At 60.9% G+C, this 110,448-nt stretch carries 115 protein-coding genes and 1 pseudogene (2 of these 116 running past the window's edge); 57 read left to right on the plus strand and 59 right to left on the minus strand.

What is annotated here, in order from left to right; genetic code table 11:
- The 8 genes from AC2YI2_RS22650 to AC2YI2_RS22685 form a co-directional block, all read right to left on the minus strand.
- Positions 1 to 237 carry the 5' portion of a DUF2160 domain-containing protein gene (locus AC2YI2_RS22650; RefSeq protein ID WP_487388763.1) on the minus strand. Its footprint begins 171 nt before the window's first position, so the window shows 237 of its 408 coding nt (coding positions 1-237); its start codon is at positions 235 to 237; the stop codon falls past the left edge of the window.
- Positions 237 to 1,052 carry a carbohydrate ABC transporter permease gene (locus tag AC2YI2_RS22655; protein WP_487388764.1) on the minus strand — a complete coding sequence of 272 codons (816 nt, stop codon included), beginning with the start codon at positions 1,050 to 1,052 and terminating at the stop codon, positions 237 to 239. The genes AC2YI2_RS22650 and AC2YI2_RS22655 overlap by 1 nt, the downstream gene beginning before the upstream one ends.
- Positions 1,053 to 1,065: 13 nt before the next feature.
- Positions 1,066 to 1,932 (minus strand): carbohydrate ABC transporter permease, encoded by an 867-nt coding sequence (locus AC2YI2_RS22660; protein WP_487388765.1) that lies wholly within the window; start codon positions 1,930 to 1,932, stop codon positions 1,066 to 1,068.
- Positions 1,933 to 1,937: 5 nt separating this feature from the next.
- Positions 1,938 to 3,008 (minus strand): ABC transporter ATP-binding protein, encoded by a 1,071-nt coding sequence (locus AC2YI2_RS22665; RefSeq protein ID WP_487388766.1) that lies wholly within the window; start codon positions 3,006 to 3,008, stop codon positions 1,938 to 1,940.
- A gap of 16 nt (positions 3,009 to 3,024) precedes the next feature.
- Positions 3,025 to 4,107 carry an ABC transporter ATP-binding protein gene (locus AC2YI2_RS22670; protein ID WP_487388767.1) on the minus strand — a complete coding sequence of 361 codons (1,083 nt, stop codon included), beginning with the start codon at positions 4,105 to 4,107 and terminating at the stop codon, positions 3,025 to 3,027.
- Between the two features lie 35 nt (positions 4,108 to 4,142).
- A complete protein-coding gene (gene glpD, locus AC2YI2_RS22675) occupies positions 4,143 to 5,666 on the minus strand; it encodes a glycerol-3-phosphate dehydrogenase (RefSeq protein WP_487388768.1) in 1,524 nt (507 codons plus the stop codon).
- Positions 5,667 to 5,817: 151 nt separating this feature from the next.
- The gene (locus tag AC2YI2_RS22680) at positions 5,818 to 6,588 is read right to left on the minus strand and encodes a DeoR/GlpR family DNA-binding transcription regulator (RefSeq protein WP_487388769.1); all 771 of its coding nucleotides are present in this window, start codon (positions 6,586 to 6,588) and stop codon (positions 5,818 to 5,820) included.
- A gap of 80 nt (positions 6,589 to 6,668) precedes the next feature.
- Complete coding sequence (locus tag AC2YI2_RS22685) at positions 6,669 to 7,682, minus strand: NAD(P)-dependent oxidoreductase (protein WP_487388770.1); 1,014 nt, start codon at positions 7,680 to 7,682, stop codon at positions 6,669 to 6,671.
- Positions 7,683 to 7,842: 160 nt separating this feature from the next.
- On the opposite strand from AC2YI2_RS22685, the gene AC2YI2_RS22690 reads away from it, so the two are divergent.
- Positions 7,843 to 8,466: an AAA family ATPase gene (locus AC2YI2_RS22690; protein ID WP_487388771.1), complete on the plus strand. Its 624-nt coding sequence runs from the start codon at positions 7,843 to 7,845 to the stop codon at positions 8,464 to 8,466.
- A gap of 92 nt (positions 8,467 to 8,558) precedes the next feature.
- On the opposite strand, the gene AC2YI2_RS22695 is transcribed toward AC2YI2_RS22690, so the two are convergent.
- Positions 8,559 to 8,768, minus strand: coding sequence for a cold-shock protein (locus AC2YI2_RS22695; RefSeq protein ID WP_449111894.1), 210 nt, complete (start codon positions 8,766 to 8,768; stop codon positions 8,559 to 8,561).
- A gap of 273 nt (positions 8,769 to 9,041) precedes the next feature.
- Positions 9,042 to 10,061 carry an aldo/keto reductase gene (locus AC2YI2_RS22700; RefSeq protein WP_487388772.1) on the minus strand — a complete coding sequence of 340 codons (1,020 nt, stop codon included), beginning with the start codon at positions 10,059 to 10,061 and terminating at the stop codon, positions 9,042 to 9,044.
- Positions 10,062 to 10,218: 157 nt separating this feature from the next.
- Between AC2YI2_RS22700 and AC2YI2_RS22705 the strand changes: the two genes are divergently transcribed.
- From AC2YI2_RS22705 to AC2YI2_RS22720, 4 genes are all read left to right on the plus strand, one after another.
- A complete protein-coding gene (locus AC2YI2_RS22705; protein ID WP_487388773.1) occupies positions 10,219 to 11,025 on the plus strand; it encodes a BtpA/SgcQ family protein in 807 nt (268 codons plus the stop codon).
- Between the two features lie 4 nt (positions 11,026 to 11,029).
- Positions 11,030 to 12,133 (plus strand): M42 family metallopeptidase, encoded by a 1,104-nt coding sequence (locus AC2YI2_RS22710; protein WP_487388774.1) that lies wholly within the window; start codon positions 11,030 to 11,032, stop codon positions 12,131 to 12,133.
- 55 nt (positions 12,134 to 12,188) lie between these two features.
- On the plus strand, positions 12,189 to 13,688 hold the full coding sequence (locus tag AC2YI2_RS22715) for an FGGY-family carbohydrate kinase (RefSeq protein ID WP_487388775.1): 1,500 nt from the start codon (positions 12,189 to 12,191) through the stop codon (positions 13,686 to 13,688).
- 269 nt (positions 13,689 to 13,957) lie between these two features.
- Positions 13,958 to 14,191 (plus strand): hypothetical protein, encoded by a 234-nt coding sequence (locus AC2YI2_RS22720; RefSeq protein WP_487388776.1) that lies wholly within the window; start codon positions 13,958 to 13,960, stop codon positions 14,189 to 14,191.
- Between the two features lie 50 nt (positions 14,192 to 14,241).
- Here AC2YI2_RS22720 and AC2YI2_RS22725 read toward each other — a convergent pair whose 3' ends face one another.
- Positions 14,242 to 15,315 carry a SagB/ThcOx family dehydrogenase gene (locus AC2YI2_RS22725; protein ID WP_487388777.1) on the minus strand — a complete coding sequence of 358 codons (1,074 nt, stop codon included), beginning with the start codon at positions 15,313 to 15,315 and terminating at the stop codon, positions 14,242 to 14,244.
- Positions 15,316 to 15,909: 594 nt separating this feature from the next.
- Entirely contained in the window at positions 15,910 to 16,677 is a 768-nt protein-coding gene (locus AC2YI2_RS22730; RefSeq protein ID WP_487388778.1) for a helix-turn-helix transcriptional regulator, read from the minus strand.
- 187 nt (positions 16,678 to 16,864) lie between these two features.
- Between AC2YI2_RS22730 and AC2YI2_RS22735 the strand changes: the two genes are divergently transcribed.
- Positions 16,865 to 17,038 (plus strand): hypothetical protein, encoded by a 174-nt coding sequence (locus AC2YI2_RS22735; RefSeq protein ID WP_487388779.1) that lies wholly within the window; start codon positions 16,865 to 16,867, stop codon positions 17,036 to 17,038.
- A gap of 215 nt (positions 17,039 to 17,253) precedes the next feature.
- On the plus strand, positions 17,254 to 17,853 hold the full coding sequence (locus AC2YI2_RS22740; protein WP_487388780.1) for an NADPH-dependent FMN reductase: 600 nt from the start codon (positions 17,254 to 17,256) through the stop codon (positions 17,851 to 17,853).
- 96 nt (positions 17,854 to 17,949) lie between these two features.
- On the opposite strand, the gene AC2YI2_RS22745 is transcribed toward AC2YI2_RS22740, so the two are convergent.
- From AC2YI2_RS22745 to AC2YI2_RS22760, 4 genes are all read right to left on the minus strand, one after another.
- Positions 17,950 to 18,975: a cupin domain-containing protein gene (locus tag AC2YI2_RS22745; RefSeq protein ID WP_487388781.1), complete on the minus strand. Its 1,026-nt coding sequence runs from the start codon at positions 18,973 to 18,975 to the stop codon at positions 17,950 to 17,952.
- A 28-nt stretch (positions 18,976 to 19,003) separates the two neighbouring features.
- On the minus strand, positions 19,004 to 19,936 hold the full coding sequence (locus AC2YI2_RS22750; protein ID WP_487388782.1) for a carbohydrate ABC transporter permease: 933 nt from the start codon (positions 19,934 to 19,936) through the stop codon (positions 19,004 to 19,006).
- A gap of 9 nt (positions 19,937 to 19,945) precedes the next feature.
- Positions 19,946 to 21,019 (minus strand): carbohydrate ABC transporter permease, encoded by a 1,074-nt coding sequence (locus AC2YI2_RS22755; RefSeq protein WP_487388882.1) that lies wholly within the window; start codon positions 21,017 to 21,019, stop codon positions 19,946 to 19,948.
- Between the two features lie 163 nt (positions 21,020 to 21,182).
- A complete protein-coding gene (locus AC2YI2_RS22760) occupies positions 21,183 to 22,844 on the minus strand; it encodes an ABC transporter substrate-binding protein (RefSeq protein WP_487388783.1) in 1,662 nt (553 codons plus the stop codon).
- Positions 22,845 to 23,297: 453 nt separating this feature from the next.
- Between AC2YI2_RS22760 and AC2YI2_RS22765 the strand changes: the two genes are divergently transcribed.
- From AC2YI2_RS22765 to rbsK, 3 genes are read left to right on the plus strand one after another with little or no spacing between them, the layout of a single operon-like run.
- Complete coding sequence (locus tag AC2YI2_RS22765) at positions 23,298 to 24,359, plus strand: ABC transporter ATP-binding protein (RefSeq protein ID WP_487388784.1); 1,062 nt, start codon at positions 23,298 to 23,300, stop codon at positions 24,357 to 24,359.
- A 43-nt stretch (positions 24,360 to 24,402) separates the two neighbouring features.
- Positions 24,403 to 24,858: an RbsD/FucU family protein gene (locus AC2YI2_RS22770; protein ID WP_487388785.1), complete on the plus strand. Its 456-nt coding sequence runs from the start codon at positions 24,403 to 24,405 to the stop codon at positions 24,856 to 24,858.
- A 10-nt stretch (positions 24,859 to 24,868) separates the two neighbouring features.
- Complete coding sequence (gene rbsK / locus AC2YI2_RS22775; RefSeq protein ID WP_487388786.1) at positions 24,869 to 25,792, plus strand: ribokinase; 924 nt, start codon at positions 24,869 to 24,871, stop codon at positions 25,790 to 25,792.
- 150 nt (positions 25,793 to 25,942) lie between these two features.
- Here the strand turns inward: rbsK and AC2YI2_RS22780 are convergent, their stop codons facing one another.
- A complete protein-coding gene (locus AC2YI2_RS22780) occupies positions 25,943 to 26,287 on the minus strand; it encodes a flagellar export protein FliJ (RefSeq protein WP_487388787.1) in 345 nt (114 codons plus the stop codon).
- 439 nt (positions 26,288 to 26,726) lie between these two features.
- Here AC2YI2_RS22780 and ctrA point away from each other — a divergent pair, with 439 nt between their 5' ends.
- On the plus strand, positions 26,727 to 27,428 hold the full coding sequence (gene ctrA / locus AC2YI2_RS22785; protein ID WP_487388788.1) for a response regulator transcription factor CtrA: 702 nt from the start codon (positions 26,727 to 26,729) through the stop codon (positions 27,426 to 27,428).
- Positions 27,429 to 27,573: 145 nt separating this feature from the next.
- Here ctrA and AC2YI2_RS22790 read toward each other — a convergent pair whose 3' ends face one another.
- Both AC2YI2_RS22790 and chpT read right to left on the minus strand, forming a co-directional pair.
- Positions 27,574 to 27,945, minus strand: coding sequence for a response regulator (locus AC2YI2_RS22790; RefSeq protein WP_487388789.1), 372 nt, complete (start codon positions 27,943 to 27,945; stop codon positions 27,574 to 27,576).
- A gap of 143 nt (positions 27,946 to 28,088) precedes the next feature.
- Entirely contained in the window at positions 28,089 to 28,736 is a 648-nt protein-coding gene (gene chpT, locus AC2YI2_RS22795; RefSeq protein ID WP_487388790.1) for a histidine phosphotransferase ChpT, read from the minus strand.
- 270 nt (positions 28,737 to 29,006) lie between these two features.
- On the opposite strand from chpT, the gene AC2YI2_RS22800 reads away from it, so the two are divergent.
- Entirely contained in the window at positions 29,007 to 29,585 is a 579-nt protein-coding gene (locus AC2YI2_RS22800; protein ID WP_487388791.1) for a DUF1134 domain-containing protein, read from the plus strand.
- A gap of 134 nt (positions 29,586 to 29,719) precedes the next feature.
- The gene (locus AC2YI2_RS22805; RefSeq protein WP_487388792.1) at positions 29,720 to 30,961 is read left to right on the plus strand and encodes a hypothetical protein; all 1,242 of its coding nucleotides are present in this window, start codon (positions 29,720 to 29,722) and stop codon (positions 30,959 to 30,961) included.
- A gap of 37 nt (positions 30,962 to 30,998) precedes the next feature.
- Here the strand turns inward: AC2YI2_RS22805 and AC2YI2_RS22810 are convergent, their stop codons facing one another.
- Together AC2YI2_RS22810 and AC2YI2_RS22815 are read right to left on the minus strand one after the other, a co-directional pair.
- Positions 30,999 to 31,829 carry a TrmH family RNA methyltransferase gene (locus AC2YI2_RS22810; protein WP_487388883.1) on the minus strand — a complete coding sequence of 277 codons (831 nt, stop codon included), beginning with the start codon at positions 31,827 to 31,829 and terminating at the stop codon, positions 30,999 to 31,001.
- Between the two features lie 6 nt (positions 31,830 to 31,835).
- On the minus strand, positions 31,836 to 32,216 hold the full coding sequence (locus AC2YI2_RS22815; RefSeq protein WP_487388793.1) for a hypothetical protein: 381 nt from the start codon (positions 32,214 to 32,216) through the stop codon (positions 31,836 to 31,838).
- A 27-nt stretch (positions 32,217 to 32,243) separates the two neighbouring features.
- Here AC2YI2_RS22815 and AC2YI2_RS22820 point away from each other — a divergent pair, with 27 nt between their 5' ends.
- Positions 32,244 to 33,266, plus strand: coding sequence for an RluA family pseudouridine synthase (locus AC2YI2_RS22820; RefSeq protein WP_487388794.1), 1,023 nt, complete (start codon positions 32,244 to 32,246; stop codon positions 33,264 to 33,266).
- A 174-nt stretch (positions 33,267 to 33,440) separates the two neighbouring features.
- A complete protein-coding gene (gene rpoH / locus AC2YI2_RS22825; RefSeq protein WP_487388795.1) occupies positions 33,441 to 34,343 on the plus strand; it encodes an RNA polymerase sigma factor RpoH in 903 nt (300 codons plus the stop codon).
- 80 nt (positions 34,344 to 34,423) lie between these two features.
- Here rpoH and AC2YI2_RS22830 read toward each other — a convergent pair whose 3' ends face one another.
- The gene (locus tag AC2YI2_RS22830; protein ID WP_487388796.1) at positions 34,424 to 36,835 is read right to left on the minus strand and encodes a hypothetical protein; all 2,412 of its coding nucleotides are present in this window, start codon (positions 36,833 to 36,835) and stop codon (positions 34,424 to 34,426) included.
- 63 nt (positions 36,836 to 36,898) lie between these two features.
- Positions 36,899 to 38,197: an adenylosuccinate synthase gene (locus AC2YI2_RS22835; protein ID WP_487388797.1), complete on the minus strand. Its 1,299-nt coding sequence runs from the start codon at positions 38,195 to 38,197 to the stop codon at positions 36,899 to 36,901.
- 174 nt (positions 38,198 to 38,371) lie between these two features.
- Here AC2YI2_RS22835 and AC2YI2_RS22840 point away from each other — a divergent pair, with 174 nt between their 5' ends.
- Entirely contained in the window at positions 38,372 to 39,256 is an 885-nt protein-coding gene (locus tag AC2YI2_RS22840; RefSeq protein WP_487388798.1) for a DMT family transporter, read from the plus strand.
- The gene (locus AC2YI2_RS22845) at positions 39,253 to 39,714 is read left to right on the plus strand and encodes a paraquat-inducible protein A (RefSeq protein ID WP_487388799.1); all 462 of its coding nucleotides are present in this window, start codon (positions 39,253 to 39,255) and stop codon (positions 39,712 to 39,714) included. The genes AC2YI2_RS22840 and AC2YI2_RS22845 overlap by 4 nt, the downstream gene beginning before the upstream one ends.
- Before the next feature lie 6 nt (positions 39,715 to 39,720).
- On the opposite strand, the gene AC2YI2_RS22850 is transcribed toward AC2YI2_RS22845, so the two are convergent.
- Positions 39,721 to 40,092: a DUF427 domain-containing protein gene (locus AC2YI2_RS22850; RefSeq protein ID WP_487388800.1), complete on the minus strand. Its 372-nt coding sequence runs from the start codon at positions 40,090 to 40,092 to the stop codon at positions 39,721 to 39,723.
- Positions 40,093 to 40,197: 105 nt separating this feature from the next.
- Here AC2YI2_RS22850 and ggt point away from each other — a divergent pair, with 105 nt between their 5' ends.
- Positions 40,198 to 41,943 (plus strand): gamma-glutamyltransferase, encoded by a 1,746-nt coding sequence (ggt, locus tag AC2YI2_RS22855; protein ID WP_487388801.1) that lies wholly within the window; start codon positions 40,198 to 40,200, stop codon positions 41,941 to 41,943.
- Here ggt and AC2YI2_RS22860 read toward each other — a convergent pair whose 3' ends face one another.
- Entirely contained in the window at positions 41,944 to 42,327 is a 384-nt protein-coding gene (locus tag AC2YI2_RS22860) for an ACT domain-containing protein (RefSeq protein ID WP_487388802.1), read from the minus strand.
- A gap of 1 nt (position 42,328) precedes the next feature.
- On the minus strand, positions 42,329 to 43,321 hold the full coding sequence (galE, locus tag AC2YI2_RS22865) for a UDP-glucose 4-epimerase GalE (RefSeq protein WP_487388803.1): 993 nt from the start codon (positions 43,319 to 43,321) through the stop codon (positions 42,329 to 42,331).
- A gap of 109 nt (positions 43,322 to 43,430) precedes the next feature.
- On the opposite strand from galE, the gene AC2YI2_RS22870 reads away from it, so the two are divergent.
- The 4 genes from AC2YI2_RS22870 (at position 43,431) to AC2YI2_RS22885 (ending at position 50,117) form a co-directional block, all read left to right on the plus strand.
- Positions 43,431 to 44,291, plus strand: a complete 861-nt coding sequence (locus tag AC2YI2_RS22870; RefSeq protein ID WP_487388804.1) for a uracil-DNA glycosylase — start codon at positions 43,431 to 43,433, stop codon at positions 44,289 to 44,291.
- 856 nt (positions 44,292 to 45,147) lie between these two features.
- Positions 45,148 to 46,323 carry a polysaccharide biosynthesis/export family protein gene (locus tag AC2YI2_RS22875; RefSeq protein ID WP_487388805.1) on the plus strand — a complete coding sequence of 392 codons (1,176 nt, stop codon included), beginning with the start codon at positions 45,148 to 45,150 and terminating at the stop codon, positions 46,321 to 46,323.
- A gap of 69 nt (positions 46,324 to 46,392) precedes the next feature.
- Positions 46,393 to 48,411 (plus strand): capsule polysaccharide biogenesis protein, encoded by a 2,019-nt coding sequence (locus AC2YI2_RS22880; RefSeq protein ID WP_487388806.1) that lies wholly within the window; start codon positions 46,393 to 46,395, stop codon positions 48,409 to 48,411.
- A gap of 272 nt (positions 48,412 to 48,683) precedes the next feature.
- Positions 48,684 to 50,117, plus strand: coding sequence for a capsular polysaccharide export protein, LipB/KpsS family (locus AC2YI2_RS22885; RefSeq protein ID WP_487388807.1), 1,434 nt, complete (start codon positions 48,684 to 48,686; stop codon positions 50,115 to 50,117).
- 96 nt (positions 50,118 to 50,213) lie between these two features.
- On the opposite strand, the gene AC2YI2_RS22890 is transcribed toward AC2YI2_RS22885, so the two are convergent.
- The 4 genes and pseudogenes from AC2YI2_RS22890 to cysD form a co-directional block, all read right to left on the minus strand.
- On the minus strand, positions 50,214 to 52,508 hold the full coding sequence (locus AC2YI2_RS22890) for a methyl-accepting chemotaxis protein (protein ID WP_487388808.1): 2,295 nt from the start codon (positions 52,506 to 52,508) through the stop codon (positions 50,214 to 50,216).
- 356 nt (positions 52,509 to 52,864) lie between these two features.
- Positions 52,865 to 53,644, minus strand: coding sequence for a 3'(2'),5'-bisphosphate nucleotidase CysQ (cysQ, locus tag AC2YI2_RS22895; protein ID WP_487388809.1), 780 nt, complete (start codon positions 53,642 to 53,644; stop codon positions 52,865 to 52,867).
- A gap of 4 nt (positions 53,645 to 53,648) precedes the next feature.
- Entirely contained in the window at positions 53,649 to 55,505 is a 1,857-nt protein-coding gene (gene nodQ / locus AC2YI2_RS22900; protein ID WP_487388884.1) for a bifunctional sulfate adenylyltransferase/adenylyl-sulfate kinase NodQ, read from the minus strand.
- 35 nt (positions 55,506 to 55,540) lie between these two features.
- Positions 55,541 to 56,452: pseudogene (gene cysD / locus AC2YI2_RS22905) on the minus strand (sulfate adenylyltransferase subunit CysD); the annotation flags it as partial.
- A gap of 339 nt (positions 56,453 to 56,791) precedes the next feature.
- On the opposite strand from cysD, the gene AC2YI2_RS22910 reads away from it, so the two are divergent.
- From AC2YI2_RS22910 to AC2YI2_RS22955, 10 genes are all read left to right on the plus strand, one after another.
- A complete protein-coding gene (locus AC2YI2_RS22910; protein WP_487388810.1) occupies positions 56,792 to 58,042 on the plus strand; it encodes a sarcosine oxidase subunit beta family protein in 1,251 nt (416 codons plus the stop codon).
- Positions 58,043 to 58,049: 7 nt separating this feature from the next.
- Positions 58,050 to 58,328 carry a sarcosine oxidase subunit delta gene (locus AC2YI2_RS22915; RefSeq protein WP_487388811.1) on the plus strand — a complete coding sequence of 93 codons (279 nt, stop codon included), beginning with the start codon at positions 58,050 to 58,052 and terminating at the stop codon, positions 58,326 to 58,328.
- Positions 58,325 to 61,279, plus strand: a complete 2,955-nt coding sequence (locus tag AC2YI2_RS22920) for a sarcosine oxidase subunit alpha family protein (protein ID WP_487388812.1) — start codon at positions 58,325 to 58,327, stop codon at positions 61,277 to 61,279. Before AC2YI2_RS22915 ends, AC2YI2_RS22920 begins: the two co-directional genes overlap by 4 nt.
- Complete coding sequence (locus AC2YI2_RS22925; RefSeq protein ID WP_487388813.1) at positions 61,272 to 61,808, plus strand: sarcosine oxidase subunit gamma; 537 nt, start codon at positions 61,272 to 61,274, stop codon at positions 61,806 to 61,808. The genes AC2YI2_RS22920 and AC2YI2_RS22925 overlap by 8 nt, the downstream gene beginning before the upstream one ends.
- Positions 61,809 to 62,050: 242 nt before the next feature.
- Positions 62,051 to 62,953 carry a branched-chain amino acid ABC transporter permease gene (locus AC2YI2_RS22930; RefSeq protein ID WP_487388814.1) on the plus strand — a complete coding sequence of 301 codons (903 nt, stop codon included), beginning with the start codon at positions 62,051 to 62,053 and terminating at the stop codon, positions 62,951 to 62,953.
- Positions 62,954 to 62,957: 4 nt separating this feature from the next.
- The gene (livM, locus tag AC2YI2_RS22935; protein WP_487388815.1) at positions 62,958 to 64,343 is read left to right on the plus strand and encodes a high-affinity branched-chain amino acid ABC transporter permease LivM; all 1,386 of its coding nucleotides are present in this window, start codon (positions 62,958 to 62,960) and stop codon (positions 64,341 to 64,343) included.
- Between the two features lie 20 nt (positions 64,344 to 64,363).
- Complete coding sequence (locus AC2YI2_RS22940) at positions 64,364 to 65,197, plus strand: ABC transporter ATP-binding protein (RefSeq protein ID WP_487388816.1); 834 nt, start codon at positions 64,364 to 64,366, stop codon at positions 65,195 to 65,197.
- On the plus strand, positions 65,197 to 65,922 hold the full coding sequence (locus AC2YI2_RS22945) for an ABC transporter ATP-binding protein (RefSeq protein ID WP_487388817.1): 726 nt from the start codon (positions 65,197 to 65,199) through the stop codon (positions 65,920 to 65,922). The genes AC2YI2_RS22940 and AC2YI2_RS22945 overlap by 1 nt, the downstream gene beginning before the upstream one ends.
- 71 nt (positions 65,923 to 65,993) lie before the next feature.
- Positions 65,994 to 66,347, plus strand: coding sequence for a DUF6867 family protein (locus AC2YI2_RS22950; RefSeq protein WP_487388885.1), 354 nt, complete (start codon positions 65,994 to 65,996; stop codon positions 66,345 to 66,347).
- Positions 66,348 to 66,465: 118 nt separating this feature from the next.
- Positions 66,466 to 67,590 (plus strand): branched-chain amino acid ABC transporter substrate-binding protein, encoded by a 1,125-nt coding sequence (locus AC2YI2_RS22955; RefSeq protein ID WP_487388818.1) that lies wholly within the window; start codon positions 66,466 to 66,468, stop codon positions 67,588 to 67,590.
- A 942-nt stretch (positions 67,591 to 68,532) separates the two neighbouring features.
- Here the strand turns inward: AC2YI2_RS22955 and AC2YI2_RS22960 are convergent.
- From AC2YI2_RS22960 to AC2YI2_RS22980, 5 genes are all read right to left on the minus strand, one after another.
- Positions 68,533 to 69,504: an ABC transporter substrate-binding protein gene (locus tag AC2YI2_RS22960; RefSeq protein ID WP_487388819.1), complete on the minus strand. Its 972-nt coding sequence runs from the start codon at positions 69,502 to 69,504 to the stop codon at positions 68,533 to 68,535.
- Positions 69,505 to 69,537: 33 nt separating this feature from the next.
- Positions 69,538 to 70,638: an ABC transporter permease gene (locus AC2YI2_RS22965; RefSeq protein ID WP_487388820.1), complete on the minus strand. Its 1,101-nt coding sequence runs from the start codon at positions 70,636 to 70,638 to the stop codon at positions 69,538 to 69,540.
- Positions 70,635 to 71,702 (minus strand): ABC transporter permease, encoded by a 1,068-nt coding sequence (locus AC2YI2_RS22970; RefSeq protein WP_487388821.1) that lies wholly within the window; start codon positions 71,700 to 71,702, stop codon positions 70,635 to 70,637. The genes AC2YI2_RS22965 and AC2YI2_RS22970 overlap by 4 nt, the downstream gene beginning before the upstream one ends.
- A gap of 66 nt (positions 71,703 to 71,768) precedes the next feature.
- On the minus strand, positions 71,769 to 72,104 hold the full coding sequence (locus AC2YI2_RS22975) for a hypothetical protein (protein WP_487388822.1): 336 nt from the start codon (positions 72,102 to 72,104) through the stop codon (positions 71,769 to 71,771).
- Between the two features lie 33 nt (positions 72,105 to 72,137).
- The gene (locus AC2YI2_RS22980; protein WP_487388823.1) at positions 72,138 to 72,929 is read right to left on the minus strand and encodes an ABC transporter ATP-binding protein; all 792 of its coding nucleotides are present in this window, start codon (positions 72,927 to 72,929) and stop codon (positions 72,138 to 72,140) included.
- Between the two features lie 72 nt (positions 72,930 to 73,001).
- Here AC2YI2_RS22980 and AC2YI2_RS22985 point away from each other — a divergent pair, with 72 nt between their 5' ends.
- A complete protein-coding gene (locus AC2YI2_RS22985) occupies positions 73,002 to 73,415 on the plus strand; it encodes a cupin domain-containing protein (RefSeq protein WP_487388824.1) in 414 nt (137 codons plus the stop codon).
- Between the two features lie 2 nt (positions 73,416 to 73,417).
- Here AC2YI2_RS22985 and AC2YI2_RS22990 read toward each other — a convergent pair whose 3' ends face one another.
- The 8 genes from AC2YI2_RS22990 to AC2YI2_RS23025 form a co-directional block, all read right to left on the minus strand.
- Positions 73,418 to 73,897: a hypothetical protein gene (locus tag AC2YI2_RS22990; RefSeq protein WP_487388825.1), complete on the minus strand. Its 480-nt coding sequence runs from the start codon at positions 73,895 to 73,897 to the stop codon at positions 73,418 to 73,420.
- Positions 73,894 to 74,385, minus strand: coding sequence for a hypothetical protein (locus AC2YI2_RS22995; protein WP_487388826.1), 492 nt, complete (start codon positions 74,383 to 74,385; stop codon positions 73,894 to 73,896). Before AC2YI2_RS22995 ends, AC2YI2_RS22990 begins: the two co-directional genes overlap by 4 nt.
- Complete coding sequence (locus AC2YI2_RS23000) at positions 74,379 to 74,756, minus strand: hypothetical protein (protein ID WP_487388827.1); 378 nt, start codon at positions 74,754 to 74,756, stop codon at positions 74,379 to 74,381. Before AC2YI2_RS23000 ends, AC2YI2_RS22995 begins: the two co-directional genes overlap by 7 nt.
- Before the next feature lie 5 nt (positions 74,757 to 74,761).
- A complete protein-coding gene (hydA, locus tag AC2YI2_RS23005; RefSeq protein ID WP_487388828.1) occupies positions 74,762 to 76,216 on the minus strand; it encodes a dihydropyrimidinase in 1,455 nt (484 codons plus the stop codon).
- A 15-nt stretch (positions 76,217 to 76,231) separates the two neighbouring features.
- Positions 76,232 to 76,696, minus strand: a complete 465-nt coding sequence (locus tag AC2YI2_RS23010) for a GNAT family N-acetyltransferase (protein WP_487388829.1) — start codon at positions 76,694 to 76,696, stop codon at positions 76,232 to 76,234.
- Positions 76,693 to 76,974 (minus strand): hypothetical protein, encoded by a 282-nt coding sequence (locus AC2YI2_RS23015; protein ID WP_487388830.1) that lies wholly within the window; start codon positions 76,972 to 76,974, stop codon positions 76,693 to 76,695. The genes AC2YI2_RS23010 and AC2YI2_RS23015 overlap by 4 nt, the downstream gene beginning before the upstream one ends.
- A complete protein-coding gene (locus AC2YI2_RS23020) occupies positions 76,971 to 77,411 on the minus strand; it encodes an endonuclease domain-containing protein (RefSeq protein WP_487388831.1) in 441 nt (146 codons plus the stop codon). Before AC2YI2_RS23020 ends, AC2YI2_RS23015 begins: the two co-directional genes overlap by 4 nt.
- A 200-nt stretch (positions 77,412 to 77,611) precedes the next feature.
- Entirely contained in the window at positions 77,612 to 78,865 is a 1,254-nt protein-coding gene (locus AC2YI2_RS23025) for a Zn-dependent hydrolase (RefSeq protein WP_487388886.1), read from the minus strand.
- A gap of 255 nt (positions 78,866 to 79,120) precedes the next feature.
- Between AC2YI2_RS23025 and AC2YI2_RS23030 the strand changes: the two genes are divergently transcribed.
- Positions 79,121 to 79,762 (plus strand): TetR family transcriptional regulator C-terminal domain-containing protein, encoded by a 642-nt coding sequence (locus AC2YI2_RS23030; protein ID WP_487388832.1) that lies wholly within the window; start codon positions 79,121 to 79,123, stop codon positions 79,760 to 79,762.
- Here the strand turns inward: AC2YI2_RS23030 and AC2YI2_RS23035 are convergent.
- Positions 79,759 to 80,235, minus strand: a complete 477-nt coding sequence (locus AC2YI2_RS23035) for an Lrp/AsnC family transcriptional regulator (RefSeq protein WP_487388833.1) — start codon at positions 80,233 to 80,235, stop codon at positions 79,759 to 79,761. The genes AC2YI2_RS23030 and AC2YI2_RS23035 overlap by 4 nt on opposite strands.
- Positions 80,236 to 80,346: 111 nt before the next feature.
- Between AC2YI2_RS23035 and AC2YI2_RS23040 the strand changes: the two genes are divergently transcribed.
- Both AC2YI2_RS23040 and AC2YI2_RS23045 read left to right on the plus strand, forming a co-directional pair.
- Positions 80,347 to 80,889 (plus strand): RBBP9/YdeN family alpha/beta hydrolase, encoded by a 543-nt coding sequence (locus tag AC2YI2_RS23040; protein ID WP_487388834.1) that lies wholly within the window; start codon positions 80,347 to 80,349, stop codon positions 80,887 to 80,889.
- A gap of 128 nt (positions 80,890 to 81,017) precedes the next feature.
- Positions 81,018 to 81,749 carry a TylF/MycF/NovP-related O-methyltransferase gene (locus tag AC2YI2_RS23045; RefSeq protein ID WP_487388835.1) on the plus strand — a complete coding sequence of 244 codons (732 nt, stop codon included), beginning with the start codon at positions 81,018 to 81,020 and terminating at the stop codon, positions 81,747 to 81,749.
- Positions 81,750 to 81,769: 20 nt separating this feature from the next.
- Here the strand turns inward: AC2YI2_RS23045 and AC2YI2_RS23050 are convergent, their stop codons facing one another.
- Positions 81,770 to 82,681, minus strand: coding sequence for a DMT family transporter (locus tag AC2YI2_RS23050; protein ID WP_487388836.1), 912 nt, complete (start codon positions 82,679 to 82,681; stop codon positions 81,770 to 81,772).
- Between the two features lie 72 nt (positions 82,682 to 82,753).
- A complete protein-coding gene (locus AC2YI2_RS23055) occupies positions 82,754 to 83,083 on the minus strand; it encodes an SMR family transporter (protein ID WP_487388837.1) in 330 nt (109 codons plus the stop codon).
- 152 nt (positions 83,084 to 83,235) lie between these two features.
- On the opposite strand from AC2YI2_RS23055, the gene AC2YI2_RS23060 reads away from it, so the two are divergent.
- The 5 genes from AC2YI2_RS23060 to AC2YI2_RS23080 all read left to right on the plus strand — a co-directional run bounded on the left by AC2YI2_RS23060 (position 83,236) and on the right by AC2YI2_RS23080 (position 88,509).
- Positions 83,236 to 84,012, plus strand: coding sequence for an ion channel (locus AC2YI2_RS23060; RefSeq protein WP_487388838.1), 777 nt, complete (start codon positions 83,236 to 83,238; stop codon positions 84,010 to 84,012).
- 319 nt (positions 84,013 to 84,331) lie between these two features.
- Positions 84,332 to 85,129 carry an AraC family ligand binding domain-containing protein gene (locus AC2YI2_RS23065; RefSeq protein ID WP_487388839.1) on the plus strand — a complete coding sequence of 266 codons (798 nt, stop codon included), beginning with the start codon at positions 84,332 to 84,334 and terminating at the stop codon, positions 85,127 to 85,129.
- Positions 85,130 to 85,201: 72 nt separating this feature from the next.
- Complete coding sequence (locus AC2YI2_RS23070; RefSeq protein WP_487388840.1) at positions 85,202 to 85,813, plus strand: LysE family translocator; 612 nt, start codon at positions 85,202 to 85,204, stop codon at positions 85,811 to 85,813.
- Between the two features lie 72 nt (positions 85,814 to 85,885).
- On the plus strand, positions 85,886 to 86,896 hold the full coding sequence (locus AC2YI2_RS23075) for a ligase-associated DNA damage response exonuclease (RefSeq protein ID WP_487388841.1): 1,011 nt from the start codon (positions 85,886 to 85,888) through the stop codon (positions 86,894 to 86,896).
- Positions 86,893 to 88,509 carry a cisplatin damage response ATP-dependent DNA ligase gene (locus AC2YI2_RS23080; RefSeq protein ID WP_487388842.1) on the plus strand — a complete coding sequence of 539 codons (1,617 nt, stop codon included), beginning with the start codon at positions 86,893 to 86,895 and terminating at the stop codon, positions 88,507 to 88,509. Before AC2YI2_RS23075 ends, AC2YI2_RS23080 begins: the two co-directional genes overlap by 4 nt.
- Positions 88,510 to 88,542: 33 nt before the next feature.
- Here the strand turns inward: AC2YI2_RS23080 and AC2YI2_RS23085 are convergent, their stop codons facing one another.
- Both AC2YI2_RS23085 and AC2YI2_RS23090 read right to left on the minus strand, forming a co-directional pair.
- On the minus strand, positions 88,543 to 88,782 hold the full coding sequence (locus AC2YI2_RS23085; RefSeq protein WP_487388843.1) for a FitA-like ribbon-helix-helix domain-containing protein: 240 nt from the start codon (positions 88,780 to 88,782) through the stop codon (positions 88,543 to 88,545).
- Positions 88,783 to 88,825: 43 nt separating this feature from the next.
- Positions 88,826 to 89,284 (minus strand): MarR family winged helix-turn-helix transcriptional regulator, encoded by a 459-nt coding sequence (locus AC2YI2_RS23090; protein ID WP_487388844.1) that lies wholly within the window; start codon positions 89,282 to 89,284, stop codon positions 88,826 to 88,828.
- A 75-nt stretch (positions 89,285 to 89,359) separates the two neighbouring features.
- Between AC2YI2_RS23090 and AC2YI2_RS23095 the strand changes: the two genes are divergently transcribed.
- On the plus strand, positions 89,360 to 90,262 hold the full coding sequence (locus AC2YI2_RS23095; protein ID WP_487388845.1) for a haloalkane dehalogenase: 903 nt from the start codon (positions 89,360 to 89,362) through the stop codon (positions 90,260 to 90,262).
- Positions 90,263 to 90,301: 39 nt separating this feature from the next.
- Complete coding sequence (locus tag AC2YI2_RS23100; RefSeq protein ID WP_487388846.1) at positions 90,302 to 91,195, plus strand: mechanosensitive ion channel family protein; 894 nt, start codon at positions 90,302 to 90,304, stop codon at positions 91,193 to 91,195.
- A gap of 8 nt (positions 91,196 to 91,203) precedes the next feature.
- Here the strand turns inward: AC2YI2_RS23100 and AC2YI2_RS23105 are convergent, their stop codons facing one another.
- The 3 genes from AC2YI2_RS23105 to AC2YI2_RS23115 form a co-directional block, all read right to left on the minus strand.
- Positions 91,204 to 91,719, minus strand: coding sequence for a hypothetical protein (locus AC2YI2_RS23105; RefSeq protein ID WP_487388847.1), 516 nt, complete (start codon positions 91,717 to 91,719; stop codon positions 91,204 to 91,206).
- A gap of 90 nt (positions 91,720 to 91,809) precedes the next feature.
- Positions 91,810 to 93,135, minus strand: coding sequence for an NAD-dependent dihydropyrimidine dehydrogenase subunit PreA (gene preA / locus AC2YI2_RS23110; RefSeq protein WP_487388848.1), 1,326 nt, complete (start codon positions 93,133 to 93,135; stop codon positions 91,810 to 91,812).
- Between the two features lie 16 nt (positions 93,136 to 93,151).
- Positions 93,152 to 94,483, minus strand: coding sequence for an NAD(P)-dependent oxidoreductase (locus AC2YI2_RS23115; protein WP_487388849.1), 1,332 nt, complete (start codon positions 94,481 to 94,483; stop codon positions 93,152 to 93,154).
- Between the two features lie 215 nt (positions 94,484 to 94,698).
- Here AC2YI2_RS23115 and AC2YI2_RS23120 point away from each other — a divergent pair, with 215 nt between their 5' ends.
- Positions 94,699 to 95,037, plus strand: a complete 339-nt coding sequence (locus AC2YI2_RS23120) for a type II toxin-antitoxin system RelE/ParE family toxin (protein ID WP_487388850.1) — start codon at positions 94,699 to 94,701, stop codon at positions 95,035 to 95,037.
- Positions 95,034 to 95,366: a helix-turn-helix domain-containing protein gene (locus AC2YI2_RS23125; RefSeq protein ID WP_487388851.1), complete on the plus strand. Its 333-nt coding sequence runs from the start codon at positions 95,034 to 95,036 to the stop codon at positions 95,364 to 95,366. Before AC2YI2_RS23120 ends, AC2YI2_RS23125 begins: the two co-directional genes overlap by 4 nt.
- A 6-nt stretch (positions 95,367 to 95,372) precedes the next feature.
- Here the strand turns inward: AC2YI2_RS23125 and AC2YI2_RS23130 are convergent, their stop codons facing one another.
- The 4 genes from AC2YI2_RS23130 to AC2YI2_RS23145 form a co-directional block, all read right to left on the minus strand.
- Entirely contained in the window at positions 95,373 to 95,795 is a 423-nt protein-coding gene (locus tag AC2YI2_RS23130; protein WP_487388852.1) for a CopD family protein, read from the minus strand.
- A gap of 12 nt (positions 95,796 to 95,807) precedes the next feature.
- Entirely contained in the window at positions 95,808 to 96,134 is a 327-nt protein-coding gene (locus AC2YI2_RS23135) for a DUF3817 domain-containing protein (RefSeq protein ID WP_487388853.1), read from the minus strand.
- Positions 96,131 to 96,391, minus strand: coding sequence for a hypothetical protein (locus AC2YI2_RS23140; protein WP_487388854.1), 261 nt, complete (start codon positions 96,389 to 96,391; stop codon positions 96,131 to 96,133). Before AC2YI2_RS23140 ends, AC2YI2_RS23135 begins: the two co-directional genes overlap by 4 nt.
- Positions 96,392 to 96,551: 160 nt before the next feature.
- Positions 96,552 to 97,064, minus strand: coding sequence for a DUF3291 domain-containing protein (locus tag AC2YI2_RS23145; protein WP_487388855.1), 513 nt, complete (start codon positions 97,062 to 97,064; stop codon positions 96,552 to 96,554).
- A gap of 64 nt (positions 97,065 to 97,128) precedes the next feature.
- On the opposite strand from AC2YI2_RS23145, the gene AC2YI2_RS23150 reads away from it, so the two are divergent.
- Positions 97,129 to 97,611: a GNAT family N-acetyltransferase gene (locus AC2YI2_RS23150; RefSeq protein ID WP_487388856.1), complete on the plus strand. Its 483-nt coding sequence runs from the start codon at positions 97,129 to 97,131 to the stop codon at positions 97,609 to 97,611.
- Here AC2YI2_RS23150 and AC2YI2_RS23155 read toward each other — a convergent pair.
- On the minus strand, positions 97,574 to 98,509 hold the full coding sequence (locus AC2YI2_RS23155) for a helix-turn-helix domain-containing protein (protein WP_487388857.1): 936 nt from the start codon (positions 98,507 to 98,509) through the stop codon (positions 97,574 to 97,576). The two genes, AC2YI2_RS23150 and AC2YI2_RS23155, sit on opposite strands and share 38 nt — an antisense overlap.
- Before the next feature lie 120 nt (positions 98,510 to 98,629).
- Here AC2YI2_RS23155 and pobA point away from each other — a divergent pair, with 120 nt between their 5' ends.
- From pobA to hmuQ, 4 genes are all read left to right on the plus strand, one after another.
- The gene (gene pobA / locus AC2YI2_RS23160) at positions 98,630 to 99,796 is read left to right on the plus strand and encodes a 4-hydroxybenzoate 3-monooxygenase (protein ID WP_487388887.1); all 1,167 of its coding nucleotides are present in this window, start codon (positions 98,630 to 98,632) and stop codon (positions 99,794 to 99,796) included.
- Between the two features lie 116 nt (positions 99,797 to 99,912).
- Positions 99,913 to 100,314, plus strand: coding sequence for a DUF2325 domain-containing protein (locus AC2YI2_RS23165; protein ID WP_487388858.1), 402 nt, complete (start codon positions 99,913 to 99,915; stop codon positions 100,312 to 100,314).
- Positions 100,311 to 100,571 carry a hypothetical protein gene (locus AC2YI2_RS23170; RefSeq protein ID WP_487388859.1) on the plus strand — a complete coding sequence of 87 codons (261 nt, stop codon included), beginning with the start codon at positions 100,311 to 100,313 and terminating at the stop codon, positions 100,569 to 100,571. Before AC2YI2_RS23165 ends, AC2YI2_RS23170 begins: the two co-directional genes overlap by 4 nt.
- A gap of 24 nt (positions 100,572 to 100,595) precedes the next feature.
- Entirely contained in the window at positions 100,596 to 100,910 is a 315-nt protein-coding gene (gene hmuQ, locus AC2YI2_RS23175; RefSeq protein WP_487388860.1) for a heme-degrading protein HmuQ, read from the plus strand.
- Positions 100,911 to 101,111: 201 nt separating this feature from the next.
- Here hmuQ and AC2YI2_RS23180 read toward each other — a convergent pair whose 3' ends face one another.
- The 3 genes from AC2YI2_RS23180 to AC2YI2_RS23190 are packed head-to-tail and all read right to left on the minus strand — an operon-like array spanning position 101,112 to position 102,954.
- Positions 101,112 to 101,471: a DUF423 domain-containing protein gene (locus AC2YI2_RS23180; RefSeq protein ID WP_487388861.1), complete on the minus strand. Its 360-nt coding sequence runs from the start codon at positions 101,469 to 101,471 to the stop codon at positions 101,112 to 101,114.
- Entirely contained in the window at positions 101,468 to 101,866 is a 399-nt protein-coding gene (locus tag AC2YI2_RS23185; RefSeq protein ID WP_487388862.1) for a group II truncated hemoglobin, read from the minus strand. The genes AC2YI2_RS23180 and AC2YI2_RS23185 overlap by 4 nt, the downstream gene beginning before the upstream one ends.
- Positions 101,867 to 101,919: 53 nt before the next feature.
- On the minus strand, positions 101,920 to 102,954 hold the full coding sequence (locus AC2YI2_RS23190; RefSeq protein WP_487388863.1) for a LacI family DNA-binding transcriptional regulator: 1,035 nt from the start codon (positions 102,952 to 102,954) through the stop codon (positions 101,920 to 101,922).
- A 127-nt stretch (positions 102,955 to 103,081) separates the two neighbouring features.
- On the opposite strand from AC2YI2_RS23190, the gene AC2YI2_RS23195 reads away from it, so the two are divergent.
- The 7 genes from AC2YI2_RS23195 to AC2YI2_RS23225 form a co-directional block, all read left to right on the plus strand.
- Entirely contained in the window at positions 103,082 to 104,119 is a 1,038-nt protein-coding gene (locus tag AC2YI2_RS23195) for a Gfo/Idh/MocA family protein (protein WP_487388864.1), read from the plus strand.
- 3 nt (positions 104,120 to 104,122) lie between these two features.
- Positions 104,123 to 105,022 carry a sugar phosphate isomerase/epimerase family protein gene (locus AC2YI2_RS23200; RefSeq protein WP_487388865.1) on the plus strand — a complete coding sequence of 300 codons (900 nt, stop codon included), beginning with the start codon at positions 104,123 to 104,125 and terminating at the stop codon, positions 105,020 to 105,022.
- 100 nt (positions 105,023 to 105,122) lie between these two features.
- Positions 105,123 to 106,382 (plus strand): ABC transporter substrate-binding protein, encoded by a 1,260-nt coding sequence (locus AC2YI2_RS23205; RefSeq protein ID WP_487388866.1) that lies wholly within the window; start codon positions 105,123 to 105,125, stop codon positions 106,380 to 106,382.
- A 142-nt stretch (positions 106,383 to 106,524) separates the two neighbouring features.
- The gene (locus tag AC2YI2_RS23210; RefSeq protein ID WP_487388867.1) at positions 106,525 to 107,433 is read left to right on the plus strand and encodes a carbohydrate ABC transporter permease; all 909 of its coding nucleotides are present in this window, start codon (positions 106,525 to 106,527) and stop codon (positions 107,431 to 107,433) included.
- The gene (locus AC2YI2_RS23215) at positions 107,430 to 108,317 is read left to right on the plus strand and encodes a carbohydrate ABC transporter permease (RefSeq protein ID WP_487388868.1); all 888 of its coding nucleotides are present in this window, start codon (positions 107,430 to 107,432) and stop codon (positions 108,315 to 108,317) included. Before AC2YI2_RS23210 ends, AC2YI2_RS23215 begins: the two co-directional genes overlap by 4 nt.
- Positions 108,318 to 108,539: 222 nt before the next feature.
- Positions 108,540 to 109,607, plus strand: coding sequence for an ABC transporter ATP-binding protein (locus AC2YI2_RS23220; protein ID WP_487388869.1), 1,068 nt, complete (start codon positions 108,540 to 108,542; stop codon positions 109,605 to 109,607).
- Between the two features lie 137 nt (positions 109,608 to 109,744).
- Positions 109,745 to 110,448, plus strand: the 5' portion of a protein-coding gene (locus tag AC2YI2_RS23225; RefSeq protein WP_487388870.1) for a ThuA domain-containing protein. It continues 82 nt past the right edge of the window; 704 of the gene's 786 nt are visible here — the first part of the coding sequence; its start codon is at positions 109,745 to 109,747; the stop codon falls past the right edge of the window.

The following is a 110,448-nucleotide window of genomic DNA, read 5'->3' on the forward strand; positions in this document are numbered from 1 at the left end:
ATTGCCGCCCGGCGAGGCATATTCCCAGACCGCCATCAGCGCGAGCAGAAGGGCGATGGTGAGGAAGAACAGCGCGCCCGGGAAGGACCAGGCCATCCAGCCGCCGCGGATCAGCGGCGCGAACCAGTCGACCGCACCATCCTTGACCGGCAGCCTGACATAGAGCGCGAAGACCGCGGCGAGATAGACGAGAAGCACAAGCCCGAGAGCGAGCGGCCAGCGACGTGTCGAGGTCATCATACCCTCCCCAGGGCAAAGCCCTTGGCGATGTAATTGCGGACGAAGTAGATCACCAGCGCGCCGGGGATGAGCGTCAGCACGCCGGCGGCGGCCAGCACACCCCAGTCCATGCCCGAGGCCGAGACGGTCCGGGTCATGGTCGCGGCGATCGGCTTGGCGTCGGTCGTGGTCAGCGTACGGGCGAGCAACAGTTCCACCCATGAGAACATGAAGCAGAAGAAGGCCGCGACACCGATGCCGGATGCGATCAGCGGCATGAAGATCTTCACGAAGAAGCGCGGGAAGGAATAGCCGTCGATATAGGCCGTCTCGTCGATCTCTTTCGGCACGCCGGACATGAAGCCTTCGAGGATCCAGATCGCCAGCGGCACATTGAACAGGCAGTGGGCGAGAGCGACCGCGATATGGGTGTCGATCAGGCCGAAAGCCGAGTAGAGCTGGAAGAACGGCAGGGCGAAAACGGCCGGTGGCGCCATGCGGTTGGTGAGCAGCCAGAAGAACAGGTGCTTGTCGCCCAGAAACCGGTAGCGCGAGAATGCGTATGCTGCAGGCAGCGCCACCAGAATCGAGATGACGGTGTTCATCGCGACATAGGTGATCGAGTTGATATAGCCATTGTACCAGGCCGGATCGGTGAAGATGACGGTGTAGTTCCTGAGCGTCGGATTGTCGGGCCACAGCGTGAACGTGCTGGTGATCTCGCTGTTGGTCTTGAAGCTCATGTTGACGAGCCAGTAGATCGGCGCCAGCAGGAACAGGATATAGAGCGTCGACACGGTGAAGGAGGTGAGCTTTCTCTGGTCGGTATGCATTGTTCTGCCTCCCTCAATTCTGCGCGTCGCTTGATGTCATGACCGTGTAGAAGATCCATGACAGCAGCAGGATGATCAGGAAGTAGATGATCGACATGGCCGCGGCCGGGCCGAGGTCGAACTGGCCGATGGCAGTCTTGACGAGGTCGATCGACAGGAAGGTGGTCGAGTTGCCGGGGCCGCCGCCGGTAACGACGAAAGGCTCGGTATAGACCATGAAACTGTCCATGAAGCGCAGCAGAACGGCGATCAGCAGCACACGCTTCATCTTCGGCAGCTCGATGTAGCGGAACACAGACCAGCGCGAGGCGCCATCGATCTTGGCGGCCTGGTAATACGCTTCCGGGATCGAAACCAGGCCGGCATAGCAGAGCAACACGACCAGGCTGGTCCAATGCCAGACGTCCATGACAACAAGCGTCATCCAGGCATCGAGGGGATCGCGCACATAATTATAGTCGATGCCGATGGCCGCGAGCGTGTATCCGAGCAGGCCGATATCGACGCGGCCGAAGATCTGCCAGATCGTGCCGACGACATTCCACGGAATGAGCAGCGGTAGCGACATCAGGACGAGGCAGACCGGGACGCCGAGGCCTTTCTTCGGCATGTTGAGCGCGATGAAAATACCGAGCGGCACCTCGATGGCGAGGATGATGAAGGAGAAGAGCAGGTTGCGACCCAGCGCGTCCCAGAAGCGGTCGGAACTCAGCACCTGGATGAACCAATCGGTACCCGCCCAGAAGAACTCGTTGTTGCCGAACGTGTCCTGGACCGAGTAGTTGACCACCGTCATCAGCGGGATCACCGCCGAGAAGGCGACCAGAACCAGCATGGGCAGGACGAGGAACCAGGCCTTGTTGTTGAGCGTCTTTTCCATGGTCCTCAGCCCTCCGTCTTCACGCGCCAGGAGTCGGCGTAGATACTGATGGCCGAGGGCTCGAAGGTCACCCGCGGGTCGGCGGGGATTTCTTCGTCCTCAGGCACGATGATGGTGAGCGGGAGGCCGCCGAAAGTCGAACGCGCCACCCGGTGGCGGCCGACATCCTCGACCTTGCTGATGGTGACAGGCATGCCCTCGCGGCTGAGCCGGACGAATTCCGGGCGGATGCCGAGTTCGATCTTGGCGCCGAGCGCGATCTGAGGCGCTGTGGTTAGGCGGATCGTCTTGTCACCGACAACTGCATTCGCACCTTCAATCTTCGCCGGGAGCACGTTCATGCCAGGCGAGCCGATGAAGTAGCCGACAAAGGTGTGGCTCGGGCGCTCGAAAAGCTCCGCCGGCGTGCCGATCTGGACAACACCGCCGTCATACATCACCACCACCTTGTCGGCGAAGGTCAGCGCTTCGGTTTGGTCGTGGGTGACATAGACCATCGTGTAGCCGAACTGGCGGTGCAACAGCTTCAACTGCGCACGCAATTGCCACTTCATATGCGGGTCGATGACGGTGAGCGGTTCGTCGAACAGGATGGCATTGACGTCGGATCGCACGAGGCCGCGGCCGAGTGAGACTTTTTGCTTGAGATCGGCCGTGAGGCGCTGCGCCTTGCGCTTGGCCATGGATTTGAGGTCGATGACGTCGAGGATCTCATTGACCTTTCGTGTCACTTCGGCCTCCGGCACATGCCGGTTGCGGAGCGGAAAGGCGAGATTGTCGAAGACGGTCATCGTGTCGTAGATGACTGGGAACTGGAAGACCTGCGCGATGTTGCGGTCTTCGGTGCGGAGTCGGGTCACATCGCGGTCGCCGAGCAGGATGCGGCCGTGCGAGGGCGTCAGCAGGCCCGAGATGATATTGAGAAGCGTGGTCTTGCCGCAGCCGGACGGTCCGAGCAGTGCATAGGCGCCGCCATTCTCGAACACATGGTCGACTTCCTTAAGCGCATAGTCCGACGGCGCCTGAGGATTGGCCATGTAAGAGTGGCGGATATGATCAAGATTGATACGGGCCATACGTTCTGTATTCTCCTCAAGCCGCCAGCGGCCGGTCGCCTGCGGCGCTCACGCCATCCTCACGGAAGGCAAGCAGGTGGCGGGTGTCGAGATTGACGGTGATGCCCGTGCCGGGCGCGAGATCGTGCACGCCGCGCGTCAGCATCACCCATTTGGCGTCGCCATTGGCGACGTGGACGAAGCTTTCAGAACCGGTGATTTCGGTGACCGTCACATTGGCCGGGATCGCGACGCTGACGCCGGGCAGCGGTTCGGGCGAGAGATGATGCGGCCGAAAGCCGATCACCAGCCGTCCGTCGCCGATATTCCTGAGATATTCGGGGACCGCGATCTCGGTGCCGCCAGCCAGCCGGATGGTCGAGCCGGTCTTCTCGGCCGACACCGTGTTGAGCGGCGGGTCAGAGAAGGTCTTAGCTGTGATCAGGTCGACAGGCTTGCGGAACACGTCCACGGTCGGGCCGAACTGCGTGACGCGGCCTTCGCTCAGCGTCGCTGTGTTGCCGCCGAGCAGCAGGGCTTCGGACGGCTCGGTTGTCGCATAGACAAAAATGGCGCCAGTCTCGGCGAAGATCTTGGGCAGTTCAGCGCGCAATTCCTCGCGCAGCTTGTAGTCGAGATTGGCGAGCGGCTCGTCGAGCAGCACGAGGCCGGCATTCTTGACCATGGCGCGGGCCAGCGCCGTACGCTGCTGCTGGCCGCCGGAGAGTTCGAGCGGCAGGCGCTTGAGATAGGGGCCGAGGTGGAGGAGATCCGCGGCCTTGTTCACGGCCGCATCAATTTGAGAGGCACTCTTGCCCGCGACACGGAGCGGCGAGGCGATGTTGTCGTAGACCGTCATCGCCGGGTAATTGATGAACTGCTGGTAGACCATGGCAACGTTGCGGCTCTGGACCGCCATGCCCGTCACATCACGCCCATCGAACCAGACCGAACCCGCGGTCGGCTTATCGAGGCCGGCCATCAGCCGCATCAACGTCGTCTTGCCCGACAGTGTTGGCCCGAGCAGCACGTTGAGCGAGCCCTTTTCGAGCTTCATCGAGATGTCGCGGATATGGATATCCGCACCCGACTGTTTCGTGACACCCTTTAGTTCCAACATCTAACCTCCTCCCAAAGGCGTGAGCCTCGCGGCTGCTATTGAGCCGCGATCTTGGCTTCCGCCGTTGGCCTGGATTTCAAGAATTCATTGATGGCTTGCGCGGCAGAACTGTCGACCTTCAAGCCAAGCTTGGTTCGACGCCAAAGGATATCGTCCGCTTCGCGCGCCCATTCATTGTCTGCAAGGTAGGCGACTTCCGCCTCGGTCAGGTCGCCGCCGAACACGCGGCCGAGATCGCCCGATGTCTTGGCGCCGTGCACGATACGCCATGCGCGGGTGCCATAGAGGCGGATCAGCCGGCGCGCATGCGCTTCGCTCAGGAACGGATTGTCGCGCCTGAATTTCGACAGGAGGGCCTCGAAGCCTTGCTTGTCGAAGTCGCCGCCGGGCAGCTTGGCGCCTGAAGTCCAGGGCTTGCCGCGCTTGCCGAGCACGTCCTCGATCTTCTCGAGCATGGATTCGGCGAGCCGGCGATAGGTCGTGATCTTGCCGCCGAAGACATTGAGAAGCTGGGGTTCGCCGGCAGCGCCCTCGGCCTTCAGCACATAGTCGCGGGTCGCTTCCTGCGCCTTGGAAGCACCGTCGTCATAAAGCGGGCGGACGCCGGAATAGGACCAGACCATGTCGGCGCGGGTAACCGGTTCCTTGAAATATTCGCTGGCGCCGGCGCAGAGATAGTCGATCTCGGAATCCGAGATCACGACATTGGCCGGATCGCCGTTATAGTCCTGGTCGGTGGTTCCGATCAGGGTGAAGTCTTCCTCATAGGGAATGGCGAAGAAAATTCGGCCGTCATTGTTCTGGAAGAAGTAAGCGCGGGCATCGGAGAACTTCTTGCGGACAACGATATGGCTGCCCTGGACAAGGCGGACATTGCTTTCATTGTTGCCGACCGCCCCCTGCAGCAGCTTGTCGACCCAGGGGCCGGCGGCATTGACGAAGAGACGCGCCTGCACGGTCTCCGTCTGGCCGCTCCCCACATCTTCCGTCGTGATCGACCAGAAGCCGCCCTCGCGGCGGGCGTTGACGACCTTGGTTCGGGTGCGGATCACCGCGCCGCGATCGGCGGCATCACGGGCATTGAGCGCGACAAGACGTGCGTCGTTGACCCAGCAATCGGAATATTCGAATGCCTTGCGGAAGCCTGGCTTAAGCGGCCGGCCGGCCGGATCGCTCTCGAGGTTCAGCACCTTGGTGGCCGGCAGCGCCTTGCGGCCGCCGATATAGTCGTAAAGGAAGAGGCCAAGCCGGATTAGCCAGGCAGGACGCATCGCCTTGTGCAGCGGCAACACGAAGCGCAGCGGCCAGATGATGTGCGGCGCCATCGACCAGAGCACCTCGCGTTCCATCAGGGCCTCACGCACCAGCCGGAACTCGTAATGTTCCAGGTAGCGCAGTCCGCCATGGATAAGCTTGGTGGAGGCCGAAGACGTGCCCGATGCGAGGTCCTTCATCTCAGCGAGGAAGACGGAGTATCCGCGGCCCACGGCATCACGCGCAATGCCGCATCCGTTGATGCCGCCGCCCGCGATGAAGATATCGTAGACCCCGTCTGTCATTCGTTTCCATCCCCTTTCGCAATGCAGCAAATTATTGCATATGCGAACCTGAAACAATTCAAAACGAAATCAAAACGAATGTCAATCGAAAATGATTGAGGATTTCCAGACTGCGCGCCGCTGGTTGGACTTCGCTGTATTTATTGAAGAATCAGGCGTCCTTAGCCGTCTCGATAAGCTGGACGTCATTCTCGCGACAGAGCTTGCGGATGCTCTCGGGTAGGCAGCGGTCCGTCACGAAGGTGTGCACCTGCGAGATGTGGGCGATGCGAACAGGTGCCGTCCGCTCGAACTTGGTCGAGTCGGAAACGAGAATCACATGGCGGGCATTGGCGATGATCGCCTGAGCGACCTTCACTTCGCGGAAATCGAAGTCGAGGAGGGCGCCATCGTCATCGATCGCCGAGGCGCCGATGACGGCATAATCCACCTTGAACTGGCGGATGAAATCCACGGCCGCTTCGCCGACAATGCCGCCATCCGTGCCACGCACAACGCCGCCGGCGATCACCACCTCGAACTGTGGGTATATACGTAACTTGTTGGCAACATTGATGTTGTTTGTGATTATCATCAGGTGACCGTGATCAAGCAATGCTTGACCCACCGCCTCCGTGGTCGTGCCGATATTGACGAAGAGCGATGCGCCGTCCGGGATCAGCGCTGCGGCCGCGTGACCGATCGCGTCCTTCTCGTGGGCGGCAATCTGGCGCCGCTGCTCGTATTGCATGTTCTCCGTGCCGGAAGGGAAGACCGCGCCGCCATGGATGCGGTTGAGCAGCTTCTTCTCGCAAAGCTCGTTGAGATCCTTGCGGATGGTCTGCGGCGTGATCTCGAAGCGATTGGCGAGATCCTCGACGAGCACCTTGCCCTGCGCGCGGGCGATTTCGAGGATTTCCTTATGACGGGGGAGAAGGAACATTCGTTTCGGCCAATCGATGGTTTCGCCTTTACGATAGAACGAAAAAAACGAAAGTAAAGCTTAGGACCCGCCGATCCCTATCAGGATTTGTCGATCGGCTTCGACCGCAGCCGCACCACCGTCTCTCGCTCGGCGCGCTTGCAGGCGACCGGCGGCAGCCCGCGGGCGACCTGGCTGAGATCCTCGAGCACCAGCTTGCCGATATTTTGCAGCGCGGATGTCAGGGCCCCTGCGCGATGGGCGGAGAACAGGATGTTGGGCACCTGACGGATCGGATCATCGGCCGCTACCGGCTCTTCGGGGAAGACGTCGGTGGCGATCTGAATGCGACCCGAACCGGCAAATTCCTTGAGTGCTGCGAAGTCCGCGACCGCCGCCCGGCTGAGCAGAAGTAGCTTGGCGCCCTTCTGCATCAATGCCAGCTTCTCGGCATTGAGGAGATGGGCATTCTCGGTGGTGATCGTAGCCACGACGAAGACGAAGCGGCTTTTCGACAGCACGTCGTCGAGGCTTGCAGGGGTAACGCCAAGACGTTCCAATACGCCATCGGGCAGCCAGGGATCGAACGCGCGGACCTTCGGCTGGAAACCCGCGAGCAGTTTGTGCAGCGAGCGGCCGAGATCGCCGAAGCCGACAAAGCCGACATCGGCGCCGGCCAGCAATTCCGCTTCCTGATTGCCCTCGAGGCCATAAAGCTCTTGGCCGGCAATGAAGTCGCCATGCGCCGTGTGGATGCCGCGCGCCAGCGACAGTGCCATGCCGAGGCCGATTTCAGCCACGGGCGCGGCGAAGACCGAGCTCGGGGCGATCACATGGATGCCGCGCTGGAAACAAGCCTCGTAATCGACATTCGGCAGGAAATTGGTTTCGACATTGATGATGCAGCGGAGCTTCGGCGCCAAGTCCAGACGGGCCTTCTCCATCGGCTGCTGGCTGATCACCACCTCGGCGTCCGGAAGGTGCTTGCGATAGAAGGCATCGCGATCCTCACCCTGCCAGACCGCGACATCATAGGTCTTGAAGAACGTGTCCTGATCGCCTGGCGTGAAAATGTCCTGGGCCGCTCGGGGTTCCGGGTCGAAAAGAATACGCATGGCGTCCTCCCATCTGCTTTGTTCCGCAGATTATGCATCACGGCGTCAAAGAACAGGGGCATCGGCGCGGGGCTGCTATGCTTCAGTTGGGTAACTCGCCGCTTGCGGATAGATATCGCTTTCTGGATAGTGCCGCCGGCATGTGCAATGGAGGAATCGGATGATGGTTATCGACGTGGTCACGCTCAAGTCCGTCGTTCAGGAGCGAGGCAAGGCAAGCCGATCCATCACAGCCATTGCGGGGCCGCCCGGCGCGGGAAAATCGACCTTGGCCGACCAACTGGCGGAGGCACTGAACACCGAGGAGCCCGGTTCAGCGGCCGTCTTCGCAATGGACGGTTACCACTACGACGATCTCGTGCTCGTGCCGCGCGGCCTGCGCCCGCGCAAGGGCGCGCCCGAGACGTTCGATGTTGCCGGCTTCGCCCATATGCTCGGGCGGCTGCGGAAGAATGCCGACACGGAGGTCGCGGTGCCGGTCTTCGACCGCTCGATCGAGATCGCCCGCGCGGGCGCAAGGATGATCCCGCAATCGGTGCGGCACCTGATCGTCGAGGGCAACTATATCCTGCTCGACAGCGGCGACTGGCGGCTCCTGCACGAGCACTATGACACGACTGTCCTGATAGATGTGCCCGAGGAGGAACTGCGTCGGCGGCTCACCGATCGCTGGAAGCAGTTGGATCCCGATGCCTTCGCCTTCAAGATGGAGGAGAACGATCTGTCGAATGGCCGGCTCGTTCGGACCGGGAGCATCACGCCAGAATTCGTCGTCGAGCAATGAAAGAGAGCCCGAAAACGGGAAAGGCCACCCGGTTGGGTGGCCTTTCCGCATGCGTTTGGCAAAGGGCCGGTGGCGGCCGGCCCCCGCAAAAATCAAGCAGCGCTGAGGTTGCCGGCAGCCGACTTGCCCGTACGGCGGTCAGGCAGAACCTCAAAGTTAACCTTCTGGCCTTCATTGAGCGTGGTCATGCCAGCGCGCTCGACGGCAGAGATATGGACGAAAACGTCCGGGCCGCCGTTGTCGGGCTGGATGAAGCCGAAGCCCTTCGTCGCGTTGAACCACTTTACGGTGCCAGTGTTCATCTGGGGGATATCCTTGTAGAGTCATAGTTTGGTATGCCGGCCGAAAGCCGGGCGTTGGTATCGATATATTCGTCTGGGGGAGAGTTGGCAGGCCTGATCCGAAGCAAAAACTCATGGAGCGGAGCCAAGCCATTCGGCCTTCCAAAAAATCGACGCGCAAGGTTTGGCAGACTTCACCGAGTTTTACAACCCGTTATGCCGACTAAATTTTGCTGCCGGAAGCACAAGGTTTTCCGTTCGTTAAAGGCTCACGCCACCCGTTTGAGGCCTGCCTCAGACCGGTGCATCCGACCGCATCAGGCCCTCCGACTTGAGGTCCGACCAGAGTGCTGAGGGTATGTCCTTGCCGAGGATTTCACGGTTGGAATGGACCTCTGCGACGCTCTGCCCGCCCGGGATGACGGAGACGACGGCGGGATGATGCAGCGGGAAGTTGAGAGCTGCTTCGATCATCTTTACGCCATGTCGTTCGCAGACGGCATTGATGCGGCGGACCCGGTCCAGGACGTCCTTCGGGGCGTTGGAATAATTGTACTGCGCATCGTCGGAGGGACCACGGGCGAGAATGCCGGAATTGTAGGGTCCCCCGAGCACGATGCCAATGCCGCGTTCGGAGCAGAGCGGCAGGAAGCTGTCGAGTGCGGCCTGTTCGAGCAGCGTGTAGCGGCCGGCAAGCAGGAACAGATCGAAATCGCCGCGTCGCGCCAGGGTCTCGCAGACGTCCGCTTCGTTGATGCCGCCGCCGAAGGCCTTGATCACGCCTTGGTCGCGGAGTGACAGCATGGCGTAATACCCGCCCTTCATGAATTCCTCGATGCGGGCGTCCGATGCTTCTCTGGAGCCATGGGTGAAGACATCGACATCGTGGCAGAACAGGATGTCGAAGCGGTCGAGGCCGGTGCGCTCGAAGGAGGCCTCGAAAGAGCGCATGACGCCGTCATAGGAATAGTCATAGACCTCCTGGCGGTTCGGCGTATCGAAGAACTTGCCGATGCCGGTACGCTGGTCGGGCGGGCAGACGCGGAGCAGGCGGCCGGCCTTGGTGGAGATCACATATTCGTCGCGCAGCTTGGTGCGGAGGAAGTTGCCGACGCGGAGTTCGGAGAGGCCCAGGCCGTAGAGCGGGGCTGTATCGAAATAGCGGCAGCCGGAATCCCAGGCGGCCTGCAGCACATCATGCGCATCCTCGTCGCTGACGGCGCGGTAGAGATTGCCGAGTGGGGCGGTGCCGAAGCTGAGTTCGGTGAAGTCGATGCCGCCATTTTTCAGCCGATCCCAATGTCTGGTCTTCATCGCCGCTCCTCCCTGATGCTGCTTCTTATCCGGCCGGATTAAAATCAGTCAGCGGATCGAAAGCAATTGTTTTTAATCGCGTTTCGAACGATCAGGGATGACAAGCCAAAACCGAAATGGCAAAGTCGCGGCTATCGACCGAGGAGGAATTTCGATCTTGAGTGAGAAGCTGAAGGCCATTTTCGGTAACCGCAAACCCGTCATTGCCATGGTACATCTCGGCGCGCTTCCTGGCTCGCCGCTCCATGATCGCGACGGCGGGCTTGAGGCGCTGGTCGAAGGCGCGCGCCAGGATCTCGCGGCACTGCAGGCGGCGGGTTTCGATGCTGTCATGTTCGGTAATGAGAACGACAGACCCTATGAATTCAATGTCGATACCGCTTCGACCGCGACCATGGCCTATGTGATCGGTCGGTTGAGAAGCGAGATCCGCATTCCCTTCGGCGTCAATGTGCTCTGGGATCCGGAGAGCTCGATCGCGCTGGCCGCCGCGACCGGCGCGGCCTTCGTACGCGAAATCTTCACAGGTACCTATGCCTCGGACATGGGGCCGTGGACGCCGGATGCGGGCAAGGCGATGCGCTATCGCGACCGGCTGGGCCGGAACGATCTCGCGCTGCTCTACAATATCTCGGCCGAATTTGCCTATTCGCTCGATCAGCGCAGCGTCGCTGACCGGGCACGCAGCGCGGTCTTCTCCTCGATCCCGGACGCGGTGCTGGTGTCGGGCACGATCACCGGCGAGGCGGCGAATATGGGCGATCTCGAAGCAGTCAAGAAAGTGCTTCCTGACACCTATGTCTTCGCCAATACCGGGGTGAAGCACGCCACCGTGCGCGACACGCTGAAAGTTGCGGACGGCGTCATCGTCGGCTCGTCGCTGAAAGTCGATGGCCATACCTGGAATGCCGTCGATCCGGAGCGGGCCAAGGAATTCATGCGCCTCGTTGACATGGACAGGTGAGGCGATGCGCGACCGGCTCAAGGCTTTCCTCGTCGATCTGATGATGATCCCCGGCCTATCCGGCTATGAGGGACGAGTCCGGCGCTATCTCAAGACGGCGCTTGGCGCGCTCGGCCTCAAATCGAGGACCGACCGAATGGGCAACCTGATCGCGACGATATCAGGCCGGGAAGGTGGTCCCACGGTCATGCTCTTCACCCATATGGACCAGCTTGGCCTCGTCGTCCGCAAGATCGAGAAGAACGGCCTGGTGCGCGTCGAACGCCTGGGCGGCGTGCCGGAGCGGGCGCTCGCGGCACAGGCGGTGTTGTTTTCGATCGGCGAGGGGCGCGATGTGCCCGGCGTGATCGCCCACAAGTCGCATCACGCCACGGGTCAGGACGAAAAATACAAGGTCGTGCCCTATCAGGATATCTATATCGATGCCGGATTTTCGAGCGCCGAAGCGGTGATCGAAGCCGGGATCGATATCGGCACGCCCGTCGTCTACCAGCCGAATGTCTTGGAACTGGCTGGTGACCGGATCGCAGGCACTTCCGTGGACGACCGGGCCGGCTGCGCCGTGGTGCTGGAAGTCGCCCGACAACTGATGGACGTCTCGCCTCGGCCCACAGTGCATATCGTCTTCTCGACGCAGGAGGAGTTCAACCTGCGCGGGGCCGTGACGGCGGCGCAGGTGCTGCAGCCTGATATCGCCATCCAGATCGATCTCATCCTCGCCTCCGACACACCCGACATGGCGAGCCGCGGTGACGTCGTGCTCGGCGGCGGCCCGGGCATGTCGATGTTCTCCTTCCATGGGCGCGGGACGCTCAACGGCACGATCCCGCATCCGGGCCTCGTGCGGCTTTTCGAGGATGCAGCAAGGGTCGCCGGCGTGCGCCTACAGAAGAGCGCCCATATCGGTTGCCTGACGGACTCGTCCTATGTGCAACTCGTGGGGCAGGGCATCGCCTCGATCGATATGGGCTTCCCGATGCGCTACTCGCATTCGGCGCTGGAGGTCTGCGATCTCTCTGATCTCGCGGAACTGACCCGGCTTCTGGTGGCTGGGATCGCGGATATCAGGCCGAGTTTCCCTTTCAATCGCGATGAATTCGAGCAATGAGGATTGTGGGTAAAGACCCCTCGCCAACTCCTCGCCACAAGGGGGAGGGGTTTCAATGACATTGCGCAAGGTCTACCTCGGCATCGACATCGGCACCTTCGAATCCAAAGGCGTCCTGGTCGACGAGGCCGGCGAGATCGTGGCCAAGGCGTCGCGGCCGCACCGGATGCAGGTGCCGCAGCCCGGCTGGGCGGAGCACGACCCTGAACAGGACTGGTGGGGGGATTTCTGTTTCATCGCGCAGAAGCTGATCGCGGAGACTGGGATCGATCCGAAGTCGATCCGCGCTATCGGCACTTCGGCGATCGGACCCTGCATGCTGCCCGTCGATACCGAGGGCAATCCGCTGATGAATGGCGTGCTCTATGGCGTCGACACCCGCTCGGTGAAGGAGATCGAGGAACTGACGGCTCGCATCGGCGCCGAGCGCATTCTCGATATCTGCGGCAATGCGCTGACCTCGCAATCGGTGGGGCCGAAAATTCTCTGGCTGAAGAACAACCGGCCGGACATTTACGCTCGGGCTGCCAAGATCGTCAGTTCGACCACATTTATCGTCCAGCGGCTGACGGGCAATTGCGTCGTGGACCATTACACGGCGGCCAACACGTCCCCGCTCTATGATGTCGGCAAGCTCGCCTATACGAGCGAACTCGCGCCGGAGATCGTGCCCCTCGAGAAACTGCCGAAGGCAGTGTGGAGCACCGACATTGCCGGCCACGTAACTGCAAAGGCGGCTGCGGCAACGGGGCTCGCCGAAGGCACGCCCGTCATCTGCGGCACGATCGACGCCAGCGCCGAAGCCTTCTCCGTCGGCGTGCTTTCGGCTGGCGACATGATGGTCATGTATGGCTCGACGATCTTCATCATCCAACTTACCGCCGAACGTGTCCGCGACGCACGGCTCTGGTATGCACCCTGGATGTTCCCGGGCGAGCATGCCTCGATGTCGGGACTTGCGACTTCAGGCACGCTGACCCACTGGTTCCGCGACGAGATCGCCAAGGAACTCGATCCGACCAATGCCTTTGCAAAGCTCGCCGAGGAGGCGGCGACCTCGCCGCCCGGTGCCAACGGGCTGGTGATGCTGCCTTATTTCTCGGGAGAGCGAACGCCGATCCATGACCCGCATGCCAAGGGTATGCTGTTCGGGCTCAACCTCACCCACAAACGCGGCGATATCTATCGCGCTCTGCTCGAGGGCATCGCCTATGGCACCAACCACATTCTCGAGACTTATGCGGAGGTCGGCGCGGCGCCGAAGCGGCTGATGGCCGTTGGCGGCGGCACCAAGAACCGGCTCTGGCTGGAGGCGACGTCGCATGTCTCCGGACTCAAGCAGATCCTTGCGCGGCGCACGATAGGCGCCTCCTATGGCGACGCCTGCCTTGCGGCGATAGGGGTGGGAGATCTCGATCGCGACGCGATTACGCGGTGGAATCCGATCGAGAGTGAGGTGCTTCCGATTGTAGATACGGCCTATTTCCGCAACTATCGGATATTCAAATCTCTCTATCAGAGCACCAGGCATCTCATGGCTGAATTGGACGGCTGACGCATGTGGGGTGTAGCGTCCGGTGCTCTTCAGGTTCGACAGCAGGATCGGCCATAACCGGAAAACTTGAGAATTGACAATATTCTTCAAGTCTTTCCTGCTGAAAATTCAGAGATATCCTTGACACATAAAAGTGTACTATTCGTCTTGGCAATTTAGAATTGGCTTTCATTGTAGTCAAATCTAGTAGACCAAAGTTGCTGCTTGACTGGCACTGACCGAGCCTTAAGGTTGTATTCGGTTGCAGTCCCAGCTTCGAAAGGATGTCGATGCAGGAGAATGAGCATTTCGATCCGAAGTCCATACATTGCCGTGAGGCCTTGATGGCTCTTATCACCAAACATGGAAGGGTTGGCCGGGAGCAATTGCTTGATGCCGTCTTTCGCAGTTTTGACAATGCAATTTCAGAGCTGGTTCATTCCGGCAGGCTCGTTGTCGAAAAGGCGCCGCACAACGAAAGCCATCTTGATACGTTCATCCTTGCCGAATTGGAAAGGCCGTAGCGGCACAACAGTTGCAAGGCCATTCGTGCGACCCTGTGTGAGGCGAGGCTTCACGCGGCAAAGACCTTCTCTGTGCCTGGATCTGCCTCGATCAGCGGCGCGCTAAGCGTCAGGGCGTAGATCGGCGCCTGCGTGATCTCCGTCAGACCCAGAATGGCCTTGGCGCGGGTGTGGTCGAGCGCGGCGGTGGGGCATGCGGTGAGACCGTTCTCCGTGGCGACGAGCATAATGTTCTGGCCGATATGCCCGGCCTCGATCAGGATGACACGATAGGCGTTCGGATCCTCGTATTTCCACATTGTGCGCTCCATGTGAGCGCAAAGCAGGATCATGCACGGCTTGTCGTCGCCCCATTCCTGCCCGCCGATGAGACTCGTAATGTCGTCATCGCCAAGGTCGGCAACGCGCTCCAGGCTGTGGGCGAGCGCGGAATAGTGATAGACACCGCGTTCCAGGCCCAAGACATTGCGGGCAAAGACATAGGCTTCATAGGGATTTCGGCCACCGCCGGATGGCGTCATCGATAGCGGCAGCATGCCGACGCAGTTGCGCGTCCAGCCGGTGATGCCGAGCCCGGAGAAAAGGCAGTCGGAGACCTGTTCGAGCTTGATCGGAACGGGTAGCGCCTGACGGACGGTGCGGCGCTTCGCCATCAGGCCGATCAGATCCTTGCCCTTCAGCGGGTCAGGGAGTTTCAGAGCCCTCTCACTGTTGGGGCGGTGGAGCTCGATCAGACCGACGGACTTTGCCTTTTGGCGCTGCAGGTCTTCTGCCTGCGCAACCGTGATGAACGGATTGTCCTGGACGCTGAAATGCATCAGCGCGGTGGGCAGGCCCCAGGTCCATGCGCTTGCATATTCGCCTTCCTTATCCGCATCCGCCGTGCCTTCCCGGATGAGGGCGCCCACGGACAGGAGACCGTCTAGAATTCCCGCAAGTTCCTCCTCGCTGAAATCGGCGAGTTCCTGCTGCAAATCCGCGACATCCGTCCAGTCCTTTAGCCTGGAGAGAAGGTCGAGCAGATCGGAGCTGCATTCAAAAACGGATTTTTCAAGAAAGTTATAGGCGATGAACTGGCCATCAGATGGGGTGAAGACCAGCGCCTCGGAACATTTCATTCGCATCGCTGAAACCTCGGGAAGAAGATGCTGCCGCGGCAATGTCGCAGCAGCATCGCATGGTTTATTCCGGACGGAACTGCATGCCCGGCTTCACGAAGATCTTCGTTGCCTTAGGGGAAACGACGACCGAAAGGTTAGGCTTCTGCTTCTTGGTCATGACGGATTTTCCTCTCTGCGCGCCTGATTCGATTCCTGACGCAAGAGATAGAGTATTTGATCAGTGGGAAAACTGAATATTTCTTATGCGAATACTCACAGAATTTAAATAACTCAATGAGCTAATTCAGCTTAAGTAGTAGCTCAAGTAGCTCATTGGAGAATCTCTCTGAATGTATGATTGCCGGATACATCTTGATGTTTGCTTATACTTCTATATCTTCTGGAGTACGGGGTACGAAAGTGGGGTAATTTAAGTGAGCACGTCAAGAGAGCCCGCAATTAGAAGTACACGCAGAAGAAAGCAGCCGACGGCAACTGATCGTGCGGCCTACATTCGGGATGCGTTGATTGAAATTCGGCAGTTTGCCGATGACGGCGAGCTGACTTTCCTGCGCTATCTGTTGTCGATGGCGTTGGAGGAGGCAAATGTTTCGGTCGTCACGACGACGAAACATCCCGCTCAATAATTTGCAGCAGATCCTTTCGCTCCTGGTCGAGAACCATTCTCGTCACGGAGTCGATTGACGCATCATCTTTTTCGAACTGGCGCGACTGGCGCAACGCCTGGCGAAAACTTGTGCCTGCCGGAGCGGGCCGCATGCAGGCGGCCGCAAAAGATATGCCTGTCGGCGTGAGGATGGTCGCATGACCGCCGAGAACAACCGACGACAGCGGCACCGATTTGAGCCGCACCATCGAAGGTTCGTGATTGCCGCGCTGATTAACGGCAACGAGCAGCAGCCAGTTGAGCCGTTCGACTATGATGCCCTTGTGATCGCCGACACGATGGAACCAGAGCCGATCGCTCGGTTCGGCGCTTCCTGTAATTCGGCGAAATGTCACGCGATCGTTGCTGCGTTCGACGAAGAGAGGTGCACAAACCACGTGTTTGGGTTGCGTCGGTACTGTCATCCAGAGAAAGTAGACGCCGGGCTTGATCGATGGTGGCGGCTCGCTGAACAGAGGTTGAAGGACCGCCTCGCATGAACCGGCGGCAGGCGCCGGGTCTTCCGCGGCCGGCAACTCCGACCCGTCTGCAGCAAAGAGCTCTTCCTCTGAAATCCGGAAGTAGCTGCATATTTTCTTGAGAGTGGCCGGCGAGGGCAGAGATCTGCCCTTGAGGTATTTCTCGAATTGCTGGCGATTGATGTCCAGCTCGCGACAGACAAAATTGGCACTGCCAATCTGGTTGGTGAGCCGCCGCAAGTTGTTTCCCATATTTAGGCGGAGGGACATGGCTTTCTTTCAAAGGGTGTAAATTAATCAACTACAACGAACTCAATAAGCTCACAATTGAGTTAGGAAATTTTTTTCACGCACTCATGTGGGGCGATGCAATTTGATTATCATTTATAGTTGCGATATCCTGTTGACTCGGTCCGAGGCGATGCAGATGGAAATCAGGGATAGACGCACAGAAAATCTTGAGCGCATTCTGAGGGAATTGCTGGAAATCCACGCGCTGGCCCCTCAAGCTCAGGCCTACCAGTTTCGTACATGGCTCGATCTCGCCATCGAGGAAACGCGGACGCAGATCGAAAGAATACAGCTGAGTACCATCCATTAGCCACTGGCCTCCTGTTCTCTCGCAAGACTAGGACATCAGGATCGCACTCATCATTCTGCTCTTTCAAGCGGCGGAATTGACTGGCGTCCACATCGCTGTCCAATCGTCCTCCGTCCTGTCAACGCACATGAAACGATGCGTTCGCATATCAGGCGTTGCGGAACCGTTGCCGGCCACATAAGTTCTCTCTGAACACACATTGAGGGAGTTTTCCAATGTCCAAGCCCAAGATCGCCATCATCATCGGTTCGACCCGCGACAGCCGTTTCGGCGACAAGCCGGCCAAGTGGGTTCACGAGTTCGCTGCCGCCCGGGACGATATCGACGTCGAGATCGTCGACCTCAAGGAATGGCCGCTGCCCTTCTTCAACGAAGTGGCTTCCAACGCCTGGGCCCCGACGCAGAACGAAGTCGGCCAGCGCTGGCAGAAGAAGGTTGCCGAGTTCGACGGCTTCATTTTCGTGACCCCCGAATATAACCGTTCGATCCCGGCCGCGCTCAAGAACGCGATCGACTTCTCCTATCCGGAATGGAACAAGAAGGCCGCCGCTGTCGTGGGTTATGGCAGCGTCGGTGGCGCCCGCGCCGTCGAGCATCTCCGCACCATCGCCGTCGAATTGCAGATGGCGCCGACCCGCGCCGGTGTTCACATCCAGGGCGCCGACTTCTTTGCCGCTTGGCAGCAGGGCAAGGACCTGCGCGAGTTCGCGCATCTTGAGCCTGGTGTGAACGCCATGCTTGACGAACTCGTCTGGTGGACCAAGGCGCTTAAGACCGCCCGCGAAGCCGACGCCGCAGTGGCCAAGGCTGCCTGATCCAAATAGAGTATTGCGTATAGATCAGCGGCGTCGGGAAACCGGCGCCGCCTTCATTTTTGCGGTCGCCGTCGCCAACGCATTCGTGCCCGCTGCCTATGCCTCGCCGTCCCAGTAGCGGAGGCGGGCCGTCATGTCGAAGACATTGGCGCGTTCATTGATCGCCGCCAGCGCCATCTTCTCCGACTGCGGATAGACGCAGACATCGGCAGGATCGCGTGCGCCGATCATCAAGTAGCGGCAGGGCCCCGGACCGCTATTCATGAAGGAATGGCCGACCTTGCGGCCAGCCGGGAAAGCGGCGTAGTCGCCGGGCTTCATCCTGTAGGTCTCGTCGCCGAGCAGCAGCGTCAGTTCGCCCTCCAGCACCAGGGCGTGCTCCTCTTCGCGCATATGATAATGCAGCGGTGCGAGGCGTTTCCCCGCCGCCGGCATTTCGATCAGCACGCCGACATGGCAATCATTGCCCACGGCGGCGTAGGTCAGGTGGCGGATCGCGCCGCCGAAGCGCGGGCTGATATCGTCTTCTTCCAGCGGTATGCTGGCAGTCGATACGGGTGGCTTTGGCGAAGCATCAGGTCCTAAATCGGCATTGTTCTCATTGCCAGGAATTGCGGCGCCTGCGGGCAGGCCAGTCTCCTCGCCGTCCCAGTAGCCGCGCGTGGCGCCGAGATCGAAAAGCGCCCGCCGCCCGAGCGCTCGGAGCAGCACCTTGTTGCTGTCAGTATAGACCACGATCTCGTTGGGATTGTTCTCGCCGATGATGACATAGCGGCAGACGCGGTCCGTCTCGTTGATCAGGCAGTGGCCGGCCTTCTGACCCGCAGGGAAGCAGATGTAGTCTCCAGGCATCATCCTGTGACGTCCGTCGCCGAGGCGCACAGTAAGTTCGCCTTCAAGGAGATAGAGATGCTCCTCCTCGAAAATGTGGTAATGCGCCGGCGCCGTCTGCATGCCCGGCGGCAGTTCCTCGATCGCCACACCGATGCGGTAGTCCTCGCCGAGAACCGCCGCGCTCAGATGCCGACAGCGCAGGCCGAAGCGCGGCACGTCCGACCACTCGGTCCAGGGAACGTCGTCGGTCGAGATTGGAGCATAGCTCCGTTCCGTGTCGTCCGTCATATCGCCTCCATCGCAGGATGAGACGGCGCTATTTCACGCTGCCGGCCGTCATTCCCTTAATGATATACTTCTCCAGGAACACGCCGATCACGACCAGCGGGGCGATGGCCGCGCATGACAGCGCTGCCATGGACCACCAGTTGATGCCCTGCGAACCGGTCTGGCTCGCCACGAGCGCAGGTAAGGTGGTGGCATGCGTCGAGGTCAGCAGAGCCGCGAGGAAATATTCATTCCAGCAGAGCACCAGCGAGAGGATGAACGCCGCGACCATGCCCGGGGCGGCGAGCGGCAGCACAATGCGGAAGAAGGCGCCCCAGATTGACAGACCGTCGACCAACGCCGCCTCCTCAAGCTCGATCGGAATGCCCCCGAATTGGTCTCGCATGATCCAGATGACGATCGGCAACACGGTCAGCGTATAGAGCAAGACGAGGCCGACAGTGGTGTCGAGCAGCGCCAACTCCTTGTAGAGCGCCAAAAATGGCAGCGCGAGCACAACGGGCGGCAGAATGAGCTGAGAGAGGAAGAAGAAGGAAATGTCACGGTTGCGCATCCAGCCGATCTTGTAGGCAAAGCGACTCAGCCCGTAGGCCGCGAGTGAGCCGATCAATACCGCCAGTAGCGAAGCGCTGACCGAGGTCACCACGCTATTAAAGAAGCGTTTCACGAATTCGTCGCGCACCGTCGAATGATTGAAGATCGTGTCGGGCGACAGACCGAGCGAACGCCAGCCTTTCCAATCCGGGTTATAGCCGATCCAGGGCACGATCGCGCCCTTTTGGACGTCCTTGGCGACCTTGAAGGCAGTCGTGACGGTCCAGTAGATCGGGAAGAGGCAGACTATCGTCCAGACCGCCAGTCCGCCGTAGACGAAGATGCGGGTGAAATCGAATTTCGCCGGCACGTTGTCCGCGTCGTCGGCAGCGACCACGTTGGGAAGCATTCGCACAGTTATGGTCAACGGCCGATCCTATTCGTTGGCATTGGCGCTGTTCCAACGGCCGACGATCTTGAGCAGGCCGGTGACGAACAAGACGATGATGACGAGATAGACGAAGGCGAGCATGGTGCCGTAGCCGACGTTCGAGCGCTCGCGGTATTCGCGGTAGATGAAGCTAGTCACCGTGTCGGTCGCGCCGCCGGGACCGCCTGCCGTGACGTTGATGACGATGTCGGCGAGCTTGAGCTTGAAGATGATGCGCAGGATGACGGCAGTGATCGACACCGGCAGCATCAGCGGGAAGGTGATCTTCCAGAAGGCCTGCCAGGGCGTGGCGCCATCAACGCGGGCGGCTTCCTGTACCTCCTTGGGCATCGCCTGAAGGCCCGCGAGCAGCATGATCATCATGAAGGGAATGTAGGTCCAGGCGTCCAGCATAGTGATCGAGATGCGGGCAATTATCGGATCAGTAAAAAAGGTCGGCTGGCTCCAGCCCAGGAAACGTGCCAGCGCCGCCAGCGGCCCGAAGCGATATTCCGCGAGCGACTTGCCGATCATCCAGGACACGGCAACCGGCGACAACATGAATGGAAGCAGGAACGCGACGCGGAAGAACTTGCGACCGCGGATTTCGGCATTGATCAGCAGAGCCAGGCCAAAGGCGATGGCATACTCGACCAGGACCGCCATCACGTAGAAGACCATGTTGACGAGGGCGTTCCAGAAGTAGGGGTCGTGCCAGAGCTGCACGAGGTTGTCGGTGCCGTTGAAATGCTGGCCTTTGAGCGACGAGAGGTTCCAGTCCGTGAAGGCGATGTAGAGACCGAACACTGTGGGAAAGACGACCATGAACACAGTGAATAGAAAGGCGGGCAGCACGAAGAGCAGCTTCTTGCCAGCCTCACCGCGGCGGAGCACCAGCGAGACGCAAAGCGCCACGCTCCAGGTCACGATGCCATAGAGCGCGGGACGCCAATTCTGCCAGCCGAAGTCAATAAGGCCAGAGACATGCAATCCCTGGATCACGAAGATGCCGACGGCGAGAATGGATGCCGCCCAGAGAATGAAGCTGCCCAACCGTTTCCGGCTCGCGGGGATCTCCATGTCGGTGCTGACCGTATAGAGTCGGTCGATCGCCAGATCCGTGCCTGCCATGCTCTTGTTCGCTCCGCCTCCAGATCTTATCGGGACTCTATCATCCCGATATATGACAAGAAAGAGGCTGGCGACATTGCGCCGCCAGCCTCCGGGTCAGATTATCAATCGCTTACATGCCGAGTGAGGCCTTGTAGAGCTTGATCTGATTTTCGCGGCCAATCTGGTCCGTGATCTTCTCCCACGCTGCAGCGATATTGTCGGCACCCTGCTGAGCATTGTTCTGGCCAGCAAAGGTCTTTGCGAGTTCGTCCTCGGCCACCGAATAGTACTGGAAAATACCAGGGATACGGGGTTCGATCGCCGCATTCGGGTGGTTGTAGGAAGTGGACTCAGAGTCGAGATAGGACTTGATGAAGCCTTCATCATAGCCGGCCGCGACCCATTCAGAAAGGTCGAAATGGCTCTTGCGGTAGGGCTGGAAGCCCGACGGATAGGCCGCGGTCCACAGCGACAGGTCCTTGCCGCCGATATGGGCCGCTGCGGACCAGGCAGCCTTCTGTCGAACCGGATCGGCGTCGACGCGTGCCATCACGTAGATGCCCCAGCCGATATACGCCATGTTCGGCGCGTAGTTCGCGCCGGAAGCCAGCTTGTCCCACTGGCCGGTCTTTGCGTTATAGACATCGTCCGACCCAGGCAGGATCGAGAAGCCGCAGGTGTCGCCAATGACCGAGGAGTCGTTGGTCTTGGCGTTCGAGCCGACGTCGCCCCACCAGGCAACCATCGAACCGGTGCCTGCAAGGAACTGTGAGAAGGCCGTGGCATTCGGGTCGGCATTGAGCTGGTCGGCCGGCTCAGATGGCAGAGCGTCGATCACATCCTGGATCGCGCGGACCCAAGCGGGGTTGTTGACGCGCGGCTTCATCGTGTCGGCGTCGAACAGCCAGGCCTTGTCGTCTGGATGCTTGGCATAGGCCGTCGCGCGGCTGCCGAGAAAGTAAAAGCCGAAGCCGCCCCAGGCCTTGGGCGCATCAAGATAGCCATAGAGATCCTGGCCGTCGAGCTGCTTACCCTTGAGGAATTTGGTGGCTTCCTGCACTTGCTGCCAGGTCTTCGGCACGCCCCAGTCGCCCTGGTGGCCTTCGTCCGTCCAAGCTTTGGCGAGGTCTTGGCTGGCGAAGACGTCGGTGCGATAGTTGAAGTTATGGCAGTCGCCATCAATCGAGATGCGATAGGTCTTGCCTTCCCAGGTGCCGACAGGTGCCTTGAGGTAGTCGACATAGTCGTCCATGTCGATCTGCTTCTTGACCCATTCCGGCATTTCGGATGCCAGGCCTTTGCCGCAAAGATCGCCTTCGAGCGGCGCGCCCATCGCGGTAATATCGAAATCGACGGTGCCGGTTGCGATCGATTGCTGCAGGCGGGCATTGTAGTCGCCCTGCGCGAGGTCGATCCAGTTGATCTTGGCGCCGGTATATTCTTCCCAGGCTTTGAGGAAGCCGCGAAAGAGAACGTTGTGCTGGTTCTGGTTGTTGATTCCGAGGAAGCTGAGCTCAACGCCGGCGAATTCGCCCTGCTTGACGTTTTCCTTTGTCGGACCGAGGCACATTTCGCCGACCTTCTGCCAGTCGGCATCCGTCGGAGAGCCAGTGCCGACACCCGGCACTTTTAGGAGCGCTGCGCGATCCGCGCCCTGGGCGCGTGCCGGGGTCGGCATGCCAAGGAGCGTCGAACCGGCCATCGCGACCGCCGACACGCTTGCTGCGCCCTTCAATAGATTGCGCCGGCTGATAGCCTGCCGCGCCAACAGTTCATAAAGCTCGATCTTCACGCCATATCCTCCCGTTATGGTTGCCAATACGGCGCGCCTTCTCCCTGGCGCACCGCTGCTGCGGGCAGTCTGTCACAGCAATCCGGCCTCGCGCAAATTGTATTTTATCGCCCGAAAAGGACAAATCCGGGCGGGTCCATGCGTGAGTTCCGGAGCCGTTGTGACCGGCCCGATGCAAGAAAAGTAAACCCTTTTACCAATTTACGTCAATGGCGATTTTTCCCGAGTGATCCACCGCATCGCAACAATGTCGCCGCGATGCAGCACGACTCATCGGCGAAATGGGTAGACAAGATTTGTCCCCTCGGTTAGAGGACGAGAAAAGGGTACGACGGCCTTAGGCACAACCGCGTTCCCTGGGAGCGAATACAGCAGCAGGGCATTGCATCTAAAAGTTGCAGTATCTCGTGCTGGCAAGATCGATGCGCGGGCCATCCGCCCGGGGGAGTGGGGATGTCACAAGTTCTGGTGCGCGATGTGCGCAAGGCCTATGGGCCGCTCGAGGTCATACACGGCGTCAATATCGACATTGCCGATGGCGAGTTCGTTGTTCTCGTCGGACCCTCGGGATGCGGGAAGTCCACGCTGTTGCGCATGATTGCCGGCCTAGAGGGCATCTCGGGTGGAAAGATCCTGATCGGCGACAAAGTGGTCAACAATGTTCCGCCCTCCGATCGCGACATCGCCATGGTCTTCCAGTCCTATGCGCTCTACCCGCATATGAAGGTGAAAGAGAACATGGCCTTCTCGCTCAAATTGAAAAAAACCGATCCGGCTGTGGTGGAGGAGCGCATCAAATCGGCAGCCAATATCCTTGGTTTGACGCCCTATCTCGACCGTTATCCACGCCAGCTGTCGGGCGGCCAGCGCCAGCGCGTGGCGATGGGACGGGCGATTGTCCGCAATCCGCAGGTCTTCCTGTTCGACGAACCGCTGTCCAACCTCGACGCCAAACTACGCGTGCAGATGCGCACCGAGATCAAGGAACTGCACCAGCGTCTCAAGACCACGACCGTTTACGTGACCCACGACCAGGTGGAAGCCATGACCATGGCGGACCGGATCGTGGTGCTGCAGGATGGCAATGTCGAACAGATCGGAGCGCCGCTCGACCTCTACGACAATCCCGCCAACCTTTTCGTCGCCACATTCATCGGCTCGCCGTCGATGAACCTGATCAAGGGCAGGGCGCGATTCGAAAATGGCGAGGTCTTCGTGGAAGCGGGCAGCATCCGGCTGCCGGCGGGCGCCAAGCATCAGGTCGCCGATGGCCAGGAGGTGACCTATGGCATCCGTCCGGAACATATTGAACTGGCTGACGACGGCTTCGATGCGAAGGTCGGGGTGATCGAGCCGACCGGCTCAGAGACCATGGTCTTTGTCCATGCCGGCGGCAACGATCTGTTGGCGCTCTTCCGCGATCGGCATCTGTTCCAGCCGGGGCAGGCGATCAAGCTCAAGCCGCGCAAGGATGCAGCTCATATTTTCGACACTGCGACCGGAAAAAGAATTTGAATGACGGTGGGGGCCATGGGCCGTCCATCGCAGGGAGGATTGAATGCTGAAGAATATCTCGCCGCTCCTCAATGCGGATGTGCTCCATGCGCTCAAGGCGATGGGACATGGCGACTATCTGATCCTGTCCGACCTGAATTTCCCCTCAGATTCGATCGCCCGGCAAACCGTGCTCGGCAAACTCTTGCGCATGGAAAACACCACGTCGGCCGAGGCCGCAGCGGCCGTTCTGTCGCTGATGCCGCTCGATACCTTCATCGATAACGCCGCCGAGCGGATGGAAATTGTCGGCGCGCCCGACGAACTGCCCGATGTGCAGCGGGAGGTGCAGGCTGCGATTGACAAAGCCGAGAGCAAGCACTGGCCACTGAAATCGATCGAACGCTTCGCCTTCTATGAGAAGGCGAAGAAGGCCTATTGCGTGATCCAGACCGGCGAGCGCCGCTTCTATGGCTGCTTCGTGCTGACCAAGGGTGTCATTCCGCCGGACGCCAAGTGAGGGTTTTGCCATGAAGCATGACATCGTCATTCTCGGCGTGTTCGTCGCCGATACCGCCTATCGCGCCGACCGGCAGCCCAAAATGGGCGAGACTTTGCTCGGCAAGGGCTTCTCACTCGGACCGGGAGGCAAGGGCTCCAACCAGGCCGTGGCAGCCGCCAAGGCCGGCGGCGACACCGCCTTCCTCTCCAAGCTCGGCGACGACGATTTCGCCGACATGGCGATGAAGGCATGGGATGAGGCGGGCGTGCACCCGGTCGTCACCCGCGATCCATCAAGCTACACCGGCGCTGCCTATATCTTCATCGAGGAGAGCAGCGGCAACAACGCGATCATCATCGCGCCGGGCGCTGCGGCCAAGATTTCACCCGCGGATATGGACGCCAACGCGTCGCTGATCGGCTCAGCCAAGGTTTTCGTCACGCAGCTCGAACAACCGCTTGATGCGGCCGTGCGGGCGCTGGAGATCGCGCGGGCGGGAGGGGCCGCGACGGTCCTTAATCCGGCGCCCGCACAGAAGCTCGACAATTCCGTCTTCGCGCTTTGCGATTATGTCACCCCGAACGAGACTGAGACGGAGATCCTGACTGGCCTGCCGGTCACCAATGTCGACGAAGCGAAGGTCGCCGCCGGCCGACTGCTGGAGCTCGGCGTAAAGACGGCAATCATCACGCTCGGCGAAAAGGGCGCGCTCTATCACAGCGCGACCGAAAGCGTGCTGGTGCCGCCATTCAACGCCGGCCCGGTTAAGGAAACCACGGGTGCCGGCGACGCCTTCAACGGGGGCTTCGCGGCGGCGCTCTCCAAGGGCATGAGCCCGCTTGAAGCTGTGCGTTTCGGTTCGGCCGTGGCGGGGATTTCGGTAACGCGGGCAGGGACGGCGCCGTCGATGCCAACATTGGCCGAGGTTGAGGCGCTGCTGGCGAAGGGCTGAGGATCGTTCTGCGAATTTGGCTCAGAATCAAGGTCCGGCAAAGTTGCCGGGCCTTTCGCTTTCTCCATCGGCAGATACCAGAACGCCCCAAAGCCCCGCTTTTTTGGCGGGGCTCGGGCCGTGGCAGAACAGGGTATCAGGCTGCGCGTATCAGGCGCGCAGTCTGAGATCCCGCTCTTCGATCGCGGATGCCTTGTCGAATTCCTCCTGGAGTTCTTCGACAGCGGCTTCGGCGGCGTCCTGCTGAACCTTCAGCTCCTTGATGGATACCTGAAGATTGTCAGAACGCTGGCGGGCGGCTTTGGCAAAGGTGGAATAAGCGAAGTGGTTCGGATCTGTGATACCGGACTTCTTCTCTTCATACTGGATCTGGTTTTCCAGATCCTTCGCCATGCGTTCAAACTCGCCCATCATCACCTGAAGCTGTTTCAACTGGCGGCGTTTTTCCCGCAGTTGGAACTCCTTCAGCCTCACTAGGCTTTCACGCGACTTCATACGCAATACTCCGTGGATAGCGTGACCCCGGTTACTAGTTGCCCGGCTTTGAGCCATCCCAACATGGGCCGTCTCGAAAAAAGTTCACCGGCGTTAACTTTTTCGGACGCTGGTAACCTTTCATTTACGGGCATCGTTAATGATAGCGACTAGGGTTTAAGGCTCGGTAAATGCCATGAAGGCTTTCGCTCATTAGGCGAACAACGAGTCAGAAGAATCGCTTAGCGCGTTTTCCTAAAGTTATGCTTTAGAATTAGGCTAAGAGATTTTGTTGTGATATCAGTGGGCTGGCAAAAATATTTAACAAAGTCGATACATCTTGCCAGATGGAATCAGAATTTGTTAACCATTTGGTGGCAGCCTTCAAATCAGGCAAAGCTGGCTCCCAGCTCTGACGTGAGGCTACGAACCTTCCAGGGCGGCGGAAAAGGGGTAAACGATGCGGGTTCTACTAATTGAAGACGACAGCGCGACAGCGCAGAGTATTGAGCTCATGCTCAAGTCCGAGAGTTTCAATGTCTATACCACCGACCTGGGCGAGGAAGGTGTGGATCTGGGCAAGCTCTACGACTACGACATCATCCTGCTCGACCTGAACCTTCCCGACATGTCCGGTTATGAGGTGCTGCGTACGCTGCGTCTCTCGAAGGTGAAGACCCCGATCCTGATTCTCTCGGGCATGGCCGGCATCGAAGACAAGGTACGAGGCCTTGGTTTCGGCGCTGACGATTACATGACCAAGCCGTTCCACAAGGACGAATTGGTTGCCCGTATCCATGCCATCGTCCGCCGGTCCAAGGGCCATGCGCAGTCGGTCATCATCACCGGTGACCTGATCGTCAACCTTGACGCCAAGACGGTGGAAATTGGCGGCCAGCGCGTTCACCTGACCGGCAAGGAATACCAGATGCTGGAGCTTCTCTCGCTCCGCAAGGGTACGACGCTCACCAAGGAAATGTTCCTCAACCATCTCTATGGCGGTATGGACGAGCCGGAGCTGAAGATCATCGACGTCTTCATCTGCAAGCTGCGTAAGAAGCTCGCAGCTGCTGCGGGCGGCACCAACTACATCGAGACCGTCTGGGGTCGCGGCTATGTGCTGCGCGAGCCCGAGGCGACCGAGCTGCTGGAATCGGCCTGATCGAACGAAGTTCACCGGACTAACGGTGGCAAGGCCCGCGCTGAAAAGCGCGGGCCTTTTGCGTTTCAGAATTGGCCGGGATGGTCGCAGCGCAATAAGGGGCGACGCGTCAGGCAACGGATAGATTTCGAAGACAGTTAAGAGGTCAGGCTGCGGCCGACTTGGCCAGGACTTCGTCGAACAGCGCGTGCAAGACCTTGATTTCATAGGGCTTGAGCAGGAAGTCGTCGGCACCGGCGCGCTTGGCGGCCATCAGCTTGCGCAGATCGGTTTCAGCCACGCCATAGAGGATGCGGACATTCTTGCCGCCAGGGATCAACCGCACCGCAGCGATCAGATCGAGCGCACCTTCGAGCGCGGAATCGACGATCAGGAGATCGGGCAGTGAAGCCTCGCAGCGCGCCATTGTGTCGAGAACGCTGGGCGACACCGTTGCCGAGAAGCCGAGCTCGGAGAACAGGCCGCACGCGGCGTCACAATCGTCTTTCGGCTGGTCTGCGATCAGGAGGCGAAGCATGGTTTGTTTCCGTTCGCGCCTGTTTCCCTTTGGCGCACATCGATCTCGTCAATGTAAATAGGAAACCATAACGGAACCTTACCGGTTGTTCCAAAGGATACACAGCCAGCACGGGAAATTCGGAAACCATAATACTGCCGAAATCAGTCCCGCGTCATCACGGCGGTGAAGATCATCTCTTCCGGATTCTGCGCGGCGGCCAGTGTCATGCCTGCCTCATCGGCGAGCATCACGGTGTAGTAGGGCTGGACCGCATGGGCATCGATTGCCTCTTCGACCTGACCGGAATTGATTTCCATGAATTTCGGCGGCAGGCGCATCATCCGACCCTTGGCCGTGATCGTGAATTTCGGGTCGAATTCCGGATTCTCCAGCGTGACGACGATGTTGCCGCCGCGCGGGATGGAGGCATAGGCGACGAGAAAGAGGTTGAGCAGCAGCTTGACCTGGTTCTTCGGGATGATGGCCCGCGGCCCATTCCACTCGATTTCGGTCTTCTTCTCGGCAGCGGCGAATTCCCGTGCTGCTTTTTCCGCCTCGCCGGTATCGATCGAGGCACCGACGGAGCCTGACGCACCGAAGGCAAGGCGAGCGAGCTTGAGCCGGACCGAGGCGTTGAGTGCCGAGGTGCGGATCAGGTCGAGCGCATCGGCATCGGAACCGCCCTCGTCGAGCAGTTCGAGACCATTGTTGATGGCGCCGACCGGCGAGATGACGTCGTGGCAGACGCGGCTGCAGAGAAGTGCTGCAAGGTCGGCGGCGCCGAGCGTCAGGTTCGGGTTCTTCGCCATTCAGTCCTCCTGGGCTGTCCGGCTCACAAACCGGGCCGGGCAGTTGGTCACATAACGTTCTTAGAGCATTTGCCGCAAGACGCAAATGCCGGGAGATTCAGCCGGTGTGTGCCGAGTCAAGGGCGAGTCGGAGCACCATGCTCATTTTGCCATAAAGACACCATATTTGGTAAACCGACTGTTAAGACAATCGATACAAAATGCCGATAAACGATCCTGACGGTGTTTCCGCCGCCGGGCGCCGGAACACGAAGCTGATAGGAGCTTACGATGCGGGCAGTGACAGGTTTGATCGGCAGATTCTCGGCCTTGCTGGCCGTTTTCGTGGCACTCACACTGATGGCGGCGCCGGCGCGTGCCGACAGTTCGCAATATACGATGCAGGAAATCGTCGATGCCGGCCATGGTTTCTTCGGATCGACCACCGGCGGCCTTGCCAAGGTGATGGAGGCGGCTTTCAAACGCTATGGCCTGCCCAATGGCTATATCCTCGGCCAGGAAGGTGCCGGCTCCTTCGTGCTCGGCGCGACCTACGGCGAGGGGGAGCTTTATACAAAGAATGCCGGCCAGCACACGCTGTTCTGGCAGGGCCCTTCGATCGGTCTCGACTATGGCGGCGAAGGCAGCCGCGTCATGATGCTGGTCTACGAATTGCCGAAGGTGAATGCGATCTACAATCGATTCGGCGGTGTTTCGGGTCAGGCCTTTGTCGTTGCCGGCTTCGGCATGACGGTTCTCAAATATAAGAACGTGCTGATCGTTCCGATCCGCACCGGCGTCGGCGCACGTCTCGGCGTGAATATCGGCTACCTCAAGATGACCCGGAAGGCGACCTGGAATCCCTTCTGATACAGGCGTTGACCCGGCCGAGGCAAATTAACAACGTCCGGCAAAATAGGCGGCCCCTGTTACCTATGTAACTTGCCGGGATAGGGGTCCCGTGCTTTAAGCGGCGTGAAACGAAGACGCCGGGTTCTGCTGCCGTGATTGAATATGCGCTGCTTTTCGGATTGGGCTTTCTGACCGCCATTCTGGCCGGCCTGCTGCTCGCACCCGCCATCCACCGTCGCATCGTGAAATTCACCGAAGATCGTATCATGGCGACCATGCCCGTGAGCCCGCAGGAATTGCGCGCCCAGAAGGACATGGTGCGCGCCGAAATGGCGGCCCAGGTCGCGCGGACCGCGCATGACCTCAAGCAGGAGCGCGGCAAGGCCGCGACCTTCTCCATCCAGAACGACAAGCTCGTTGAACAGGTTGGCCGCCTGTCGGGCGAGAATTTCGATCTCCAGGCGTCGGCCGACGCGCTGACAGTGGAGGCCGGCGAATTGCGGGCGTCGCTGCGTGAAGAGGAACTGAAGGTCGTGAAGCTCCGCGAGCAGCTTTCCGAAGCCGTTGTCCGAGAGCGCGAGAAGGAAGGCCGTATCACGCAGCTTCTGCATCGCGCGCAGCAGCTCACCGTCGATATCGACAATCTCAAGATCGACATCGCGACCCGCGACACCGAAGCCGAAAGCTTCCGCGCCCGGATCAACGCGCTCCGCGACGAGCGCGAGACGCTGCGCAGCGATGTCAAGCTCGCAACCCAGCGCGCTAAGGATGCCGAGCTCCGGCTTGCCCGCGAAGAGAACAAGGCGGTGCGTCTCGAAGACCGGCTTAATGCCGAGATCTCCGGCAGCGTCGACAAAGACACGATCATCGAGCGCCGCATTTCGGAAATCACCCGCCTTAAAGAACGCCTCAAGACTGCCAATGCGGAGGCCCGTGAGGCCACACGCGGCACCAAGGCCACGACCACCCGCCTGCCGCCTGCCGCCCGCGTCAAGAGCCTGCCGGCTGACGAGCGTCGTGCCTTGATTGGGACCAAGCCCGCCCGCACGGAGTTAATCGAGGGCGAAGCTCATCTGCTATTGCCCGCACCCTCCGAAGTGGTGGCCCAGCCGACCCGCCTCATCGACGAGAAGCGCGCCGCCGAACTCAGCGACGAAGCCCGTAGCCAGGCCAGTGCCGTCTCGGATCGCCTTCTCAACCTCAAGGACGAGGAGCACGACGAAGCGCTCCGCAAAGAGATCGCCGACATCGCCGCCAAGATGGTTGCCGTCGTCTCACAGAAGGAAGGCATGTCGTCGTCGCTACGCGAAATGCTCGCTGGCAAGCCGCAGAACAATGTCCCGGGCCGGACCTCGCTCGCGAACCGGGCGGCGAGCCTGATGCATCAGGATTAGGACGCAGAAGGGCTGCATCGCCTCAGTCCCACCCAATTCAAATCCGGTTCATCGCAGACGCCATCGCGAAAAGCGCGATGCCGGTTGCCGTACCGGCATTGAGGCTGTCGAGGCCGGGCGCCTGCGGGATTTTGGCAGTTCGGATGGATTGGAGGATCGGCTGTGGCAGGCCTTCGCCTTCGGTGCCGGTGAGCAAGGCCAGTCGCGGTGCTGGCTGGACATTTCGGATATCCGTCGTGCCTGCCGGCGACAGGCCCCAGATCTGGAAGCCGTTCGACGACAGACTGGAAAGCATCGCCGCGATGGATCCTTCGCGGGCATAGGGAACCCTAAGCACCGAGCCCACCGAGACGCGCAGCGCCTTGCGGTAGAGTGGATCGCAGCAGGTTTCGTCAAGCAGTACGGCGTCGGCGCCGAAGGCGGCGGCGTTGCGGAAAATGGCGCCGATATTATCATGGTTGGCGATGCCGCACGCCGCTACGACCAGTGCATTTGCCGGCATGCTTGCGATAAGCGCTTCGACGGTCGGCGTACCCCGCCGTTTGCCGAGCGCCAGCACGCCCCGATGGATGTCAAAGCCGGCGATGGCGTTCATGATCTCACGAGAGGCGACATAGACCGGCACGTCGTCAGACGTTCGGGCGAGGAACTCGTCGAGGCCTTCAACGCGGTTTTCCAGAAGAAGAAGGGACTCGGCTTCGAACCCGCCGTCCGACGCATGGGAATCGATCAGAAGCCGCAACACCACGGTTCCCTCGGCGATGAAGCGGCCGGTCCGGCCGATGAGATCGCGTTCGCGGATATCGCGATAGCCAGCGATCCGCGGATCATCGGGATCATGGATGCGGATGAGCCGGTCGGCGGTCATCATGCTTTATTTGAGGTCGATTTCGGTCACCGTCTTGCCGGTGCCGATATCGTGCACGATGATCCGTTTTTTGCCGTCGCCAGCAGTGCCGAAGAGCAGCACGCGGTTGCCAGACATGGAAGTGATCTCAACGGCGAAGCCTGCGGGCAGGGTGATCGACTGCTGGGCTGCTGGCACGGCGTCCTGCGCGGCCGGAGTCGTCACCACGGGATTCTCAGGTTGCGGTATGCGGTTGACCCTGTAGACAATCGAGTACACGACGGCCATAAGACCGAGAATGATGACCGAACTGGAAATGATGAGCAGCCGGACCATCTTCCTGCGAACTTTCTCGAAGGCGGGGTCCAGCGGGGCCTCTTGCTCGTCGGCGAAGTTCGGATTGGTCATCAAGTCTCCAGGCATTGGTTAGGATTCATGTCGCAGTTCCTTAGCGAAGATGCTGGTGCGGGGAAAGTCCTCATTGCCGACCACGATGCGGCCGGGCGTCTTGATGCCTGGCTGGCGCACGTGCTCGCCGGCGGTCTTTCGCGCAGCCGCGTCAAGGCGCTGATCGAGGATGGCGACGTGACGATCAACGGCGCGCCGGCAAAGGCGCCCCACCAGAAGATCCAGCCGGGTGACCGGATCGAGATCATCATTCCCGAGCCGGAAGACCCCCAGCCCAAGGGTGAGGACATTCCGCTCGACGTGCTCTACGAGGACGACGATCTCATCGTTCTCGTCAAGCCCGCTGGCCTGGTCGTCCATCCGGCAGCGGGCAACTGGAACGGTACGCTGGTCAATGCGCTGATCCATCATTGCGGCGCGAGCCTGTCGGGCATCGGCGGTGTCAAGCGGCCGGGCATCGTGCATCGGCTGGATAAGGAGACGAGCGGCGTGATGGTCGTTGCCAAGAACGACGTTGCGCATGCCAGCCTCTCGGCGCAATTCGCCGACCACGGCAAGACGATGAAGCTCGAGCGGGCCTATCAGGCGATCGTCTGGGGGCTGCCGCGGCCGCAGAAGGGCACGATCAATGCGCCGCTCGGCCGGTCCGGCGACCGGGTGAAGCGCGCTGTCGTCGCGGCGACTGCAGACGATGCAAGGCACGCAGTGACCCACTACGAAGTGCTCGAGCGCTATCACGAACGCCCTGACGCGACGGCGATCGCAGCCCGTGTCGTTTGCCGGCTGGAGACTGGTCGCACACACCAGATTCGGGTCCATATGGCCCATATCGGCCATCCACTGCTTGGCGATCCCGAATATGGCGCGGCATTCAAGACGAAGGTTAACCTGCTGCCCAAGCCGGCACATCTGATCGTCAATCGCCTTCGCCGTCAGGCGCTTCACGCCTATCTCCTGCAGATCGAGCATCCGCGTACGGGCGAGGTCATGCGCTTCGAAAGCGAATTGCCTGCCGATCTGATGGAACTGATCGACGCCCTGCGCATTTAGCAGTATCGTTCCATCACCTGACGCGCGAATAATAAGGCTGCCTTATTTTTTCACGCGAGCGTGATTGCTGTTGCCTTGAAACAGCCGCAACGTCACCTAAATATCCAAAAGGGCGAAGTCCGTGACTTGCCCAGCGAGGCTTGCCGCAAGGAAGCCGAATGAGAGGGGTGCTCTATGGCCCGGAATAATATGCCTGTCTTGACCGCTGAAGGCGGTCTCAATCGCTACCTGGACGAAATCCGCAAGTTCCCGATGCTTGAGCCGCAGGAAGAATACATGCTGGCGAAGCGTTTTGCGGAACATCAGGATCGCAATGCCGCCCACAGAATGGTGACCAGCCATCTCCGCCTCGTGGCGAAGATCGCCATGGGTTATCGTGGCTACGGCCTGCCGATCGGTGAAGTGGTATCCGAAGGCAATGTCGGCCTGATGCAGGCCGTCAAGAAGTTCGAACCCGATCGCGGCTTCCGCCTGGCGACCTATGCCATGTGGTGGATCAAGGCTGCCATCCAGGAATATATCCTGCGCTCGTGGTCGCTCGTGAAAATGGGCACGACTGCGAACCAGAAGCGTCTGTTCTTCAACCTCCGCCGCCTCAAGGGCCGGATCCAGGCCATCGATGATGGTGACCTGAGGCCCGACCAGGTGAAGGAGATTGCGACCAAGCTCAATGTCTCCGAGGAAGAGGTCGTGTCGATGAACCGTCGCCTCGGTGGAGACGCGTCGCTCAACGCGCCGATCAAGGCGTCGGAGGGCGATTCGGGCCAGTGGCAGGATTGGCTGGTCGACGACCACGACAATCAGGAAGAGATCCTGATCGAGCAGGACGAACTGGATAACCGCCGCACGATGCTCGGTAACGCGCTCAAGGTCCTCAACGACCGTGAACGCCGCATCTTCGAAGCCCGCCGTCTCCGCGAGGATCCGGTGACTCTCGAGGAACTGTCTTCCGAGTTCGACATCAGCCGCGAACGTGTCCGCCAGATCGAAGTCCGCGCCTTTGAAAAAGTGCAGGACGCGGTCCGCGAAGCCGCGCTGGCGCAGGCCAAGGCGCTCCGCGTCGTTGAGCCCGCCTGAGCGACGGAAACAAGTTCGACAAAAAAAAGCCCCGGCAGGATGTTCTGCCGGGGCTTCTTGCTGTCCGGATGGACCGGATATCAGTTGTTCGCTGTGGGCCCGAGCGCGGCCCATTCGGCCAACGCCTTGTCGAAGGCTTCCGTACCGGTCGAGCCCTTTTCGAAGGTCAGCAGCGCACGGCGGTTGTTGCGGTAGACGACCGGGATGTCGATCCAGGAACGCGTCTTCATCAGTTCCGTATTGACCTTGCGCGCATCGGCATCGTCGTTGAGCGCGATCATGTGGAAGTCGTCCGTGATCTTGGCCGGAACGGCGATCAGGCTGTTGCCGCGATCCTGTTCGGTCTGCTTGAAGGCGACACGCTGAACGTTCTCGACATTGCCTTCGGCGAAATCCGTGGGCAGGTCGAAGACCACCTCGATGATGTGGCTCGCGGGCAGTGACGGATCAGCGTTGCGCTTGAAGGACACCACGGCTTTGAGCTTGCGCTCCGGAACCTCGATGGTTGCCTCGACCATGGGCTGATTCTTGCCGCTGGCATTGGTCGTGTCGTTGGTGAGCTTCCAGGTGACCTTGCCCTGTACGGCGACCGGGGAATCGCCCAGGCGCTCTTCGTAAAGGATCATCTTCTGCGCGACGGTGAGGCCGTCTTCAGTCTTGGCAACCTCGTTCGTCGTGGCCGCCTTCGCATCGGTGGAGGCGACTTCGGTCTCGGCGGCCACGGTCTGGCCGGCAATGGTCTTGCCTTCGGTCAGCGACTGGTCGATCGGAACCTTGGCGGCATCGGTTTCGGTCTCGGTGCCGTTTTCGAGCAGGCGCTGGGTGAACTTGCTCGGCGCGATATTGTTGTCGAGTGAGGCAACTTCCGTCGGTTTCGCCTCATCAGCAGCCTTCTTTGCCGTTTCCTGATCGCCGTTGACCGTCACGCTTTTCGACTGGTCGGGAGACGCTGGAATATCGCGGGTCTCGGTCTTTGCCGGCGTCTTGTCGGCCGGCATGTAGCTTGCGACCAGCTTGGTGACGTCTTCGCGATAGACATAGCCCGCATAGGCACCACCGGCGACGATGAGCGCCGCGACCATTCCGAAGGCGATCGGGATGGGATTGAACTTCTGCTTGTTCTTGCGCGTGACCTTGAAGCTCTTGCCTTCGAGCTTCGACATGGCGCGCGAGACTTCCGGCGACAACTGGTCGCCGTCTTCGGTCTCGGGCGACTTGTAGCCGATCAGGTCTTCGAGTTCGGAACGTGCGTCACGCTGGCGGTCGGCCTTGCTCGGTGGCGCCTTGGCCATCTCCTCCTGGCGGGCATGCAGCGCCTGCTCGAAGGCGACCGGCTTTGGCAGATCCGGCAGGTCGTCGAACGGGGCGTCCCAGGAGAAATCGCCTTCCGGTTCCTTGCGGACCGGTGGCGGCTTGACTGCGGGGGTTGCGAATTCGTTATTGATGAAATCGCTGAAGCCGGTTGCCACGTCGGTTTCGGTGAGCGCGGCCCGCGGCATCGGCGGCGCGTCGGCATGATCAGGATGGTCGGCTGCCGTTTCCGGCTCGCGGTCAATATCGACACCCCAATCGGGCATAGCGGCGACCGGATGTGCGGCCGGAACGTCCTCGGTTACCTTGGCGTGCGCTGTTTCAAGCTCGCCGCCGGGGAATTCATTTTCCGCGTCGACATGCGGCTGTTCCATCACCCGGTTGGAGGCATGGCGGATGGCCGGCTCGCGAGTCGGGGCGAAATGCGACAGCAGCGGGTCGTCATGGTCTTCGGCCACATGCGTCGGGATGGCATGCTGGCGCTGGTCATCATGAGTGGCGATGGGCTCGGCATGATGAACGGCCGGCTCGACCACATGGACCGGCTCGGCATGAACCTGCGTGTCCTGAACCTTGATCGGCTCGGGCTCGACATGGGCTGTATGCGCGAAATCGTGCTGGGTTGCGGTCTCGGTATGCGCGACCGGTTCATGAAGCGCAGCTTCCGCATGCCCCGGCTCTTCGGCCCGGTGGCCGGAGCCGTAGTGGAACGGCGCCTCATCGACCGCCGGCTGGTAGCGCGGAGCGTCTTCTATGGCATGGTCATGCGCCTGCTCGGCGGCAACCGGCTCGACCGGTTGAGCCACATGTTCCACGGTCGCAGCCTGAACCGGCACCGCTTCAACATGCGCCTCAGGAACGGTTTCCTGCACATGCTCGGCAACGGGCTGCGTGACCTCGGCAGGAGCAGCCTCCACGGGCGCAACGTCGGCCTGAACAGCTTCCGCCGGCGCCACGTCGGCAGGCAAGGCTTCGCTATGTTCTCCCTCGACGAGACGGATGGCGTCGTCGAGCTTGTCGAGCTGACGCTTGAACATGGCTTCGGGAGGTCGCGGATTCATGTTGTCAAGCTGTCGCACGACAGCGCTACGCGCTTTTTCGTAGACCTTGACCCGCATTTCGGGTGTGTTGTCCGTGAGGCCATCAACCGCACGCCGGATAACTGCTACAAAATCCGCCATAGGATCCTTCTCAACTCAATAAGCCGGACACATTAGGCGCGGACGCCTTCCCGGAGCTTTCGTTCAGTCTTCGAACGGGTCGGTAACGAGGATCGTGTCTTCCCGTTCGGGGCTGGTGGAGAGCAACGACACCGGCGCGCCGATGAGCTCTTCCACGAGCCTAACATATTTGATCGCCTGGGCGGGCAGGTCTGCCCATTTGCGCGCGCCCACGGTGGATTCCTTCCACCCTTCCAGCGTGACGTAGACGGGCTTGACCTTCGCCTGTGCCGCCTGGCCCGCCGGGAGATGATCAACCTCCTGGCCGTCGAGCGTATAGCCGGTGCAGATCTTGAGCTCGTCGAGCCCGTCGAGAACGTCCAGCTTGGTGAGCGCGATGCCCGTTACCCCATTGGTGGCGACAGATTGGCGCACAAGGGCCGCGTCAAACCACCCACACCGTCTCTTTCTACCGGTAACTGTGCCAAATTCATGACCACGTTCACCTAAAAATGCACCAATTTCATCAAAGAGTTCGGTGGGGAAGGGGCCTTCGCCGACGCGCGTGGTGTAGGCCTTGGTGATTCCGAGCACATAGGAGAGCGCTGACGGGCCCATTCCGGAGCCTGCCGCGGCCTGTCCGGAGACCGTGTTGGAGGAGGTGACGAAGGGATAGGTGCCGTGGTCGATATCGAGCAGCGTGCCCTGTGCGCCTTCGAAAAGAATGCGCGAACCCTTGCGGCGCTCGCGGTCGAGCAGCGCCCAGACGGCTTCGGAGTAGGGCAGCACGCGGTCGGTGACGGCGGCGAGTTCGGCCATGATGGTCTCATGGCTGACTTCCTTCTCACCGAGACCACGGCGGAGTGCATTATGATGGGTGAGCAGGCGGTCGACCTTGAGGCCGAGCGAATCAGGATCTGCCAGATCGGTGACGCGGATCGCGCGGCGGCCGACCTTGTCTTCATAGGCCGGGCCGATGCCGCGGCGGGTCGTGCCGATCTTGGTGCCGGAATTTGAGGCGGCGTCCTCGCGGATGCCGTCGAGCTCGCGGTGAAGCGAAAGAATCAGAGTCGCATTGTCGGCGATTCGGAGGTTCTCGGGCGTGATCACCACGCCCTGGCCGGCCAGTTTGTCGATCTCAGTCAGCAGCGCGTGCGGGTCTATGACGACGCCATTGCCGATGATGGCGAGCTTGCCGGGGCGGACGACGCCCGAAGGAAGGAGCGAGAGCTTGTAGCTCACGCCGTCGATGACCAGCGTGTGCCCGGCATTATGGCCACCCTGGTAACGGACCACGATGTCCGCGCGTTCCGAAAGCCAATCGACAATCTTGCCCTTGCCTTCGTCGCCCCATTGGGTGCCCACGACAACCACATTCGCCATGTAGAGTTTCCTGCCTTCTTTTCCGGCGTCCAGCGCCTGTTCAAACCCGCGCACATATAAATCTTTACGATTGGGAAAGCGACCCGCTAAATGCCCCATGGGGCTTTTTGTCGTGACAGGCTGGTGTCGTGCCGCTAAGCGTCTGCTTCCTCGCATCGACGCTTGCAGTTGTTTATGTCGCCCACCGTAAAAGCCTACATCTTCCTCGTCATCACCGGACTCGGCTGGGCGGGCAATGCAGTTGTCGGCAAGTTCGCTGTCGGACATGTCGGGCCGATGACGCTCACGGTTTCCCGCTGGGCCATCGCGCTTGCGATCATCATCATGCTCTCCTTGCCGCAAATCATGGCCGACTGGCCCGAGATCAAGAAGAACTGGCTGGTGTGCTTCGTCTTCTCGGGGCTCGGCTTCACAGTGTTCAACGCGCTGCTCTACACGGCGCTCCAGCACACCTCGGCGATCAACGTGGTGATCGAGCAGGCCGGCATTCCTGGGATTATCTTTCTTGGCAATTACCTGCTGTTCCGAATCAAGCTCGGCGCCGGGCAAATTGCGGGCTATATGATCACGCTCTTCGGCGTGGCCGTCACGGCGTTGAATGGATCATTGCAGACGATCCTCGCGCTCGACTTCAATCTGGGCGACCTGCTCATGCTGCTCGCGTGCGTGATCTACGCGGCCTATACGATCAGCCTGCGCTACAAACCCAATATCCATTGGAAGAGCATGTTTGCCGCTTCCGCCTTCGGCGCGCTAGTTGCGGCGATCCCGCTCTTTGTCTGGGAGGCGTCATCCCCGGGTTTCATCGTGCCTGATCTGATCGGCTGGGGCGCGATCCTGTTCACGGCGCTTGCGCCGTCGCTGGGCTCCCAGATCCTCTATGTACGGGGTATCGAACTTATCGGCTCCAACCGCGCAAGCCTGTTCATCAACACGATTCCGGTGTTCGGGACACTGCTTGCCGTGATATTCCTGCGCGAGCCTATGCTCGGCTTCCATGTCATCGCGCTGGTGCTGGTCATCACGGGCATCGCTATCGCGGAAAGGGGGCGCCTGTGAGATATGCATTGCCGGTTCTGTTCGTCCTGGCGCCCTTCCTTTTCGCGCTCGGAGTGACCCTGCCGCTGATGACCTTCGAGAAGCTCTTCTTCTTCAAGGAAGATCCGTCGCTTCTTGGTATCATCTCGGCGCTCTGGGAAAGCAGTATCGCGCTCGCCATCCTCGTCACGCTGTTCTCGATCATCTTCCCCTTCGTGAAGATGGTGGCGGTCACCGCCGAAGCACTCACGCCTCCGGGTACAGAAAGCAACTGGTTCGCCAAGCTCGTGCCGCTGCTGACGAAATGGTCGATGATGGATGTGATGCTGGTGGCTATCGTCATCGCTGCCGCCAAGACGTCCGGCCTCGCCAATGCTTTTACCGAGGCCGGCCTCTGGTGCTATGCGGGCGCCGCGCTGATGACGACCGCGATCCAGTGGATGGTTGCGAAGCGGGCAAAGGACGCCACCGCGGGCTGACCTTCGTCAGGCGCGAACCTCGATCTCGACCTTGTCGGGATAGAAGGCGAGATGATCCTTGATCTCGGCGACCGCCGTGTAAGGCGTCTCGTAACTCCACACGCCGTTCTTCCCAGCATCGCCCGACGGCAGGCTGAAATAGCTGGCGTCGCCCTTGTATGGGCAGTAGGTTTCATGCTCAGTGGGTTCGAGTGTTTTCATGTCGGCATCCGACCGCGGAATGTAGTAGACGGCAGGATAACTTGCTTCTTTGAGCGTCAGGGCGCGGGTGGTCTCGGCGATCACTTGTCCGGCTGCCCGCACGACGACCTTTCCATCCAGTGGCGTAATCGTGATCGGGTGATCCGGTCCGGGAATCTTGATCGGCTTGTCACTCATCGATTTTCTCCTCAAATTGGAGCCTCACGGTCACGCCCGTTAATTCACACGTTCGCATGGCATCGGGCGCCGAAGCCTATGTATGAACGAGAAGGAGAAATCTCCATGCGTTCGCCGACAAAAACATTTCTTGCCGCGATGCTGTCGCTCGCAGTCGGAACTATTCATCCGAATCAAGGGGTTGCGGCTTCACCTGCGCCTGTCACGGCCGAAAACGGCATGGTGGTGAGCGCCCACAGATTGGCGTCCGAGGTCGGCATCGAGGTGCTCAGGAATGGCGGCAATGCCGTCGATGCCGCTGTCGCGGTCGGTTATGCGCTGGCGGTGGTCTATCCCACGGCCGGCAATATCGGCGGCGGCGGCTTCATGACAATCCGTCTCAAGGACGGCCGCACGAGCTTCCTCGATTTCCGCGAGCGGGCACCGCTCGCTTCGACCAAGACCATGTATCTCGACGCCGACGGCAATGTCGTGCCCGGTCTTTCGACGGCCGGTTATCTCGCGGTCGGAGTCCCTGGCTCGGTCATGGGCTTCGAAACCGCGCTGACGCGGTTTGGCACGATGGCGCGATCGGAACTCATGGCGCCCGCGATCCGTCTCGCCCGCGACGGTTTCGTGCTTGAGGATGGGGATGTCGCAACACTGACCGGCGGGATGAAAAAGCTAAGCAAGGATCCGGCGGCGGCTGCGATCTTCCTCAAGGATGGGACGACGCCCTTTGCAGAGGGCGACAAGTTGATCCAGATGGACCTCGCCGATAGCCTCTCTCTCATCTCGCAGGACGGGCCGGACGCCTTCTACAAAGGCGTGATCGCCGACAAGATCGTCAAGGCGAGCACGGACAAGAAGGGCATTCTCGCCAAGGCGGATTTCGAGCAGTATCAGGTGCGGGAGCTTTCGCCGATCAAATGCACCTACCGCGGCTATGAGGTGATCTCCTCCCCGCCGCCCAGTTCCGGCGGTGTCATTCTCTGCGAGATTCTCAATGTGCTGGAAGGTTATCCGATCTCTGATCTCGGCGCCGGGACGGCCGAGACCGTGCACTACATGGTGGAGGCGATGCGCTATGCGTTTGCCGACCGCAATGCGGCGTTGGGTGACCCCGACTTCGTGAAAAACCCCGTAACGACGCTGATCGACAAGGCCTATGCGGCCAAGATCCGTGATGCGATCGATCCACTCAAGGCCGGAAAATCGGAGGAGACGAAACCCCTCGCGCTGGCGGAGAGCCAGGAGACGACGCACTTTTCGATCGTCGACAAGGAAGGCAACGCGGTTTCGGTGACCTATACGCTAAACGGCTCGTTCGGCGCTGGTGTCGTCGCGGATGGCACAGGCATCCTGCTCAACAACGAGATGGATGATTTCACCTCCAAGCCCGGTGTCGCCAATCTCTATGGCCTGGTGCAGGGGGAGGCCAACGCGATCCAGCCGAAGAAGACGCCCCTCTCTTCGATGAGCCCGACGATCATCACCAAGGATGGAAAACTCTTCATGGTGATCGGCAGTCCGGGTGGCGCGCGCATCATCACGATCACGCTCGAAGCGATCCTCAATGTGATCGACCACGGCATGAATATCCGCGAGGCGATTGATGCGCCGCGCATTCATCATCAATGGTTGCCTGACAAAGTCGCGATGGAGCCCTTTGCGCTGTCGCGCGACACCCAGAAACTGCTCTCTGAGATGGGTTACGACGTCGGTATCGATCCCAACTGGACGATCTGGGGGCAGGCGGCCGCCATTCTCATCGGCGGCGACAGCGTCAAAGAGATCGAAGCGGGCGATGGGGCACGCCTCAATGGCGCGATAGACAGTCGCTCCCTGTCGGGCAAGGCGGTGGGCTACTGATCAGAGAAGGCTATGGCCGGCTACGTCCAGCACAGGCTCGGCGCTTGCGACATCGGTCCGCTTGATCAGCATATGGTCGCCGTCAAAGGTCGAGACGATGAAAATGCCTATGCCGGCGTCCGAGAGCGGGCCGATGACCGAACTGACAATCCCCGTCTCGTCGAACGCGAAGGGGCCGATGAACTTGTAGCAGACCCAGACTTGGTCCTGCTTCACGTCGGCCGGAATACGCTCGGCGCGGCAGACGATGGAGAGTTCGTCGTCGGAGCGGCTGATTGACACGAAACCCTCGCCATCCGCCCATGCCGGAATAGGCGATCCGGCATCGAGCCGGCAGACCGCGTAGCTGCCGGCGAGTTGCTTGAGGCGAACCTTGGCCGCCATCTCAGCGGTCGTTGCGCTTGCTCAGGTGGTCTTCCCAGGCAAGCGCAGTCTCGACGATGAATTCGAGATTGTCATATTGCGGCTGCCAGTTCAGCTCCTGCTTGGCGACCGAGGGATTGGCGACGATCATCACGGCGTCGCCCAGCCGGCGGCCGGCGTAGCGCACGTCGAATGGCTTGCCATGGACCTTCTTGACCGTCTCCAGCACTTCGAGAACCGAGAAGCCGCGACCATAGCCGCAATTGGCGACCAGCGAGCCGCCACCGGCGCGCATGCGCTCGAGTGCTTTGAGATGGGCATTGGCGAGATCGCTGACATGGATGTAGTCGCGGATGCAGGTGCCGTCGGGCGTCGGATAGTCAGTGCCAAAGACATCGATATGGCCGCGTTTGCCAAGCGCTGCTTCTCCTGCAACCTTGATCAGATGCGTCGCCCCGACCGTGGACTGACCTGTGCGGCAACGCGGGTCGGCGCCGGCGACGTTGAAATAGCGTAGCGCGGTATAGGTGAAATCATGCGCCGCGGCGGTGTCGCGCAGCATGATCTCGGTCATCAGCTTGGAGGAGCCATAGGGCGATTCCGGGCTGAGTGGTTCGCTCTCGGTGACGGGTTCGGTGCCGCGGGGCGTGCCGTAGACTGCAGCCGTGGATGAAAACACGAAATGCGGCACCTTGTATTTGACGGCCGCGGCGATCAAAGCGCGCGACTTCACCGTGTTGTTCTCATAGTACATCAGCGGGTTGGTGACCGACTCAGGCACGATGATCGAACCGGCGAAATGGATGATCGCGTCGATCTCGTTCTCGCCGAAGACCTTCTCGTGCAGGGCTTCGTCGGCGATGTCGCCCTCGTAGAGCTTTGCTTCCGGTGCTATGGCCCAGCGAAACCCGGTGGAAAGCCGATCGAGGACGACGACATCCTGTCCTGCATCGAGCAGCGCCCAAACCATGTGGCTGCCGATATAGCCCGCACCACCCGTTACCAGTACCGCCATGCCTGTACTCCTTGATTCCGCCGGAAAAAGCCGCAGCCGGTCTAGCCGGTAACGGCGAAACTGTAAATCTTCATGGCCTTGGCGTGATCAAGCCGCTATTGCTGTCTCCATGACGATAGCTTCCGCCAACGACCTGCTGCCGGACGAACTGGCCGCGCTGATGCATTTCTATGCAGAGGCAGGGGTTGCATGGCTGTCCGAGGACGAGCCGATCGACCGGTTCGGCGAGTTGGCGGCACAAACAGCGGCAAGATCCACCCAAGCACGTCCTCGGGGAGATGACGAAGCGCCCGCCGCATCGACGATGCGCGCATCAAAGCCTGCCGCGCCACTGGTCATGGCGCCGCCAAGCGTTGCGGTACCCGATGCCGAGGCCGTAGAGGCAGCGCGGAATCTAGCCGCGTCCGTCGACAGTCCCGAGGCGTTGATTGCTGCCGTGGAAGGGTTCGCAGCCTGCAATCTCAAATTCAGCGCCCGACATACGGTGTTCGCGGCAGGTAAGCTCGACGCGCAAGTCGTCGTGGTCGGCGGCATGCCGGCTGCGGATGATGATCGGGAGGGGAAACCTTTCTCGGGAGCAGCCGGCCAGATTCTCGAACGTATGATGTCCGGTATCGGCATGGATATGGACGCTTTGCTCCTGGCCAACATGATTCCGTGGCGCACGCCGGGCGATCGCGCCCCGACGGTGCGGGAGGTCGAGATCTGCCGCCCCTTCGCGCAGAGGCTGGTCGAACTGGTCCGTCCCGACGCCGTGCTCGTCCTCGGCAATCTCCCGGTTCGAATCCTCTCCGATCAGCCCCGGGCGGGCGTGCATTCTGCCCGCGGCAAATGGTTCGGGCTTGTGGCCGGCGCGGCCGAGATTCGCACCTTCGCCACCTTTCATCCGCAGGAAATGCTGGCGACGCCGGCATGCAAGAAGCTCGCCTGGCAGGACATGCTGCGATTCAGGGCGGAAATTGACGGCTGAAACGTCCCAGATGGACCGTGGTGTGGCTTCCGCGCCACAGCTGGCGACAACTCCAAACGGCCCTTTCGATCTCACGCATCGCCCGAGCCTTCCTCTCGCCATCGTCGTTAACAAATTTTCATAACTGTAACGGCATTGTGGCAACGAAATTCTTCTGTAACCAACTGATACTAAATGGATTAGTTACGAAATATCATGAGAGGGAAAATCTCACCCGTGACCACAAATGGGTCATGATCCATGCGCATGTTGCATGGCAGTCCAGCTCTTGCTGCGTTGCAAAATGGACGAGTGCAATGCAATATATGACTCGGCTTGGGAGGACTTTTTGAAGGACCAACGCCAATGCGCGAAATTCACCGGCCCACTCATTCGGGCTACGAAACTCTAAGGCTCCGACGCGACAAGCTCGTTCGCGAGTCTCACTTCAACCGAAAGGCCTTCCCGGCCAATGAACAAATGACCGCGCTCGGCCTCGATACGCTGTCGCGCCGACAGGCATTGTTCGTACAAGGTTATTCAAGATAATCTACGGCTTGTAAGAAATTGTAGGATGGGTGCTGTGTTTTTTATGCGGCACTCTTTTCGAAACCCGCTATAAGGTGCTCGCGGGAATTGGATAAACGCCGCAGGGCGGCTTTCATTGGCTTAACGAATGTGCAAGAGAAATGTTGCAAATTCGGACAGAGCGGGAAGTACCTGCGCTGATGGGGAATATGGTTCGAGGGTTTTCAGACAAAGAGGACCCGACGGGCCGTTGTTGCCTGCCGGAAATGGGGCTGCGCCTCTGGGCGTTGCCGGAGGGAATATTGGTGACATGCGTCAGACTGTATTGAACGGGAAACAGGCGGCAGGCTTGAAGAGAATATTCGCCCTCGCTGTTGCTGCTACCTCGCTGGCCCTGCTGGCGGGTTGCGTTCCCAACGACGGCCCGCTTGCTTCGAAAGTGGTGTCGTCCGGGGCCGACAAGACGGTCACCATTACGGATGCCGGCATTACCTTCGACGTCATTCAGGTCGATCAGCGCGTCGCGAATTCTGTTACCGCGCTTGGCCAGCCCTCTCTCGAACAGACCTTCGGCTTCGGTAGCGCCCCGGGCACGCCGGTTATCGGCGTCGGCGACGAACTGAGCGTTCTGATCTTCGAAGCCGGCCCGGATGGCCTTTTCTCAACCATTGAGCGCAAGTCGACCAACATTCCTGTTGTCGTGCAGCCGAACGGTTTTGGCCAGATCCCTTATGCCGGTTCAATCAAGTTCGCCGGCAAGACGCTCGAACAGGCCCGCCAGGAAGTGGCCCAGGCGCTGAAGGCGAAGGCCGTCGAGCCAGACGTCGTTGTCAATATCTCCAAGAATTTCTCGCGCATGGTTTCGGTGCAGGGCGCCGTCAACCAGCCGCAGATGGTCATTCTCGGCCTTTCGCCGCAGCCGCTCACCAGCGTGATCGCCTCGGGCGGCGGTCCTGCCAAGCCGCCTTATGATACCTATGTCACCCTGACGCGTGGCCGGAAGTCTTCCACGGTGCTCCTCCAGAGCGTGATCGATGATCCCAAGGAAGACATCATGATCCAGCCGCGGGACAAGATCTTCCTGACTTATGACCCCCAGACCTTCACGGCGCTGGGCAATGTCTACAAGAGCGGCAAGATTCCGTTCGAGACGAGCACGCTGACGCTGGTCGAAGCGGCTGCTCTTTCCGGCGGCGCCCGGGCCGAACTGGCCGATCCCAAGGGGTATTTCATCTTCCGCTACGAATATGAGGTCGTCTATCGCCAAGTCGTCGGCGAACAGCGTTTTCATGACCTGTTGAAGCAGGGCATGGCGCCTGACAGGGAAGGCCGCTATCCGATCGTCTATCGCATCGACATGACGGATCCGCAGAGCTATCTCGTTACCCAATCCTTCCCGGTGCGGAACAAGGACGTGCTTTATCTGGCGCGGCATCCGACGACGGACCTCGTCAAGTTCATTCAGATCATTCGCGGTCCGGTGGCGCTGGCCAGGGATGTCCAGGTCCTCAAGAACAACAATTGACGGCGGACTTTGTTGATTGGACTGTCGCAGGGCGCGACCCGGCGGCGGCCTGACAGAGGGCCATCTGCGATGACCAGATCCAGACCAGTTCTTGCGGTGACGTCGCCGGGCCTTTGGGCGCAGCGACATGAGATCGCGACTATTCTGGGCGCCGATATTCGCTTGTTTCCAGCCGTCCTGCCCTTCGCCATCGATGGCTTCGTCGGTTGGGGCGGGCGCGCTTCCGGCTTGCGGGCGCGGCGTCTCGGCAGACGCTTCGACAAGCAGGTCGTCATTCTGGAGGACGGCTTTCTCAAGAGCTATGCGCCGGGCCGGACGGAACCGGCGCATTCCTATGTCGTCGATCGTTCCGGCATCTATTTCGATGCGACGCGACCGAGCGACCTCTCGGCGCTGATCGACGAGGGCGTGACCCAGGTACAGATCGACCGCGCGCGCTCGGTCATCGATTTCATCCGCCAGAACCGGCTTTCGAAATACAACAATTCGCCTATCCGGCCGCTGTCGGAGAGTGGTTTGCCGCCCGACAAGCCGTTCGTTTTGATCGTCGATCAGGTTACCGGCGATGCCTCGATTGCGGGCGCTCTGGCGGATGAGACGCGCTTTGGCGCAATGCTGGAGCACGCTCGCGACCATTATCCTGACGCCGTGATCGCGGCGCGAACGCATCCTGCCGCCGGCGACCGCAGCCCGGTGCTCAACGCCGCCAGGCGACTCGGCATCGGGGTGAACGTGCCGGGCCGGATGAACCCCTGGCCGCTGATCGAAGCGGCGGACGCGGTCTACACCGTCTCCAGCCAGCTCGGTTTTGAAGCCTTGATGGCCGGAACCAAGGTCCATTCCTTTGGCGTCACCTATTACGCGCATCGCGGTCTGACCGTCGACCATTGCGAAGCGCCCGCACCGCGCTCGCCGGCGACGCTCGAACAGGTCTTCCACGCTGCCTATCTCGGCTATAGCAGCTATCTCGATGTCCACGACCGGCAGCCGGTGGAAATCGAACGGGCGCTCGACCAGATGCTGACGGTTCGCGAGCAGCGCAATCAGGTCACGCCCCGGGTCTATACCGGCGGGCTGTCGCCCTGGAAGAAGCGGGCGCTTGACCCATTCGTCATCGGGCCGCAGGGCACGGCGGTGCATTGCAATTCGCTCAAGCAGGCCGTTCGGCTCGCCGTCGAGAATGGCGGTCAGGTGGCACTCTGGGGCACGTCCAAGCCCATGCCGACGACGGTGCCCGCCGTGCGATTCGAGGACGGCTTCATCCGCTCGCGCGGTCTCGGCGCCAATCTCGCGCTGCCATCGTCGCTCGCGATGGACTGGGACCATGTCTATTATGACGCGCGTGGTGAGAGCCGGATCGAGCACATTATCGCCACTCACGATTTTCCAGCTGATCTCGTGGAGCGGGCGACCCGATTGGTGGCGTCGATCGTCGAGAAGGGCGTTTCCAAATATAATGTGGGCGATACCGTCGCTTTTCCTTCAGTGGAAGAAGGCCGGCTGAAGATCCTCGTGCCGGGGCAGGTCGAGAAGGACGCCTCGATCCGATATGGCTCGCCCGCAATCAAGACCAATCGTGGCCTGGTTGCGGCGGTGCGGGCGCTCTTTCCCGATGCCTATCTCGTCTACAAAGAGCATCCCGACGTCACATCGGGCATGCGCTCTGGCGGCGAGGTGCCCGATGCAGCGGATATCATCGTCCGTCAAGGCGACATAAAGCACTGGATCGCCTGGTGCGATCGGGTCGAAACCATGACCTCACTCGCCGGTTTCGAAGCGCTGATCCGCCACAAGCCGGTCGGCGTCCACGGTATCCCCTTCTATGCCGGCTGGGGCCTGACCGACGACCGTCTGCCGGTGCCCCGCCGCACCAGACGGATCAATGTCGAAATGCTGGCGGCCGCAGCTCTCATCCTCTACCCATTCTACGTCCATCCGCTGAGCGGCATGCCGTGCCGAGTCGAGGAACTGGTCGAGGAAATCGCGCTCAAGCGGAAGGTCAAGGTGCCCGTGTGGCGACGGTTGATGCTGACGATCTCGCAATCAATTAATCGTTCAGCGGTCAAAATACGTGATCGTCGGGCCTGAAGCATTGCGAAACACGGTTCTCACAACGTTGCTTCAAACGTTCCAGAATTAACCATGTTTGTCAGATTCTTAGACAAATTTCGCTTTGCCTCATTCTTCACACCATCATGGTCGAGGGTCAGGGCGAACGCGGTGGTAAGCTATTTCATCTGTGGCGCGCCTGCATCACAGCCTCGGCGGCTGATGCGGGCCAGTTGAAAAGTGAACGCCGATATGTGTAATGAGCGTTTCGGGTGGTTAGCCGTCACCTTAATGAATGAAGCAAACGACACATGAACGTACCTTTCAATTCAAACGGCAGACAGAGCGAGAAAGCCCGTAAGAAGGCGAAGCTCGCCAAGGGACAGGGGACGGGGCTTATCAGCTTTCCGTTCATGCGCCGTGTTCGCCGTTCATTTCCGAACAAGGATTGCCCGCGGGTGGTCCTGCTGCAGGGACCTGTCGGTAGCTTTTTCCGCCGCGCGCAGGATCATCTGAACGCCAGCGGCTTCGACGCATGGCGCGTGCGCTTCAATGCCGGCGACCGTCTTTATTCGCCTGGCGACAAGACCTTGGATTTTGTCGGCAACGTCGATACCTGGCGTCTGTGGTTCACGGAAATCATTCGGGAGAACGGCTTCGATGCCGTCGTGCTTTTCGGCTCAGAGCGTCTCGTCCATCGCGTTGCGATCGAATGCGCCGAGCAGATGGGCATCCCGGTCGTCTGCCTTGAGGAAGGTTATATCCGTCCGGGCTATGTGACGATGGAACTAACGGGCAACAACTGGCGCTCGCCGATCGCTGGACAACTTCCACCCGACGAATTCAACGCGCCGCGTCGCGAGGGCCCGAAACCGGTGACGTCCTCCGGCTCGTTCTCCGCCATGGCCTGGGCAGCGCTTCAGTATTTCACAATTCGCGCCATCATTTCGACGCCCGGCGAACGCAAGCTCTTCCACAAGCAGAAGCGTACGCTACTCTCCGAAGGCTTCTATTGGGTCAAGAATTACTATCGCAAATTCGCCCATGTCGGCCGCAACTACCATATTTCCGAGCGACTGCTCGAGCACCACGACAAGCGGTTCTACATCGTGCCGCTGCAGGTGCATGACGATACCCAGCTCGGCCGCGCCGCCAATGCCTGGAACAACCAGAAGCTCATCCTGAAGACGATCGTCTCTTTCGCGCGCAACGCGCCTGACGACCATCAGCTGGTCTTCAAGATTCATCCGATGGAACGCGGCCATACCCGCGACCTGCATTTCATCCGCCAGGTCAGTGCGCTGAACGATGTCAAGGATCGGGTGCATGTGCTGGACGGCGGCTCGCTCAGCCTTCTGACGCGCCATTCCGCCGGCATGATCACCATCAACTCGACGTCGGGGCTTTCAGCGATCCATCATGGCGTGCCGCTTGCGGTGCTCGGTCAGGCACTCTATCGCAATCCTGAGCTCGCGTTCTGCGTCGAGCGCGGCATTGATCTCGACCGGTTCTGGTCCGAAGCCTTCGTCGCACCCGAGAAGGTGCGCCATCGTTATCTCAGCTGGATACACCATCAGTGCCTGGCCGGTGGCGACTTCTATGCCAAGGAAGGCATGGAAGCGGCTGCGCAGAGTCTGAAGAACAAAATCGAGATGGTGCTGCAATGCAGGGCATCCGCGCTGGAGGCGCCGTCCAATGTATTGGAAGGTGTATTCACGGTCGAAAAGCGCATCGCCGAAGGCTGATGTCGTATGCATGAGTGGTTGAAGACGGCCCGGGTTTACCCGGGCCGTTTGATTCCAGGCTGCGGCGCGGCTTGCATCCGCCCGCCCTGTCCGTGATCAGAATTCCTGCCAGTTGCTCTGTTTCGCGGCCGCATTGCCGTTGAATGCGTTGGTCAGCTTGCCCATCATCTGGCGTGCGGGCGATGCGATGGGCGACCGCGCTTCGGCGGGCGACGGCCGGCTGGCAGCGGCGCCGGTTTGGTCGCTTATCTGGAACATTCCGATCAGATGGAACAACGCCTCGGCTTCGCGCGCCAATGAATGGCTGGCCGCAGTCGATTCCTCGACCATCGCCGCATTCTGCTGGGTGCCCTGATCCATTAGGGACACCGCGTTGTTGATCTCCTTGATGCCCGTCGATTGTTCCTTTGAGGCTTCGACAATCGAGCTGACATTGTCGTTGATCTCCTTGACTTGCACGACGATCCGCGCGAGCGCCGTCCCCGTTGCCCCGACCAGCTCGACGCCGCTCTTGACATGCTCGCCAGACTTCGTGATCAGGCCCTTGATTTCCTTGGCGGCATTGGCCGAACGCTGGGCGAGTTCGCGCACTTCCTGTGCCACGACGGCAAAGCCCTTGCCGGCGTCTCCGGCTCGGGCCGCCTCGACGCCAGCATTGAGCGCCAGGAGATTGGTCTGGAATGCGATCTCGTCGATCACGCCGATGATGTTGGAGATCTCGCTCGATGAACGTTCGATTTCGTGCATTGCGTCGACGGCCTTGGCAACCACTACGCCCGACCGCTCGGCATCGTCACGCGTCGTCCCGACCAGACGGCCGGCCTCATCTGCGCGCTGACTGGAGTCCGCCACGGTTGTTGTGATCTGTTCCAGCGCCGCTGCCGTCTGCTCGACCGAGGCGGCCTGCTGTTCGGTGCGCTTGGAAAGATCGTCGGCGGCTGCCCTGATCTGGTTGGAGCCGGCGGCGATGGCTTGGGCGTTCTGACCCACCCGGCGCAGCGTATCCTCAAGGCGTTCGATTGCGGCGTTGAAGTCGATCCGGGTCTTGTCGAGCCGGTCGGCGAACGCGGTCTGGAGGCGGAAGTTCAGTTTTCCGTCCGCCAGCGCGCCGAGACCGGTTGCCAGAGTATCGACGGCGAACGTGACCTGCGCGGCTTCTTCGGCCTGCCGGCGCTCGCGCTCCATGCGTTCCAGGTCCGACTGCGAGCGGTTCGCTTCTGCCTCGGCCTCGAGGCGCTGGCGTTCCAGCCCGTTCTCCCGGAACACCGCGACGGCGCCGGCCATCGTCCCTATTTCGTCAGTGCGATCCCGGAAGGGTACGGCGGAACCAAAGTCGCCCCTGGAAATCACGCCCATGGTCCGGGTGATCTCGGTGATCGGCGTTGTGATGGACCGCGCGATGATGATGGCGACGGCCACGACCGCCAGCAAGATGCCGGCCGCCACGCAAAGCCACATGAGCACGAAGTTCCATGCCTCGCTGGCGAGCAGGGCCGACTGCGCCTTGACGCCGGAGGCAAGCAGGACTTCGAATTTCCGCAATTCGTCGATGCGCGCGGAGGCCGCGCTGAACCATGCGTCAGGCTCCAAGCCTGGTATGCTGGTGCCTGCGGAAGTCAGAAGGACCACCTTTCGCATCGCCTCGAACTGCTCGAATGCGGGTGTCTTGGCCATTTCGTGCAACTGGTCCTGGCTGGTACCCTTGTAGGATTCGGACAATAGGTCGAGAATGCCGACCTGCTTGGCATCTGCTTGGTGAATCCGGGCGCGCAGTTGTTCGTCGAGCTTGCCGGCCAACAAGGCCTGCGCCACCATAGCGCGTTGCTGCCCCGCGAACTCCTTCATAAGCGCCGTGTTGGCGAGCGCGCTCGCCTCGAGTGACATCCTGGGATCGGTGGCTTGCCAGGGGATCACGTCGAGCTTGCTGCGCGTGGCGGCAACGACGGCCGTGTAGGCCTTTATGGCCGTCGGGCCGTCTGCCTTCTGGCCATCCACATCCTTGCGCAGGGCCGCAAGCGTAGCGAGCTTCTCCTTCAGGGCGTCGAGCTTAAAGACGTCATCCGAGGCGCCCTTGTCCTCAGCACCGTTCATGGCATCCCCGAGGTCGAGGAGGGCCTTGTCGGTTTCGCTGCGTGCGCCGGCGAGGAGATCGCGGCCCTTGGTGCCGTCGCCGCCCAGAAATGCGGCTGTTCGGCCGCGTTCTACCTGCAACTGATGCACCGCCAGGTCCGCGGCCGCGGCGAAATTCATGAGATTTTCCATGCGCGAATAGTCGGCATAGTCGTCATAATAGCCTTTGATGATGATCCCCGCAGTAATCACGGACGCGATGGCGGGCATCATTACACTCAAAGCCAACCTCTGGCTTATCTTGAAGTTGTATCTCGGCATGACACGTCACCTATAGTTTCAGCGTCCGCAATCATGGGGACAAAATTAGGTGTTGCCGACAACTAGTGATTAAGTAATATTTGCTGCCGGACCAATTGATTGCTCGCCATTTTGGCAGATACAGAATTGCATTAAGAGATTTATTATCTGTAAACCTTATTTGACTACGCCTGGCTCGCGTGCAGGTTGCTTAATATTTGATGCACCCAGATTCTCAACTGTCGGATATTTGCCGCGATCATGAACGATGTGGGTGCCATCGGATGCCATGCAAAAGACACAGCCCGCGACTTCGGGGTCGCGGGCTGTGGTGTTGCAAATGGGAAAGTTTTCCGTGGAACCAGGCCTTGCGGCGGTCAGCCCCGCTTGCCCCAGGCTATGAAATGGCCGTTGGCGAAGTCGCTGTCGTCGGCCTGCTTTGTCTTGCCATAACGGAAGGGTTTGCCATCGAGGTCGACGGTCATGCCGCCGGCTGCGCGCAGCACGGCGTCACCGGCTGCCGTGTCCCATTCCATGGTACGGCCGAAGCGCGGGTAGACGTCGGCTTCGCCTTCCGCGACCAGGCAGAATTTGAGCGAAGAGCCGACTGATTTCGTCGAGCTGATGCCCTTCTCCTTGAGGAAGGCTTCGGTCTCCGGCGAATTGTGCGAGCGGCTGGCGACGGCCGTCAGGTCGCCAACGGGCCTACGGCAACCGATTTCCTTGCGCGAGGTGACGGCAAAGTCTGCGTCGACCTGGAGTTTTTCAATCTTGCCGTCGCCGCCGGTCCAGGCTGTGCCTTTGGCCGGCGCATAGACTATGCCGGCGACCGGCACGCCTTCCTTGATCAGGGCGATATTGACAGTGAAATCGTCGCGCTTGTTGATGAATTCCTTGGTGCCGTCGAGTGGGTCGACGAGAAAGAAGGACTTGCCTTCGACATCGGGGATCCGGCCTGCCGCTACCGACTCCTCTGCGATGACAGGGATATCCGGAAAGGCCTCGGCGAGGCCCGCCAGGATGATGGCCTCGGCGCGCTCGTCGGCTTCTGTCACCGGCGAGGAGTCACTCTTCAGCGTCACATTTGGACCGGCATTGTAGACGGCGAGGATTTCCTTGCCCGCGGCGAGCGCGAGCTTTTCGAGGACGTCGAGCATCGTGTCACCGCTTCTTGAGATAGGTTTCGATCATGATCGCCAGCGCTTCGGGATCATGTCCGAGCGTGTGGAGATGCACTTCCGGATTCTCGGGTGCTTCGTAGCCCGATGAGATGCCGGTGAAGTTCGCGATCTCGCCGGCCTGTGCCTTCGCATAAAGGCCCTTCGGGTCGCGCTTGATGCACTCTTCGAGCGGGGTATCGACGAAGACTTCGACGAATTCGCCCTCGGGGAAGAGGTCGCGTGCCATCTGCCGTTCAGCCCTGAAGGGCGAGATGAAGGAGACGATGACGACAAGGCCCGCATCGGTCATCAGCTTGGCGACTTCGGCGACGCGGCGGATGTTCTCGACGCGGTCATCGTTGTCGAAGCCGAGGTCGCGGTTGAGGCCATGGCGGATATTGTCGCCATCGAGCATGAAGGTGTGCTTGCCCTGGGCATGCAGCAGCTTTTCGAGCGTGTTGGCGATCGTCGACTTGCCCGAACCGGAATAGCCGGTGAACCAGAGCACACCGGGTTGCTGATGCTTGAGCTCGGCGCGGGCCTGCTTGTTGACCTCCATCGCCTGCCAATGCACGTTCGAGGCGCGGCGCAGCGGATGGTCGATCATGCCGGCGCCGACAGTGGCGTTGGTGAAACGGTCGATCAGCACGAAATTGCCGGTGACCCGGTTCGACTTGTAGGCATCGAAGGCGATCGGCGACTGGGTCGAGATATTGCACTCGCCCACTTCGTTCATGTTGAGGTGCTTGGCCGCCTCATGCGCGAAGGTGTTGATGTTGACGTGGTGCTTGAGTGTCGTGATCGTGGCGCTGACGCTGTCGACCTCGGTGCGCAGGATGTAGCTGCGGCCCGGGATCATCGGCTCGGCGTCGAACCAGATGACATGCGCCTGGAACTGGTCGGCCACGTGCGGACGGCTTTCCGGGGCAACGAGCATATCACCGCGGGAAATGTCGATCTGGTCGGCGAGAACGATGGTGACAGCTTCGCCTTCAACGGCGCTTTTCTGCGTGCCTTCATGGACGACGATTTCCTTCACGACCGACTGCTGGCCGGACTTGGCGACGGTGATCTTGTCGCCCGTTGAAATCGAGCCGGATGCGACCTGGCCGGCAAAGCCGCGGAAATCCAGATTCGGACGAACGACATACTGTACCGGGAAGCGGAAGGGCTTGCCGGACTGGTCGTTTTCGATCGGAACGGTTTCGAGATGTTCGAGCAGGCTCGGGCCGGAATACCAGGGCGTCTTTGACGAACCCATGGTGACGTTGTCGCCGAAACGGGCCGACATCGGGATCGGCTTAATCGAGGCGAAGCCGAGATCCTTGGCGAATTCCATATAGTCGGCGACGATCTTGTCGAAGACCTCTTCGGAATAGTCCATCAGGTCGATCTTGTTGACCGCGAGCACGATGTGGCGGATGCCGAGCAGCGAGGCGATGTAGGAGTGACGGCGCGTCTGGCGCAGGATGCCCTGGCGGGAATCGACCAGCACGACGGCCAGGTCGGCGGTCGAGGCGCCGGTCGCCATGTTGCGGGTATATTGTTCGTGGCCGGGTGTGTCGGCAACGATGAACTTGCGCTTGGAGGTGGCGAAGAAGCGGTAGGCGACATCGATCGTGATGCCCTGTTCGCGTTCGGCTTCGAGGCCGTCGACAAGCAGGGCGAAGTCGATGTTTTCGCCATCGGTGCCGTGCTTGAGGCTGTCGCGCTCGAGCGTCGCAAGCTGGTCTTCGAAGATCAGCTTGGTGTCGTAGAGCAGGCGACCGATCAGGGTCGACTTGCCGTCGTCCACCGACCCGCAGGTCAGGAAGCGGAGCATGGATTTCTTTTCCTGCTCGCGGAGATATTCGATCATGTCGCCGGAGACGTCGGCGGGAACTGCAACGTTCATCAGAAATACCCCTCGCGCTTCTTCTTCTCCATCGACCCGGCCTCGTCCTTGTCGATCAGGCGGCCCTGGCGTTCGGAGGTGCGTGCCGTCAGCATTTCGCGGACGATGTCCTGCAGGTCGGCGGCATCGGATTCGATAGCGCCCGTCAGCGGATAGCAGCCGAGCGTACGGAAACGCACGAGCTTCTGCTCGATCTTGTCTTCCGGGCCGATCGGCATGCGCTCGTCATCGACCATGATCAGCATTCCGTCGCGCTCGACGACCGGGCGCTTGGCCGCGAAATAGAGCGGCACGATCGGAATGTCTTCCTTCATGATGTACTGCCAGATGTCGAGTTCGGTCCAGTTCGACAGCGGGAAGACGCGGATGGATTCGCCCTGGCCGACGCGGGTATTGTAGGTTTTCCACATCTCCGGGCGCTGGTTCTTCGGGTCCCACGAATGCTGCGCATTGCGGAAGGAAAAGATTCGCTCCTTGGCGCGGCTCTTTTCTTCATCACGGCGCGCGCCGCCGAAGGCTGCGTCGAAACCGTATTTGTCGAGCGCCTGGCGCAGGCCGAGCGTCTTCATGACATGCGTATGGGTGTTCGAGCCATGCGTGAACGGGCCGATGCCCTGCGCGATGCCATCCGGATTGACGTGAACCAGAAGGTCGATGCCGAGCTTCTTCGCCATGTCGTCGCGGAACTTGGTCATCTCCTTGAATTTCCACGTCGTATCGACATGGAGAAAGGGGAAAGGGGGCTTCGCGGGATAGAAGGCCTTCATCGCCAGGTGAAGCATGACCGACGAATCCTTGCCGATCGAATAGAGCATGACCGGATTGGAAAAGCTCGCCGCCACTTCGCGGAAAATATGAATCGATTCAGCTTCGAGGCGCTGAAGATGTGTCAACGACATGATGGGGGTATGCTCCGCTTTGTGGGCTCTCGCATGGAAATTTGGTGTGCGTTTAGTGTCTTTGTCCCGTCAAAGCAACCTCTTTGGCTGGGTTTGCGGCGTTTTGGCGGCCTGAAATCTTGTTCGGGATGAAACATTACGTGAGGCGCATCACACCGGTGCTAGACGTGTCAGCGGCGCGATTTGTTCGCGAACGGAGATGCATGGGAAAGCAGCTTTGTCTATATTCGCTCTATCGCCGGTCCCCATGCGCGTTGCAATTCTGTCGTGACAGGAAATTTTCTTTCCTGAACGTCTAGATTTTGCGGCGTGATTGGAGTTAGGTGACTCAGCATCAACGACAGGTCCGACATGCGTTTTTCGGCATTTTCGATATTTCGCGAGGCGCTCCGGGGCAACCGGGGTTGGACACCGCAATGGCGCGAGCCGGATCCGAAGGCCCATTACGACGTGATCATCGTCGGCGGTGGTGGTCATGGACTGGCGACGGCCTATTATCTCGCCAAGGAATTCGGCATCACCAATGTCGCGGTGCTGGAAAAATCCTGGCTGGGATCGGGCAATATAGGCCGCAACACCACCATCATCCGCTCGAACTATCTGCTGCCCGGCAATGAGCCGTTCTACGAATTCTCGATGAAGCTCTGGGAAGGGCTGGAACAGGACTTCAATTACAACGCAATGGTCTCGCAGCGCGGTGTGCTGAACCTCTGCCATACCGACGGCCAGCGTGATGCCTTCGCTCGGCGCGGCAATGCAATGATGCTGGAAGGAGCGGGCGCTGAATTGCTCGACCGAGAGGGTGTGCGCCGGATGGCGCCCTATCTCAATTTCAACCATGCGCGTTTCCCGATCCTCGGTGGCCTGTTCCAAAAGCGTGGCGGCACGGCGCGTCATGATGCCGTGGCCTGGGGCTATGGTCGCGGTGCCGACGAGCGCGGCGTCGATATCATCCAGAATTGCGAAGTCACCGGCATCGTCAGGGAAAATGGCGTGGTGACCGGCGTCGAGACGACGCGCGGCCGCATCGGCTGCAATCGCCTTGGCCTCGCAGCCGCCGGACATTCGTCCCAGGTCGCGGCCATGGCCGATCTCAGGCTGCCGATCGAGAGCCATGTGCTGCAGGCCTTCGTCAGCGAGGGGCTGAAGCCGGTGATCGACAGCGTCATCACCTTCGGCATGGGCCACTTTTATATATCCCAATCCGACAAGGGCGGCCTTGTCTTTGGTGGCGATATCGACGGCTACAATTCCTATGCGCGGCGCGGCGGCCTTGCCATGGTCGAGCATGTCTTCGAACAGGGCATCTCGATGCTGCCGGGACTGTCACGGTCGAAAGTGCTGCGCGCCTGGGGCGGCGTCATGGACATGAGCATGGATGGCTCGCCCATCATCGACAAGACGCCGATCTCCAACCTCTATCTCAACGCCGGCTGGTGCTATGGCGGCTTCAAGGCGACGCCCGCTTCGGGTTTCGCCTTCGCCCATCTGATCGCCAAGGACGAATCGCATCCGACGGCGCGCGCCTTGCGGCTCGATCGATTCGAACGGGGCTATTCCATTGACGAATCCGGCACCGGCCCGCAACCCAACCTGCATTGAGACGCCGATGGCAAGCCTGATCACCTGCCCGCATTGTGGACGACGCCCAATCGAGGAATTCACCATCCGCGGTGATGCGACCCTGCGCCGTCCCGACCCCGCCGCGCCGGAGAGCGCGTGGACCGACTATGTCTTCCTTCGCGAGAATCCGATGGGCCGCCACAAGGAGTTCTGGCATCACCAATATGGCTGCCGCCGCTGGCTGATTGTCGAGCGCGATACCATTACGCATGACGTCCATTCGGTCGAGGATGCGGCCACGGTCGTGTCGGGAGAGCGGGCATGAGCGCGTTCCGCAGCCAGGGCGGCATCGTCGATCGTAGCCGCCCGGTTTCCTTCAGCTTTGACGGCAAGGCGCTCAAGGGATTTGCCGGCGATACGCTCGCCTCGGCGCTGCTCGCCAATGACGAACTGCTGGTCGGCCGCAGCTTCAAGTACCATCGCCCGCGTGGCGTCGTGACCGCTTCCTCCTCCGAACCCAATGCTCTGGTGACGATCGGCACCGGTGGCCGGACGGAGCCCAATGTGCGGGCCACCGTGGCGGAACTCTATGACGGCCTTGCCGCCGAGAGCCAGAATCGCTGGCCATCGCTCAAATTCGATATCGGCAGCGTCAACTCGCTGTTGTCGCCATTCCTCAGCGCCGGCTTCTACTACAAGACCTTTATGTGGCCGAAGGCGTTCTGGGAGATGGTCTATGAGCCGCTGATCCGAAAAGCCGCCGGTCTCGGAAAGCTTTCGATCGGCGATGTCGATCCTGATTCCTATGAAAAGTGCTGGGCGCATTGCGATCTCTTGGTCGTCGGCGCCGGACCGACCGGTCTTTCGGCAGCGCTGGCCGCAGCGCGCTCCGGGCTCCGGGTGATCCTCGCCGATGAAGGCTTCCGGTTGGGCGGTTCGCTGCTCTCGTCCCGCGGCACGATCGGCGGCAAGACCGCGGCAGATTTCGCCGCCGGCGTGATCTCAGAGCTCGAAAGCTTCGACAACGTCACCCTGATGCCGCGCACCACCGTGTTCGGCTGGTATGACGATATGGTGTTCGGTGGGCTGGAACGCGTCCAGAAGCATGTGAGCCAGCCATCGACCGACCGGCCTGTCGAGAGGATCTGGCGCATCGCCGCAAAGCGCGCGATTCTCGCCTCCGGTGCGGAGGAGCGGCCATTGGTCTTCGGCGGCAATGACCGGCCGGGCATCATGACCGCGTCGGCCATGCGAACCTATCTCAACCGTTTCGGGGTCTCGGCGGGTCGCAAAGTCGCAGTCTTCACCAATGGTGGGTCCGGCTACGAAACGGCGCGCGACCTTACCGCCGCCGGCGTGGAAGTCGCCGCGTTGATCGATAGCCGCAGTGCCGCCGGCGATACCGTGCCTGCGGGCGTGCGGCGGATATCCGGGTCGATCATCGACACCAAGGGCGGATCGCGCGTCAAGGGTATCCGCGTCGACCGCAGCGGCTTCGATGAGACGATCGCCTGCGACGCACTCGCCATGTCCGGCGGTTGGAGCCCGGTGATCCATCTGCTCTGCCAACGCGGCGCCAAGCCGGTGTGGTCCGACGAGGTTCATTCTTTTCTCGCGCCGCCGAGTGGTGAGGCGTTCGTCGCCGCCGGCGCCGCCAAAGGCATCTACGGCATTGGCGCATGCCTTGCTGACGGCTGGGCCCAGGCGTCCGACATGGTCGAGAGCCTCGGCGGCAATGCGACCGCCTTTGATTGGCCGCAGATCGAGGGCGAAAGCCGCACCGGCTTCTCGCCGCTATGGTATGTGTCCGGCGCGAAATCCAAGGCGTTTGTCGACTTCCAGAACGACGTGCACGTGAAGGATCTTGGCCTCGCTGTGCGCGAAGGCCACGGCCATCCTGAACATGCCAAGCGTTACACGACATCGGGCATGGCCACCGACCAGGGCAAGCTCGGCAACGTCAACGCCGCCGCGATCCTGGCCTCGATGAAGGGTATGTCGGTCGGTGACAGCGGCACCACGACCTATCGCCCGTTCTATACGCCGGTGAGTTTTGGCGCGCTGGCGGGCGCGTCCCGCTTCGAGCATGCTCGTCCGGTGCGCAAGTCGCCGCTACATGATTGGGCGAAGAAGAACGGCGCGGTCATGGTCGAGGCCGGGCTGTGGTATCGCTCGTCCTATTTCCCCCAGGCAGGGGAAACCACGTGGCGCGAAACGGTCGATCGAGAGGTCCAGACGGTGCGCTCGTATGCCGGTCTCTGCGACGTCTCGACACTCGGCAAGATCGAAGTGGCGGGCCCGGATGCGGCGGAATTCCTCAACCGCATCTATTCCAATCCGGTGCTCAAGCTGCCCGTCGGCCGCGCGCGTTACGGGTTGATGCTGCGCGAGGACGGCGTGGTCTATGACGACGGCACGCTGAGCAGGCTGTCCGAGAACCACTTCTTCCTGACGACCACCACGGCACGCGCCGCGGAAGCGATGACGCATCTCGAGTTCTTCCACCAGGCGGTCTGGCCGGAGCTCGATGTGCGCTACGTCTCGGTCTCCGATGAATGGGCGCAGATGGCCGTTGCCGGTCCGAAGTCGCGCGTGATCCTCGAGGCGGTCATCGAAGACGACCTCTCGGACAGCGCCTTCCCCTTCATGGCGGCCCGGTCGGTCACGCTCAAGGGTGGCCTGCGGGCGCGGCTCTACCGCATCTCCTTCTCGGGCGAGATGGCCTATGAACTCGGCGTGCCCGCCGGCTATGGCGAGGCTGTCGCGGATGCCCTGATGGCGGCCGGCCGCGAGCATGGCATCTGCCCCTACGGTGTCGAGGCGCTGAACGTGATGCGCATCGAGAAGGGCCATGTCACCCATGCCGAACTCGATGGCCGCGTGATCGCGGACGATATCGGGCTCGGCCGCATGGCGTCTGAAACCAAGCCGGACTATGTCGGCAAGCGCTTGCTCGACCGCTATGGCCTCAAGACTGCCGACCGGCACCAGCTCGTCGGCCTCAAACCCGTCGATCCCAAGGCCGAGCTCAAGGTCGGCGCGCATATCCTCAAGCCCGAGACGACGCCGACGACCGCTGCCGACCAGGGATGGATATCCTCGGCTTGCTACTCGCCGGGCCTCGGCCACATGATTGCGCTGGCGTTCATCAAGTCCGGACGCGAGCGGATGGGCGAGAAGATTATCGCCTGGGATCGCGTCCGGGGCATCGAAACGGAAGCGATGATCTGCCCGACCGTTTTCGTCGATCCGGAGCATGGGAGACTTCATGGCTGAACCGCAATTCATCTCCCGGCATCCATTGGCCGACAGCGCGCCGCATGGCATCGAGATGCCGGGGGTCAATCATTTTGAATTGGTCGACGACGCGCGCATTCATTCGGTCCTGGCATTTCGCGGGGCGGAGCAGGGGGTGTCCGGAGTCCTCGCCGCTTTGCCGCCGAGCGAAGTCAGGCATGTCGGTCCGGGAGAGTGGCTGCTCGTCAGCGGGGATGGCGCGCAGGCGCCTCAAATCGATGGTGCGATGGTCGTCGACCAGAGCCATGGCCGTACGCTCTTCCGCCTCTCCGGCCCCGATTCCATCGCCATTCTGATGCGGGGTGTCGCTGTCGATCTCGCGGGTGGCGCGCTCCCCGTTGGCGGCTCGACGAGCATGGCTTTCGGTCATCTGTCGATCAATCTCGCACGGATCGCCGAGAATGCATTCGAAGTGATTGTCGGGCGGAGCTTTGCCGAGAGCCTCTATCACGACGTCAGACAGGCGGGACGGGCATTCGGCCTGACATTCGGCGTCCGTGGGGGCTGATCCAATTCCGGGAAAAATGATCCCCGAATGGCTAAATCAGCGCCATCTTTTGGTCATTTCCTGCGCAGATTGAGGCGAAATGTGCGCAGTTTAACCGTTTCACGAAAGTTTTTAGGGATTGCACATTTTTTAGCTTCACATTTTTCACGAAAGCGCTATGGAATCCCCACGCGACAAGGCAGAATGCTGCCGGCCGCCAAAGAAGAATAGGCGCAGGCAATACTGCGCGCAGGGGAAAACGGATGGATTATTTTATCCAGCAGCTCGTCAATGGGCTGACGCTTGGCTCGATCTATGGCCTGATCGCAATCGGTTACACAATGGTCTACGGCATTATCGGCATGGTCAACTTTGCCCATGGCGATATCTTCATGCTCGGCGGGTTCACGGCGCTTGTCGTCTACCTGCTGTTGACCGCGGCGGTCGCCGGTTTCCCGGTTGCGCTCGCATTGCTCATCATGATGGTCGTCGCGATGGCGGTCACCAGCCTTTGGAATTGGTCGATCGAACGGATGGCTTACCGGCCTCTGCGCGGATCGTTCCGGCTCGCACCGCTCATCACCGCGATCGGCATGTCGATCCTGCTGTCGAACTTCGTGCAGGTCACGCAGGGTCCGCGCAACAAGTCGATCCCAGGCATGGTCACGACCGTCTATGATATCGGCGGCATCTCGATCTCACTCAAGCAGATCATCATCGTGATCATCACGGCCGTCCTGCTGACCGGCTTCTGGTATCTCGTCAATCACACCTCGCTTGGACGCGCACAACGCGCGACCGAGCAGGACCGGAAGATGGCGGCGCTGCTCGGTATCAATGTCGACCGGACGATCTCCATCACCTTCATCATGGGTGCGGCACTCGCTGCCGTCGCCGGTACCATGTACATGATGTATTATGGCGTGATCTCCTTCGCCGACGGCTTCGTGCCCGGCGTCAAGGCCTTCACTGCAGCGGTTCTCGGTGGCATCGGCTCGCTTCCGGGCGCTGTTCTCGGCGGCCTGCTGATCGGTCTCATCGAGGCGCTGTGGTCGGCTTACTTCACAATCGACTACAAGGATGTGGCGACCTTCTCGATCCTGGCGATCGCGCTCATCTTCAAGCCTTCAGGCATCCTCGGACGCCCCGAAGTCGAAAAGGTCTGACCCAATGCAGAACAATCAAAATACCTCCGGGGCGGCCAATCAGAACCTGACCGCCTACGCCATCCGCGAATCGATTTTCGCCGGCGTCATCGCCTTCGGCCTGTTCTTCTTCTTCATCGGCCTCGAAACGACGCAGAACATCCGCAACGAACTGATCATCGTTCCGCATTGGCTCAAGCTCGCCTTCGTCGTCGTGCTGGTGATGGTGGTTCGCTTCCTGCTGATCACGGTGATCCGGCCATACTTTGCTCAGCAGAAAGCCGCCAAGGCTGCTGCACCGCAGGTCGTCCGGGAACCCAGCTTCGTCAAAAAGAACTTTACCGCGCTTATCATCGCGTTCCTGTTCGTCTACCCGGTTCTCTGCGTGTGGCTCGCCGGACTTCAGGGCTCGCTGAAATATATCGACAACTTCGGCATCCAGATCCTGATCTACGTGATGCTGGCCTGGGGCCTCAACATCGTCGTCGGTCTAGCCGGCCTGCTCGACCTCGGTTACGTCGCCTTCTATGCGGTGGGCGCCTATTCCTACGCGCTGCTGTCGCAGCAGTTTGGCCTGTCCTTCTGGCTGCTCCTGCCGCTTGCCGGCATTCTGTCGGCCTTCTGGGGCGTGATCCTGGGCTTTCCGGTGCTGCGCCTCAAGGGCGACTATCTTGCCATCGTCACGCTTGCCTTCGGTGAAATCATCCGCCTGGTAATCATGAACTGGCGCGAAGTCACCAACGGCGTTGCCGGCATCTCGAGCATTCCCAAAGCCACTCTGTTCGGAATGAAGTTCGACCCATCGCCGACCGGCTTCGCGCAGACCTTCGGCCTGCCGATGTCCTCGGTCTACTACAAGATCTTCCTGTTCTACGTCATCCTCCTGCTCTGCCTCCTGACCGCCTTCGTCACCATCCGGCTTCGCCGCATGCCTGTCGGTCGTGCCTGGGAAGCGCTGCGTGAGGACGAGATCGCCTGCCGTTCGCTCGGCATCAACACCACCAACACCAAGCTGACGGCTTTCGCCATCGGCGCGATGTTCGGGGGTTTCGCCGGATCGTTCTTCGCTGTCCGCCAGGGCTTCGTCTCGCCGGAATCCTTCGTGTTCCTCGAGTCGGCGATCATCCTCGCCATCGTCGTCCTGGGCGGCATGGGCTCGCTCGTCGGCATCGCGGTCGCTGCGATCGTCATGATAGGCGGCACGGAGCTGCTGCGCGAAATGTCATTCCTGAAGCAGATCTTCGGTGAGAACTTCACGCCCGAACTTTATCGCATGCTGATCTTCGGTGCGGCCATGGTGATCGTCATGGTCTGGAAACCGCGCGGCTTCGTGGGCAGCCGAGAACCGACCGCGTTCCTGTTCTCTCGCAAGAGCGTATCGGGTGCATTCACCAAGGAAGGCCACGGCTGACGGGTCGAGGGATAAGAACAATGAGCAAAACACCCATGCTCCAGGTGGAGCACCTGTCGATGAAGTTCGGTGGTCTCATGGCCATCAACGATCTCTCCTTCGAGGCTTATGAAGGCGATATCACGGCTCTCATCGGTCCGAACGGCGCAGGCAAGACGACCGTCTTCAACTGCATCACCGGCTTCTACAAGCCGACGATGGGGATGATCCGGTTCGAAGGCGACAAGAAGACCTTTCAGCTCGAGCAGATGCCGGATTTCAAGATCACGGCGCATGCCAAGGTTGCCCGCACGTTCCAGAATATCCGCCTGTTCTCGGGCATGACCGTGCTGGAAAACCTGCTGGTCGCCCAGCACAACAAGCTGATGAAGGCCTCGGGCTTTACAGTCCTCGGCCTGGTCGGTATCGGCCCCTATGCCAAGGAAGCGAAGGATGCGGTCGAAACCGCACGCTTCTGGCTGGAGAAAGCCGATCTGATCGACCGCGCCGACGATCCGGCGGGCGATCTGCCGTACGGCGCACAGCGGCGTCTCGAGATTGCGCGCGCCATGTGCACGGGGCCGAAGATGCTCTGCCTCGACGAACCGGCCGCCGGCCTTAATCCACGGGAGTCACAGGCGCTGAATACCCTGCTCCGCGCCATCCGCAAGGAGACCGGGACATCGATCCTGCTCATCGAGCACGATATGTCCGTGGTCATGGAAATTTCCGACCATATCGTGGTTCTTGAATATGGCCAGAAGATCTCCGATGGCTCGCCTGATCATGTGAAGAACGACCCCAAGGTTATCGCCGCCTATCTCGGTGTCGATGACGAAGAAGAAGCGGTGCAGATCGTGGGAGGCATTCTCTGATGTCCCAGCCTCTCCTCAAGGTAACGAATGTAGAAACCTACTACGGCAACATCCGCGCGCTCGGCGGCGTCGATATCGAAGTGGCCGAAGGCGAGATCGCGACGCTGATCGGCGCCAACGGTGCCGGCAAGTCGACACTGATGATGACGGTCTGCGGCAGCCCGCAGGCGCGCAGCGGCAGCGTCGTCTTCCAGGGCCGCGATATCACGCGCATGCCGACGCACGAGATCGCCCGACTTCGCATCGCACAGTCGCCCGAGGGCCGTCGCATCTTCCCGCGCATGACCGTCTTTGAAAATCTGCAGATGGGTGCGTCGCTCGACAATCAGAAGTACTTCAACGAGGACGTGAAGCGCATCTTCGAGCTCTTCCCGCGCCTCGAGGAACGTCAGGCGCAGAGGGGCGGCACGCTTTCGGGCGGTGAACAGCAGATGCTATCGATCGGCCGTGCGCTGATGGCCCGCCCGAAGCTGCTTCTCCTCGACGAACCGTCACTGGGTCTGGCACCGCTGATCTCCAAGCAGATCTTCGAGGCGATCGGCCGGCTCAACAAGGCCGAGGGGCTCTCGGTGTTCCTCGTCGAGCAGAATGCATTCGCAGCGCTCCGCCTTGCCCATCGCGGCTATGTGATGGTCAACGGCCTCGTGACCATGAAGGGTACGGGCCAGGAACTGCTCGCCAATCCGGAAGTGCGAGCCGCCTATCTCGAAGGCGGCCACCATTAAGATTATTTCACGGAGAGCCTTGCGCCCCGGGTGCAAAGCGATAGATTTCCGCGTCAAGGAGCGATGAGATGCTGCAAGGTATCCTCCACGAAGAGCCGAGTTTCGGTGCTTTCGTCATGATTACGGTTCTTATCGGTGGCTGGACCGCCTGGCGCACCGGCAAGAGTGTCGCGGACGGATGGGGCGAGATCGCGCCTCACGTCGTGGTCTACATCCTGCTGCTCGGCATCGCGATCCGCTTCGTGCATCACGCGCTGTTCAACGGCACCATGTTCTCGTTCCAGTACTATATTGTCGACACGGTGGTGCTGATGGTCTTCGCGATCCTTGGTTTTCGCTACACTCGAACCAAGCAAATGTCCGAGAAATACTATTGGCTCTATGAAAAGTCGGGCCCTTTCTCATGGAAGAAAAAGAGTGTTTGACAAGTTTCCGCTCACTGTGAACAGATAGACAGCAACGGAAATACTCCTCGGTCCAACAGGTGGGCGGACCGGGGGAGCATAGGGAACAAGCCCGCCTCAATTTGGGAGTCACAAAACGATGAAGAAGAAGCTTCTCTCAGCCGTGGCAGCCGCTGCCATGGTTGCGTTTGCCGGTTCTGCCTGGGCAGACATCCTGATCGGTGTTGCCGGTCCGCTGACCGGCCCGAACGCTGCTTTCGGCGCTCAGCTGCAGAAGGGTGCCGAACAGGCTGCCGCAGACATCAATGCTGCCGGCGGCATCAACGGCGAGCAGGTCAAGATCGTCCTCGGCGACGACGTCTCCGACCCGAAGCAGGGCATTTCGGTCGCCAACAAGTTCGTTGGTGACGGCGTGAAGTTCGTCGTCGGTCACTTCAACTCGGGCGTTTCGATCCCGGCTTCGGAAGTCTATGCTGAAAACGGCATCTTCCAGATCACGCCGGCTTCGACCAACCCGAACTTCACCGAGCGCGGCCTCTGGAACACGTTCCGTACTTGCGGTCGTGACGACCAGCAGGGCGCTGTTGCCGGCCAGTACATCTTCGACAAGTTCAAGGATGCCAAGGTCGCTATCGTTCACGACAAGACCCCGTATGGTCAGGGCCTTGCCGACGAAACCAAGAAGGCAATGAATGGCCTCGGCGTTACCGAAGTCGTTTATGAAGGCATCACCCCCGGTGAAAAGGACTACTCGGCCCTCATCGCGAAGATGAAGGACGCTGGCGTCTCCGTCGTTTACTTCGGCGGTCTGCACACCGAAGCCGGCCTCATCATGCGCCAGATGGCCGACCAGGGCCTTAAGGCTACTCTGATGTCGGGCGATGGCATCACCTCGAACGAGCTTGCCTCGATCGCTGGCGACGCTGTCAACGGCACCCTGATGACCTTCCCGCCGGATCCGCGTAACAATCCGAACGCAGCTGATGCGGTCAAGAAGTTCCGCGACGCTGGCTTCGAGCCGGAAGCCTACACGCTCTACTCCTATGCAGCCGTTCAGATCATTGCCGAAGCAGCCAAGGCTGCTGGCGACGTCGATCCGATGAAGGTTGCTGAAGCTGCCAAGGCCAAGGGTCCGTTCAAGACCGTTATCGGCGACATCGGCTTCGACTCCAAGGGCGACATCACCCGTCCCGACTACACCATGTATGAGTGGAAGAAGGGTGACGACGGCAAGTACAGCTACTTCGAAATCGGCCTGAAGTAAGCCGAATTCGGGATAGATGAAACGGGGCCCGGTGCTGATAGCACCGGGCTCTTTTTGTTGGCGCGTGAGGGACAATTCACGATGCTTCATCCAGACACAGCTCCTTGTTCACGCGGCGGGTTTCCGTCCGTGGCTTGACCATGCATGTCTCCGGATCCCCCGCTTTCGCATGAAGGATCGGCCGGGGCACGAAACCGTGCCACGTTAGTAATGACTGCCTCGCGGCAGCCGGTAAGACACGTCTCCGTGCCCCGCTCGGTGGTTTTTCCCGTGCAACTCCGGTCCCTCTGCGTCACCGGATGCCTTGGGAACGGGGACGCTTGTTCAGCCTCCACGCCCGCGATGTGAAACCCGCCATCCATCGCTGGCATGTCGGGCCCGCGGGACCATCACCTCCCGCCTGGCATCCGATGCCTCCTATGCCTCACAGGCACGCCAGGCCCTTTTTCAGGCCTGAGGAGGACCATTTTCTGCGACGGGCCCCGGCATGGAGCTTTGCTTCGTCTCCCCACACCAGCAACACCGGCCCCGCCTCGACGCATCGCCATGCGTGGTAGCCGATGCGGGACGGCAGTGATTATCGCATGGCTGGAGGGGGCGGGGAAAAATGGGGTTAGTGGATTGTATTCAATCAATAATGCCGCGAAATTGTTGGAAGGGTTTTCACCCTTCACCAAGCGCGTCCAGCATTCGCCTACGGCTCATGCGGACTTGCTATCCTCTCCCACAAGGGGAGAGGTAGACTCGCGGCGCCGCGTCGCCCAAGCGAAGGCCGAAAGCGCGGCACTCTACCTCTCCCCTTGTGGGAGAGGGTGAGCTTGCGAACGAAGGCCGGGTGAACGTCAGTGAACCCTTGGCCGAAGTTGGTGAGGGGTTTTCTGAAGTCCAACGCAAAAGGCGGGCCTCGCAGCCCGCCTTCAATGCGATCAGTGATGGCGCTGCTTACTTGCTCGCCGCGTCCGTGATCTCGGTCGTGTAGGCGCCTTCCGGGGCCTTGGCGATGATCTTCTGGTCGAGCAGGGCCTTGGCGGTGCGCTCGTAGAGGGTCATGTCGAGCTTGCCGGAGGCATCACCGAGGAGCTTGGCAACTTCGCCCATCATGCGCTTCTGGTGGTTTTCGTCCTGGGCGCCGTTGTCCATGGTGATGGTGGCGGCTTCATCCGGGTTGTCCTTGGCATAGGCCCAGCCCTTCATCGATGCCTTGACGAACTTGACCATCTTTTCCTTGAAGGCGGGGTCCTTGAGCTTGTCTTCCATGGCATAGAGGCCGTCTTCCATGAGGTCGTTGCCCATGGCGGCATAGTTGAAGACGATCAGGTCTTCCGGCTTGTAGCCGGCGTCGATCAGCTGCCAGTATTCGTTATAGGTCATGACCGAGATGCAGTCGGCCTGCTTCTGGATCAGCGGCTGGACGTCGAAGGACTGCTTGAGCACGTTGACGCCGTCGGCGCCGCCGTCGGTCTTCAGCCCGAGCTTGTTCATCCAGGCGTAGAATGGATACTCATTGCCGAAGAACCAGACGCCGAGCGTGTGGCCCTTGAAGTCGGCTTCGGTCTTGACCGGGCCGTCCTTGGGGCAAACGAGCTGCATGCCGGCCTTGGCGAAAGGCTGGGCGATATTGACGAGGCCGACGCCCTTTTCGCGGGCGGCAAGCGCGCCACCGGCCCAGTCGACGATCACGTCGGCGCCGCCGCCGGCAATGACCTGCTCGGGGGCGATGTCAGGACCGCCAGGCTTGATTTCGACATCGAGGCCCTCAGCCTCGTAGAAGCCCTTGTCCTTGGCGACGAAGTAGCCGGCAAACTGGGCCTGCGCCACCCATTTCAGCTGCAGGACCACCTTGTCGGCGGCGAGCGCCGAGCCGGCCATGAGCGACATGGCAAGAGCGAGCGTGAGTTTCAGAGATTTTGTCATGGTTTTATTCCCCTGTTGTTAGACATCCGCCCGTCATGAGCGGTAGGACGGATGCCAGAAGGTTGTGGCGCGCTCGAGAAGTGCGATAGCGCCATAGAACAACGACCCGACAAGGGCTGCAAGCGCGATTTCCGCCCAGACCATGTCGAGATTCATCCGACCCACTTCGGTCGAGATTCTGAAGCCCATGCCGACAATGGGCGTGCCGAAGAATTCCGCCACCAGCGCGCCGATCAGCGCCAGCGTGGAGTTGATCTTCAGGGCGTTGAAGATGAAGGGCATGGCGGCCGGAAGGCGAAGCTTTAGCAGCGTCTGCCAGTGGCCGGCATGGTAGGTGGCCATCAGGTCACGCTCCATGTGGCCCGCGGTCTTGAGGCCCTCGATCGTGTTGACCAGCATCGGGAAGAAGGTCATCACCACGACGACGGCAGCCTTGGATTCCCAGTTGAAGCCGAACCAGATGACCATGATCGGCGCCACGCCGATCATCGGCAGGGCCGAGGCGAGGTTGCCGATCGGCAGGAGGCCGTTGGCGAGGAAACGGAAGCGGTCGGCCAGCACGGCGACGAGGAAGCCCGCGCCGCAGCCCATGATGTAACCTGATAGCACCGCCTTGAGCACGGTCTGCTGGAAGTCGGCAGCAAGCGTCGGGACCGACGAGACGATACGCACGCCGATAGCTGAGGGGGGCGGCAGCAGCACGAAGGGGATGCCGGCGCCGCGCGTGATCGCTTCCCAGATGATCAGGATCCAGACGCCGAAGATCGCGGGCACCACGACCTGGCCGACAAAGCCGCGCTTGCGGCCATCGCCCGAAAGCAGCGTGACCAGGCGCCAGGCCATCAGCCAGCAGCTTGCGAGAATGGCGTAGAAGGCGAAGCCAGCACTTCCCTCGGCCCCGGCCAGTGCCTGGATGAGCACGAGGACTCCCACATGCGGCAGAAAGGCGAGGCACCAGACAGTCACGGACCGGGGCATCGGCAGGCAGGAAGTGATGATGGCTGCCGCAGCGAGAACGAGCACGACACTGGTCATCGTCCCAGGGGCTGTCGAGGTGAGCGGCAGGAAGCCGAGGCTTGCGACCAGGAAGAGCGCGGCAAGCACGGCCTGCCAGTTGAGTTTGATCCTGTTCATTCCGGCCGTGCCCCCATGCTCTTGGCGACCAGCTTCGAGGCCAGGTCGACGACCGTGACAAGGAGGACCGCGACGACCGAGCCGGCGATCAGCGCCGCCCAGACATCGATCGTCTGGCTGTAATAGGAGCCGGCCAGCAGCTTCGAGCCGATGCCGGCGACGGCGCCGGTCGGCAATTCGCCGACGATGGCGCCGACGAGGCTGGCGGCAACGGCGACCTTGATCGACGTGAAGAAGAACGGGATCGAGGCCGGCACGCGCAGTTTCCAGAAGGTCTGCCAGCGGGTGGCGCTATAGGTGTGGACGAGATCGAGATGCATGACCTCGGGTGACCTCAGCCCCTTCACCATGCCGACGGCGACAGGGAAGAAGGAGAGATAGGCCGATATCAGCGCCTTGGGCAGGATGCCGGTTATGTTCACCGCCGCGAGCACCACGACGATCATCGGCGCGATAGCGAGGATCGGGATGGTCTGGGAGGCGATGATCCAGGGCAGGAAGGACTTGTCGAGCGCCGGAACATGGACGATGCCGACCGCGATCAGGACGCCGAGCGCGGTGCCCATGGCAAAGCCGAGCAGGGTCGAGGAGAGCGTGACCCAGGCGTGATAGACGAGGCTGCGCGCCGAGGTGACCTTGACGGTGAAGACGCCCTTGTAGAGCGCTTCCGCCACCTGGTGCGGCGCCGGCATGGTGGGCTTTGGCTGCGACCAGGTCTTCATGATGAATTCGGACGTGGTTGGGGTGACGCCATCGCGCTTGTCCTGGTCGCGTTGGAACGGTGCGTTGAGCAGCACCGAGGCGACGTACCAGATGACGATTATGAGTGCGGTGATGAGGAGCACTGGCACTGCCTTGTCCCGCGCCGTCGCCTTCTTCTCACCGCGCAAATGCTCGTCCCCGTCAAGGGCGACGCGGAGCAGGAGGCAGGCGGCAACGACAACGAGGACGAGGCGCAGCCACCAGAAAAACGGGATACTGGTGTCGACCGCGAAACGCATGAGTGAGTGGACGATGAGGAGAATGCCAGCGCTGCCGAGGAGATTTCTCTGAAGCGCGTTCATGACTGGGCCTCCTGTCCGGAGACGGCGGAAGAGGCGAGATGCGCCTGTGTGACGTGAGGCTCCATCTCAGCCGCTCACCTTTCCGGGCCACATCATCAGCACCATGGCGACGATGCCGATCGCGACGCCGCCCAACTGGACATTTGTGAGACGCTCGTTGAAGACCGCAAAGGCGATGACGTTGACGAGAATGAGCTGGGCGATCGCGGAGATCGAGATCGCAAGCCCGAGTCCGCCCTCACGCATGATGCGGATCATGACGATATTGCCGGCGGCATAGAGGAACAAGGACAGGGCCACCCAAAGCCAATTGTCCGACGAGATATAGGCTCGCGTGGCGCTGGCCGCGGCAATGAAGATGGCGGAAGCGCCGGCGAGGAATAGGACGAATGTTCCGCTCATGATCTGCAGGCATCTTTCGGAGAAGAGAAAAAATCAGACTTCATAGGAATGTCCCGCCCTCAGCCCCTCGCGGACGCGATGGGCGATTTCCAGGAACTCCGGCGTCTCGCGGATTTCGAGCGGACGTTCACGGGGTAGAGTGGATTCGATAACGTCGGTGACGCGGCCGGGCCGCGGGCTCATCACCACGATCTTGGTCGAGAGATAGACGGCCTCGGGGATCGAGTGGGTGACGAAGCAGATGGTCTTGTTGGTGCGTTCCCAGAGCTTGAGAAGCTCCTCGTTGAGATGGTCGCGGACGATCTCGTCGAGCGCGCCGAAGGGCTCGTCCATCAGGAGCAGGTCGGCGTCGAAGGCGAGTGCCCGGGCGATCGAGGCGCGCTGCTGCATGCCGCCCGAAAGCTGCCAGGGAAATTTCTGGGCGAAGCCCGCGAGGTTGACGAGATCGAGAACGCGGGCGATGCGGGCCGACTGCTCGCTTCTGGAAATGCCCATGATCTCGAGCGGCAGCGCGATATTCTTCTCGATCGTGCGCCAGGGATAGAGTGCCGCGGCCTGGAAGACATAACCATAGGCGCGGCTGCGGCGGGCCTGTTCCGGCGACATGCCGTTGACGGAGATCTTGCCCGAGGTCGGCTTTTCGAGGTCGGCGATGACGCGCAGGAAGGTCGTCTTGCCGCAGCCCGACGGCCCGATGAAGGAGACGAAATCGCCTTTCTTCACATCGAGATTGACTGATGTCAGCGCGGTCACGGGCCCGTCATTGGTCTCGAATATGAGTCCCAGATCGCTCGCGGCGACGACGGTATCATTGGTTTTCGACATGTTCATCCAGTTCGATTATTCTCGTTCCCGGTGGCGGTTATCCGCCTGTTTTTATTGATTGGAGGTCTTTCTATGTCATCATCCCCGCTTCCCGATTGCAAGCTGATCCGTCCGGCAATCCCCTATGACGGCAAGCAGGGATTTTCCTATCTCGAAGGCATTTGCAAGGAGAATTCGGGCTCCACGGGCATCGCCATGATGCTTCTCACCGTGCCGCCCGGCGGCCGCGCCAAGGCGCATATGCATGACGGGCATGAAACCGCGATTTTCGTGCTCTCGGGCGAGGTCGAGTGCTTCTACGGCCCGAACCTCGAACACCGCGTGATCACCAAGGCCGGCGACATGTTCTACATCCCGGCCGGCATGCCGCATCTGCCGGTCAACCGGTCGAAGACGGAAAGTTGCAGCGCGGTGATCGCGCGGACGGATCCCAACGAGCAGGAGAGCGTGGTGCTGCTGCCGGAGCTGGAGGAGTTTGCGGACTGAGATCATGTGAACCTCCAGCGGCCAAAGCCCTGGCCGAAGCCGACGGCGCCGTAGAAATAGGCGGCGATCAGGCCTGCGGGGATGCTGAGCAGGGTGACCGTTATTTCCCAGCGAAGCGTGCCGCCCGAGAAGAGCTCCAGGGTTTGCAGCGCGGCGAGGGGACAGAAGGCGCCGATGACGAGGAAGATCGGCGTCCGGCGGGGAAGCAGGAACCAGAAGCCGAGCGAGCCGAGGATCGTATAGGGCAGGCCGAATATCCCGCCCAGGACGAAGCAGACGACCATCAGCTGCGCTGTCGTGGTGGCGCTGTGGGGAAGGTGAGGATTTTCGAAGTCCGGCGGCAGTTGCAGGAGAAGCGCAAAAACCACCGAGCCGGCGCCGATTGCCAGGACGTAACCCAACACCAGTCGCGCGGCGACCCGGGCATATTTCCAGGCCGGGTGGGCGGCCGGTACGCCATCCCTCGGAGGAAGGTCTGTCATCCCGTCCTCCATCGACCAAAGCCGCGGCCGAACCCGACCGCGCCGAAGATGTAAGCGGCCGCCAAGCCCGCGGGCAGGGTGACCAGCAGCAACTCGAGCATTTTCCAGTCGACCGAGACGCCGCCAAGTAGCGAAAGCACCAGAAGGACGGCGCTGGCGGGACAAAGCATGCCGACGGCCAGGAACGACAGCGGGGTCCATGGCAGCCAGAACTTCACAGCGAGGCCGCCGACGACCGTGTAGGGAATGCCGAAGACGAGGCCGAGGACGAAATACATGAAGGCGGTTTGCCCAACCGAAAGAAGCGGATCGCCTTCAATCGGATCGGGCAGAAATGGCATGGCTGGAACGACATGCGCCACCGCCGCAAATACGATGGCCCCGGCCGCAACGGCGGCGATGTAGCCCGCGACGAACCGCGCCGCGACAAAAAAGTACCCGGCCCAGCTGGCATCGGCCGGGGAGGGCGTGGGGCGCGACGCTAGCATTTCTTCAACGCCTCCCAATCCGTGCCGTCGGCGAAATGAACCACGTAGCCGGAGGCGGCGTCTCCCGAGATTTCCGCTTTGTCCTCATAATTGTCCTCCGGTCCCGAACCCTCTGAGGCGCAGGTCATGGCAACGTGGTGTCGACCACCCGGCATCGGCGTCACCGTGGTGAAGCTGCAGCCGGTGACCATGGTCTCGAGACCGTCGGGCTTGAGGATCCGGGCGCTGTCGTCCTCGCCGTAGTTGCCGGTCCTGGCGAGCGTGCAGCCGGCTGGATTGCCATAGGTGCCATCTATCGGCAGCGTCGCGGCATGGCTCACGAGCGGAATCGCGCAGGCCAGACCGATCATCGCTGCGCGTCCCCCCTTCACCTGGCTCAGACTCCCGTCGCCGGGATGCCGGTGCGCTCGACCTTGCGCGGCGCCACCAGTTCCTTCCAGGTGGACAGTGCCTTGTTGACCGCCTGGAACGGCTCGCGCTTGACGAACTGGCCGTGGCCTTCCTTCGTCTTGATGGTCGACTCTTCGATCGCCACTTCGCCACGGGTCAGGGTGAAGCGCGGCAGGCCGGTGACCTCCTTGCCCTCGAAGACATTGTAATCGATGGCCGACTGCTGGTTCTTGGCCGTGATGGTCTTGGAGCGCTTGGGATCCCAGACGACGATATCGGCATCCGCTCCAACAAGGATCGCGCCTTTCCTCGGATAGACGTTGAGGATCTTGGCGATGTTGGTCGAGGTGACCGCCACGAATTCGTTCATCGTCAGGCGCCCGGTCGAAACGCCATGGGTCCAGAGCATGGGCATGCGGTCCTCAAGCCCGCCAGTGCCGTTGGGGATCATGGCGAAATTGCCGATGCCGGAGCGCTTCTGCGCGGTGGTGAAGGCGCAGTGGTCGGTGGCGACGACCGAGAGCGAACCCGATTGCAGGCCGGCCCACAGGCTGTCCTGGTGCTGCTTCGACCGGAACGGCGGCGACATGACGCGGCGGGCGGCATGGTCCCAGTCCTTGTTGAAATATTCGCTCTCGTCGAGCGTGAGGTGCTGGATCAGCGGCTCGCCATAGACGCGCATGCCCTTCTGGCGGGCGCGGCGGATGGCTTCATGCGCCTGTTCGCAGGAGGTGTGCACGACATAAAGCGGCACGCCGGCCATGTCGGCGAGCATGATGGCGCGGTTGGTGGCTTCGCCCTCCACCTCGGGCGGGCGGGAATAGGCGTGTGCCTCGGGGCCATTGTTGCCCTCGGCCAGCAGCTTGGCGGTCATCGAAGCGACGACATCGCCATTCTCGGCATGGACGAGCGGCAGGGCACCGAGTTCGGCGCAGCGCTGGAACGAGGCGAACATCTCGTCGTCGTTCACCATCAGCGCACCCTTATAGGCCATGAAGTGCTTGAAGGTGTTGATGCCGCGATCCTTGACCACCGTCTCCATCTCGTTGAAGAAGCGCTCGTTCCAGCCGGTGATGGCCATGTGGAAGGAATAGTCGGCATTGGCGCGGGAGGTCTTGTTGTCCCACATCTGCAGCGCCTCGAGCAGCGACTGCTGCGGGCCGGGCAGGCAGAAGTCGACGACCATGGTCGTGCCGCCGGCGAGACCGGCGCGGGTGCCGCTCTCGAAATCGTCAGAGGAATAGGTGCCCATGAAGGGCATTTCAAGATGGACATGCGGATCGATGCCGCCCGGCATGACATAGCAGCCTGACGCGTCGAGCACCTCGCCGCCCGACAGGTTCTGGCCGATCTCGACGATCCTGCCGCCGTCGATCTTGATATCGGCCTTATAGGTGAGATCGGCGGTGACGATGGTGCCGCCCTTGATGACTTTCGACATGGGACTTCCTCTTTCCTATGCGTTCGCGAGCCGTTTCGTCATGAACAGGCTGTATGGGTTTTTCGGATAGTCGGCGAAAGGACCGCACTCCTCGAAGCCGAGGCCGCGGTACAGCTGGACGGCTTCGACATTGAGCGGGCCGGTCTCGAGATAGAGACGTTCGATGCGCTTCCCGTCCGCCAGTTCCTGCAAATGATCCATGATGCGGCGGCCGATACCGTTACCTCTGGCATCGTCCGCGACAAAGATGCGCTTGAGCTCGGCCGTGCCGTCTTCATACCACTTGATCGCGCCGCAGCCGGCGGCCTTGCCGTGGAGGCGGGCGACGACGAAAGTGATCTCGGGCTTGCACAAGGCGTCGACATCGATCGCGAAATTGCCCTCCGGTGGGTAGAGGGCGTTCATGTAGACATCGGACGCCTCGATCAGGCCAAGGACATCAGGCTGGTTGGGCATCTCGATGGCGACGGTGACGCTCACTGGCCGAACTCCTTGGCCGTGCGCGGTGCACCAGCCAGCTGCTGGTCGAGCGATTGGCGGTAGCGGATGCAGCCGCGCATGAATTGCGGCCAATCGGGCACGATGGGTTTGACCTGGGGCGGATCGGGCAGCAGTGCCCACATGTCGGGGTGATGCCAACAGAGGTCGTGTTCCGATGTGTCGCGGTGGGCACGGATGGCGCGGCGCATGGATTTTGCCGCGGCGAGGAGGGCGGCGTGGGGAAGGGCGTCGAGGTCATGGTCGGGGTCGGAGGTCATTGGATATTTTCCTCCGCGGTGTGCTTCGATGATGCTGCAGGGTAGAATTGGTCGTTGTCGGCTTGGGTCGTCAGGCGGTTTTCGAGTGCGGCGACGATGGTTCCAAGGACAGCGCGGCGTTCTTGCAGGACTGCGTGATTCCAGAAGCGAAGGACAGAGTATCCGTTGGCGTTGAGCCATCGGGTTCTAACCAGGTCGTGTTGGCTGTCGGCGTGTTGGGAGCCGTCTAATTCAATGATTAGGTTTTTCTCGCGACAGATGAAGTCAGCGATGTAGGGGCCGAGAGGAATCTGGCGGGAGAACTTGTGGCCATTCAAGCGGCGGTTCCTGAGATCGCTCCAAAGGTAATATTCCGCCTCGGTCTCGTTTTGCCTCAACTCGCGAGCGCGGCCGGTTATCCCTGATTTTCGGATCCATGCGGTGGTCTTCTCGGACATCGATGGGAACCCCTCATCCGCCCTTCGGGCACCTTCTCCCCAAGGGGAGAAGCGGGAGATTGTTGCGCCATTTGCGCCTGCGATAGTGCCGCGCCTCACTTTCGGCAAAGGGGGGTGGCGGTGCGGCAGGTATCCCTTCTCCCCTTGGGGAGAAGGTGCCCGAAGGGCGGATGAGGGGTTCCCATGACGAGAGCCGCCACTCACTCCACAATCCCCGCCGTCTCCACGACCGCACGCAGCAGCACGTCGGCGCCGGCGGCGGCCCATTCCTTGGAGATGTCCTCGGCTTCGTTGTGCGAAAGGCCGCCGACGCAGGGGCACATGATCATGGTGGAGGGCGCCACGCGTGCCGTCCAGCAGGCGTCGTGGCCGGCGCCGGAGATGATGTCCATGTGGCTGTAGCCGAGGTCCTCGGCCGCCTTGCGGACGGCTGTGACAAGAGCCGGGTCGAAGGTCACGGGATCGAAATGGCCGACGGCTTCGATGGAACAGCCGACGCCGAGCGCAGCACAGATTTCCGCGGCGGCGGCCTCGATCTCGGCGCGCATGCGATCGAGCTTGGCCTGGATCGGCGAGCGGATATCGACGGTGAACACCACCTTGCCTGGCAGGACGTTGCGTGAATTGGGCGAGAAGAATACCTGGCCGACGCCGCCGACGCAGCCCGGCTGGTTCTGCAGGGCCACGCCCTGCACCATTTCCATGATCCGCGCCATGGCGAGCCCGGCATTGACGCGCAGGTTCATCGGCGTCGAGCCGGTATGGGCTTCCTTGCCCGTAAGCGTGAATTCCAGCCACCAGAGGCCCTGGCCGTGGGTGACCACCCCGATCTGCTTGTTCTCGGCTTCGAGGATCGGGCCCTGTTCGATGTGATATTCGAAATAGGCGTGCATCTTGCGGGCGCCGACTTCTTCGTCGCCGACCCAGCCGATGCGCTTCAGCTCGTCGCCGAATGTCTTGCCATCAGGATCCTTGCGGCCATAGGCATAGTCCATCGTATGCACGCCGGCGAAGACGCCGGAGGCGAGCATGGCTGGGGCGAAGCGGGCGCCTTCCTCGTTGGTCCAGTTGGTGACGACGATGGGGTGCCTGGTCTTGATGTCGAGGTCGTTCATCGAGCGGATGACTTCGAGGCCGGCGAGCACACCGAGCACGCCGTCATATTTGCCGCCGGTCGGCTGGGTGTCGAGATGCGAGCCGACATAGACGGGAAGGGCGTCTGGGTCTGTGCCGGGGCGGGTTGCGAACATCGTGCCCATCTTGTCGACGGACATGGTCATGCCGGCTTCGTCACACCACTTCTTGAAGAGGTGGCGGCCTTCATTGTCGGAGTCCGTCAGCGTCTGGCGATTGTTGCCGCCGGCAATGCCGGGGCCGATCTTCGCCATGTCCATCAGCGAATCCCAGAGGCGGTCGCCATTGATGCGCATATTCTCGCCGCGTGCGGTCACGATCGTTCTCCCTGCATTCACACGAACAGCCCAGTGTTCATGCCTTGGGCGCGCAGAGGAACGCCACGCGCCGGTATGTTCCCGATGGTCAGGGGCGGATGATTTTCGTCTCTTCCCCGAATTGGACTTGCCTTTGTCTGGCGATTTGTCCAATAATTTGACCGTTTGGTAAACATTACAATTTCTTTCGCTGCACTCAAGCCGAAAACGCATGTCTCCTCAGACATTTTTCGGGCGCGAAGAAGGGGGTCAGGGACGATGGCGATACCCAGGGCAGCGAAGACCCAGCGCCGAACCCGTATCCAGGAGGAGAAGGAGGAGCAGATCCTCGAGGCGGCGCTCGACGTGTTTTCCACCCATGGATTTCGTGGCGCCACTATCGACGAGATCGCCGAGGCGGCGGGCATGTCCAAGCCCAATCTGCTCTATTATTTCCGCACCAAGGAAGCGATGCACCGGGCGCTGATCGAGCGCGTGCTCGATACCTGGCTCGATCCCCTACGGGAGTTCGACGCCGAGGGCAATCCTGAGGCCGAGATCCGCAGCTATATCCGCCGCAAGCTCGAGATGGCGCGGGATTTCCCCCGCGAGAGCCGGCTGTTCGCCAATGAAGTGCTGCGCGGCGCCCCCTTGATCGAGGACGAACTCAAAGGCCCGCTCAAGCTGCTGGTCGATGAGAAGGCTGAGGTGATCCGGACCTGGGCCAAGGCCGGCAAGATTGCCAAATGCGATCCCTACCACCTGATCTTCTCGATCTGGTCGACGACGCAGCACTATGCCGACTTCGACGTCCAGGTGCGCGCGGTGCTTGGCCAGGAGAAGGCCGGCGAGGGGCGTTTCGAGGATGCGGCGCGCTATCTCGAACAGCTGTTCATGGGTGGACTGGCGATCAAGACCTAGGGTCTGGGGATCAGGCTTCTGCTGATGGGCTTCGGCTTCTCCTGCCGCAAGACGAGCGATGTCGTGACGGCTCCGTAGCGGGCGATGGAATCGACGATCGGTTCAAGGTCCTCCGGTCGTGGGACGAAAACCTTGAGGAAGAAGCAATCCTCGCCGGTAAGCCGGAAAACTTCGATCACGTTGGGCATCGTCCCGAAGAGCTCGAGACAGGCGGCAATGTGCTCGTGCGTCGTGCGCAGCCGGATGATCGCGGTCATCGGCAGGCCGACGGCGGCCGGGTTGATGCGCGCGCCGTAGCCCGAAATGATGCCACGCTCTTCGAGCCGCTTCATCCGCTCCGCCGTCGCTGGCTGCGACAGGCCGATACGGCGGCCGAGCTCGGCGATCGCGACGCGGCCGTCGGCCTGCAACTGCTCTAGGATTGCGATATCGGTCGGATCGAGCGCGTATCTGCCATTGAATGCGTCCGCCATGCGTTTCCTTTAAATCAACGGAAAGGCGCTTCGTTTTCCGTGAGTTCCACATTCGCACTCGTCATTGGAGAGGCTATCCAACTTCCTGTCAACAACGACAGGAAGGACCGCATGAGCAGGATAATCATGTTGCCGGGCATTGGTGGCTCGGGCAAGGAACATTGGCAGACCCTCTGGGAGGCGAGTAGTACCGATTTCATGCGTTTTGCTCCGTCGAGCTGGGACGAGCCGCAGCTGGAGGACTGGATCCGGGCGCTCGACGGCGCCGTAGCGACCACGCACGAACCGCCGGTGCTGGTGGCCCACAGCCTTGCCTGTCTGCTTGTTGCGCACTGGCAGTCAAGGAGCATGCTGCCGGTCGCCGGCGCGATGCTGGTGGCGGTGCCCGACCCCGGCGGGGCGGCATTCCCGGCCGCAGCGGCGAGCTTTGCTGATCCGCCGGACCGGCCGCTGCGCTTCCCTTCGCTCATTGTCGCGAGCGGCAACGACCCGTATGGCACTACCCGCTACGCCCAGCGACGTGCCAGGCAATGGGGCGCCCAACTGATTGAGTCGGGGGATCTCGGTCATGTCAATGCCGCGAGTGGGCTTGGCGCCTGGCCGGCGGGGCGGGCGATGCTCGCGGAATTCATGCTGCGGTTGCCGACGGACTGAATCATTGTCCTGTTGGACAATGTCCTTCCCTCCGGCGCATGGCGACCCATGACGCAGGCTCCAGACAAGCTTTTCCGCGTATTCGTCGGGCAAATATATTGATCCCTCGACTGAAGGTTATTCGGCTCATGAGCATTCCATCCATTGATAGCCCGCAGTTCGTGCAGTTTCTGGGCTTGGTCGTCGATCACTCCCTGGGCAATCCTCGGGGTGATGCGTTCAATCTCGACAATCTGGCGCGCCTGTCCGCAGCGGTGACGTCGTCCCAATATCTCTACTCCCGGATGATCGGTGCGAAAAGGTTCGACAGCGCGCTTGAGTTGACCGACTACGCCGTTGCCTGCGCCACTGTCGAGGGGCTTGCGCTGGAGTTCGGTGTCTTCTCGGGCCGGTCGATCAATCGCATGGCGCAGGGACGACAGGGCACTGTCTACGGGTTCGACAGCTTCGAAGGGCTGCCCGAAGAATGGCGCGACGGCTATGACAAGGGCGCTTTCGCCCGGCAAGATCTGCCCGAGGTGCTACCGAATGTGGAACTCGTCGTCGGCTGGTTTGACCGCACGCTGCCGAAGTTCCTCGATGAACATCCGGGTCCCGTTTCCATCGTCCATATCGACTGCGATCTCTACAGTTCGACCCAGACCGTGCTCACGCAGTTGCGTGAGCGGCTGGTGCCGGGCACCATCATCCTGTTCGACGAGTATTTCAACTATCCGGGATGGGAGATGCACGAATTCAAGGCGTTCAAGGAGTTCGTGGAGAGCACCGGCCTACAATATGAGTATATCGGCCTGCACCCCAAACACCAGCAGGTGGCGGTGCGCGTCACCGGCGTCCATAATCGGCGCATTTCCGCCTAGGCGGGGCCGCCTGACCCGGCTCAATCCGGCAGCAGGCCCATCACCAGCAGGCCGCAGGCGGTGACCAGGGCGCCGGCCATGACGCTCGGATGCACCCAGCCGTGGCCGATCAGGCCTTCGAGCAGGATGATGAAACTTGGCGTCAGGTACCCGTAGCCAAGCACCTTCGGCGCAGGCAGGCGCATCGATGCATATTGGATCAGCATGAAGGTGATGACTGTCGTCACGATCGCGAGATAGAGGATCGCGATCCAGACGATCAAAGGCGTCTGGATAAGATCGACCGTGCCGAGCGTCGGGACACCCGGGATGAACAGCCAGACAAAGGTGGCGGCCACGCCCCAGAAGGCGAAGTCGAAAGGCTGTTCGCCGTGGTTGAGCTTGCGGAGCAGTGGCGCATAGGCCGCATGGCAGACCACGCCGATGAAGAAGATCAGCTCGCCCAAGCCGACATCGAAGGAGAGGATTGCCTCGATATCGCCGCGGAAGATGACCCAGATCGCGCCTGCTGCGGCGATGACAAGGCTGAGCAGCACGCCCGGTCGCGTGACCTGCCGCATGAAGAGCCAGGCGAAGCCGGCGCTGATCAACGGCATCAAGGTGAACACGGCGCCCGTGGAGACGGGGCTCGTGAATTCCAGTGCCTTGAACATGGTCGACATGTAGACGGCCATGAGACCGCCAAGCAGGACGAAGCGCCAGGGCGCCCTTGGGAAGCTCAGCTTGCTGCGCAGCACCCAGATCCCGAAGGCGAACATCGTGCCGGTCGCGATCGCGTAGCGCACGAGGTTGACCGCGAAGCCCGGCATGCGCGTCGCCGCAAAGCCGCCGAGGGAAAAGGACCCCGCGATAAGCACGGCAAACAGCAGCATCGCGAGATGCGCCTTAAGCTTTTCGCTTCCGGTGGCGTGCTGGGTCAGGCGGTTGTGCATGGCATGGACTTCGAGCTCATTCGCAGTCCATGCCCCAGGGTCGGACGGAAAGCAACGACTTACAACTGCGACTCAGTGGCTGACCGACTTGGACAGGAGATTGATGATCAGCACGCCGGCGACGATCATCATGATGCCTGTTATCGCAGGAAGATCGAGCTTCTGGCCGAAGAGCAACCAGCCGGTCGCTGCGACCAGGACGATGCCGGCGCCGGACCAGATCGCATAAACGATGCCGATCGGCACGGTGCGCGTGACCAGCGACATGAGATAGAAGGCGAGACCGTAGCCCGCGAGGGAGATCAGGCTGGGCAGCAGGCGCGTGAAGCCATCAGACTTGGCCAAGGCAGAGGTGGCGATGACTTCCGCGACAATGGCGACGATGAGGAAAACGTAAATCATTTCGACTGGATAGAGCAAAGGTAGCTCGCCAGCTTGTCCGGGACCGGCACAGCTCGGCGCGGTTTTGTTCGCGCCTCACGCCGTGCCGCGATTTGTGTTTTCCGGGAATTCATTGCAACGTTGTGGCGCAGTTCTGGCGCCGTGGGAGAAAAATGGAAGAGTTGAGACTGAAGGCGCGGATCGCGGCACTCTATGAGGGCAAATCCGAGATCGCCGAGCGGTTCCGCTATGGGCTCCTCATCGCCGATATCACGACCATCCTCTTCCTGGTCGTTGTGACCTATTTCCATGGCGAGCCCTGGATCAAATGGGTGGACCTCGTCTTCGGCATCTATCTGGGGCTCGACTATCTCGCGCGCTTCTGGATCGCTTCGAAGAAGGGCAGCTTTGTCCTCAACCTGCTCAACATCGCCGATCTGATCGCGATGGCGTCTTTGATCATCCCGCTGGTCGGCGGCACGCTTTCCTTCCTGCGGAGCCTGCGGATTCTCCGCGTGCTTCGGACCTACCGTGTGCAGAAGACGCTGCGGGAGGATTTTCCGCTGTTCAAGGAGCATGAGGACGTGGTCCTCAGCGCCGTGAACCTCGTCATCTTCCTCTTCGTCATGACGGAACTGGTTTTCGTTACCCAGGTGAACATTAATCCGGAGGTCAAGAATTTCCTCGATGCGATGTATTTCACCGTGACCACGCTGACGACGACCGGCTTTGGCGACATCACGCTGCAGGGCGAGCACGGGCGACTGATCTCGATCCTGATTATGGTGTTTGGCGTGTCGCTGTTCCTGCGATTGATCCAGACGGTCTTCCGGCCCACCAAGGTTCGCTTCGTCTGCCAGGACTGCGGCCTCTTCCTGCATGAGGCGGATGCCGTCCACTGCAAGCATTGTGGGGCGGTGCTCAACATCCCGTCGGACGGGCAGGTCTGACAATCGCCTCGCGCGCCAATCACTTTTGTCCCCAGGGCGTTACCATATGTGGAGCGCCGGCTCTTGCAATTGCCGTGAACACGCATACATTCATATCAACGTCAACAAACAGAAAGGAAGGTGGTCCAATGTCTAGTGAGTATTCGGTGCTCGTGGCTGGCATGGGAGTTCAGGTGAAGATTGCGAGGCAGCCCTCGCACTGAACCAACCTTCCTGGATCGCCTGAGGCGATCTAGCCTGTCAGAGGCCAATTCTCATGGGGGCCGCTCGAAAGAGCGGCCCTTTTGAATTTCTGGAGAGTGCGATATCTGTTCCGACCATGAAGACCAGCGCCTTTCGTGTTCTCAAATGCGCAATGCCGGGCGTCCACGCCGTCGAAGCCTGTTCGACGCGCAGTTTTCCGCGGCATACCCATGATCAGTTCGGCATCGGGCTGATCCGCTCCGGTGCGCAGAAATCGATGAGTGGCCGCGGCATGGTCGAGGCCGGTCCCGGCATGGTCATTACCGTCAATCCGGGCGAAGTGCACGACGGCCTGCCGATCGGCGAGGCGGGGCGGAGCTGGAACATGCTCTATTTCGACCCCGAAGCGCTCCAGGATGCCTTCGAGGGTCTCGACCGGGCGCGTGGAGCGTTCGAGTTCCACTATCCGGTGGTCGATGATGGTGACCTGGCGCGTCGTTTTGCGCGGCTTTATCGCGCGATGACTGACAGCGACGAGAACCCGTTGCCGGCTGAGGAAATGGCGCTGCTGCTGATGGACTGGCTGGTGCCGTCGACGAAAGGTGAAGCGGGGCGGGGCCGCTCCCGGATTGGGCGAGCAAGAGCGTGCATCGACGATGCTCCCGCCGAATCCGTCTCGCTCTCCGATCTTGCGGATCTCTGCGGCCTGAGCCGCTTCCAGTTTCTCCGCAGCTTCGCCCGTGCGACCGGCCTCACGCCGCATGCCTATCTGTTGCAGCGGCGGATCGATCGCGCGCGCCGGCTGATCGCGGCGGGCATGCCGCTCGCGGAGGCGGCGGCCGACAGTGGCTTCTTCGACCAGAGCCACATGACGCGGCATTTTGCGCGCGTCCTCGGTCTCACGCCGGGCGCCTATGCTTTGGCGATGCATTGAGGCCTGCAATTTCGTCCAATACGGCTTGATCACCCTCCGATACCGATAAGGCTCCAATCCGAAGGAGCCGCCATGAGCATCGAATTCCTCATCACCAGCCTCATCATCGTTGCCTCGCCGGGCACCGGCGCGATCTATACGCTCGCCATGGGCCTGAGCCAGGGTATGCGGGCCAGCGTCGTCGCGGCCTTCGGCTGCACGCTCGGCATCGTGCCCCATCTGCTTGCTGCGATGCTGGGGCTGGCGGCGATCCTGCATACCAGCGCGCTTGCCTTCGAGATCTTCAAATATGCCGGCGTCGCCTATCTGCTCTACATGGCCTGGCAGGCCTGGCGGGAGAATGGGGCGCTGAAGGTCGAGCCGGAGCGTTCGAAGGCGTCGGCTTTGCGCATCGTCGTGCACGCGGTGCTGATCAACATCCTCAATCCGAAACTCTCGATCTTCTTCCTCGCCTTCCTGCCGCAGTTCATCCAGGCGGGGGAGGCATCGCCGCTGGCGCGGATGATGGAGATGAGCGGCGTCTTCATGCTGATGACGTTCGTCGTCTTCGCGGTCTATGGCCTGTTCGCCGCCGCGGTGCGTGACAAGGTCGTCAGCCGGCCGGCTGTCATGGCGTGGATGCGGCGGAGCTTTGCCGCGGCCTTCGTGGCTCTGGGCGCGCGGCTGGCGCTTGCGGATCGCTGACGGGAACGGGTGGGCTGATGCGGCATTTATGACGGGTATTGACTCCAACCCAGCCAGCCCCATCTTGCCCACATGCGCGCATCCGACCTTCTGCTTCCCATGCCTGCCGGCCTCTATTGCCCGCCCGGCGATTTCTATATCGATCCCGTGCAGCCGGTGGAGCGGGCGCTGATCACGCATGGCCATTCCGACCATGCGCGGTCGGGGCATGACAACGTGCTGGCGACGACGGAGACGCTCGATATCATGGCGATCCGCTATGGCGGCGATTTTGCCGGCAGCACGCAGGTGGCCCGGCATGGCGAGGTGTTCGATCTCAATGGCGTCACTGTCCGCTTCGTGCCGGCCGGGCATGTGCTGGGGTCGGCGCAGATCGTGGTCGAGAAGGACGGGATGCGGATCGTCGCATCCGGCGACTACAAGCGGCGGCGGGACTCGACCTGTGCTGCCTTCGAGCCGGTGACATGCGATGTCTTCATCACCGAGGCGACCTTCGCACTGCCAGTGTTTCGCCACCCCGATGATCGCGAGGAAATCGCGCGGCTCCTGCATTCCGTGGCGCAATTTCCGGAGCGGACGCATCTGGTGGGCGCCTATGCGCTCGGCAAGGCGCAGCGGGTCATCAAGCTTCTGCGCGAGGCAGGCTATGACCGGCCGATCTTCATCCACGGGGCGCTCGAGCGGATTTCCGACTATTATCAGTCGCAGGGCATCGATCTCGGCGAACTCAAGCCCGCAACGCTGGACAAGGGCAAGGCCAAGGACTTCGCCGGCGAGATCATTGTGTGCACGCCATCCGCCTTCTCCGACCGCTGGGCGCGGCGCTTCGCCGATCCCGTCACCTGCTTTGCCTCGGGCTGGATGCGGATCCGACAGCGCGTCAAGCAGCGCGGTGTCGAACTGCCGCTCATCCTCTCGGACCATTCCGACTGGGACGAACTGACCGACACGATCAAAGAGGTCGGCGCCGGCGAGATCTGGGTCACGCATGGGCGTGAGGAGGCTCTGGTGCGCTGGTGCGAGCTCAACGGCATCATCGGCCGGCCGCTGCATCTCGTCGGTTACGAGGACGAGAACGAATGAAGGCGTTTTCGGAGCTGCTCGACCGGCTGGTGCTGACGCCGTCGCGGAACGGTAAGCTGACGCTGCTCAAAGACTATTTTGCCGCGACGCCGGATCCCGATCGCGGCTATGCGCTGGCGGCGCTCACCGATGGCGGGCTCGACATTCCGGCGATCAAGCCGGCCGTCATTCGTGGCCTCGCCACCGCGCGGATCGACGAGGTCCTCTTCGCGTATTCCTACGACTATGTCGGCGACCTCGCCGAGACGATCTCGCTGATCTGGCCGGAGCCTGAGGGTGCGGCGGCCAATGACCCCGATCCGAGCCTGGCCCATGTCGTCGAAAGCCTTTCCCGCGCCTCCCGCAGCGAGGCGCCGGCCAAGTTCGCGGCTCTGCTCGACCGCCTTGATCCGCCCGGCCGGTATGCGCTGATCAAGCTGGTCAGCGGCGGTTTGCGCATTGGCGTCTCGGCCCGCCTGGCCAAGCAGGCGCTTGCGGATTTCGGCGGCAAGGATGTCGTCGAGATCGAGGAGATGTGGCACGGACTGAAGGTGCCGTACACGGAGTTTTTCCTCTGGCTGGAGGGCAAGATACCGAAGCCGGAGCAGGCGGCGAAGGCGCTCTTCCGGCCGGTCATGCTGGCGCCTGCGGTGGAGGAGGGCGATCTTGCGGCGCTTGATATTGCCGACTATCGGGCGGAGTGGAAATGGGACGGCATCCGGGTGCAAGTCAGCGCCGAGGGCGGCATCCGGCGGCTCTATTCGCGGAGCGGCGATGAGATTTCGGGCGCCTTCCCGGACCTGATGGATGCCCTCGATTTCAATGCGGTGATCGACGGTGAATTGCTGGTCGGCGTGCCCGTCGATTACACCGGGACTTTTTCCGATCTGCAGCAGCGGCTCAATCGCAAGACGGTTTCGGCCAAGACCGTGGACCAGTATCCCGTCTTCGTCCGGGCCTATGATCTCCTGATGATCGGGGATGAGGATACTCGTCCGCTCGGATACGACGAGCGCCGCGGGCGCCTGATCGAACTGCTGAAGAGTCTCGATCCTGATCGTTTCGACCTCTCGCCGCAAGTGCCCTTCGAGAGCTGGCGGAAACTCGACGAGTTGCGGATGGCTCCTCCCCACCCGATCATCGAAGGGGTGATGCTCAAGCACAAGGACTCGCCCTATCTGCCCGGCCGCAAGAAGGGGCCGTGGTTCAAGTGGAAGCGCGATCCGCACACGATCGATGCCGTCCTGATGTATGCCCAGCGCGGCCACGGCAAGCGCTCGAGCTTCTATTCTGATTATACATTCGGCGTCTGGAAGGAGGAAAAGGGCGTGATGCAGCTCGTGCCCGTCGGCAAGGCCTATTTCGGTTTCTCCGACGAGGAACTGGTGCAGATCGACAAATATGTCCGGGACAACACGATCGACCGTTTCGGGCCGGTGCGGTCCGTGCGGGCGGATCAGAACCAGGGGCTGGTGCTCGAGGTCGCCTTCGAGGGGCTGGCGCGTTCGACGCGGCACAAATCGGGTGTGGCGATGCGCTTTCCGCGCATATCGCGGCTCAGATGGGACAAGCCGTCGGCGGAGGCGGATACGCTGGAGACGCTGGAGAAGCTGCTGGACGAGAAGATCGTCTGATATCGGGAGACAGTTTGCAGGCGCTGCGGAGGCTCATTCGAAAGTGGCGGGTTCGATTGGGGAGCGGTCTCGTTCGATGTTCAGATCCACCCCACCAAGCTCGCCGGCTCGCGCCGCGATGTAGGAGCCGAATTTCAGGTGACCGGAATCCCAGAGCGCGTCGATAAGTATCGTACGCACTTCTGACTGCATGCTCCGGCCATTGCTGAGGGCTCGCTCTTTCAAGGCGCGATGCACCTCGTCGGGCAAATTTCGAACTGTAAGTACAGCCATCGGCATCTCCAATTCAGAGGCAGAGCGACGGGGACAGCCTGCATCAATTGCCAACTTCATCTTGTTTTGCCGTCGCCGCAAGCACCGCCCTCAGCGCTCTCCGCAACGCTTCGATCTCCTCAGCGCTCGTCAGCTCGGCCCAGTGTTGGTCCACCAGCCGGCCCGCCGCCCTGGCGATGGGGCTGACCTTCCTGCCGCGTTCGGTGAGGAAGACCAGCTTGCCGCGCTTGTCGTTCGGGTCGGGGCGGCGCTCGACATAGCCGAGCTTTTCCAGCTCCTCGACCGTTTGGGTCATGCTTTGTTTGCGGACATGGGAGAGTGCGGTGAGCTGGCTGACCTGCATGCCCTCCGGCGGCACGAAGGTGAAGATGTTGGCGTAGTGCGGCTTGATGTCGTCGAAGCCTTCCTCGGCGAGCTTGGTGTCGACGGCGAGCGTCCATTGCTGGTGGGCGAGACGAAGGAGAAGGCCGAGGGAATCGTGATGCGTGGAATCTTTTACCATCGATATTGACAGGCGCCTGACTAATGTCCTATTAGACAGGCACCTTACTATATCCGAGATGGAAAGGATAGGGCCATGCCGGTCACTGCGGTTCTGGATTCGACGATCTTTCACGACGAGCAGGGCAAGGGACTGACGTTCGTCTTCCTGCATGGCAATCCAACCTCGTCCTATGTCTGGCGGAATGTGCTGCCGGGGCTCGAACATATGGGAAAGCTGCTGGCGCCCGACCTGATCGGCATGGGCAAATCGGGCAAGCCCGCGATCGCCTATTCATTCGACGACCACGCGCGCTACCTCGCGGCCTGGCTCGACGCTGTGGCGCCGCGCGGCATCGTGCTCGTCGGCTTCGATTGGGGCGGGGCGCTTGCGATGGATTGGGCGGCGCGGAATGTGGATCGAGTACGCGGGCTGGTGCTGATGGAAACGATCATCAAGCCTTATCGCTGGTCCGACATGGCGCCCGGCGCGAGGCCGCGCTACGAGGCGTTGCGCGGTGCTGGTACCGGCGAGGTCAAGGTGCTGGACGAGAATTTCTTCATCGAGCAGGCGTTGCGGCTGACGACGTTGCGCGGTCTCAGCGAAGCCGATCTCGACATCTATCGCCAGCCTTATCCGACGCGAGAAAGCCGTGTTCCGTTGCTGCAATGGCCCCGTGCGATGCCGATCGAAGGTGAACCGCGGGATGTCGCCGAGCGGGTCGAGGCCTATGATCGCTGGCTGGCCGACAGTGCCGATGTGCCGAAGCTGCTGCTGACCTTCGATGGCGCGCCTGAGACGCTGCTGATCGGGCCCGCGCTGGTCGATTGGTGCCGGCAGAATATCGCGGGTCTGGAGGTCGTCGGCTGCGGTCCGGCCAGGCATCTTGTGCCCGAGGACCAGCCCGAAGCCATTGCCGATGCCATCGCGGCGTGGAGTTTTCGTCATGGCCTGATCGCTGAACCGGGTCATGCTGCAATGCGGAACCAACGCGCCTGACCGACGTTCCGGCTCCTCAATCAAGGCAAGGAGCGGGACATGGAGCCTCAGAATCTCGATTTCATCGTCGCCACGCGCGCGGCCATAACTCAGGCCGGCGCCCTGCTCGTGCAATATTCCTTCTCGATCGTCGGAGCCTTCGTGCTGCTTCTGATCGGCTGGATGGCATCGCGCTACCTGCACCGATGGGCGCTCTTCGGCATGCGCCGGATCCGCGGGTTCGATGTCACGCTCGCGCATTTCCTGGCGAATGTCCTTCGCTACGTGATCCTGATCCTGGTCATGGTCACCGTGCTCGGGCAGTTCGGCGTACAGACGGCGTCGATGATTGCTGCGATGGGTGCCGCGGGTCTTGCGATTGGGCTCGCGCTGCAGGGTACGCTGCAGAACATCGCCGCCGGCATCATGCTGCTGATCCTGCGTCCGTTCCGGGTCGGCGAGAGCATAGAGACCAAGGACGTCAACGGCGCGGTGCAGGAGATCGGACTGTTTGCCACCGAGCTTCGTACCGGCGACGGACTTTTCCAGCTGGTGCCGAATGCGCTGCTGTGGAATACGCCGGTCAAGAATTTCAGCCGTCTGGCGACCCGCCGCTACGACCTGAGCGTGGTCCTTCCCGCCGACAGCGACATCAGGAAGGCGGAATCCACGCTTCTCGCCATTGCCGAACGCGACAAGCGGGTCAACAACAAGCCCGCACCGGTGACGCAGGTTTCAGACATCAACAAGGACACGGTCACCTTAAAGCTCGAGACCTGGATCAACACATCCGACTACGGCCCGACCTCGCGCGCTCTCGGCAAGTCGGCGAAGATTGCTTTCGAGAAGGTTCGGGAAGAGCCAACATCAGCTGAAGCGGCACCCCATGATGCCAAGATCCGACCGAAGCTACCGGATGCGTCCAATATGGCGTCGAGCGGTCAGCGCCACTAAGTCCTGCGTTAGAGCAGCCTTGCCGCAGAGCTCGCATCGAAGTTCGAAAGGGTAATCGTAGGATCGTCCTGGCAGATCACATTGAGAATTTGACTCATACAGTTGATTTCGAAATGCCGCTGCGGTCCGGGAAAATCTTTCGTTGCGAAGGTCACCGTTGAAACGTAGTCCCTAAAATGCGATTTGTCGTATGTCGCAAAACGCTTTTGGGTTTTGTCCGCGAGCCACTCGGTCGAGTTCTCGCCATCTCCGTCGTCGTAGCTTTCATTGATGATGGAGACGGCCAGGTAGTTCTCGAAGACAAGGGTAAAGCGCGCGCAGCTGCCATCAGGTAAGATTGGCGAGCCTACTCCGAGAATTTCCTCCAGAAGTTTGCTCCCAAGCGGCAATTTCTCGACGACCGTTTGTGGCTTGGCTTCGATGAGTTCGACGCGAAGGTCAGTTTCCCTCGCTCCGCGCCCAAAGCTGTCGAGGTAGAGGTATTCGCACTCGTTGAGTCTCTTGCGGGCATCTTCGTAGGTCATCACTCGCCTAGCGTTTATTCGTCGATGCTGCATCCAATAAAGAAAGAGAAGACCCCCGTCGCCGGGGGTTTGCAAAATTCAACGATAGCTTTATTCCGCCGCCTGGCCCGCCACCGGCTTGGCCATCGGATTGTTCGGATGGGTCGTCCAGTTGGCATAGACCGGGCTGACCGGCAGGCCGGTCCGTTCGTCCATCATGCCGGCTTCGAGGCCGACCATGGTGATGCAGCTGTCGACCGGGCAGACATTGACGCAGAGATTGCAGCCGACGCATTCGTCTTCCATGACCTCGAAATGGCGGACGCCATTCTTGGTCTGGGTGATCGCCTGGTGGGACGTGTCCTCGCAGGCGATGTGGCAGCGGCCGCACTTGATGCAGCTGTCCTGGTCGATCTTTGCCTTGGCGATGTAGTTGAGGTTGAGATACTGCCAGTCGGTGACATTCGGCACGGCGCGGCAGATGACGTCGTCGAGCGTGCGATGACCCTTCTCGTCCATCCAGTTGGACAGGCCCGAGATCATTTCCTGTACGATCTTGAAGCCATAGGTCATGGCTGCGGTGCAGACCTGCACGTTGCCGGAACCCAGAGCCAGGAACTCGGCCGCGTCGCGCCAAGTGGTGATACCGCCGATGCCGGAGATCGGCAGGCCATAGGTTTCCGGATCACGGGCGATCTCGGCCACCATGTTGAGCGCGATCGGCTTGACGGCAGGGCCGCAATAGCCGCCATGCGTACCCTTGCCGCCGACCGTCGGCTGCGGGGCGAAGCTATCGAGATCAACCGAGACGATCGAGTTGATGGTGTTGATCAGCGATACGGCGTCCGTGCCGCCGGCCTTCGCCGCGCGCGCCGGGCGCCTGATATCGCTGATGTTGGGGGTCAGCTTGGTGATGACGGGCATGCGGGTATATTGCTTGCACCAGCGCACGACCATTTCGATATATTCCGGCACCTGGCCGACGGCCGCACCCATGCCGCGCTCGGACATGCCGTGCGGACAGCCGAAATTGAGTTCGATGCCATCGGCCTCGGTCTCTTCGACCAGCGGCAGGATGGCTTTCCAGGCATCCTCGACGCAGGGCACCATGATCGAGGCAATCAGCGCCCGGTCCGGCCAGTTCTTCTTGACCTGTTTCATTTCCTGCAGGTTGACCTGCAAGGGACGGTCGGTGATCAGCTCGATATTGTTGAGGCCGAGCAGGCGGCGGTCGGCGCCCCAGATGGCGCCGTAGCGCGGGCCGTTGACATTGACGACGGGCGGGCCTTCCTCGCCCAGCGTCTTCCAGACCACGCCGCCCCAGCCCGCCTTGAAGGCGCGCTCGACATTGTAGGCCTTGTCGGTCGGCGGGGCGGAAGCCAGCCAGAACGGGTTGGGCGACTTGATGCCAACGAAATTGTTGCGGATATCAGCCATATCGCAGTCTCCTCGCTTAAGCCGACAAGGCGCGGTTGATGGATTCAGCGGCGTCGCGACCCATCGCGGCGGCCGATACGGTGAGGTCATCGCCACCGAGTGCGCAATCGCCGCCGGCCCAGACGCCAGAGACAGTCGTACGGCCTTCGTCATCCACGACGATCTTGCCGCCGTCGATCTTGAGCGCGTTGATGCCGGTCGGGTCGAGCTTCTGGCCGATCGCGGTCAGCACCTGGTCGCAGGCGATGGTGACGGTCTGGCCGGTGCCTGATAGAGCGCCGTTTTCGAGATGGGTATATTCGAGCTCGATCGCGGTCAGCTTGCCGTCCTGGGCGATGATCTCGCGCGGCTTCAGCCAATGGCGGATCAGTACGCCCTTGGATGCGGCGAGATCCTGTTCGTATTCCGAGGCGTTCATGTTCTCCTTGCCGCGGCGGTAGACCATCGTCACCTCCTCGGCGCCGAGGAGCTTGGACTGGATCGCGGCGTCCACGGCGGTCATGCCGCCACCGATGACCACGACACGGCGGCCGACCGGAACGGTGGCCTTGGCGGAGGAGCGGAGATTGGCAATGAAATCGACGGCGTCCTCGACGCCCGAGACGTTCTCGCCCTTGGCGGCGAGCGCGTTGACGGCGGCAAGACCGACGCCGAGGAAGACGGCGTCATGGTTGGCTTTCAGGTCGTCCAGCGAGAAATCGCGGCCAAGTGCCTTGCCATGCTGGATTTCGATGCCACCGATGCCGATGATATATTCGACTTCCTGCTGGGCGAAGTCGCCGGGCGCCTTGTAGGCGGCGATGCCGAATTCGTTGAGGCCGCCGGACTTTTCGCGCGCGTCATAGATGGTCACGGCGTGGCCGCGCAGGGCAAGGCGGTGGGCGGCGGCGAGGCCGGCGGGGCCAGCGCCGATCACCGCGATCTTCTTGCCGGTCGCCGGCGCGCGATTGTAGAACTGCTTCTCGACGGCCATGGCCGCGTCGGTGGCGTAGCGCTGCAGGCGGCCGATCTCGACAGGCTTTTCCTCGGCCGTGTTGCGGACGCAGGCCTGTTCACACAGCGTCTCGGTGGGACAGACCCGCGCACACATGCCACCCAGAATATTCTGGTCGAAGATCGTCTTGGCGGCGCCGAGCGTGTTGCCAGTCGATATCTCGCGAATGAACATCGGGATATCGATGGCGGTGGGACAGGCCGTCATGCACGGCGCGTCATAACAGAAGTAGCAGCGGTCCGCCGCGACCAGCGCCTCGTGCTTGTCGAAGGCCGGATGCAGATCGGAAAAGTTGGCGTCATACTGTTCCGGCGCCAATCTCCCGCTATGAATTCCCGGAGCGAGATTTCCCATACTAACCCCTCTTTTTATGATTTGATTTTGGAAAGCTAACAAAGAACGAAATTTTTATCAAACGGTAAATTTTTGGCGCAACGCGAAATTTGCAGAGGCCGAAGGGCGGGAACGCCGGCGTTTGCTGCCCGGTGAGGGTATTGCTGGAGAACACGTTGTAATTGCATATTGGGAAACAGCTGAAATTGATGTATAAGTATTGATACGGATATGCTATGAGCTTGAAGCATGTTGTATGGATTGGTTCTTCTCGCCACGATCTCGCGAGTTTTCCCGACGAGGCGCGGCGGGAGTTCGGTCACCAGCTGAACAATGTGCAGCAAGGTGAGGACCCCGACGACTGGAAGCCATTTTCATCAGTGGGCGCGGGAGCACAGGAAATTCGGGTTCGGATCGACGGAAATCAATTCAGATCGATTTATGTCGCGCGATTTGATGAGGCGATCTACGTGCTTCACTGTTTTGCCAAGAAGACCCAGAAAACCTCTACGCGCGATGTCGAAATTGCCCGCCAGAGGTATCGGCTGATGGCCAAGATGAGGATCCTGAAATGAAAGAAGATAATATTGTCGAGCACATCACACCTGCGGACGGCAACATATTCCTCGATCTTGGATTCGAGCCCGAAGAGGCTGCCCGGCTCAAGGCGGCGTCCGATCGCGAGATTTTGCAACGCATAGCGCTAAAGGAAAGGTTGCGGGGCGAAGTGATCTCTTGGGTGCAAACCAACAGCTTGAAGCATGGCCAGGCCGCCGAAATCCTGAACGTGACGCGCCCGAGAGTGTCCGATCTCGTCAACGGCAAGCTGTCGAAGTTTTCCATCGATAGCTTGATCGCAATGGTGATCCGAACGGGCAAGAGCGTTGAGGTCAAGATATCCTGATCAAGCTCAGTACGGCTTGATCGCCACAAGACAGATAGCGAAGGCCACGAGCACCAGCGTGATCGGCCCGGAATTGATCATGAAGGCCGAAACGGGCTCGCTCGGCGATCTCGCGAGCTTGGCGAGGCGGCCGGTCTGGGCGCCGTGGATGCCCGACAGGATGAAGACGATCACGAATTTGGTGATGAACCAGCCGTCCTTATGCGCATCGAGGATCCAGACCAGCGTCAATCCGGCGATCCAGACGAGAGCCAGCGCGATGCCGACGAAATAGCGGTTGAAGGCGAGCGCGGCGGCATAGACCCGCTGCGCGTCGGGGCTGGTCGGCGCGACATTGCGGAACAGGAAGCCGTTGAGCAGCATGCCGGAGACCAGCACCACGACGCTGATCAGGTGAACGGCTTTTATCCAAGTGTAATAGTCAGCCATTTGGCAATTCTCCTATGCGGCGGCGAGGGCATCCTGGCGATGCTTGAGCAGGCGTTCGTTGATGAAACCTGCCAGTGGAATGAAGGCGCAGAGGATCATGCGGACCCATTCGCGGCCGCTCCAGCCGATCTGGAAATGAGACTGAATCAGCATCCAGATGTAGAACAGGAAGGCGAGGCCGTGCACCGGTCCCATCACCGACACGACTTGCGGCATGCCGAATGCGTGCTTCAGCGGCACGGCGACGAAGACGAGAATGGCCAGCGTCGACGCTTCGAGGATCGAGGCGAGGCGCATGCGGCCGAGTTGCTTGCGGTCGTCGTCTGACGGTGCGGTCATTTGCTGTCCTTCGTGGCGCTCTCGATCGCGGCGATGCGGTTCCTGATATCGGCGAGTTCCGACTGGATCGAGATGAGCGCCGAGGCGATCGAGCGCTGGCCGTCACCGATGCTCTTGAGGACGAGACGCTGCTCCTCATCCTCCTCGAGTTCCTTCTTCGCGTTTTGCGCCCAGCTGATACCACGTATGCCCAGCAAGAGCAGGGCAACCAAGATGACCAGGATCACCACCAGCAGGACCGTACCGCCGTAACTCATGTCTTATCCTCTCCGGTCGGGCTGAATGGAAGGGCTCGCGACCGCGGCGCGATATTCGGTCGAACGGACCTTAAGTCAAGCGTTTCGATAGCAACAGTCTGTCGCACGTGCAGTGCCGGACGGGCAGAGCTCGGCGGGGCGGCAGACCCGCATTGTGCCCCTATCGGATCTTCGCCTTCGCCCGGTCGAGCTTCGTGGGGCTGCCTTTCTCGTCGAAGGGCTGCTTGAAGTCGAAGGCGTAGGGGGAAATGCCATTGTCGTGGAGATATTCGAGTCGTTCCACACCTTCCGCCCAAGTGGGGAAGTGGGTCAGATCCACCCACCACAGCACATAGGGCGGCCATCGGTGCCGGTCGAACCAGGCTCGTGCGTTTCTCATCGCTTCGATATGAGTCTCCGCATAGACAAATGCGAAAAGTGATGGGAGATCCTTCCACAGCGAGAGTGTAGAGGGCGCGCTGCCGTCGCCATTTTCGACGTAGAATCGAGGAAAGACCTGTTCGCCCCAGCTTTCCGGTCCGGGTTCGCCGACATAGCCCGATCGGGCGATGAAACCGTCGCTGGTCTCGGCGGCAGCGAAATTAAGGTCGTTTCGTTGATGGAATCCGTCATTGGCGGGATGCGCTGACGGAAGCCGAAAATTGTTGAAGTTATATATTGCCAACCGTTTCATGGAGCGGTCTCTCTGGGATGGATTTCAAGCTGCGTGAGATATCGATAATTCGCTGGGGTGTTTGATGGAAGGCGTGTCAACTGAAGAATTCAGCATCCGAGCCGCCTCGACCGATGACGCCGATGTTATCGGCACGCTCGTGGCGTGTCTTTTGGGTGAGCTATATCCTGATCTCCAGGACCTCTATCGCGTTGAGACGCTGATACCGGTCACGCGGGACCTGTTGAGGAGCGCCAATGTGTTCGGGATGGTGGCCATTAATCCGGCGGGTGAGACGGTGGGTGTCCTCATGCTCAATCAGTGCGAAGCCATATATGCGTTTGGGCGTTTCGGTGAAATTTCGGAACTTTATGTCGATCCTCGCCATCGGTCCTCCGGACTTGGCGCCGCTTTGCTTCAAGCTGCCGTATCTCTCGCCCGGTCCCAAAACTGGTCGATGTTGGAAGTCGGCGCGCCCGATGTTCCCCGTTGGCAGAAGACCGTGGATTTCTACACGAGGAACGGATTTCTCAACGTGGGCCCGAGATTGTACCTGCCGCTGAGCTGACCAGAGTCGGAGAGGCAGCCGGACCCGGCTGCGACCTCTCGCGCCGGCGGAAGGCGCCGGGCGTCTCGCCGGTCGCGCGGAGGAAGGAGCGGGTGAAATAGGCGGGATCGGAATAGCCGAGCTCATAGGCGATCTGCTGGATCGACATCAGGCTGAAGACGAGGTTGCGGCGCGCCTCTGACATCAGGCGGTCGGTGAGGAGTTCGTTGAGGCTTCGGCCGGTCCCTGTCCGGGCGATACGGTTGAGATGAGTGACGGACAGGCCGAGTTCTTCCGCATAAAACGCGGCGGGGCGATGTTGCTTGAAATGCGCTCCGATCAGCGCGTTGAGCCGTGTGATGCGGTCTCGAGCGGATGTTTCGGCGGCATCTCCGCCGCTGTCGATCCGGTCTCCGGCAAGCGTCAGAAAGACATCGAGACAGGCTTCGAGCAATGCCGTGCGGGGTGAGAAATGCAGGGCGAGTTCCTGCTCGATCCGGTCGAGTGTCGCCATCAGGTAATTTCCTTCCGCCTCGGGCTCGACCCGGAACAGCCATTGGCGGGACATGAAGCGCATGAGGCAGCCGGGGCGGGCCGAAACGCGGGTGGCAAGCATGGTTATGACCTGGCCGTTCAGGTCGTGCGAGAAGCGGAAGCCGTGCACGATGCCGGGGGGCACCATGACGATGGTGCCGGCAGCAAGGCGCAGCTTTTCGCGGCCGAAAAGCGCATCTCCCTCTCCGGTTCGAATCTGCAAGATCTGGAAAAAGGTCTCGTGGCGGTGCTGCTTGATTTCCCAATTGTGCAGCCGGCTGCGCGACTCGATGGTTTCGGCATGAATCCAGAATTCCGGAATGCCTGACTGCGGTTCGCCATAGAGGCCGTAGGTCGGAACCCGGGTCGGCGCGATCGATCTCATCACTTGGTCCATGTTCGAAAAATGCAATTCTCTGAGCCGAAATTGCATTCATCGACAATGCCCATCCGCCTATCCTTTGGCAAGTTACCGCCGTGCAGAAATCGGTGGAGGGAGGATATGATGCGTGTTCAGGTCGCCATTATCGGTTCGGGGCCATCGGGCCTGCTGCTCGGTCAATTGTTGACCAGTGCCGGCGTCGACAATGTCATTCTCGACCGGGTGGACCGCGACTACATCCTTGGGCGCATCCGCGCCGGCGTGCTGGAATATGGCACGGTCGGGCTGCTCGATGAGGTCGGCGCCGGTGCGCGCATGCATCGCGAGGGGCTGGTTCATGACGGCGTCAATCTTGCCTACGCGGGTGTGAAGCATCGCATCGACCTCAAGGCTCGGACCGGCAAATCGGTGATGGTCTACGGCCAGACCGAGGTGACGCATGATCTCATGGATCTGCGCGAGGCGACTGGCGGCAAGACGATCTACAACGCGGCCAATGTCACGCCGAATGATTTTGGTGGCCGACCCTATGTCAGCTATCAGAAGGACGGCGTGACGCATCGGATCGATTGCGATTTTATCGCCGGCTGCGATGGTGCGCATGGGCCGTCACGGGTTGCTGCTGCCGCGAACGGCATGAAGCCGTTCGAGCGCGTCTATCCTTTCGGCTGGCTCGGCGTGCTGGCCGACGTGCCGCCTGTGGATCACGAACTGATCTATGCGAACCACGAGCGTGGCTTTGCCCTCTGTTCGCAACGTTCCATGACGCGCAGCCGCTACTATGTGCAGGTGCCGCTCGATGCGAAGGTGGAGGATTGGTCGGACGACGCCTTCTGGGACGAGTTGCGCCGCCGCCTGCCGCGCGAGACGGGCGAAGCGATGGTGACCGGGCCATCGATCGAGAAGTCGATTGCGCCGCTTCGTTCCTTCGTCGCCGAGCCGCTGCGCTATGGGCGGTTGTTTCTCGTCGGCGATGCCGGACACATCGTGCCGCCGACTGGCGCCAAGGGGCTCAATCTTGCGGCGTCCGATGTCCGCTATGTTTTCGAAGGTCTGCGCGACCACTATCTCGAGCGCTCCGACGTCGCGCTCGATGCCTATTCGGCGCGGGCTCTTTCACGGATATGGAAGGCGGTGCGTTTCTCGTGGTCGATGACCCAGCTTCTGCACCGCTTTTCGGATCAGGGAGATTTCGGGCAGCGCATCCAGGAATCCGAGCTCGATTACCTCTCGGCATCGTCGGCCGCGCAGACGGCACTGGCGGAGAATTATGTGGGTTTGCCCTACTGAAAGGGCGCATCCCAAAATAATATGACAACAACAGTCAACTTTAATCTTTACTGCTTTTGTCAACTTATGTATCTGACGATTCCAGAACGGTGCTTCGCTCGGACAGGAATCGGCAGATGGCTAGGAAAAACCAGCGGAACAAGCATTTCAACGGCCGCGCATCGGCGGTTGAGCCGGCCAAGGAAACCCCACCGAAGGTGGGGCTCCAGGGGCGCTCGATCCTCTATGTCGGCGGTCGCGACTGCCAGGTGGCGCATCTGCGACAGATCGCAGAGCGCCACGGCGCCGAGCTTATCCATCATGACGGCGGCCTGCGCGAAGCCGTCTCCCGCATCGATACCGTGTTGCCCTCGGTCGAATGCGTCTTCTGCCCCATCGACTGTATCAGCCATGATGCCTGCCTTCGGGTGAAGACCGGCTGCAAGAAGACGGGGACGAATTTCATCCCGCTTCGCAACGGGTCGAAGTCGAGCTTCGAGCGGGCCATGCAGGAATTGAGCGAGAGGACCGTGCGGTGACGAGAATTACGGGTGATGACTTCATGTTGATCGGACTGCACAAGATGGCGGCCGAGCGTGGCGACGGGCTGATTCCCGAAATGCTCGACGTGCTCCGGCGCGGCAGCCAGGCGCTTGCAGAAGGCTTTGACCAGGGCGCCGATCTCGTGCAGTTTCCCGAGCGCCGCGACGAGGCGAGCGAAACGATCCGTCCGGCATCGAACGAGAACAACGTCATTGCCTTCCCGATCTCACGGCGGCAGATGATGCGCCGCTAGCAAGTCCACGCCCGGAGGAACCTCATGTATGTTGCGATGAACCGTTTCAAAGTGGCAGAAGGCTACGAAGCGGAGTTCGAAAATGTCTGGAAGAACCGGGATTCAAGCCTCGACCAGTTGGCTGGTTTCGTCGAGTTCCGGCTGCTCAAGGGCAAGAGCTTCCCGGATGAGGGCTACACCCTCTATGCATCACACACTTTCTGGAAGACGGAAGAGGACTTTGTCGGATGGACCAAGTCCGAGGCCTTTCGCGAGGCACACAAGAATGCGGGTGGCAGCCGGCATCTCTACAAGGGGCCGCCAGTGTTCGAAGGGTTTAATACCGTCGTTGGGGCGTGAGTCTACTTCTCCCCTTGCGGGAGAGGGTACGCAGTCCGGGTGAGCATTGCGAACCCTTGGCCGAAGTTGGTGAGGGGTTCAAACCTCAATTGGCTCGACTTGAACCCCTCACCAAGTCCGTCCAGCCAATCGCCTTCGGCTCTTGGGGACTTCCTATCCTCTCCCGCAAGGGGAGAGGTAGACCCGTGACGCCGCCTCGTCCTATCGCCGGACCAGCGCCCCGCCCGCCACCGCAATCCACCCCAGTATCATCATCGTTCCACCCGTCGGCGCCGACATCGGGAACAGCCCGTGGCCGAAGCGAGCACGGAAAAGCAAGTCGCCGGCGAAGAGCAGGCAGCCGAGGCCGATCAGCGCGCTTGCGATGAGTGCGGTGCGGAGCTTTTCCCAGCCGACATAGATCGCCAGCAGGGCAGGGGCTTGCGCCATGCAGGCCGCCGCCGCGGCGCTGTAGAGATGCGTATCGCCGCCATGCGCAGCCATGGCTGAGAAGATCACGCCGAAGGCACCGATCAGGCCGGCAAGGAACAGCGTGAGGCGGGGGAAGATCGGGCTACTCACTGACCTTCATCCTTGTTCTGCATGTGGAAAGCGAGCCGCTCGATCGGTGCCCAAATGACTTCGCGGAGCTGCGGGTGCTCGATCGTCTCGTCCATCGCGCGGCGGAAGCAGAGGATCCATTCGTCGCGTTCCACGGGTCCGATCGCCGCGCCGAAATGGCGCGAGCGCAGCCGCGGATGGCCGTATTTCTCGACATAGATGGGCGGGCCGCCGAGATAGCCGGTGAGATATTCATGGAGCTTGCGCTCGGAGCCTTCGAGGCTCGGTGGATGAAGCGCCCGGCAATTCCGGGCCTCGGGCAGCGTGTCCATCAGCTCATAGAAGCGGTGCACCAGCTTGCGCACCGTGTCATCGCCGCCGATGGCCTCGTAAAGGGTGATCGTTTCTTCGCTCATCGCCGAGCTATGAGCACTCGGATGCGCAACGTCAATGCGGCAAAGCGCTCGGCTCAGCGAGGAAGCGTAAATGCATCGCTCTCGCCTTCGACCAGCGTCAGCGGCCAGATCTTGCGGGTGACGCCATGTGGATAGAACTTGGCATATTCGGGCATGGTGGCGAGCAATGCCTCGGCGAGCGCCTCGCCGAGATCGTGCAGCGATAGGCGGAAGCTGGTGAGCCGTGGCGACAGGAAGTTCGAATTCGGGCTCTGCCGACCGATGACGGCGATGTCGCGGCCCGGCATCACGCCGGCCTCCTGAAGTCCTCTATAGAGGCCGATGACGATGGTTTCGTTGACCAGCACGATGGCGGTCGGGCGCGCCGTCAATGCCAGCAGATCCTGGGCGATCTGATAACCGCCGGTCTCGTTTGGTGTCGAGCTGAAGATGCAGTCGTCGTCCAGCGCCAGACCGTGGCGCGCCATCGCCTCACGGCATTGTTCAACGAAGATGTAGCCCAGATTGACGTCATCATGCGGGCGGGTGATCGCGATGCGGCGGTGGCCGTGGGCGACGAGACGGTCGATCGAGGCCGCGGCCATGCCCTCGAAATCGAGGTCGAGCCAGGCCTGGCCTGCGTCGGTGAGGCTTCGCCCGAGAGCGACGAAGGGGATCTTGCGCTTCGCAAGGAACTCGATGCGCGGGTCGTGCCGGCGCGTTGCCGAGATAATGACGCCGTCGGCGAAGCCACGCACGACCATGCGGCGGAGATAGTCGTACGGGTCTTCCTCCGACGAGCAGAGCAGCGCAACGAGGTCGAGCTTATGGCGAGCGAACACTGCCTGCACGCCGTCGAACACGCTCATGAAGAAGGTGTCGCCCTGGCCGGTGATCTCTGACCCGGTCTGCATCATGAATCCGATGACGCCGGTCTGGCCCTTGCGCAGCGCCCGCCCGGACTGGTTGGCGACATAGCCGAGTTCGTCGGCGGCCTCCAGCACGCGTTTCCGGGTCTCGGGATTGACGTCGGGCTTGCCGTTCAGCGCGCGCGACACCGTTCCGATCGAAATATCCAGATGCTGGGCAAGACGTTTTATCCCCTTCATCTTGCTGATCTCTTCGCCAAAATCCGTCCTCCCGGAAATCGTGTATTGACACAGATAGCATAGTCCGCATAGTGTCGTAAACGTTTACGGAATTTGTTTCCGGTGCGCGCGGCCAGGGAGGAGCGTTGTGCAGAAGACTGCTGTTTTGTGCGGCTGCGGCTCCATGGCCAAGGGATGGTTGAAGGCGATCGCCGCCCATGACGATCTCGCGTCGCGCGTTCGCATCGTCGGGCTGGTCGACCTCGATATTGCGAGTGCCCGCAAGCTTGCCGAGGACTGCGATCTCGGCGACGTGCCAGCCTTCCAGGATCTCGATCAGGCGCTGACCGAACTCAAGCCGGACTTCCTTTTCGACATTGTTATTCCAGCCGCTCGCTCCGCAGTGGTCGAGACGGCGTTGCGCCATGGCTGCCATGTTCTCTCCGAGAAGCCGATGGCCAGTTCGCTCGATGAAGCCCGTACTCTGATCGAGAAGGCGAGGGCCGCGGGCCGTGTCCATGCCGTGATCCAGAACCGGCGCTACATTTCCGGCGTTCGCCGTCTGCGCAAGTTCATTGAGAGCGGTGCGATCGGCGACTTGACTGGCCTCCATGCCGATTTCTTCATCGGCGCTCATTTCGGTGGCTTTCGGGAGGACATGGACAATGTCCTGCTGCTCGACATGGCGATCCATACTTTCGACGCGGCCCGCTACATGTCAGGCAAGATGCCGGAGGCGGTCTATTGCAATGAGGTCAATCCACACGGTTCCTGGTACCGCACCGGCGCCTCGGCTTTTGCGATTTTCGAAATGAGCGATGATGTGCGCTTCACCTATCGCGGCTCCTGGTGCGCCGAAGGGGCGAACACGAGCTGGGAGAGCCAGTGGCGCATCAATGGCACCAAGGGGACCGTGCTTTGGGACGGCCTGGAGGCATTTGACGCGCATCGCGTCGCGGCCGACGAGGGCTTTCTCCGCGAGCAGGAGCAGATTGCTGTGCCGGAGTTCTCAAACATTTCCGAGACCGAAGGGCATGCCAGCGTGATCAGGGCGTTCCTCGATGCGATCGAGCAGGGAAAGGCGCCCGAGACTGGCGCCGAGGACAATATCCGCAGTCTGGCCATGGTGATGGCGGCGATCGAGAGCGCCCGCACTGGCCAGCGCGTTGTGATCAGGGAAGGGTGAGACGTGAGCAATCCGGCAAAGGCAATCCGCATCGGCACGATGATCAGTGCAAGCGGCGGCGAAGCGGCCAAGCGCATCCGAGAGATCGCCGATATGGGCTTCGAGAGTTTTGAGCCCTTCTTCTGGCAGACCACCAACGGGCAGGACATCGCCGAACTGGGAAAACGCTGCGTCGAGGCGATCGGCGACCGTGACATCACCATCTCGACGATCGGGATGTTCGGCAATCCGCTCGAGGGCCAGGACCTCGACCTGCAGACGCTACAGGGCTGGAAGGATTGCATCGACAACGCCCATCATTTCGGCGCAACCTGCGTCGCCGGCTTTACGGGTCGTGTTCGTGGAAAGCCGCTGCCCGACAGCCTGCCGCGCTACAAGGAGGTCTGGACCGACCTCGCCAAGCGCGCGGCCGACAAGGGTATCAAGGTCGCCTTCGAAAACTGCGCCATGGACGGCAACTGGCAGACCGGCGACTGGAACATCGCCCACAATCCGGATGCCTGGGAGCTGATCTTCAACGAAACGCCCCACGACAATATCGGCCTCGAATGGGAGCCCTGCCACCAGATGGTCTACCTGATCGAGCCGATCCCGCAGATCCGCAAGTGGGCATCGAAGATCTTTCACGTGCACGGTAAGGACGCGACGATCCGTTGGGATGTCATCCGGGAACACGGCATTTTCGGTAAGGAAAAGTTCGTCTTCATGCGCACGCCGGGCTTTGGCGACACCAACTGGACCGACGTCATCTCCGAGCTTCGGCTCGCTGGCTGGTCCGGCTCCATCGACATCGAGGGCTGGCATGACCCGGTTTATCGCGACGCGCTGGAAATGACGGGGCAGATCCATGGCCTCAACTATCTGAAGACATGCCGGGGCGGGGACTTTGTTGTCGATCCCTGATTTGTGACCTATCGTGCTCCGGTGCCAGGGAGGAGACCCATGCGCAGGAGCCGAACAAAAGAGCTTTTGGGCGGCGCTGCCGCATTTTTGGGAGGAAAATATGAAAGCCTTGTCGAGACTTGCATTGGCCCTGGGCGCGTCGCTCTTGATGAGCACGGCGCTCCAGGCGCAGGAAAAGACCTTCAAGATCTGGTGGTACGAAGCGGCCGACAGCGCCGCGGGCATTACCTGGAAAAAGGCGCTTGAGACGTTCCAGGCAAAGCATCCCGACGTCAAAGTTCAGTTCGAACTCAAGACCTTCGACCAGATCACCAAGTCGGGCACCATGATCCTGAATTCGGCCGAAGCGCCGGATCTGATGGAATATAACAAGGGCAATGCCGTTGCTGGCCTCGCCGCTTCGCAGGGCCTGTTGACCGAACTCGATGACGTCGCCAAGGAGCGCGGCTGGGACAAGGTCCTGACCGATGCTTCGAACCAGCTCAGCCGCTATGACGAGAAGGGCATCTACGGCAACGGCCCGCTGATCGGCGTCGCCAATTACGGCGAATTCGTCTCGGTCTTCTATAACGAGGACATGTTCAAGGCCGAAGGTGTCGAAGTGCCGAAGACGCTCGAGGAAATGGAAAAGGTCATGGATGTCTTCGTCAAGAAGGGCATCACCCCGATCGCCGAAGCCGCCAACGACTATCCGGCCCAGCACCTGATGTATCTCTTCGCGCTGTCGAAGGCCGATCCGAAATGGGTGAGCGACTTCCAGGCGGTGCGTGCGCCGCTGGATACCGCGCCCTTCGTCTATGCCGGCCAGAAGCTGCAGGAATGGGTCTCCAAAGGCTACATTTCCAAGGACGCGACCGGCCTAAAGGCCCCTGACATGGCCAACCTGTTCGAAACCGGCAAGTCGCCGATGGTCGTGACCGGCACCTGGTATGGCGCCCAGTTCGGCAAGATCAAGGGCTTCAAGGCCAGCCAATTCCTGTTCCCGGGCAATGTGATCTCGCCCGCCTCGACCGGCAATATCTGGGTCGTGCCGAAGAATGCCAAGAACAAGGACCTTGCCTACGAGTTCATCGACATCACGCTGTCGAAGGAAAACCAGGCGCTGTTCGGCAATTCGGGCGGCCTGCCGATCGCGGCCGATCCGGCAGACGTGACGGACCCAGTCGGCAAGATCGAAGTCGAGCTGTTCAACAAGCTCGTCGCCGACAACGGCCTCGGCTTCTATCCCGACTGGCCGGTGCCGGGTTATTACGACGTGATGCTGAAGGCGACCCAGGCCGTCATCGGCGGCACGATCACGCCGGAGGAGTTCGCCGAGCGTCTGAAGGAGCCCTATGACGAAGTGCAGGGTGATCAGTAAGTAGGCTGTATCTGCCTCTTCTCCCCTTGGGGAGCAGTGCCGAGCGAACGCGAGGCGATGAGGGGGCTTCGCCACCCCCTCATCCGGCCCTTCGGGCCACCTTCTCCCCGCTGGGAAGAAGAGGGAGCAAGCAGGAGGACACATGTCGGGCGCATCTTCGGAAGCACAGCCAAGCAGGGCCTATTGGCTCTACCTGATCCCGGGACTGGTCGGTTTCGTCACCATCATCCTCGTCCCCTTCGTCATGAACCTGGCGATCAGCTTCACGACCTGGAAAGGCATCGGCGTTCCGAAATGGGCGGGCCTCAGGAATTACGAGCGGCTGCTGACGGACGACACGTTCTGGCACTCGCTGGTCAACACGGCCGCCTTCGTCTTCGCCATGGCGATCATTCCCACTGCCATCGGCGTGCTGCTCGCCGCATTGCTCTTCGACTATATCAGCTCTCGCTTTTCCAGCGCGCTTGCCAGCTTCTTCCGCGCTGGCTTCTATCTGCCGCAGATCCTGCCGGTGTCGGCAGCGGGCATTCTCTGGGGCTGGATGCTGAACCCGTTCGGCATCATCAATGCCATTCTCGATGCGGTGGGTCTCGGCGCACTCAAGCAGAATTGGCTCGGCGATCCCAACCTCGCGCTCTATTCGCTCATGGTCGTCATGATCTGGCTACAGCTCGGCTACTGCCTCGTCGTCTTCATGTCCGGCCTCGCCCGCGTTGATCCGGCACTGCAAGAGGCCGCCGAACTCGATGGCGCCGCATGGCTGCAGCGGTTCTGGACGATCACGGTGCCGATGCTGAAGCCCGAGATCTTCGTCGTCCTCCTGACGACCACCATCGCCGCTCTCAAGGTTTTCGCCCCGGTCTTCGTTCTGACCACAGGCGGACCCGACAATGCGACGATGGTGCCGTCGCAGATGTCCTACCACCAGTTCTTCGCCACCAACCGCGTCGGCTATGGTGCGGCGATCACCACCGCCCAGATGCTGATGACGCTGGTGATCTGCTTCGTCTTCATCCGCATCCAGGCGCGCCATACGGAGAATGATCGATGAGCGACACGACCATCTCCCTCAGTGTATCAAGCAAGGCGGGCCGCGCCTCGTCCTCCGGTTCGATGTATGGATCGTCGCGCTGGTGGGTGCTGGCGGCAATTTCGTTCGCGCTGATCCTGTTCCTCTGCCCCTTCGTGCTGGCCTTCACCAATGCGATCCGCACGCCCGAGGATTACGGCACCTATGGGCCGCTCGCTTTCCCGCGCAGCTTTGATCTCTCCGCACTCCGCACCTTCTGGAACAATGTCGACTTCACCCAGAAGCTGATCAACAGCATCATCATCAGCGGCTCGACGGCGGTGATCGCCGTGCTGATCAGCCTGCTCAACGCCTATGCCTTCGGCATCGGCCGGGTGAAAGGCAACCGATGGATGCTGACCATCCTGCTTGTCGGCATCATGATCCCGCATGAATCCCTGGTCTATCCGATCTATTACCTCTCCAAGGCCATCGGCCTGTTCGATACGATCTGGTCGGTCATCATCGTCTTCTCCGTGCTGCAGAGCGCCTTCGGAACCTATCTGCTGTCTTCGGTCATGACCGCCTTTCCGCGCGAGATCATCGAGGCGGCCGAGATGGATGGCGCGACGCCATGGAAGATCCTCTGGACCATCGTCGTGCCGATGCTTATGCCGACGCTGGCGGTGCTTGCAACCTTCTTCTTCATCTGGACCTGGAACGAGTTCCTGCTGCCGCTGGTGCTGCTGGTTTCGAACTTCAACCAGACAGTCTCGGTTTCGATGGGCGTCCTCAACGGTCAGTTCGTGCAGACGCCGACGACGACGGCCGCTGCGGCCCTGCTGGGCATCGCGCCGACACTGATCTTCTTCCTGATCTTTCAGCGCACTCTGACGCGCGGGATTGCGGTGGGAGCGGTGAAGTGATGGTGCAAGTCGCATCTGGAAAAGATGACAGCGCGGCGCGCTCCCTCTTCTCCCCAGCGGGGAGAAGGTGGCCCAAAGGGTCGGATGAAGGGATGCGCGAGGCGCTAATCATAGGGCCTCCGGCCACCCCCTCATCGCCTCGCATGCGCTCGGCACTTCTCCCCGCTGGGGAGAAGAGGGAGCGAGTTGCCCCGCCTTTCCTCGTATTCCAGGTCGCCACGCATGACTGATATCCAGATCGAACTCTCCGGCATCGAGAAGCATTATGGCGCCTATCACGCGCTCAAGAACATCAACCTGACGATCCCCAAAGGCCAGTTCGTCGCGCTGGTGGGCCCGTCCGGCTGCGGGAAATCGACGCTGCTGCGCTCGCTTGCCGGGCTCGAGCGGATCACGGGCGGCACGATGAAGATCGCCGGCGATGTGATGAACGACGTGCCGCCGCGCATGCGCGATATCGCCATGGTGTTCCAGTCCTACGCGCTCTACCCGCATATGACGGTCGAGCAGAACCTCACCTATTCGCTCAGGATGCGGAAGGTTCCGAAGCCCGAGGCCAAGCGCAAGGCCGAGGAGGTCGCGGCAATCGCCGGCTTGAGCGGTCTTCTCGATCGCTACCCTCGACAACTGTCAGGCGGTCAGCGCCAGCGGGTTGCCATGGGCCGCGCCATCATCCGCAATCCCAAGGCCTTTCTGTTCGACGAGCCGTTGTCCAATCTCGATGCGGCGCTGCGCGTCTCGATGCGCAAGGAAATCCGGGCTTTGCATGACCGGCTCGGCGCGACCTCGGTCTATGTCACCCACGACCAGATCGAGGCGATGACCATGGCGGACCATGTCGTCGTGATGCGGGAAGGCGTGATCGAGCAGCAGGGCGCGCCGCTTGAACTTTACGACCGGCCGGCAAACCGTTTCGTCGGTGGCTTCATCGGCTCGCCGGCGATGAACTTCGTCGAGGCCACGGGCGTTGGCGGCGATGAAATCCAGCTTCAGCTGGAAGGCAGCCCGAAGATTGCCGTCGGTCAGTCAGTCGATGCAGGACGCAAGCTCCTGGCCGGTCTCAGGCCAGAACACCTCACCGTGGTGCATGGCGGCGAGGGCGGATTCGAACAGCCGGTGACGCTCATCGAATCGACGGGCTCGCTCACCTATATCGTTCTCGGCACGGAGCCCGAACTGACGCTGGTGGAACAGGGCCGCGAACGCGTGAAACCCGGTGATCGGCTGCGCGTCGAGATCCGGCCCGAGCTCGTGCATCTCTTCGACCCGTCGACGGGTAAGAGAATCTGAACGAACATTTCCGCCGATGAGCGGTTTTCCCCATGAGCGGGGCCTTGCGAGTCAAATTGCAAGGCTCTATTCTATAAAAAATTGAAAGCGCTTTCAAAGTCTTGAGACGCTTCAGCAGGACAGGCAGGAGACTGGACATGGCCATCCGGACAGTGGTTTGGGGCGAGAATATCCATGAGCGCACCAACGCGGTTGTCGCGCAGGTTTATCCCAAAGGAATGCACACGACGATCGCTGACGCGCTGAACACGGACAGCGCGATATCAGCGACGACGGCGACGCTGGAGCAGGACGAGCACGGCCTGCCGCAATCCCGTCTCGACGAGACCGACGTGCTGATCTGGTGGGGCCACAAGGACCATGGCGCCGTCAGCGACGAGATCGTCGAACGTGTTGCCAAGCGCGTCTGGGAAGGCATGGGCCTGATCGTGCTGCATTCCGGCCATTTCTCCAAGATTTTCAAACGGCTGATGGGCACACCCTGCGCGCTGAAATGGCGCGAGGCCGGTGAGCGCGAGCGTCTCTGGGTCGTCAATCCCGGCCATCCGATCGCCCAGGGACTCGGCGACAATTTCGTCGTCGAATATGAGGAAATGTATGGCGAGCACTTCTCTGTGCCGGAGCCGCTCGAAACCGTCTTCATCTCCTGGTTCCAGGGCGGCGAGGTTTTTCGCTCGGGCATGACCTGGCGCCGCGGCCTTGGCAACATCTTCTATTTCCGCCCCGGCCACGAGACCTATCCGACCTATCACCAGACGGAAGTGCAGCATGTGCTGCGCAACGCGGTGAAGTGGGCCTACAACGCCAACAACAGCCATAAGGCCGTCCATGACGCGCCGAA

This window comes from Rhizobium sp. SRI_017, from assembly GCF_057586295.1.

Excerpts from the sequence above, each read along its gene's own strand:
- AC2YI2_RS22790 (WP_487388789.1), bottom strand. The coding sequence starts at position 27,945 with ATGCTTCGCCTCCTGATCGCAGACCAGCCGAAAGACGATTGTGACGCC.
- AC2YI2_RS22745 (WP_487388781.1), bottom strand. The coding sequence starts at position 18,975 with ATGACGGACGACACGGAACGGAGCTATGCTCCAATCTCGACCGACGAC.
- AC2YI2_RS22660 (WP_487388765.1), bottom strand. The coding sequence starts at position 1,932 with ATGGAAAAGACGCTCAACAACAAGGCCTGGTTCCTCGTCCTGCCCATG.
- ggt (WP_487388801.1), top strand. The coding sequence starts at position 40,198 with ATGCGTTCGCCGACAAAAACATTTCTTGCCGCGATGCTGTCGCTCGCA.
- AC2YI2_RS22770 (WP_487388785.1), top strand. The coding sequence starts at position 24,403 with ATGCTGAAGAATATCTCGCCGCTCCTCAATGCGGATGTGCTCCATGCG.
- AC2YI2_RS22800 (WP_487388791.1), top strand. The coding sequence starts at position 29,007 with ATGCGGGCAGTGACAGGTTTGATCGGCAGATTCTCGGCCTTGCTGGCC.
- AC2YI2_RS23140 (WP_487388854.1), bottom strand. The coding sequence starts at position 96,391 with ATGAGTTACGGCGGTACGGTCCTGCTGGTGGTGATCCTGGTCATCTTG.
- AC2YI2_RS22810 (WP_487388883.1), bottom strand. The coding sequence starts at position 31,829 with ATGACCGCCGACCGGCTCATCCGCATCCATGATCCCGATGATCCGCGG.
- AC2YI2_RS22690 (WP_487388771.1), top strand. The coding sequence starts at position 7,843 with ATGATGGTTATCGACGTGGTCACGCTCAAGTCCGTCGTTCAGGAGCGA.
- AC2YI2_RS22915 (WP_487388811.1), top strand. The coding sequence starts at position 58,050 with ATGGCAAGCCTGATCACCTGCCCGCATTGTGGACGACGCCCAATCGAG.
- cysQ (WP_487388809.1), bottom strand. The coding sequence starts at position 53,644 with ATGCTCGACGTCCTCGAAAAGCTCGCGCTCGCCGCGGGCAAGGAAATC.
- hydA (WP_487388828.1), bottom strand. The coding sequence starts at position 76,216 with ATGTCGAAAGTCATCAAGGGCGGCACCATCGTCACCGCCGATCTCACC.
- preA (WP_487388848.1), bottom strand. The coding sequence starts at position 93,135 with ATGGCTGATATCCGCAACAATTTCGTTGGCATCAAGTCGCCCAACCCG.
- chpT (WP_487388790.1), bottom strand. The coding sequence starts at position 28,736 with ATGGCGAAGAACCCGAACCTGACGCTCGGCGCCGCCGACCTTGCAGCA.
- AC2YI2_RS23185 (WP_487388862.1), bottom strand. The coding sequence starts at position 101,866 with ATGAGCGAAGAAACGATCACCCTTTACGAGGCCATCGGCGGCGATGAC.
- AC2YI2_RS22960 (WP_487388819.1), bottom strand. The coding sequence starts at position 69,504 with ATGACAAAATCTCTGAAACTCACGCTCGCTCTTGCCATGTCGCTCATG.
- AC2YI2_RS23190 (WP_487388863.1), bottom strand. The coding sequence starts at position 102,954 with ATGAAGGGGATAAAACGTCTTGCCCAGCATCTGGATATTTCGATCGGA.
- AC2YI2_RS22720 (WP_487388776.1), top strand. The coding sequence starts at position 13,958 with ATGCAGGAGAATGAGCATTTCGATCCGAAGTCCATACATTGCCGTGAG.
- ctrA (WP_487388788.1), top strand. The coding sequence starts at position 26,727 with ATGCGGGTTCTACTAATTGAAGACGACAGCGCGACAGCGCAGAGTATT.
- AC2YI2_RS22885 (WP_487388807.1), top strand. The coding sequence starts at position 48,684 with ATGAACGTACCTTTCAATTCAAACGGCAGACAGAGCGAGAAAGCCCGT.
- AC2YI2_RS22985 (WP_487388824.1), top strand. The coding sequence starts at position 73,002 with ATGTCATCATCCCCGCTTCCCGATTGCAAGCTGATCCGTCCGGCAATC.
- AC2YI2_RS22850 (WP_487388800.1), bottom strand. The coding sequence starts at position 40,092 with ATGAGTGACAAGCCGATCAAGATTCCCGGACCGGATCACCCGATCACG.
- AC2YI2_RS22735 (WP_487388779.1), top strand. The coding sequence starts at position 16,865 with ATGGAAATCAGGGATAGACGCACAGAAAATCTTGAGCGCATTCTGAGG.
- AC2YI2_RS23215 (WP_487388868.1), top strand. The coding sequence starts at position 107,430 with ATGAGCGACACGACCATCTCCCTCAGTGTATCAAGCAAGGCGGGCCGC.
- AC2YI2_RS23080 (WP_487388842.1), top strand. The coding sequence starts at position 86,893 with ATGAAGGCGTTTTCGGAGCTGCTCGACCGGCTGGTGCTGACGCCGTCG.
- AC2YI2_RS22655 (WP_487388764.1), bottom strand. The coding sequence starts at position 1,052 with ATGCATACCGACCAGAGAAAGCTCACCTCCTTCACCGTGTCGACGCTC.
- rpoH (WP_487388795.1), top strand. The coding sequence starts at position 33,441 with ATGGCCCGGAATAATATGCCTGTCTTGACCGCTGAAGGCGGTCTCAAT.
- AC2YI2_RS23165 (WP_487388858.1), top strand. The coding sequence starts at position 99,913 with ATGGCTAGGAAAAACCAGCGGAACAAGCATTTCAACGGCCGCGCATCG.
- AC2YI2_RS23020 (WP_487388831.1), bottom strand. The coding sequence starts at position 77,411 with ATGTCCGAGAAGACCACCGCATGGATCCGAAAATCAGGGATAACCGGC.
- AC2YI2_RS22930 (WP_487388814.1), top strand. The coding sequence starts at position 62,051 with ATGGATTATTTTATCCAGCAGCTCGTCAATGGGCTGACGCTTGGCTCG.
- AC2YI2_RS22995 (WP_487388826.1), bottom strand. The coding sequence starts at position 74,385 with ATGCTAGCGTCGCGCCCCACGCCCTCCCCGGCCGATGCCAGCTGGGCC.
- AC2YI2_RS22870 (WP_487388804.1), top strand. The coding sequence starts at position 43,431 with ATGACGATAGCTTCCGCCAACGACCTGCTGCCGGACGAACTGGCCGCG.
- AC2YI2_RS23130 (WP_487388852.1), bottom strand. The coding sequence starts at position 95,795 with ATGGCTGACTATTACACTTGGATAAAAGCCGTTCACCTGATCAGCGTC.
- AC2YI2_RS22945 (WP_487388817.1), top strand. The coding sequence starts at position 65,197 with ATGTCCCAGCCTCTCCTCAAGGTAACGAATGTAGAAACCTACTACGGC.
- AC2YI2_RS22670 (WP_487388767.1), bottom strand. The coding sequence starts at position 4,107 with ATGTTGGAACTAAAGGGTGTCACGAAACAGTCGGGTGCGGATATCCAT.
- AC2YI2_RS22815 (WP_487388793.1), bottom strand. The coding sequence starts at position 32,216 with ATGACCAATCCGAACTTCGCCGACGAGCAAGAGGCCCCGCTGGACCCC.
- AC2YI2_RS23125 (WP_487388851.1), top strand. The coding sequence starts at position 95,034 with ATGAAAGAAGATAATATTGTCGAGCACATCACACCTGCGGACGGCAAC.
- AC2YI2_RS23115 (WP_487388849.1), bottom strand. The coding sequence starts at position 94,483 with ATGGGAAATCTCGCTCCGGGAATTCATAGCGGGAGATTGGCGCCGGAA.
- AC2YI2_RS22685 (WP_487388770.1), bottom strand. The coding sequence starts at position 7,682 with ATGCGTATTCTTTTCGACCCGGAACCCCGAGCGGCCCAGGACATTTTC.
- AC2YI2_RS23145 (WP_487388855.1), bottom strand. The coding sequence starts at position 97,064 with ATGAAACGGTTGGCAATATATAACTTCAACAATTTTCGGCTTCCGTCA.
- AC2YI2_RS23055 (WP_487388837.1), bottom strand. The coding sequence starts at position 83,083 with ATGATTTACGTTTTCCTCATCGTCGCCATTGTCGCGGAAGTCATCGCC.
- AC2YI2_RS23045 (WP_487388835.1), top strand. The coding sequence starts at position 81,018 with ATGAGCATTCCATCCATTGATAGCCCGCAGTTCGTGCAGTTTCTGGGC.
- AC2YI2_RS22765 (WP_487388784.1), top strand. The coding sequence starts at position 23,298 with ATGTCACAAGTTCTGGTGCGCGATGTGCGCAAGGCCTATGGGCCGCTC.
- AC2YI2_RS22920 (WP_487388812.1), top strand. The coding sequence starts at position 58,325 with ATGAGCGCGTTCCGCAGCCAGGGCGGCATCGTCGATCGTAGCCGCCCG.
- AC2YI2_RS23205 (WP_487388866.1), top strand. The coding sequence starts at position 105,123 with ATGAAAGCCTTGTCGAGACTTGCATTGGCCCTGGGCGCGTCGCTCTTG.
- AC2YI2_RS22970 (WP_487388821.1), bottom strand. The coding sequence starts at position 71,702 with ATGAACGCGCTTCAGAGAAATCTCCTCGGCAGCGCTGGCATTCTCCTC.
- AC2YI2_RS22755 (WP_487388882.1), bottom strand. The coding sequence starts at position 21,019 with ATGGAGATCCCCGCGAGCCGGAAACGGTTGGGCAGCTTCATTCTCTGG.
- AC2YI2_RS23135 (WP_487388853.1), bottom strand. The coding sequence starts at position 96,134 with ATGACCGCACCGTCAGACGACGACCGCAAGCAACTCGGCCGCATGCGC.
- AC2YI2_RS23085 (WP_487388843.1), bottom strand. The coding sequence starts at position 88,782 with ATGGCTGTACTTACAGTTCGAAATTTGCCCGACGAGGTGCATCGCGCC.
- AC2YI2_RS23210 (WP_487388867.1), top strand. The coding sequence starts at position 106,525 with ATGTCGGGCGCATCTTCGGAAGCACAGCCAAGCAGGGCCTATTGGCTC.
- AC2YI2_RS23120 (WP_487388850.1), top strand. The coding sequence starts at position 94,699 with ATGAGCTTGAAGCATGTTGTATGGATTGGTTCTTCTCGCCACGATCTC.
- AC2YI2_RS23040 (WP_487388834.1), top strand. The coding sequence starts at position 80,347 with ATGAGCAGGATAATCATGTTGCCGGGCATTGGTGGCTCGGGCAAGGAA.
- AC2YI2_RS22740 (WP_487388780.1), top strand. The coding sequence starts at position 17,254 with ATGTCCAAGCCCAAGATCGCCATCATCATCGGTTCGACCCGCGACAGC.
- AC2YI2_RS22975 (WP_487388822.1), bottom strand. The coding sequence starts at position 72,104 with ATGAGCGGAACATTCGTCCTATTCCTCGCCGGCGCTTCCGCCATCTTC.
- AC2YI2_RS22725 (WP_487388777.1), bottom strand. The coding sequence starts at position 15,315 with ATGCGAATGAAATGTTCCGAGGCGCTGGTCTTCACCCCATCTGATGGC.
- AC2YI2_RS23050 (WP_487388836.1), bottom strand. The coding sequence starts at position 82,681 with ATGCACAACCGCCTGACCCAGCACGCCACCGGAAGCGAAAAGCTTAAG.
- AC2YI2_RS22925 (WP_487388813.1), top strand. The coding sequence starts at position 61,272 with ATGGCTGAACCGCAATTCATCTCCCGGCATCCATTGGCCGACAGCGCG.
- AC2YI2_RS22980 (WP_487388823.1), bottom strand. The coding sequence starts at position 72,929 with ATGTCGAAAACCAATGATACCGTCGTCGCCGCGAGCGATCTGGGACTC.
- AC2YI2_RS23015 (WP_487388830.1), bottom strand. The coding sequence starts at position 76,974 with ATGACCTCCGACCCCGACCATGACCTCGACGCCCTTCCCCACGCCGCC.
- AC2YI2_RS22835 (WP_487388797.1), bottom strand. The coding sequence starts at position 38,197 with ATGGCGAATGTGGTTGTCGTGGGCACCCAATGGGGCGACGAAGGCAAG.
- AC2YI2_RS22880 (WP_487388806.1), top strand. The coding sequence starts at position 46,393 with ATGACCAGATCCAGACCAGTTCTTGCGGTGACGTCGCCGGGCCTTTGG.
- pobA (WP_487388887.1), top strand. The coding sequence starts at position 98,630 with ATGCGTGTTCAGGTCGCCATTATCGGTTCGGGGCCATCGGGCCTGCTG.
- AC2YI2_RS23090 (WP_487388844.1), bottom strand. The coding sequence starts at position 89,284 with ATGGTAAAAGATTCCACGCATCACGATTCCCTCGGCCTTCTCCTTCGT.
- AC2YI2_RS22780 (WP_487388787.1), bottom strand. The coding sequence starts at position 26,287 with ATGAAGTCGCGTGAAAGCCTAGTGAGGCTGAAGGAGTTCCAACTGCGG.
- livM (WP_487388815.1), top strand. The coding sequence starts at position 62,958 with ATGCAGAACAATCAAAATACCTCCGGGGCGGCCAATCAGAACCTGACC.
- AC2YI2_RS23060 (WP_487388838.1), top strand. The coding sequence starts at position 83,236 with ATGGAAGAGTTGAGACTGAAGGCGCGGATCGCGGCACTCTATGAGGGC.
- AC2YI2_RS23150 (WP_487388856.1), top strand. The coding sequence starts at position 97,129 with ATGGAAGGCGTGTCAACTGAAGAATTCAGCATCCGAGCCGCCTCGACC.
- AC2YI2_RS23105 (WP_487388847.1), bottom strand. The coding sequence starts at position 91,719 with ATGACCTACGAAGATGCCCGCAAGAGACTCAACGAGTGCGAATACCTC.
- hmuQ (WP_487388860.1), top strand. The coding sequence starts at position 100,596 with ATGTATGTTGCGATGAACCGTTTCAAAGTGGCAGAAGGCTACGAAGCG.
- AC2YI2_RS23035 (WP_487388833.1), bottom strand. The coding sequence starts at position 80,235 with ATGGCGGACGCATTCAATGGCAGATACGCGCTCGATCCGACCGATATC.
- AC2YI2_RS23070 (WP_487388840.1), top strand. The coding sequence starts at position 85,202 with ATGAGCATCGAATTCCTCATCACCAGCCTCATCATCGTTGCCTCGCCG.
- AC2YI2_RS23030 (WP_487388832.1), top strand. The coding sequence starts at position 79,121 with ATGGCGATACCCAGGGCAGCGAAGACCCAGCGCCGAACCCGTATCCAG.
- AC2YI2_RS22860 (WP_487388802.1), bottom strand. The coding sequence starts at position 42,327 with ATGGCGGCCAAGGTTCGCCTCAAGCAACTCGCCGGCAGCTACGCGGTC.
- AC2YI2_RS22700 (WP_487388772.1), bottom strand. The coding sequence starts at position 10,061 with ATGAAGACCAGACATTGGGATCGGCTGAAAAATGGCGGCATCGACTTC.
- AC2YI2_RS23075 (WP_487388841.1), top strand. The coding sequence starts at position 85,886 with ATGCGCGCATCCGACCTTCTGCTTCCCATGCCTGCCGGCCTCTATTGC.
- AC2YI2_RS22830 (WP_487388796.1), bottom strand. The coding sequence starts at position 36,835 with ATGGCGGATTTTGTAGCAGTTATCCGGCGTGCGGTTGATGGCCTCACG.
- AC2YI2_RS22710 (WP_487388774.1), top strand. The coding sequence starts at position 11,030 with ATGCGCGACCGGCTCAAGGCTTTCCTCGTCGATCTGATGATGATCCCC.
- AC2YI2_RS22910 (WP_487388810.1), top strand. The coding sequence starts at position 56,792 with ATGCGTTTTTCGGCATTTTCGATATTTCGCGAGGCGCTCCGGGGCAAC.
- AC2YI2_RS22715 (WP_487388775.1), top strand. The coding sequence starts at position 12,189 with ATGACATTGCGCAAGGTCTACCTCGGCATCGACATCGGCACCTTCGAA.
- AC2YI2_RS22955 (WP_487388818.1), top strand. The coding sequence starts at position 66,466 with ATGAAGAAGAAGCTTCTCTCAGCCGTGGCAGCCGCTGCCATGGTTGCG.
- AC2YI2_RS22840 (WP_487388798.1), top strand. The coding sequence starts at position 38,372 with ATGTCGCCCACCGTAAAAGCCTACATCTTCCTCGTCATCACCGGACTC.
- AC2YI2_RS22940 (WP_487388816.1), top strand. The coding sequence starts at position 64,364 with ATGAGCAAAACACCCATGCTCCAGGTGGAGCACCTGTCGATGAAGTTC.
- AC2YI2_RS23100 (WP_487388846.1), top strand. The coding sequence starts at position 90,302 with ATGGAGCCTCAGAATCTCGATTTCATCGTCGCCACGCGCGCGGCCATA.
- AC2YI2_RS22990 (WP_487388825.1), bottom strand. The coding sequence starts at position 73,897 with ATGACAGACCTTCCTCCGAGGGATGGCGTACCGGCCGCCCACCCGGCC.
- rbsK (WP_487388786.1), top strand. The coding sequence starts at position 24,869 with ATGAAGCATGACATCGTCATTCTCGGCGTGTTCGTCGCCGATACCGCC.
- AC2YI2_RS23095 (WP_487388845.1), top strand. The coding sequence starts at position 89,360 with ATGCCGGTCACTGCGGTTCTGGATTCGACGATCTTTCACGACGAGCAG.
- AC2YI2_RS23065 (WP_487388839.1), top strand. The coding sequence starts at position 84,332 with ATGAAGACCAGCGCCTTTCGTGTTCTCAAATGCGCAATGCCGGGCGTC.
- AC2YI2_RS22890 (WP_487388808.1), bottom strand. The coding sequence starts at position 52,508 with ATGCCGAGATACAACTTCAAGATAAGCCAGAGGTTGGCTTTGAGTGTA.
- AC2YI2_RS23155 (WP_487388857.1), bottom strand. The coding sequence starts at position 98,509 with ATGAGATCGATCGCGCCGACCCGGGTTCCGACCTACGGCCTCTATGGC.
- AC2YI2_RS22695 (WP_449111894.1), bottom strand. The coding sequence starts at position 8,768 with ATGAACACTGGCACCGTAAAGTGGTTCAACGCGACGAAGGGCTTCGGC.
- nodQ (WP_487388884.1), bottom strand. The coding sequence starts at position 55,505 with ATGATCGAATATCTCCGCGAGCAGGAAAAGAAATCCATGCTCCGCTTC.
- AC2YI2_RS22665 (WP_487388766.1), bottom strand. The coding sequence starts at position 3,008 with ATGGCCCGTATCAATCTTGATCATATCCGCCACTCTTACATGGCCAAT.
- AC2YI2_RS22680 (WP_487388769.1), bottom strand. The coding sequence starts at position 6,588 with ATGTTCCTTCTCCCCCGTCATAAGGAAATCCTCGAAATCGCCCGCGCG.
- glpD (WP_487388768.1), bottom strand. The coding sequence starts at position 5,666 with ATGACAGACGGGGTCTACGATATCTTCATCGCGGGCGGCGGCATCAAC.
- AC2YI2_RS22820 (WP_487388794.1), top strand. The coding sequence starts at position 32,244 with ATGTCGCAGTTCCTTAGCGAAGATGCTGGTGCGGGGAAAGTCCTCATT.
- AC2YI2_RS22965 (WP_487388820.1), bottom strand. The coding sequence starts at position 70,638 with ATGAACAGGATCAAACTCAACTGGCAGGCCGTGCTTGCCGCGCTCTTC.
- AC2YI2_RS23220 (WP_487388869.1), top strand. The coding sequence starts at position 108,540 with ATGACTGATATCCAGATCGAACTCTCCGGCATCGAGAAGCATTATGGC.
- galE (WP_487388803.1), bottom strand. The coding sequence starts at position 43,321 with ATGGCGGTACTGGTAACGGGTGGTGCGGGCTATATCGGCAGCCACATG.